Source organism: Shewanella sp. SP2S2-6, from assembly GCF_031931965.1.
Taxonomy (GTDB): domain Bacteria; phylum Pseudomonadota; class Gammaproteobacteria; order Enterobacterales; family Shewanellaceae; genus Shewanella; species Shewanella baltica.
The window spans coordinates 1-86,575 of the sequence record NZ_JAUOEQ010000017.1; the positions used below are offsets into that span (position 1 = coordinate 1).

70 protein-coding genes, 5 tRNA genes and 1 other RNA gene are annotated in these 86,575 nt (G+C 47.4%); 44 read left to right on the top strand and 32 right to left on the bottom strand.

All coding sequences use genetic code 11. From position 1 onward, the window contains the following. Positions 1-12: 12 nt before the first annotated feature. The 6 genes from Q4Q57_RS12820 to Q4Q57_RS12845 form a co-directional block, all read right to left on the bottom strand. On the bottom strand, positions 13-222 hold the full coding sequence (locus Q4Q57_RS12820) for a hypothetical protein (protein ID WP_220592880.1): 210 nt from the start codon (positions 220-222) through the stop codon (positions 13-15). A gap of 162 nt (positions 223-384) precedes the next feature. Continuing rightward, positions 385-768, bottom strand: a complete 384-nt coding sequence (locus tag Q4Q57_RS12825) for a VOC family protein (protein ID WP_311891038.1) — start codon at positions 766-768, stop codon at positions 385-387. A 142-nt stretch (positions 769-910) separates the two neighbouring features. Beyond that, entirely contained in the window at positions 911-3,148 is a 2,238-nt protein-coding gene (locus Q4Q57_RS12830) for an alpha-amylase family protein (protein WP_311891039.1), read from the bottom strand. Next, entirely contained in the window at positions 3,145-5,475 is a 2,331-nt protein-coding gene (locus tag Q4Q57_RS12835; protein ID WP_311891040.1) for a glycoside hydrolase family 13 protein, read from the bottom strand. The genes Q4Q57_RS12830 and Q4Q57_RS12835 overlap by 4 nt, the downstream gene beginning before the upstream one ends. Before the next feature lie 97 nt (positions 5,476-5,572). Further along, on the bottom strand, positions 5,573-7,075 hold the full coding sequence (locus Q4Q57_RS12840; RefSeq protein ID WP_311891041.1) for a tryptophan halogenase family protein: 1,503 nt from the start codon (positions 7,073-7,075) through the stop codon (positions 5,573-5,575). A 128-nt stretch (positions 7,076-7,203) separates the two neighbouring features. After that, the gene (locus Q4Q57_RS12845) at positions 7,204-9,999 is read right to left on the bottom strand and encodes a TonB-dependent receptor (RefSeq protein ID WP_311891042.1); all 2,796 of its coding nucleotides are present in this window, start codon (positions 9,997-9,999) and stop codon (positions 7,204-7,206) included. A 496-nt stretch (positions 10,000-10,495) separates the two neighbouring features. Between Q4Q57_RS12845 and Q4Q57_RS12850 the strand changes: the two genes are divergently transcribed. From Q4Q57_RS12850 to Q4Q57_RS12865, 4 genes are all read left to right on the top strand, one after another. Beyond that, complete coding sequence (locus Q4Q57_RS12850; protein WP_006087298.1) at positions 10,496-12,118, top strand: alpha-glucosidase; 1,623 nt, start codon at positions 10,496-10,498, stop codon at positions 12,116-12,118. A 396-nt stretch (positions 12,119-12,514) separates the two neighbouring features. Beyond that, positions 12,515-13,786: a sugar MFS transporter gene (locus Q4Q57_RS12855; protein WP_311891043.1), complete on the top strand. Its 1,272-nt coding sequence runs from the start codon at positions 12,515-12,517 to the stop codon at positions 13,784-13,786. Positions 13,787-13,930: 144 nt separating this feature from the next. Then, on the top strand, positions 13,931-15,145 hold the full coding sequence (locus tag Q4Q57_RS12860) for an RsmB/NOP family class I SAM-dependent RNA methyltransferase (RefSeq protein ID WP_006081516.1): 1,215 nt from the start codon (positions 13,931-13,933) through the stop codon (positions 15,143-15,145). A 148-nt stretch (positions 15,146-15,293) separates the two neighbouring features. After that, positions 15,294-17,543 (top strand): EAL domain-containing protein, encoded by a 2,250-nt coding sequence (locus Q4Q57_RS12865; RefSeq protein ID WP_311891044.1) that lies wholly within the window; start codon positions 15,294-15,296, stop codon positions 17,541-17,543. Between the two features lie 220 nt (positions 17,544-17,763). Here the strand turns inward: Q4Q57_RS12865 and Q4Q57_RS12870 are convergent, their stop codons facing one another. Then, on the bottom strand, positions 17,764-18,777 hold the full coding sequence (locus Q4Q57_RS12870) for a D-alanine--D-alanine ligase (RefSeq protein WP_006087302.1): 1,014 nt from the start codon (positions 18,775-18,777) through the stop codon (positions 17,764-17,766). 428 nt (positions 18,778-19,205) lie between these two features. On the opposite strand from Q4Q57_RS12870, the gene Q4Q57_RS12875 reads away from it, so the two are divergent. Further along, positions 19,206-19,664 carry a GNAT family N-acetyltransferase gene (locus Q4Q57_RS12875; RefSeq protein ID WP_311891045.1) on the top strand — a complete coding sequence of 153 codons (459 nt, stop codon included), beginning with the start codon at positions 19,206-19,208 and terminating at the stop codon, positions 19,662-19,664. Positions 19,665-19,680: 16 nt separating this feature from the next. Here Q4Q57_RS12875 and recD read toward each other — a convergent pair whose 3' ends face one another. The 9 genes from recD to rmuC form a co-directional block, all read right to left on the bottom strand. After that, positions 19,681-21,930 (bottom strand): exodeoxyribonuclease V subunit alpha, encoded by a 2,250-nt coding sequence (gene recD, locus Q4Q57_RS12880; RefSeq protein WP_311891046.1) that lies wholly within the window; start codon positions 21,928-21,930, stop codon positions 19,681-19,683. Then, entirely contained in the window at positions 21,927-25,748 is a 3,822-nt protein-coding gene (recB, locus tag Q4Q57_RS12885; protein ID WP_311891047.1) for an exodeoxyribonuclease V subunit beta, read from the bottom strand. Before recB ends, recD begins: the two co-directional genes overlap by 4 nt. Beyond that, entirely contained in the window at positions 25,745-29,521 is a 3,777-nt protein-coding gene (recC, locus tag Q4Q57_RS12890; RefSeq protein ID WP_311891048.1) for an exodeoxyribonuclease V subunit gamma, read from the bottom strand. Before recC ends, recB begins: the two co-directional genes overlap by 4 nt. Positions 29,522-29,676: 155 nt before the next feature. Further along, positions 29,677-31,881, bottom strand: coding sequence for a DUF3488 and transglutaminase-like domain-containing protein (locus tag Q4Q57_RS12895; protein ID WP_311891049.1), 2,205 nt, complete (start codon positions 31,879-31,881; stop codon positions 29,677-29,679). Next, complete coding sequence (locus tag Q4Q57_RS12900) at positions 31,878-32,975, bottom strand: DUF58 domain-containing protein (protein WP_311891050.1); 1,098 nt, start codon at positions 32,973-32,975, stop codon at positions 31,878-31,880. The genes Q4Q57_RS12895 and Q4Q57_RS12900 overlap by 4 nt, the downstream gene beginning before the upstream one ends. A gap of 88 nt (positions 32,976-33,063) precedes the next feature. Further along, positions 33,064-33,975, bottom strand: coding sequence for a MoxR family ATPase (locus Q4Q57_RS12905; RefSeq protein ID WP_311891051.1), 912 nt, complete (start codon positions 33,973-33,975; stop codon positions 33,064-33,066). 185 nt (positions 33,976-34,160) lie between these two features. Further along, entirely contained in the window at positions 34,161-34,865 is a 705-nt protein-coding gene (locus Q4Q57_RS12910; RefSeq protein ID WP_311891052.1) for an EAL domain-containing protein, read from the bottom strand. A gap of 239 nt (positions 34,866-35,104) precedes the next feature. Then, positions 35,105-37,030: a transglycosylase SLT domain-containing protein gene (locus Q4Q57_RS12915; protein WP_311891090.1), complete on the bottom strand. Its 1,926-nt coding sequence runs from the start codon at positions 37,028-37,030 to the stop codon at positions 35,105-35,107. 161 nt (positions 37,031-37,191) lie between these two features. After that, positions 37,192-38,751, bottom strand: a complete 1,560-nt coding sequence (rmuC, locus tag Q4Q57_RS12920) for a DNA recombination protein RmuC (protein ID WP_311891053.1) — start codon at positions 38,749-38,751, stop codon at positions 37,192-37,194. 264 nt (positions 38,752-39,015) lie between these two features. Here rmuC and msrP point away from each other — a divergent pair, with 264 nt between their 5' ends. Together msrP and msrQ are read left to right on the top strand one after the other, a co-directional pair. Next, a complete protein-coding gene (gene msrP / locus Q4Q57_RS12925; protein WP_311891054.1) occupies positions 39,016-40,050 on the top strand; it encodes a protein-methionine-sulfoxide reductase catalytic subunit MsrP in 1,035 nt (344 codons plus the stop codon). Between the two features lie 46 nt (positions 40,051-40,096). Beyond that, positions 40,097-40,762, top strand: a complete 666-nt coding sequence (msrQ, locus tag Q4Q57_RS12930; RefSeq protein WP_311891055.1) for a protein-methionine-sulfoxide reductase heme-binding subunit MsrQ — start codon at positions 40,097-40,099, stop codon at positions 40,760-40,762. Positions 40,763-40,934: 172 nt separating this feature from the next. Here msrQ and gloA read toward each other — a convergent pair whose 3' ends face one another. The 15 genes from gloA to Q4Q57_RS13005 form a co-directional block, all read right to left on the bottom strand. Then, positions 40,935-41,345 (bottom strand): lactoylglutathione lyase, encoded by a 411-nt coding sequence (gloA, locus tag Q4Q57_RS12935; protein ID WP_006087315.1) that lies wholly within the window; start codon positions 41,343-41,345, stop codon positions 40,935-40,937. 494 nt (positions 41,346-41,839) lie between these two features. Beyond that, positions 41,840-42,481 carry an endonuclease III gene (gene nth, locus Q4Q57_RS12940; protein WP_311891056.1) on the bottom strand — a complete coding sequence of 214 codons (642 nt, stop codon included), beginning with the start codon at positions 42,479-42,481 and terminating at the stop codon, positions 41,840-41,842. Between the two features lie 237 nt (positions 42,482-42,718). Next, positions 42,719-43,417 (bottom strand): electron transport complex subunit E, encoded by a 699-nt coding sequence (locus tag Q4Q57_RS12945; protein WP_006081538.1) that lies wholly within the window; start codon positions 43,415-43,417, stop codon positions 42,719-42,721. Beyond that, positions 43,410-44,048 (bottom strand): electron transport complex subunit RsxG, encoded by a 639-nt coding sequence (rsxG, locus tag Q4Q57_RS12950; RefSeq protein ID WP_311891057.1) that lies wholly within the window; start codon positions 44,046-44,048, stop codon positions 43,410-43,412. The genes Q4Q57_RS12945 and rsxG overlap by 8 nt, the downstream gene beginning before the upstream one ends. A gap of 56 nt (positions 44,049-44,104) precedes the next feature. Further along, complete coding sequence (rsxD, locus tag Q4Q57_RS12955; protein ID WP_311891058.1) at positions 44,105-45,154, bottom strand: electron transport complex subunit RsxD; 1,050 nt, start codon at positions 45,152-45,154, stop codon at positions 44,105-44,107. A gap of 26 nt (positions 45,155-45,180) precedes the next feature. Next, the gene (rsxC, locus tag Q4Q57_RS12960; RefSeq protein ID WP_311891059.1) at positions 45,181-47,637 is read right to left on the bottom strand and encodes an electron transport complex subunit RsxC; all 2,457 of its coding nucleotides are present in this window, start codon (positions 47,635-47,637) and stop codon (positions 45,181-45,183) included. Next, on the bottom strand, positions 47,631-48,245 hold the full coding sequence (rsxB, locus tag Q4Q57_RS12965) for an electron transport complex subunit RsxB (RefSeq protein ID WP_311891060.1): 615 nt from the start codon (positions 48,243-48,245) through the stop codon (positions 47,631-47,633). Before rsxB ends, rsxC begins: the two co-directional genes overlap by 7 nt. Before the next feature lies 1 nt (position 48,246). Continuing rightward, entirely contained in the window at positions 48,247-48,825 is a 579-nt protein-coding gene (gene rsxA / locus Q4Q57_RS12970) for an electron transport complex subunit RsxA (RefSeq protein WP_006081543.1), read from the bottom strand. 125 nt (positions 48,826-48,950) lie between these two features. Beyond that, positions 48,951-50,855: a GGDEF domain-containing protein gene (locus Q4Q57_RS12975; RefSeq protein WP_311891061.1), complete on the bottom strand. Its 1,905-nt coding sequence runs from the start codon at positions 50,853-50,855 to the stop codon at positions 48,951-48,953. 204 nt (positions 50,856-51,059) lie between these two features. Further along, positions 51,060-51,135: transfer RNA gene (locus tag Q4Q57_RS12980), tRNA-Asn, on the bottom strand. A 50-nt stretch (positions 51,136-51,185) separates the two neighbouring features. After that, positions 51,186-51,261 (bottom strand) — tRNA-Asn (locus Q4Q57_RS12985). A gap of 43 nt (positions 51,262-51,304) precedes the next feature. Further along, positions 51,305-51,380: transfer RNA gene (locus Q4Q57_RS12990), tRNA-Asn, on the bottom strand. Positions 51,381-51,412: 32 nt separating this feature from the next. Then, positions 51,413-51,488 (bottom strand) — tRNA-Asn (locus Q4Q57_RS12995). Positions 51,489-51,542: 54 nt separating this feature from the next. Further along, a tRNA-Asn gene (locus Q4Q57_RS13000) sits at positions 51,543-51,618 on the bottom strand. 1,127 nt (positions 51,619-52,745) lie between these two features. Next, on the bottom strand, positions 52,746-53,489 hold the full coding sequence (locus Q4Q57_RS13005) for a S24 family peptidase (RefSeq protein WP_311891062.1): 744 nt from the start codon (positions 53,487-53,489) through the stop codon (positions 52,746-52,748). Positions 53,490-53,778: 289 nt separating this feature from the next. Between Q4Q57_RS13005 and Q4Q57_RS13010 the strand changes: the two genes are divergently transcribed. The 25 genes from Q4Q57_RS13010 (at position 53,779) to Q4Q57_RS13130 (ending at position 71,774) form a co-directional block, all read left to right on the top strand. Continuing rightward, a complete protein-coding gene (locus tag Q4Q57_RS13010) occupies positions 53,779-54,006 on the top strand; it encodes a hypothetical protein (RefSeq protein WP_219233604.1) in 228 nt (75 codons plus the stop codon). Further along, positions 53,999-56,215, top strand: a complete 2,217-nt coding sequence (locus tag Q4Q57_RS13015; RefSeq protein WP_311891063.1) for a DNA-binding protein — start codon at positions 53,999-54,001, stop codon at positions 56,213-56,215. Before Q4Q57_RS13010 ends, Q4Q57_RS13015 begins: the two co-directional genes overlap by 8 nt. A gap of 60 nt (positions 56,216-56,275) precedes the next feature. Next, positions 56,276-56,998, top strand: a complete 723-nt coding sequence (locus Q4Q57_RS13020; protein ID WP_311891064.1) for an AAA family ATPase — start codon at positions 56,276-56,278, stop codon at positions 56,996-56,998. Between the two features lie 5 nt (positions 56,999-57,003). Continuing rightward, on the top strand, positions 57,004-57,540 hold the full coding sequence (locus Q4Q57_RS13025) for a hypothetical protein (RefSeq protein ID WP_311891065.1): 537 nt from the start codon (positions 57,004-57,006) through the stop codon (positions 57,538-57,540). Next, complete coding sequence (locus tag Q4Q57_RS13030; RefSeq protein WP_311891066.1) at positions 57,537-58,052, top strand: hypothetical protein; 516 nt, start codon at positions 57,537-57,539, stop codon at positions 58,050-58,052. Before Q4Q57_RS13025 ends, Q4Q57_RS13030 begins: the two co-directional genes overlap by 4 nt. 1 nt (position 58,053) lies before the next feature. After that, positions 58,054-58,266 carry a hypothetical protein gene (locus Q4Q57_RS13035; protein WP_063884365.1) on the top strand — a complete coding sequence of 71 codons (213 nt, stop codon included), beginning with the start codon at positions 58,054-58,056 and terminating at the stop codon, positions 58,264-58,266. A gap of 1 nt (position 58,267) precedes the next feature. Then, on the top strand, positions 58,268-58,903 hold the full coding sequence (locus Q4Q57_RS13040; RefSeq protein WP_006087235.1) for a DUF3164 family protein: 636 nt from the start codon (positions 58,268-58,270) through the stop codon (positions 58,901-58,903). A 19-nt stretch (positions 58,904-58,922) separates the two neighbouring features. After that, complete coding sequence (locus Q4Q57_RS13045; RefSeq protein WP_311891067.1) at positions 58,923-59,231, top strand: hypothetical protein; 309 nt, start codon at positions 58,923-58,925, stop codon at positions 59,229-59,231. Positions 59,232-59,233: 2 nt separating this feature from the next. Beyond that, an RNA gene (locus tag Q4Q57_RS13050) (hammerhead ribozyme type II) lies at positions 59,234-59,306 on the top strand. Between the two features lie 30 nt (positions 59,307-59,336). Next, complete coding sequence (locus Q4Q57_RS13055) at positions 59,337-59,558, top strand: hypothetical protein (RefSeq protein ID WP_131524992.1); 222 nt, start codon at positions 59,337-59,339, stop codon at positions 59,556-59,558. Further along, a complete protein-coding gene (locus Q4Q57_RS13060) occupies positions 59,552-60,202 on the top strand; it encodes a regulatory protein GemA (RefSeq protein WP_311891068.1) in 651 nt (216 codons plus the stop codon). The genes Q4Q57_RS13055 and Q4Q57_RS13060 overlap by 7 nt, the downstream gene beginning before the upstream one ends. Then, positions 60,195-60,650: a Mor transcription activator family protein gene (locus Q4Q57_RS13065; protein ID WP_012197065.1), complete on the top strand. Its 456-nt coding sequence runs from the start codon at positions 60,195-60,197 to the stop codon at positions 60,648-60,650. The genes Q4Q57_RS13060 and Q4Q57_RS13065 overlap by 8 nt, the downstream gene beginning before the upstream one ends. Positions 60,651-60,788: 138 nt before the next feature. After that, positions 60,789-63,290: a hypothetical protein gene (locus Q4Q57_RS13070; protein ID WP_311891069.1), complete on the top strand. Its 2,502-nt coding sequence runs from the start codon at positions 60,789-60,791 to the stop codon at positions 63,288-63,290. Positions 63,291-63,382: 92 nt separating this feature from the next. Further along, a complete protein-coding gene (locus Q4Q57_RS13075; protein ID WP_311891070.1) occupies positions 63,383-63,721 on the top strand; it encodes a hypothetical protein in 339 nt (112 codons plus the stop codon). Next, a complete protein-coding gene (locus Q4Q57_RS13080; protein ID WP_311891071.1) occupies positions 63,711-64,280 on the top strand; it encodes a lysozyme in 570 nt (189 codons plus the stop codon). The genes Q4Q57_RS13075 and Q4Q57_RS13080 overlap by 11 nt, the downstream gene beginning before the upstream one ends. Further along, positions 64,277-64,822: a hypothetical protein gene (locus tag Q4Q57_RS13085; RefSeq protein WP_311891072.1), complete on the top strand. Its 546-nt coding sequence runs from the start codon at positions 64,277-64,279 to the stop codon at positions 64,820-64,822. Before Q4Q57_RS13080 ends, Q4Q57_RS13085 begins: the two co-directional genes overlap by 4 nt. Positions 64,823-64,945: 123 nt before the next feature. Next, complete coding sequence (locus Q4Q57_RS13090) at positions 64,946-65,170, top strand: hypothetical protein (RefSeq protein WP_226058535.1); 225 nt, start codon at positions 64,946-64,948, stop codon at positions 65,168-65,170. Beyond that, positions 65,167-65,505, top strand: coding sequence for a DUF2730 domain-containing protein (locus Q4Q57_RS13095; protein WP_311891073.1), 339 nt, complete (start codon positions 65,167-65,169; stop codon positions 65,503-65,505). The genes Q4Q57_RS13090 and Q4Q57_RS13095 overlap by 4 nt, the downstream gene beginning before the upstream one ends. Next, entirely contained in the window at positions 65,505-65,801 is a 297-nt protein-coding gene (locus Q4Q57_RS13100; protein WP_006087224.1) for a hypothetical protein, read from the top strand. The genes Q4Q57_RS13095 and Q4Q57_RS13100 overlap by 1 nt, the downstream gene beginning before the upstream one ends. A 2-nt stretch (positions 65,802-65,803) precedes the next feature. After that, complete coding sequence (locus Q4Q57_RS13105; RefSeq protein ID WP_311891074.1) at positions 65,804-66,058, top strand: hypothetical protein; 255 nt, start codon at positions 65,804-65,806, stop codon at positions 66,056-66,058. Next, entirely contained in the window at positions 66,048-66,617 is a 570-nt protein-coding gene (locus tag Q4Q57_RS13110) for a DUF3486 family protein (protein WP_012089151.1), read from the top strand. The genes Q4Q57_RS13105 and Q4Q57_RS13110 overlap by 11 nt, the downstream gene beginning before the upstream one ends. Before the next feature lie 144 nt (positions 66,618-66,761). Continuing rightward, complete coding sequence (locus Q4Q57_RS13115; protein WP_063884378.1) at positions 66,762-68,402, top strand: hypothetical protein; 1,641 nt, start codon at positions 66,762-66,764, stop codon at positions 68,400-68,402. After that, the gene (locus tag Q4Q57_RS13120; protein WP_311891075.1) at positions 68,402-69,988 is read left to right on the top strand and encodes a DUF935 domain-containing protein; all 1,587 of its coding nucleotides are present in this window, start codon (positions 68,402-68,404) and stop codon (positions 69,986-69,988) included. Before Q4Q57_RS13115 ends, Q4Q57_RS13120 begins: the two co-directional genes overlap by 1 nt. Continuing rightward, positions 69,981-71,312: a phage minor head protein gene (locus Q4Q57_RS13125; RefSeq protein WP_311891076.1), complete on the top strand. Its 1,332-nt coding sequence runs from the start codon at positions 69,981-69,983 to the stop codon at positions 71,310-71,312. The genes Q4Q57_RS13120 and Q4Q57_RS13125 overlap by 8 nt, the downstream gene beginning before the upstream one ends. A 9-nt stretch (positions 71,313-71,321) precedes the next feature. After that, entirely contained in the window at positions 71,322-71,774 is a 453-nt protein-coding gene (locus tag Q4Q57_RS13130; protein ID WP_311891077.1) for a phage virion morphogenesis protein, read from the top strand. Positions 71,775-71,776: 2 nt separating this feature from the next. Here the strand turns inward: Q4Q57_RS13130 and Q4Q57_RS13135 are convergent, their stop codons facing one another. Beyond that, on the bottom strand, positions 71,777-72,583 hold the full coding sequence (locus Q4Q57_RS13135) for a hypothetical protein (RefSeq protein ID WP_311891078.1): 807 nt from the start codon (positions 72,581-72,583) through the stop codon (positions 71,777-71,779). Positions 72,584-72,822: 239 nt separating this feature from the next. On the opposite strand from Q4Q57_RS13135, the gene Q4Q57_RS13140 reads away from it, so the two are divergent. From Q4Q57_RS13140 to Q4Q57_RS13195, 12 genes are all read left to right on the top strand, one after another. Then, a complete protein-coding gene (locus Q4Q57_RS13140; RefSeq protein WP_311891079.1) occupies positions 72,823-74,169 on the top strand; it encodes a hypothetical protein in 1,347 nt (448 codons plus the stop codon). A gap of 4 nt (positions 74,170-74,173) precedes the next feature. Beyond that, positions 74,174-74,482, top strand: coding sequence for a hypothetical protein (locus Q4Q57_RS13145; protein WP_311891080.1), 309 nt, complete (start codon positions 74,174-74,176; stop codon positions 74,480-74,482). Positions 74,483-74,508: 26 nt separating this feature from the next. Then, positions 74,509-75,177: a hypothetical protein gene (locus Q4Q57_RS13150; RefSeq protein WP_311891081.1), complete on the top strand. Its 669-nt coding sequence runs from the start codon at positions 74,509-74,511 to the stop codon at positions 75,175-75,177. Between the two features lie 84 nt (positions 75,178-75,261). Continuing rightward, on the top strand, positions 75,262-76,443 hold the full coding sequence (locus Q4Q57_RS13155) for a phage protease (protein ID WP_311891082.1): 1,182 nt from the start codon (positions 75,262-75,264) through the stop codon (positions 76,441-76,443). After that, on the top strand, positions 76,443-77,363 hold the full coding sequence (locus Q4Q57_RS13160; RefSeq protein WP_311891083.1) for a Mu-like prophage major head subunit gpT family protein: 921 nt from the start codon (positions 76,443-76,445) through the stop codon (positions 77,361-77,363). Before Q4Q57_RS13155 ends, Q4Q57_RS13160 begins: the two co-directional genes overlap by 1 nt. 82 nt (positions 77,364-77,445) lie before the next feature. Further along, entirely contained in the window at positions 77,446-77,943 is a 498-nt protein-coding gene (locus tag Q4Q57_RS13165; protein ID WP_311891084.1) for an HI1506-related protein, read from the top strand. Positions 77,944-77,945: 2 nt separating this feature from the next. Continuing rightward, on the top strand, positions 77,946-78,401 hold the full coding sequence (locus Q4Q57_RS13170; RefSeq protein WP_259574567.1) for a gp436 family protein: 456 nt from the start codon (positions 77,946-77,948) through the stop codon (positions 78,399-78,401). After that, complete coding sequence (locus tag Q4Q57_RS13175) at positions 78,401-78,844, top strand: hypothetical protein (protein WP_311891085.1); 444 nt, start codon at positions 78,401-78,403, stop codon at positions 78,842-78,844. Before Q4Q57_RS13170 ends, Q4Q57_RS13175 begins: the two co-directional genes overlap by 1 nt. A 28-nt stretch (positions 78,845-78,872) precedes the next feature. Continuing rightward, positions 78,873-79,619 (top strand): hypothetical protein, encoded by a 747-nt coding sequence (locus tag Q4Q57_RS13180; RefSeq protein ID WP_311891086.1) that lies wholly within the window; start codon positions 78,873-78,875, stop codon positions 79,617-79,619. Positions 79,620-79,738: 119 nt separating this feature from the next. Further along, positions 79,739-83,665: a tape measure protein gene (locus Q4Q57_RS13185; protein ID WP_311891087.1), complete on the top strand. Its 3,927-nt coding sequence runs from the start codon at positions 79,739-79,741 to the stop codon at positions 83,663-83,665. After that, complete coding sequence (locus Q4Q57_RS13190) at positions 83,662-84,027, top strand: hypothetical protein (RefSeq protein ID WP_311891088.1); 366 nt, start codon at positions 83,662-83,664, stop codon at positions 84,025-84,027. The genes Q4Q57_RS13185 and Q4Q57_RS13190 overlap by 4 nt, the downstream gene beginning before the upstream one ends. A gap of 27 nt (positions 84,028-84,054) precedes the next feature. Further along, the gene (locus Q4Q57_RS13195) at positions 84,055-86,529 is read left to right on the top strand and encodes a hypothetical protein (RefSeq protein ID WP_311891089.1); all 2,475 of its coding nucleotides are present in this window, start codon (positions 84,055-84,057) and stop codon (positions 86,527-86,529) included. The last annotated feature ends 46 nt before the right edge of the window (positions 86,530-86,575 follow it).

The following is an 86,575-nucleotide window of genomic DNA, read 5'->3' on the forward strand; positions in this document are numbered from 1 at the left end:
AAGGACTAAAAATCATATCCTCATAAAATAGGGGAGTGCGATGAGGGCGATGCCTATGGCGATAAGTAATGCGAGATTGGTGACAAAATAAGGGTAAATCATCAGGGTGAGACCTACGACTAAAGGGATGGGGGCGGCTTGGCGTTTGCCGTAGGTGAAAAAGCCAAGACCAATGAGGCTAAAGACCAAACTCCATAGTAATAATACGGGATTATCAAACACCTTGAGTTCCTCAGTGGCTAACCTAGCTAGACTTTGACCTTATCCTAGCGTCAAATTGGTTAAACGGCAGTGTCGCTTGGTTCAGTCTAATCCTAAATCATTCCCGTGGTAATTAAGCTTTGTTCATCTCATTCTCTGCTCTGAGGCTCAGCTTGATTCGCGCTATAGCTCATATAATTCTAAGGGGAGGCCGTCGGGATCGCTAAAGAAGGTGAATTTTCTGCCTGTGTATTCGTCAATGCGGACGGGTTCGACGATGATGTGATGGGAATGAAGATGTTCGATGGCGGTTTCAATCGATGCGACGCGAAAGGCAAGATGCCTCAGTCCACAGGCTTCGGGATAGCTGGGGCGTTTGGGGGGAGTGTCGAATGAAAACAACTCGATTTGACTCTTATCCCCGAGCTGTAAATCGAGTTTATAGGAGCGACGTGCCTCACGGTAATGCTCTGCGAGTACGCTAAGACCAAGAATAGTCATATAAAAATGTTTGGATTTTTCATAGTCGCTACAAATAATCGCTGCATGGTGAATGCCGAGTAACATCGCTTTCCTTTGTGATTTTTAAAGGGTAATTAAATAAGATAGAAAGGTTTGAGAGTATAACGGTTAAAAAATATAGCGTCACAGTTTAGCGTGACGCTATCGGTCAATTTCAATTTTTAGCTCACCTTGGCTTGTTGCTCGTTTAATCTTCCAGCTCGAATATGGCTGAAGACAACGGTGCAAGTTGCATCTGAACTAGTCCTTCAGCTTCCTTAATGACTAACTTCGCCGCATGATCTTCGAGTAAATCCTTAAGCGGATATACGCCGTCCTTTAATTGCCACTGACGGATGAGCTCTTTGGGGAGCTTGAGCTGTAAGGCTTTTGATTCGGTCTGACTGAAGTTACTGACCACAATCAACTTTTGAGTCTGCTTTGAGGTCCCAGATATCACCTCGAAGCGGGCAAAGGCGAAGGTGCTGTCGTCATAGCCTGTTTCGTTTGCAGAACTATTTTGAGTACTCATATTTTGAGTGCTGTTACTTTCAGTCGCATTCTTCTTGCTGCGATTCGCGGCATCGAGTGAATAATATTGGCCTAACAGTGCAGGCGCAGTTTGGCCTGTGCTTAGATTCAATAGCTTTTGATAGTAAGCCCGCAGCGATGTTTCCTGCGCCGTTGATTGTCCACCATCAAACTTGCCATTGTTCATCCAGCGCTGATGGGCAGGGACGCCAACATAGTCAAAAATACTGGTGCGTGATGCATGACCAAAGCCTGGATTATCGATGGCGGCTTCTCCCACTTCTTGGCCAAAATACACTAACGTCGGTGAAGTACTTATCGTTGCCGACACCACCATAGCGGGTAGGGCGTAGTGTGGATTTACGGCTTGGGTCTCTAGGGAGCTATTCGTTGGTTTATTTGTTTGTAGCGATGCTAAAAATGATGCATTACCAATACGTTGCTCGTCGTGGTTCTCTAAAAAGTGCAGCATGTGGGATTCAATATCCTGCACTTTTGCCTGATCCGCCGCGATATTAGCTGTGCTGGTTTTACCCGCCATCACGGCTTTTAGGGTGTCGTAAAGATCGACCTTATCGTACAGATAATCCATTTTTCCAAGCTGGATATAATCTCGGTACAACTTAGGGTTATAGACCTCGGCCAAGATAAAGGCATCGGGATTAGTGTGTTTTATCTGGCTGTTGAGGTAACTCCAAAACTCCACTGGCACCATTTCGGCCATATCGTATCGAAACCCATCGACTCCTTTTGCAAGCCAATATTGGGCAATCTGATTGAATTTAATCCAAGAGCTTGGGATCTCGGCTAAGTGTTGTTGCCAGAAAGCGTAATGCTGCGCTTCAGTAAAAGTGGCGAATTTAGCTGGCAGGCGAGGGAAGTCATAGGTGCCATCGGGGCGTACGCCGTAATTGATTTTAACTGTCTCGTACCAATCATTAGCATCGGGCTTGGCTAAGCGTGAGCCGTTGCCAGTCCACTTTGCGGGAAATTCATCGAATTTGCCGTCACTTAAGGGGGGAGCTTCTCCGCCAAGCGGTTTAAGTCCTGCGGGTAAGCTTGGCACTTCAAAGGCATGCGCTTGTCCTTTCGTTCCCATTAAATCCTTATTAACATCAACTTTATCAACGACGTAATAGAAGTTGTTGTTTTTGGCGTACTCCAGACTGGTATCATCATCTTCGCCAAAATCGCGCACGCCTTGGGGTTTACTGACGGATTTATAATGGCGCGCCACATGGTTTGGCACTATATCGATAATTACCTTTAAGCCGTGTTGATGGGTACGGGCAATGAGCGCCTCGAACTCGGCTAAACGGTTAGCTGGGTTGACCGCCAGGTCCGGGTTGACGTTGTAGTAATCTTTAACTGCGTAGGGTGAACCAGCGCGGCCTTTGACCACATCAGGATCATCTGCACTTACGCCAATCGCACTGTAATCGCCAATCAATGCATGGTGGGGAACGCCTGTGTACCACACATGGGTAACACCTAGGTCCTTGATGCTATTGAGTGCAACATCGTCGATATCATTAAATTTGCCGACACCGTTGTCGGCAATTGTTCCCCAAGGTTTATTCGTTGGATTTTTATTGCCATAAAGGCGAGTAAAAATCTGATACACCACAGGTTTTAGCGTCATAACCTCACTCTCAGATTTTGGCTGTAACTCATTATCAAGCGCCTGCGCCGAGGTATTTGCATTGGCCGATAAGCAAAAAAGCGAGGCAGTTAATAAAGCTGCACTAGATAAAGAGGCATTAAACAAAGACTGTAGACATAAATTGAGTGATGAATGCCGCGACTGTTGGCGCTGCGGGGCTTTCGCTGCTTTGGACAGTAAAGCCATTATGGGAAATTTAGCCGCTTGTTGGCTCTGAGTCACTCTGGAATCGATAGGCGATAAAAAGCTCAAGACTGAGTTCCTTTTTGAGTTGAGTTTTTCGCTAGGTTATTAGCGCTGTTGTTTGCACTGTTGTTAGTTTGAGCACGCGTTAAAGCGTTAGTTTGGTTCCTTGATCGTATTGAATCTTGGCTGCTCGGCAAGCCAATATTCAGCGGCGACTTTGTCTTAGTCTTAGACTTAGAATTAGGTTTAAGCTCGAGGATAGTAACCCCTGCGTGGGGCAATGTTATCGCTTGATTGAGTGAAACTATTTTGCCACTGATAATATCTGTAGCGGCGCCGCTATCGCCAAGTACACTGGCAAAGCGGTTTACATCTAGCGTGATTATCTTGTCATTCTTATTGTAAATCACCATGACTTTATCGGCCGAGGGCTGAGTGCAGGCATTGTGTTGGGTTAGAGAATTGTTTTGTATTCGTGACTTGATCGCTTCGGCTTTCTGTTCAGCAGATAATGGCGCATTTAATACGCAGCGAAATTGCACATAGACGCCATCCTGCGGCACAAAGTGCAGTAAGTCGCCCGATTGTAGCGCAGGGGATTGTTTACGGTAATTCAGTAGGGTTCTGACAAATTGCTGTGCTTGTCGCTGGGGTTCACTCAGCCCTTGGCCGGTAAAGGCGTTAGTGGTACTGTTGGCAAAACCGCCGGGGAAATCACTGCGCACAACGCCATCGTGACGGCCTTCTGTCGGGCTGCTCATTAACACTTCTGTACCGTAGAACAGCTGCGGAATGCGTTTGGCAGTCAGTACATAGGTGAGTGCCATCTTGTATAAGTCTATATTTTCTTTCACTAAACTGAAGATACGATTGGTGTCGTGATTGCCTTCAAATAGCACTAGTTTACTGGGATCGGCATACACAAGATCGTTGGCTAACATCTCGTAAAGCTTGATAAAACCTGTGTCCCAAGTTTCTGGCTCATTAAGGCTGGCAATTAATTTTTCATATAGCGGGAAGTCCATCAAACTGGGTAAATCTGAGGTATAGCCATCGGCATTGATTTTGCCCTTTTGCCAATAGGACACTGTGATGGGGTTTGCGGTCCATTCTTCGCCCACAATATTAAAATTCGGGTACTCAGCCATTACGGCCTTAGACCATTTAGCGAGAAACCCTTTGTCGGCGTAGGAATAAGTATCTTCGCGGATCCCTGAAAGTCCTGCGTACTCGACCCACCAAATACTGTTTTGGATAAGATAGGTTGCCAGTTTGGGATTGCTTTGATTCAGATCCGGCATAGTGTCGGTAAACCAGCCATCGACAAAATCAATATGATCTTGCGCTGCCGCGTAGGGATCTTGCACTGTAGTGCGCCTATGGCTGGTGAAACGGGGGCTGGTAACGCTGGATTTAATAGCACTGGATTTAGTTTCGGCAGACTGAATCAAGTCAGGCTTGGATTCGCGATTATGTAGCTGCGTTTTTGTGGCGTCATTGAGCCAGTCTTGGCTAGGTAAATCGTTGAGCCACCAATGATTAGAGCCGATATGATTCACGACAACATCTTTAATTACCCCAAGACCAAGTTTGTTTGCCTTAGCGACTAAGGCTTTATAATCCTCGTTGCTGCCAAAGCGGGGATCGACGCGGTATAAATTGGTAATTGAGTAACCGTGGTATGAATACTGGGCTTGATTATTCTCAAGTAGTGGATTGATCCATAACTGAGTCACCCCGAGTTTTGCCAGATACGCTAAGTGCTGACTGATCCCTGCGATATCGCCGCCATGGCGAGCATCGGGATAATAGGGGTTGCTGGGATGGCTAGGAGAGTTAGCCGCGACAGGCTCTAGCATATCGGCCTGATTGTCATTACTGGTGTCGCCATTGGCGAATCTATCCGGGGTGATAAGGTAAATCACATCCTTATTGCTAAACCCTTGCCGCTCACGGCTGCCCTTAACACGCGCTTGCAACGTATAGGGCAGGCGATAAAGAGGCGTGTTGGTCTTTGAAGCCGAGTCCGTGCTGGAAATCACCAGCTCAAAGGTTTGCGGAGCAGCTTGGCTAAGATCTACATTAATAAACAGATAGTGAGGGTTATCAGTGTGATAAAGGCTTTTTAGCGTGATGCCGTGCCCTTGGATATCAACCTTAAGCTGCTGCGGTAAGCTAGGGAAATCGCGGCTATACAGCATCAACTGTAACTCAGGATTGTGCATCCCCGCCCACCAAAAAGCGGGTTCAAGTGTCAGGTCTTGAGGCTGGCTTGATGTGCCTTGAAGTGGTAAAGAGAGACTGCTTGAACTTGCCTGCGCTGTGTTGGCAGAGGCGCCTAGGCTAAGCATAATCACTAAGGAAGTGGTGAGAGTCCGCAGGTTTAATATCATATTCTTTCCTTGTTGATTCAAATTTAAACTGCAAGTTCAATTTATAAATCGATGAGTTAGTAAACTCTTAACGTCAGTCGTAACTCTTAAGCCGCATTTATGCTTTATGTGTCGATAAGTGCGCTAAATACTGGTCATGGGTTGGTAGCTTAGTGACGGTATTATCAATAATGGTGCGCATATTGAGCAGAAATTCACTTAGTGCTTGCGGTTGAATGGTTGCCGCTAATGGATTGAAATCCCGAGGCTTAATACCTTGCCCCAACATGACTTGTATCCATGCGGCTTCGGTAAAAAGTTCATCTTGATGTCTAAACACTGTGCCTGTGGCACGAAATAGGGCGATTTTTTGCTGCAAACTCTCTGGCAGAACCATGGTTCGGCATTGATGCCAAAACCCATTTTCCTGAGCATCTTCCCTTTGGTTTAAATGATAGTGCAAGATAATAAAATCGCGGATTTGTTCAAATTCAAGTTGGGACTGGCGATTAAATTCATCGACATTCGCTTGTGCAATTCCTTGATGTGGAAAGAGTTTACTTAAGCGAATAATCGCTGATTGGACTAAATGCAAGCTGGTGGATTCTAAAGGCTCTAAGAATCCACTCGAAAGGCCGATGGCGACACAATTTTTATGCCACTGTTTGATTCGTCGTCCGGTCGTAAAATTGATTTTCTTAGGTTCAGCCAAAGGTTTACCATCTAAATTACTGAGTAAAAGCTGTTTGGCGGCGTCATCACTGATATAGCGACTGCAATAGACTAACCCATTGCCTGTGCGGTGCTGCAGCGGGATCCGCCATTGCCAACCCGCATCATGGGCGATAGAACGCGTATAAGGCGTTATTGCTGGCGTTTTTTCGCAGGGTACGGCATAGGCGCTGTCGCAGGGGAGCCAGTGTTGGTAGCTATCGAAGCCAACCTTGAGCGCTTTTTCTATCAGTAGCGCGGCAAAGCCCGAGCAATCTATAAAGAAATCGGCTTTTACGGTTTGTCCTGTTCCTAAGATTACACTTTCAATATCGCCGTTTGGCGTGAGTTCAACCGCCGTAATTTTGCCTTCGATACGCTTTACTCCGAGTTGCTCACTGAAACGTCGTAAAAATTGGGCATAGAGCGCTGCATCGAAATGATAAGCATGAGTTAAGCCGGCAAGGGGAGAGTTTGGGATCTGCTGGAGTACTTGAAACTTATTGTGTTTTGCCGCTTGGTAATTAACCGAATAATCCCAAAACGAATTGACCTCTTTTGGGGAGGTGCTGAGCCAGTAATGATGAAATTGAGTAAAACCTATATCTTTACCTATATTGCCAAAAGCATGCATATAGGCTTCATCCGGTTTGCCCCAATTTTCGAATTGAATACCCAATTTAAACGTTGCTTGGGTGGCATTGATAAAATCGGCTTCGGAAATCCCAAGGACGTTATTGAATATTTGCAGTGGTGGAATGGTGGCTTCACCTACGCCCACTGTGCCTATATCTTCAGATTCAATCAGGGTGATATTCAGTGTTGATTTAAACAATCTTGCCAACATGGCCGCCGTCATCCAACCTGAAGAACCGCCACCGACAATGACGATATCTTTGATTTTATTCATGATATAAGCCTTTCATTTTATGATTAGTGGTGATCAATTAACGCAGATGAATGACTAGCCTAGTGGCTTGAAATGATAAAGTAAAAAAGCCTCTGTAACAGGTTACAGAGGCTTTAAGCCGTGCAGGATTAGAACTTATAGTTCGCGCCTAACATAAAGTTACGGCCATAGTTTTGGTAATCACGGACTAAACGTTGATCATCGCTAGTGTAAGAGGTGAAAGGCTCGTTGGTTAAGTTGTTCACTTGGAACTGAACTGATAAACCATACAGAGACTCGATACCGCTTTCGCTAAAGTCATACCCGATTTGTGCATCGACCACAGTTTCCGCTTTGATGTTCACGTTTTCGCGTTGCAGACTGATCTTTGTTACTTCACCTAGGAAGTCGCTGCGGTAGCGTGAGCTAATGCGTGCTTCAAAGCCAGAGTTTTCATAGTAAATCGTCGCGTTTAAGGTTTTTTCTGACAGACCTGGCAAGGTTGTTGGATTGCTGGTCGGGGTTTCCTTCACTTCACTGTCGTTGTATGAGCCGCTGATAACAGTACCAAACCCACTTAACACATCGGCAAACATACCAAAGTCGACAGATACAGAGGCTTCAACACCTTGAACATAACCACCTTCACCGTTTTGTGGTTGGGTGACGTCGCCAATCGGGTTATCAGTCGGCCCTTGTGGGAATAGGGTGCTGAAATCAAAGTCTGTATGTTGATCGTAAACGTAGTTCTCAAGATCTTTGTAGAATATCGCTACCGAGAAATAACCTTGGTCGCTGAAATAGTTTTCATAGCTTAAGTCATATTGACGGGCTAACCATGGGCGTAACTCTGGATTACCTGCGTTACCACTCCAGTTAACGTTGCCACCACTTGGGTTAGCTGAATAAGTGTAGTTTAGGTTGGCATTCATTTTGTCCATGCGTGAACGGGTTAACGTGCGCGCTGCGGCTAAACGGACCACTTGGCTATCGGCAACTTCGAAACTTAAGTTAACACTTGGCAGCCATTCAACATAGGAATCACCCGCAGTGCGCGGCGTTAACACCACTACTTCATTTTCAACCGTTGCCACTGTACCGTCAGAAGATTGATCGGTATGAACCGCTTGTAAGCCTGCGTTACCAGTCAAAGGAATACCAAATACTTCGGATTCAAGGTTGGCCATCACATAGCCGGTGGTCACTTTTTCTTGAACAGCCCAAGAGTTAGTTGCGCGGGAAAGATCCACATCAGCAACATCAGTTTCTGTATAGTTACCGTCATTGTAGAAAGCCAACGAGTCGTAACTTAATACATTACCCATACCAAAGAAATCGAGTGACGTCGGTGCAAGTAGGTATTGATCTGGTACTGCCATAGTGTAATTGGCAGAACCGTCATAACCTTTGAGTGTCAGGTAATAACCTTTATCTAATTTGGTTTTATCGCGATTAGTACGATTCACACCAAACTCAACGCTACGAACGGCACCGCCATCGAGCACATATTCAGCGCTTAAACGGAAGGATTTTAGCTCATCCTCAATTTCAGGTTTGTTGATAAAGCCGTCTTGAGTGTTAGCGCCTAGTGGGCTACCCCAACCGAGTGGATCGCCAAGTTTGATCAGGTTTTTATCAGCATAATCAAGGTTATGGTCAAATACATAACCACCTTTACCGTTGTAAGCAAAGCCTAAATCGTCAACCGCTCCCACACCTGTACCGCGGCCAGTTCCTGAGTAACTTTCCATACCTATGTCAGTACGGTTAGCTCTAGACATGGAGATATCGGCTTCAACATTCCAGTTATCATTGATGTTGAATTTATTATTCCAGCCAATAGACAGAGAATCCGCATCACGTTTGTTGACGTCGTTACGGACAACGACTTCTGCGCCATTAATGGCACCAGCTGTCATTAATCCATCACTCACTGTAGGAGAAACTAGTCCACCATTAGTACCCCATGCACCAGGGATTTCAATGCCTCGTAGGCGTTGATCATCGGTAAATTTTGAGTAGTAAATGTCTAAGGTCGAGTGGTAAGTGGTATTTGGCGCATATTCAAATACGGCGAGTACACCATCACGTTCTAATTCACTTGAGCGAACGAAGGGCTTGGCTCCACCTAAACCTTTAAATCCAGCAGCATCGCCAGGTACACCATTATAATCGGCATTGGCGTTATAAAACTCTTGGCCATTATCAATGTGTTTATATAAATCTGGGTAACCCCAAGCTTGCCAACGTTCTTCTTGGTTAGGTGACATCATGCGAGCATAACCAATGGCGACACCAATAGTGTCATCGGCGAATTGGTCAATATAAGAGATACTGCCACGGTAGCCTGTGTCACTTGAGCCGCTGTTTAATGAACCTAAATCGTTCATTTCGCCGCGTAGCGAAACGGCAATCGTTTGTTCACCGTGGGCTAAAGGACTGATTGTTTGCATATCAACCGTACCGCCGATGGCTTGCGCCATAACAGAGGCATCGGGTGTCTTGTAAACCACGACGCGATTTAATAACTCAGATGGATATTGGTCGAATTCCACACTGCGGTTATCGTTCACAGAGGCTTGTTCGCGACCATTTAATGTGGCGGTAGTGAAGTCAGGGCCCATACCGCGGATAGAAATTACGTTGGCACGACCATCGAGTCGTTGTGCCGATACGCCAGGTAATCGTGCTAGGGATTCTGCAATACTGACATCAGGTAATTTACCTATGTCTTCCGCTGAAATGGCTTCAACGATAGAAGAAGATGACATTTTAAGTGATTGGGATTCTTGCAAGCTACGACGAATACCAGTGACTTGAATCACTTCAATATTTTCATCTTTAGCTGTCTTATCTGTCGCCACTTCATCTGCCGCATAGGAGTGCATACTCGCACCTGCGGCAATGAGCGCTAAGGTTAGCAAACTGGGTTTAAATCGCATCATATCTCTCTTCCCCTTGGAGTCGCTTTATCGCTTTGTAGAGCGTTTTATCGTTATCACCGCGTTATGTTTGCGGCCTTTTTTTTGGTATCTGGGCGCTTAATTGACTGCATAAGTGCTGCGTTTATGACCAAATTGTTATGCAACGGTGAAGATACTACTCCCGAGCTTCTTAGCGGAACAACAGAGTGCATACGTATTCAATGCCTCGTTGAGTTAAGAATAGCCGTTAATTGAGGGAAATCTCATGGAGTAAAATGATTTTATTTTGCAATTAAGTGACTGTTAATAAATAGTAAAGCGAGTTATATCTCAATGTGATTTCTGGCGCGGTCTTCTGCATACGTATGCAGGTGTATTGAACCTTATTTCCCTCTTCACGTATGCTCGGTGACACAAAATAAGCCGCGATACCTTTACTCTGCAGTAACAAAGCGATAACTGTTTGCGTGAGTGTGTTAGGGAAAGATCGCTGTAGAATAACGATAAAGGGGCAACAATGAGTGAGTTAACTTGGTGGCGTGGCGCGGTAATTTATCAAATTTATCCGCGTAGCCTTTTAGATACCAATGGTGATGGCGTTGGTGATTTGCGTGGCATTATCGCTAAGCTGAACTACATTGCGAGCCTCAACGTCGATGCCATCTGGATTTCACCATTCTTTAAATCGCCCATGGCAGATTTTGGCTACGACATCAGTGACTACCGCGAAGTTGACCCTCTTTTTGGCACTATGCATGATTTCGATGAATTGATTGAAAAAGCTCACGGCTTAGGCATTAAGGTCATTATCGATCAAGTATTAAGTCATACTTCTGATCAGCATGCGTGGTTTTTTGAAAGCCGCGAGAGCCGTACAAATCCCAAAGCGGATTGGTACGTGTGGGCCGATCCTAAGGAAGATGGCACTGCGCCTAACAACTGGCTCGCGATTTTTGGCGGTTGTGCTTGGGAATGGGAACCGCGCAGACAGCAATACTATTTACATAACTTCCTGCGTAGCCAGCCCGATATCAACTTCCATAACCCTGACGTGCGTCAAGCTGTGCTGGATAATGTCGAGTTCTGGCTTAAAAAGGGCGTTGATGGATTCCGCTTAGATGCGATTACCTTCTGTTATCACGATGAACAGCTCAGGGACAATCCGGCAAAACCTAAGGATAAACGTCAGGGCCGAGGTTTCAGTGAAGATAACCCTTACGCCTATCAATATCATTACTACAATAATGACCGTCCGCAAACCATCGCGTTTATTGAAGATTTACGAAAGCTTATTAATCGTTATCCTGGTGCGGTGACCTTAGGTGAAGTGTCTGCCGAAGACTCTTTAGCTGTGATGGCGGCGTACACTAAGGGTGAAGATCGCCTGCACATGGCCTACAGTTTTGAGCTACTGACCGACGATTACAGCGCCGCTTATATTCGCCAAACCGTAGAGGCATTAGAAGCGAGCATTGGTGATGGCTGGCCTTGTTGGGCTATCGGTAATCATGATGTGCAGCGTGTGGCGAGCCGTTGGGGGCAGGGCAAACAGAATTCAGACATGGTCAAAATGCTCAATGCCATGCTAAGTTCACTGCGCGGTAGTGTGTGTAGTTATCAAGGTGAAGAACTCGGTTTAACCGAAGCGCCGATTGAATACCATGAGTTGCAAGATCCCTTTGGCAAAACCTTCTGGCCTATGTTCAAAGGCCGTGATGGTTGCCGTACGCCAATGCCATGGCAGCAAGGCGCCGATTTTAGTGGTTTTAGTGAGGTATCGCCTTGGCTACCGATAGCACCTGCACATCAAGCGTTAGCGGTAGATGTACAAGAATCAGATGCTGATTCCATGCTTAATGGTTATCGACGTTTTCTTGCTTGGCGTAAATTACACCCAGTGCTGATTGAAGGCGATATCCAGTTTGTGGATACCAACGAGCCCATCTTGGCCTTTATCCGCACCTTAGGAGAGCTCAAAATATTCGTCGGATTCAACTTAGGCGATACTAATGTTGAGTTGGATTTATCACAGTTGGAATTGGGTGAAATATTAACGGGACATGGCCTGAAAACCGCACAAATAGAACACAATCAGCTGAAGTTTTCGGCATTTGCCAGCTTTTATGCAGTTTTAAACTAAAAATGATTCATTTTTATTCGGCTGAGGTGTTATATACCCAAACAGCTTGAAGATGCAGGATTCAGCGGGAATTTAACGCACTTTAGGCAAGGCGGTTATTTGCAGACCTAGTGGACTAAGTTAAAAATAACCAACACGGCATAAAGTGCGTTAAAACCCGCCGGGACGGAGCGCCTAGGGCACTCCACTTCGGTGTTGCATCAATTCAAAAGGTGGCCGACATTCTGTCATTGATGCGCCTTGAATTGAAGCACCCTAGGCGCTCTGAAACTCGTATCTTCAGGTAGCTTGGGTATATACCCAAGCCCACTATTCGACGTAAAGCCGCCCACGGGCACACTGGGGAATGTAACCTTACTGAGTTCCTGATAATAAAAACATACAGAGAGAATAACTATGGCGTCATCAATTAATACCGGTAGCTACACGAGCAGCACTGGCGAAAATGGGTCGGGCAGTTATCGTTTTGCCTTGATCTCATTGACTTCACTGTTTTTTATGTGGGGTTTTATCACTTGCTTGAACGATATTCTGATCCCGCATCTTAAAGCGGTGTTTTCACTGAATTACACTCAAGCCATGTTGATCCAGTTTTGTTTCTTCGGTGCTTACTTCTTAGTGTCGATCCCTGCCGGTAATTTAGTGAAAAAACTGGGTTATCAAAAGGGGATTGTTACTGGTCTTGTGATTGCGAGTATTGGCTGTGCGCTGTTTTATCCAGCGGCCACGCTAGCGACCTATAATCTGTTTCTTGGCGCGTTATTCGTTTTAGCATCGGGCATCACTATTCTACAGGTGGCAGCTAACCCCTATGTTAACGCCTTAGGCAGTAGCGAAACTGCCTCGAGCCGTTTAAATTTAACGCAAGCTTTCAATGCGTTAGGTACAACAGTTGCACCATTCTTTGGTGCCATGTTAATTCTTTCTGTCGCCAGTTCTGTATCAAGCGATTTAGCCCACGCGAGCGCTGAAGCCGAAGTGGTAAAACTGCCATACCTGTTACTTTCTGGTGCCTTGGTTATCTTAGCGCTGATTTTTGCGAAGTTAGATTTACCTGTGATCCGTGAGCATGATCACAGTGTTCAAGGTGAGGTCCAAACCCATCTAGGTAAAACCAGTGCCTTGCAAAGCAAGCACTTAGTGCTCGGCGCTGTGGGTATTTTCGTGTATGTCGGTGCCGAAGTGTCTATCGGTAGCTTCTTGGTCAGCTTCTTAGGTGAAAGCCATATTGCCGGTATGCCAGAAGCTGAAGCCGCCCATTACATAGCCTATTACTGGGGCGGCGCTATGGTGGGACGTTTCATTGGCTCTGTGGTCATGCAAAAAGTGCCGGCTGGCTCAGTGCTTGCGTTTAATGCCTTTATGGCGGCGCTACTTGTGGTTATGGCGATGACAACCAGTGGCAGCATTGCTATGTGGGCAATTCTTGGGGTGGGGTTATTTAACTCGATTATGTTCCCAACGATCTTCAGCTTAGCGCTGCGTGATTTAGGTCCACACACTTCACAGGGCAGTGGCATTTTGTGTCTGGCAATTGTGGGTGGGGCGATTCTACCTTTATTCCAAGGCATGTTAGCGGATAACCTTGGTGTACAGCACGCGTTTATTCTGCCTGTGATTTGCTATGGCTTTATCCTGTTTTACGGGGCTAAAGGCTCAAAAATGTAACGGTTTAACAGAGTTAAACTAAAAAGCGATCCCTCTGGATCGCTTTTTTTATGGCTTTAACCTTAACTCAGCGCCAGCGTGCTTGCGTATTAGGGCCTGACCTCCTATGATCCTCCGGTTTTATCATTCATGGTGACCTTTTAAATGTTGAATTCTCCGCTTTCTGCCAGCTCGAACGAATTAGTGATCAGTATCTTAACTATGGTGCTGAGCCAAGGAAAACCCTTAGATCGGGCCTATTCTCAGCATTTTTCTGGGTTGCAATTGGTACCCGCCGAACAGGCGCGTATCGCATTAACGACGGGTGATATCCTACGTCGCTTAAATTTATATTGTTATCTGGCGGAAATCAGTCCAGATGAGATGGAGCGTTTTGGCTCTAAATTGCTTAATGCGTGGCATTTATTCCACGGGCTTGAACTGCCTAAAATGCAATATTCGTTGCAAGTCGATGAGGCGCGTTTAGCCGAGCGCACCGAGCAGGCGAAAACTAAGCCTGTACTGTGGGATGGTTGTCCTGAGTGGCTCGATGCGATGGGCCGTGAGCAATTAGGCGAGTCTTGGGAAAAGGAGCGCGCCGCGTTAAGTACAGCACCGAAGCGTTTTTTACGCGCAAATGGCCTTAAAGTGACGCGTGATGAATTGGCCGCTAAGCTTGCCGCTGAGTTTGTGAGCACGCTGAGCGTTGATGGGGTCGATTCTGCCCTTGAAGTGACCTCCGATTCTGCCTTGTTCCGTACCCAAAGCTTTAAAGATGGCTTATTCGAGCAGCAAGATGCGGGCTCTCAGCGCGTGGCGGCGGCGCTTGATGCCAAGCCAGGCATGAAAGTTATTGATGCTTGCGCAGGCGCGGGTGGCAAAACCTTACACATAGCCGCGCAAATGCAGGGCAAAGGGCGCTTGTTGGCCATGGATGTGGAGCAATGGAAACTCGACAAACTAAAAGAGCGTGCCCGTCGCAATGGCGCGCACAATGTCGAAACTCGCGTTATCGCCAGCAGTAAAACCATTAAACGCTTAAAGCTCAGTGCCGATCGGGTATTACTCGATGTGCCATGCTCAGGTTTGGGCGTATTAAAGCGTAATCCAGATGCAAAATGGCGCGATACTGTTGAGCGTTTACCTGTGTTAATGGAGCTTCAAAAGCACATTTTAACCAGCTATAGCCGCATGGTGAAGGTTGGTGGCATAGTGGTTTATGCGACCTGTTCTATCTTCCCCTGCGAGAACCGCGGTCAAGTCGATGCGTTTTTAGCCGAGAATCCTAATTTCCGCCTGATTGAGGATGAAAGTATCAGCCCAGCCGATAGCGGATTTGATGGTTTTTACCTTGCAAAACTTGAACGTATTCAAGAATAAAGCCCTGCAGTTAAGACTAAAGTAAGCCCTTTATTGAATTGATACAGGGTTTACTTAGTTAACATTAGTGCCTAGAATTTCCTATAAGTTATAAATATTTTAACATTGTGAATGTGTATTTATATTGCAACTTTTTTCTAAGGGAATTATGGCGTCCGGCGTTAATCTTCCAGATCTGCTCGACCATGCTGACGTTAAACTCGCCCACAATGTCAGCATAGCTTGCTATAGCAGTATTCTCTCTATGCTGCTTAATGGCGCACCGCTACATGAAATCTTGCACGCCTTAGTGCTAAAAATCGAAGCGCAAAAGATAGGCACTCGAGGGTCTGTATTACTGCTCAGCGGTGACGGCAAACGTTTGTTGTTAGGTGCTGCGCCCCATTTACCCGACAGTTATAACCAAGCGATTAATGGGGTTGAGATTGGCCCTAATGTTGGCTCCTGCGGAACGGCGGCTTATTTCGCAAAGCGGGTTATCGTTGAAGACATAGCTACTCATCCTTACTGGAAAAATTATAAAGAACTGCCATTGCGTGCGGGTCTTAAATCTTGCTGGTCTGAACCTATCAAAGATACTCAAGGTAAAGTGCTCGGCACATTTGCTATGTACTACGATACGATAAAGTCCCCAACCGAGCTTGATTTAGAGCTGATTACAGAGGCGGCACGATTAGCCAGTTTAGCCATTGAACGCAGTCGATCAATGGAGTTTCAGCGTTTAGCTGTGAAAATTTTTGATCGCTTACCTTTGGCACTGGTTATCTCCAATTCCGATGATTCCGTTCTCTATGCTAATCCCGCTTTTAGACATATCGTTCTTCCACAAGATATTGATATAGCAAACTTTAACCCCAAGATGTTTTTATCTGCGTCTCAATCGAATGAGTTAGCCGGCCTATTTGAGCATTTAGCGCAGGATAAAGTGTGGCAGGGGGAATTGGTTGGCTTAAGGGGCAATGGCGAGGAGTTTTATCTAGATCTTATCGTCAGCACATTTCGAGAGCCTAATGGATTACAGCCGTGTTTTGCGTGGTTATTTTCCGATATTAGCGAACGTAAAAAAGCGGCGCAGCTGATTAAGTATCAGGCCAATAATGACTCGCTGACTGGGCTTGCTAACCGCAATGCCTTGTTTAAACTGATCCAATCTTTAATTACCTCCGACTGTCTGACGCCCGGCTTTAGTTTTATGTTGATGGATTTAGATAACTTTAAACAAGTTAACGACACCCATGGCCACGACAAAGGTGATGCGTTATTAGTGCAAGTGGTGCGGCAGATTTGCGAGTGCCTCAATGACACTATGGTGTTTGCGCGCCTCGGCGGTGATGAGTTTGCCTTGCTGTTACCTGGGATAGTTAACCAGAAAGAGTTGGCGCAACTTGCTGAAAAAATTAATAAGCATGTGGCTAAACGTTATGTGCTTGCCGATGGTAAAGGCGTTTATAGCTCGGTAAGCATTGGAATTGCGCGTTTTCCTGAAGATGCCCTCGATCTCGAGCAGCTGTTAAATTGCGCCGATCAGGCCATGTATATTTCAAAGGCTAACGGTCGTAATCGTTATCATTTTTTTACTGAGCAAATGCAGCTTAATGCCGAGCGTATTGCCAGCCTTCATAATCAACTCAAGCAGGCACTGGATCAACAGACTTTTGAGCTTTATTACCAGCCCATAGTGAATGCGACCACAGGTTTGATTGTTCGCGCCGAAGTGCTGCTGCGCTGGCAGCATGAAGGGCAATTCATTCCCCCCGATGAGTTTATTCCCATTGCGGAGAACAGCGGCTTAATCGTTGATATTGGTCGAGATGTGCGCCTTGGCGCGATGCAAACCATCTTAGAAATGCAGGCTCATAATTGGCCGATTAACTTATCGGTGAATGTGTCTACCTTTGAGTTTTGGTCCCATGAACTGCAAGATGCCTTTGTGGATTCCTTCGCTGCAATTACCGAGCAACTTGAGGTGACAGATTTCCCCTATGACAGATTAACCCTCGAGATTACTGAGTCTTTGCTGATGAAGCAACATACACATCTTATTGATGTGCTTAATGGTTTGCGGATTAAGGGGATCAAAATTTCCTTGGATGACTTTGGTACTGGCTACTCGTCCTTGTCCTATTTGGCGAATTTCCCTATCGATCAAATTAAGATCGATAAGAGCTTTATCGACCGATTAGACGAAGGCAAGCGTCACGAAGCGTTGGTGGAGGCCATAGTGCGCTTAAGCCATGCGTTAGATTTAACCGTGACGGCAGAAGGGGTGGAAACTGAGTCCCAACTCAAGTTTGTGATGTCGAATCATATTCAAGAAATTCAAGGCTATCTTTTCTATAAACCTATGCCAAAAGCCTCCTTCTTTGCGCTGTTGGCAAAGCAAGCTGAGCTGCATTAGGGTTTTAACGTTTGACCTTGATATTTGACCTTGATGTGAGGGCGGCTTAATCAGCGACAGTCTGATTTAGATATCGGGCTTAGATGTAAGGTTAGAATCAAGAGTTAAATATAACCAATTGAAATATAGAAACAAAAAGAGCGCCAAGGCGCTCTTTTTATTACTGAAAACGGGTGCTGCACACAGTATCTGCGTTCACATTGAGTCAGGTTGGCGAGCGTTAAGATTTAGCGGTTAGCTGACCGTTAATCACTAGGCTCAAGTATTCAGTAAAATCGTGACCATGATTTTGCAGCATTTTAGGGAACATAGAAATCGGCGTAGAACCTGGGAAGGTATTGATTTCATTCAATAGAATTTCATTGTCCGCGGTTAAGAAAAAGTCGATGCGTGACAGGTGACGCAGCTTCATTCCTTTAAATGCCTTGATTGCATAGGCGCGGATCTGTTCGCTGATCTCTGCTGACACATGTTGCGCGACAACATCGGTGCGCGCTTTACTGTTTTTGGCGTATTTCTCATCGAAGGTATAGAAGGTGTTGGTATCACAGATGATTTCACCTGGCACTGTCGCTACCACTTCACCATTGTACTCGTAGACTGCTACTTCTAACTCGCGGGCTTTTATGGTTTTTTCAACGATCACATAGGGTGCATAGCCAAAAGCATCCTTAAGCACGCCTGCAACTTTATCGCTGTCATCCACTTTGTAACAACCAACAGAGGAACCCTGTGATGCTGCTTTGACGAAGATCGATCCCCATTGTGCTAAAGCCGCTTGGGTTTGCTCAATCGCCGCATCATCGAACTGATTCAGGAAAATATATGGCGTATTAGGAATACCTAAGGCCGAGAACCACATTTTAGCGGTGATCTTATTGAAGCAGTTACTGCTCGCTTCGGATTCACAGCCAAAATAGGGCAGTTGGATCAGATTAAAATAGGATTGAATGTCGCCAGTCTCGCCGGGATAGCCATGAATGCAAGGAATGACGTAATCGACTGGCCATGGCGTTTTGCTTTCATCACGGAAGCGAATCTCGCGGCTATTGGTCAGCTCACAGTCGTCACCAGCGGCAGTGCGGTACTGGCCGAATTTATCCAGCTCGACTCGCAACACGGAAAACTGCTCAGATTTTGCCAGTGAGGTTTCAAAATAGTTGGCCGACATTAATGAAATATCGTGTTCGGCACTTCCGCCGCCGCACAGCAAAAGCAGATTGATCTTAGACATTATGATTCCTCAAAGTGAGCAAAATCGGATGATATCGGCCTGTGGCAATACGAACATCATCCTATAGTACAACCGCTGTCATCTTAGTTTTCTTGTCCCTATGAGTGCAAGGTTTTGCTGACTGACGGCTATTAAGTGGTGAATTTTAACGCATTTAATCGCATTGCAAATGAGGGCTTGTGCATTTGGCGAGTTTATTTTGATTTTTGTAGAGTTAGCTGCCAATGTCTTGCAACTGTGGAATCACTTTTAGCCGCGATGAATAGCCGCGAAAAAAATTAGCAGTGATACAAATTATCAGTGACCAAATGACACGACAGTGAGTGTAACGGCATTCGGGATGCATTTCAGCATGGCATTGTTGCATTGAACGACTATGGTCAGATGTCATCGTAAAGCGTTTTGGTGAATCATGAGGAGAAATCAGTATGACGAATAAAAACATTCGGTTAGCTCAGTTACACGATGCAGAGAGTATTCAGTTGCTACTTGAGCAGCTAGGTTATACTTTGCCTGTCGCCGCGTTAGCCCAGACATTAACCGAGTACCAAGATAATCCCCAGTCCCGCAGTGATGAGCTATTAGTATGTGAGCAACCCAATGCACAGGGTGAGCCGCAAGTTGTCGCTGTGATGGCCTTAATGTTCTTTGATTATTTCCCCGCCTTAAGCCGTATCTGCCGCATAACGGCAATTGTGGTGGATGCCGACATGCGAGGTCAGGGCATCGGCACTCAGCTCATTGATTTTGCTAAAGCGCGCGGAAAGCAAGAGAATTGTCAGTTACTCGAACTCACCACATCGACCCAGCGCATCGCCACTCAGCAATACTACGAAAGCATAGGGTTTACCAAAACCTCCTTCCGTTATAGCTTAGTCTTGAGCTAAACGAACCTAACTTAACTTAACCCCAAAGCCTGTCAGCAAGACCCGATGCGCGTTGGGTTGCTTGGCTACTGGCCCGCTCGAATACGTGCTGGGTGCCTAAGCAGGTAAAGTGGACTTTAGCGCGGGTGATGGCGGTGTAGATCAACTCTTTGGTCAGCAGTTGCCACTGCGCTAGGCTGGGGTTAGGTGGCAGCACTAAGGCCACCCGGCTGAACTCACTACCTTGGCTTTTGTGTACTGTCATGGCATAACAGGTTTCATGGCTGGGCAAACGGGCTGGCAAGACTTTTAACAGGCTGCCATCGGCCTTGATAAAGTGCGCCATTAAGCGTTCGGGTTTATCTTCATCCTGCAAAATCAATCCGATATCACCGTTAAACAGGCCTAAGTTATAGTCATTGCTTTGGATGATAATCGGCCGACCCAGATAAAACTCCTGCAGCGGTTTAATCAGCTTGGCATTGGCCAGTGCTTGAGTCACAAATTGATTGATGCCTTCGACCCCATAATCGCCCGAGCGCATGGCGCATAAAATGCGGTACTGGTTAAAGCTTTCTATGATGTCAGCAGTGCTTGGACGTGTGCCTAGATCACTATTACTTACATCATTGTTACTTACATCATTGTTACTTGCATCGCTATTCAAGGCGCTGAGATAAATGCCATATTGTTGACAGGCTTGCTCTAGCAGTAAATTGAGTCCCACATTATTAGCAGGCTCGCTTACTTTGGCTTGGGTTTGGCTTACGACCATGCTGTGTTCTAGCCAGTTCAATTCTGCAGGGCCTTGTTGCCATACTTGCAATATGCCTTGAAGATCCGCGCGATTGACGGCGCTAGCAAGCAGTCCAATCCCCGCATCGCCTTTAAATCTGTGGCTGTGCATTAGCATACATAAGCTATCGCCAAGTTTAGGCGCGTCGCTGATATAGGGCGTTAACTCAAAACCCGTTAGAGCGCTCAGGCGCTCGGCTTGCTCCTTGGAATAGCGCATTTGCCACAGAGCAGGGCTGTTTGACGCTATGTTATTTTGCGCGAGGTTATTGGGAGCTACTGGCATTTTAAGGCCAGCACAAATATCGGCGAGCACAGCGCCAGCCTCAACCGAGGCGAGTTGGTCCTGATCGCCGAGTAAAATCAAACAGGCGTGCTCGGGCAAGGCGCTGAGCAATTTATACATCATGGGCAAATCGACCATAGAGGCTTCATCGACGATCAATAAGTCGAGCCGCAGCGGATTACCTTGATGGTGGCGAAAGTGCGGCGAGTTGGGGATCACTCCGAGCAGTCTGTGTAGGGTTGATGCCTCCTCTGGAATACGCCCCAATGCCGTTAAAAAATCTTGGTTATTTCTATTGCGAGCTTCATCAATAACATCAGCATGTGCGCTGAGTTCCTTCGCCAGACGCGCTTTCGAGGCTTTGATTGATTCGCTTAACCGAGCCGCCGCTTTTCCCGTCGGTGCGACTAAACGGATTTCCTGCATGGACTCCATTTGTAACAATAACAAAAGCTTAGTCACAGTGGTGGTTTTGCCCGTACCTGGGCCGCCAGTGATCACCGACAGTTTTTTACCCAGCGCAGTGGCCGTGGCGACCTTTTGCCAATCAATGGGTGCTGTGCTTTGTGTGCTTTCACTTTTAGTGATTACATTGGTAGTGAGTGCATTGCGAGTGAGAGCATGGGGCGCGAGCACAGTGGCAGGGAACAGTTGATCTAGCAGTGACCTCAATTTAGCGGTTTGAGTTTGCTCTTTGTGACTTACGTCTTCAGAATGTTGAGATACGCTGCCTGATAGGCGGATTAAAGAAGCGGCCACTGAGGTTTCAAATTGATGATAACGCTGCAAATAGAGTCTGCCATTATCAAAAATAAGTGGTTTGTTACTGCCCGCTTGGCCAACGGCATCAAAGGTTTGCAAAGTCTCTGTGAGTGCTTCGAGACTTAAGCTGATTTTACAATGGCTATTTTGCTCGGCCATGGGATTAAGCGGCACGATATGAGCGAGTACTAGGCAACTGTGCTGTGAAGATAATTGCTGGCTTAACAGCGCACACAGCAACATAAACAAGGGGTGTTGGCTGTCATTTGGATGTAAGTGGCTCATCTCGAGCGCGAAATGTCGGTCGAGCGGTGTGAGCAGTCGTTCTTGCTCCCACTGTTTCAACAGCTCTGGTAGCGGCGCGGTAAGCTGGATTGCGCCATGGTCTATCCATTTCGCGGCTGAGAGTGAGTGTGCATTTAGCCCTTGGGTTGAGCGCATCATGCCGTGACTCCTGTATCGATTGCACCAGCTAATCTGCTGTGAAATAAATTGTCATTAAATAGTGAATCCAGCGCGAGGATAAGTGCCTTCGGCGGCTTGTCGTAATAAACACCGTAGCCGGGATACTGAGCCGACATTCCCCGTAAGAACAAGTAATAACAACCGCCGATATGGCTGTCGTAGTCATAACTTGGCAGGCGTAAACTCAAATACCTGTGTAGCGCCAATGAGTAGAGGATGTACTGCAAATCGTACCTATGATCGGTTATGGCACTTTGCAGCGCGCTCTGATGATAGGCATTGATGTTGTCGCCTAAATGATTCGACTTATAGTCGGCGATGTAATATTGACCTTGGTATTCAAAGGTTAAGTCGATAAAGCCTTTGAGCATGCCCTTGAGATCATCAAACTTCAGTGTCGACTCATAGCCAAACTGCTGCAGTAGCGCATTGAGCTCAGTATCCTTAAGCTCGCTTAAAGGTAAATAAAACTCCATTTCGACTAAGGTATCCTGCGGCGATAACTTGGCTAAGCACAGATCTGGATGTTCAGGTTTGGGCGTTTTGGAATGATTCTCTAAGGCCGATGTTGAAGGCATTGTAGTTGGCACTGTTGTTGATGACACTGTTGATGGCATGAGCCTAAGCGGCGCATGCAGCACATCCAGATACCAAGTGTGCAATACCGTTTGCCACTCGGGCGCGATACCGTATTTCAGCATAGCTTTAGGCAATTGCTGCGGTAAGTCTCTGTCTGCCTGCGTAAAATCAATCTCTTCTAGCACTAAGTGCATAAAACTACCTGCGTTAGCGCCACGCTCAAAGTTAAAGCGATTGAGCATGTCATCCTGTGGCTCATGGCTTGGCTCATTATTAATTGAGAGTGTTTGCGCAGCCATATATTCAAGTGAGCCTAATGCTTCGTCATCTGCGCCAGGCGCGGCTTTGCCATGGCTGGTATTTTTAACTAGACCTGAATAACTGCCGACTCGCCACGGCGTGCAGTATTGGCGGGTTAAGGTTTTCGCGCTCAGTATGTTTGCTATGTCTTGGCTTGAGGGCAATGGCCGCTCGTCTATGTCATCGGTCACCTTATCAATTCTTATGGCTTCCACATCTTGTGCGAGCTGCTGCGCAGCATTGCAGATACGGGCAAAGTCACATTCTGAGTCGCTTATGCCCAATAGATAGCCGATGGCGGTTTCATGCAGCTGACTTTTAAGGCCATTTTTAAGCTGACGACTGTGATTAGCGATATACAAATAACACAAATACACAGGGCGAGTGAGCGCCACATATAACAGGCGTAAGTCTTCGGCCAAGGTTTCTTGCTTGGCGCGCTCCCAACCCTCATCCGTGCCTTCGATATCCCATACGAGTTCTTGCTCACCTGCATCGTTGGTTCTGTGGTACAGCATAGGCGTCGGGCGGCGGCGATTGTCGCGGGCTAGGCTAACAAAGGGCACAAAACAAACGGGATACTCAAGGCCCTTACTCTTATGGATAGTAACGATCTGCACCAGATTCTGCTCGCTTTCGAGGCGCAGCTGCTGTTCATCGGTGCCTGTGTTATCAATCAGTTGCTGTTCATACCAATTGAGCAGGGCGCTAATACCATCAAGCTCGGTCGCCTTTTGCTGTAATAGCTCGGCAAGGTGGCGAAAATCCGTCAGGCGACGCTCGCCGTTGGTGGCATCTTGCTCTTGAGTATCTACCTCAGCACTGGCGGTGTGCAGTAAACGGTCAATCAGTTTAGTGCTATTGGCAAGGCTGAGTAGCGCGGGCATGATGCCGCGTTTCTGCCACACTTGGTGCAAGTTAAAAAACTGCTCTAATAACAGCTGTCTGTGTTCTTCATCTTGGTTGAAGGCATGAATTTGCTCGGCGCTGTAGCCTAATAATGCCGTGGCTAGGGCGCTGCGCAGTGCCCGCTCATCCTTAGGATTCGCCAGAGATCGCAAAATTAACGCCATTTCTCGCGCTTCAAGGGTATCGAACACACTGTCGCGACTTAAAAACACTGCGCCTATGTGACGTTTACTCAGTGCGGTTTTCATCACAGCCGCTTCGTTGCGATCCCGCACTAAGATAGCGATGTCTTTCGCGATTAAAGGCCCTTTCGGGCTGTGGCATTCGCCATTGGCCGCATCTGTCAGTAAACGGGTGATCTCCGCCGCTGCATCTTCGGCGAGCAAGTGTCTGGCGGTGGTTTTGTTGAGGCCGTTTTCTGCGCTTTCGCTTAAGAGTCTTAATCTTAAGGCGGCTGGATTGACGGTTTTTTCAGTGAGGGTTTTCCCCTTGGCACTACTGGGCGTTTTCACGCTATCAAAGGGGATCGACTGACTGATAAAAGGATCGTGATGCTGGCTAAAGAGATGGTTAACCCCAGCGACCATGTTTGCACTTGATCGGTAGTTGGTATCTAGATGATAGTGGGCCTGCGTATGATGACGGGCCTCAATATAGGTATGAATATCGGCGCCGCGAAAGGCATAAATGGCCTGTTTAGGATCGCCAATCATCAACAGGCTGAGTTTGTTCTCTGTAGTATCTACACCTTGCTGCTCAAACGAGTAGCGGCCTTGGTAGATGCCAGAGAAGATCGCAAATTGCAGCGGATCGGTATCTTGGAATTCATCGATAAGCGCGACGGGGAAACGTGTTGCTACAGCTTTGGGCAAGGTTTCATTATTGGCATGTAGCGCGCTTGCTAATGTCGTGAGTAAATCATCTGGGGTCAGCACGTTTTTTTGCTGCTTTTGCTGGGTAAATCGCTCGCTTATACCAAGTTTCGCACTATACAAAAACGCCGGTTTAATAGCGGCAATCAATGTGGCGAGCTGCTCCATATGATCCATCAGCGGTGCTTCGCTCACACTTGGGATCACGCCGCCCTTGTTGAGTTTTAACTCAGACAAGGACAAGGCTTCTAACTCTTTCAGCGGCGGCAACCCATGACCGAAAGCGAGCCAGTTATCCAGCGCATCGAACATGGCGGCGAGTTTGGGGTACTTATCCGTTGCCTTGCCAAAGCGAGTGCCGTTCAGCGGCAAACTGTGAAGCAATGCCAATAAGCCATCGCGCCCCCGTGGCCAAGCTAATTTAAAGCGCTCTAAACTTTGGCGCAGTGACAGGGCCAAGGCATCAAACTTAAGCGCGGGTTTCAGAGGCTTTGCTTGACTGGCGCCAAGGAGCGGTCGCAACTGTTTGACTAACCCATCGGGCTCGCCAAATTCCTTGGCAATGATTTGCGCTAAGTAATCGGGCAGCGGATAACAGGCCTCACGCCAAAAATCCCGCACGGCATGGTGCAAAAATTCGCTGTCGTCCAAGGTAAAGTCCGATTCGAACAGCAGGGAAGACTCAAAGGCGAGATCGGATAAAATTCGCTGACAGAAACCGTGGATGGTAAAAATCGCCGCTTCGTCGAGGGATTTAAGGGCGAGATCGAATCGCCTCAGGGCAATGGCGCGTTCACTCTCTGGGGTGTTGTCATACAGCGCCTGCACAAAGGGATCGGCAATTGTTAAACCCAAGAAGCACTTAAAGGCGACTTGAATACGCCGGCGAATACGATCCCTTAATTCTTCGGTGGCCGCATTGGTGAAGGTTACCACGAGAATTTGCTCGCAGGTGAGCGGCGCTGCTATGCCATCGCCAAGCAATAAGCGTAAATAAAGACCTGAAATGGTGTAGGTTTTACCTGTGCCAGCGCTGGCCTCAATCAGACGACTACCACCAAAGGGCAATGTGAGTGGATCAAGCGCCTGCGCCGCTGAATGTAACGCCGCTGCGTTTAACTGCATCTGTTCACTCATGATTGCTCTCCCTGTGCGCTATCGCGGTTTAAATGTGCTGCAGTCGATTGTACATTGGGAGTTTGGCCTTGGCTCATACCATCGTTCAGCGCAAATTCCTCAAGCTGAGCCAGCGTATCTTTGAGATATAAACTCACCATAGGGCGATAGATGCGCTCGGCTAATGCGCCAAAGCTATTCTCAGAGAAATCCCGCGGAAAACTGAATAAGCGTTGGTAATGGGGCTCGTTCCCTTCACCCAATTGACTCTGCTCATCCAGCCATTCAGGTAATGCTTGCTGCAAACGCTCATCGTGCTCACCCTCGCAGCTGACGTAGGCCAGTGAGGTGCGCGGCATAAAACACAGTGGGTGTTGTTGGCCTTGGTAAAACAACACTAACAAATCGGCCAGTAACGCATGGGCGCGCTCAGCTGTGATTGGCGCTAAAGCGTGGAAGTGCCCCATGTCGAGTAGATAGCTTGCATGTGTGTGGCCCATTGCCATTAAACACAGGTGGCGAAGGTACAACCTCAGCACATCGCGACCGTGGGCGCTACCAGGACGGTAATTCACTAATCCCTTAGGGCTGATGTCATCAATACGGCCTTGCAGTAACACTTGCTGGGATTTGCCCGCCGTAATGGGCAAGTCAAACACGAGTTTAATATCGGCGTGACTGCTGGCTTGTTCTCCCTTGAGAAACAAGGTTCTGCCAATCAAAGGTTTAATATCATGCTGATATTGGCGCAGTAGCAAATCATCGAAGGGCTGCATGGGCAAAGTGCCACTGGCTTTGAGGCGTTTAATCAGTTCAATATCGGGCTCAGTTAGGCCTTGGCCTATGGCATCGTCGAGTAACTGGGCCTGTAACATATAACGCTCTAGGGCATTCAAGCTAAAGGGCTCGTCATTATCATCGGCCTGAATATTAAGGCTGAGATCGACTTTTAACGTACGGTTGAAGAAGTACTGCGCTGGATTTCGAAAGAAACGGATCAGGGCTGACACATCCACTTGCTTACTTTGCTGTTGTTCGTGCTCAGAAGCTGGCTGTGCCTCTGTATCTGGCACTGAGTCTTGTTCCTCCGCTTCGAGCATGATGCGAGTTTGCGCGCCGATAAAGCGGCCCGCATGTGTGCCCGCAGTGTCCGTATTGGGCGGACACCATTGCAGGCTGTAACTTTGGCCTATGCCTGAGCCATTTATATTTGAGCCATCTTTGTCATCATTTTTTACTGTGGCTTGATACAACTTGGGATCAAAGGGTTGCAGCGGCTGGTGGCTGACAATTGCGTTATAGAGGGCTTTTTCGGCATCCTCTGGGTCTATGGGGCTTGAAGTTTTTTGCGATTGAGACAATAGCGTTTCAGGCAGATAGCACAGCTGACAATATTCAATCAGTTCAGAGACGAGCATAGAGGTGATACGCTCAGAGTTATCCCGTTCGCTGCGGCCAATATAGCTGATATACAGTTGTTCCCGCGCCGACAATAAGGCTTCTAAAAACAAATATCTGTCATCGAGACGGCGGGAACGATCGCCTTTACGGGCACCAAAGTGTGCCATTAAATCAAAGCCAACGGGATGTTGAACCCTAGGATAAACCCCATCGTTCATGCCGAGTAAACACACGACCTTAAAAGGAATCGAGCGCATCGGCATCAAGGTACAAAAGTTCACGCTCCCCGCAAGATAACGCTGGCCGACCCGAGATTCGGTTAAGCGTTGATTAAACCACTGCTGCAGTACTTCGATACTGAGGCTCAGTCCGCTTATGTTCTTTTGGGCTAGCGTCTCGAACATACTTGTATCTAACGAGTTTGAATCCAAGGGCTTGCCCGCCGATAGTAACTCTTGCTCTAGGGCGGCAATGGCATCGCGGATTTCCTGCAATTGTTCGCGCTCATCTTCATCTGTGTCGTAGAAGGCATCCAGCAACTCAGTTAATTCCGCTAAACGCAGTGCGCCCACTTGTGGTAAGGAGAGTATTTGCGCCGTTTCATCGAGCACTTCAATAAAATTGAGTAACTTACCCAGCGCCTGCGCCGATTGGCCTTCGATGCCAGTCACGATTAGATGGTCTTGGTACAGCGGCGCATCGTCACTCAAGGCGTAGCCTAAAATCAGCCTTTTAATACCAAAGGCCCAGGAGTTTTGCTCAAACGCTGGCACACCTTGCTTAAGGCGGCTTTGTTCATCGCGGCCCCAGCGCACGCCCGCTTCATCTAACCAGCGGCGGATGAGTTGCAATTCATCGTCATCGAGTTGGAAACGGCGTAAAATGGCGGGTACTTCGAGTATGCTCAAAATGTCGGTCAGACCAAAACGACTTTGATTAATCCCCAGTAAATTCAAAAAGCTATTGATGAGCGGTGATTCCTGCGCCGCGCCTCGGTCGGCAATGGCGTAGGGAATGTAATGCAGGCCTTGCTTCGCCGAGAATACGGCATCGATATAGGGGGCGTAGGCGGCGACATCGGGCATCATCACCACTATGTCTTTGGGTGTCAGATCGACATCATTGCTGAGTAACTCAAGCAAGTGATCGTGCAGGGTTTCGACTTCCCGCAGCGGGCTGTGACAACTCTTGACTCGAATGGATTCATCGTCGCGCTTAAGCAGGCGTCTGTTCTCAACATTCTGATACAGCTCGGCATCTGGCCCTAGCACTCTGTCTAAGGTTTGCATCTCTAAAATATCGTATTGCACCCCGTGGAGCATGCTGGCATGACTGTGTGGCGAGTTGGGATCGTCACAGGGTTCACAATACACATCGTCGCCAAAGTCGCAGTGTTCGGCGGGAAGTTCAAGCAGCATATCGAGTAATTCACGGCCCATCTTGCCGTTATTGGCAAGCAGCGGATTGCCTACTTCGAGTTTATCTTCCCACAGTTCGGCTAATTGGCGTTTACCCGCATATTGCACCGCCATGCGGGCCCGATTACGAGGATCAACAATGTCACCCCAATAGTGCTGACATGGGCTTAAACCCAGCACGATCACATCGATGCGGCCTGCCAGATGGTAAAGCACTTCGAGGGTTTGCGGCGCCATCGAGGAAATGCCAAACACAAATAAGCGTTGTGGCAATTTGGCGAGTGACGTGTCGGGATTATTCAGCGCGGCAATCAAGTCGCTGTGCAGATTGGCTCTGTGGTAATGGCTTTGATTAAGCTCATCACGGTTAAAGGCAATCAGTGCGCGCCATAAAATAGGTTGCCAGCGTTGGTCTTCATTCAGCGATTTGGTAAGTGATTCGGGATGCTCGTTTTGCTCCCACGCTAAAATCCAATCGGGGCGATACACTAAGTATTGGTCGAAGATATCGGCAATCCGGCCACAGAGTTGGTACAGCTTAATATCGTCAGCCGTCATATCACTGGTGTTGAAATGTTCACTTGTGTCGGCGGTATTTGTGGTAGGCGTATTTTCTAGGGTATTACCTAGATAGTGTCTCAACGGCCCAAAGGCGTCATCTTGTAACATGCGCGGCAAGAGTTGCATCAGCTTCCACGTCATCGCCGCTTTAGTGAAGGCGTTGTCTTTGGGCACATCGGGCAATAAGTCATGGCACAACTGCCAGGTAAAGCTCGATGGCAGCGGGAATTCCAATGCGGCGGCAATCCCATTTTGTTTGGCGATTTCGAGGCGCAGCCAAGTCGACATGCCAGGACTCTGCACCAGAATATGCTCGTTACTCAGTAGATGTGCAAAAGCAAGGGGCTGGGTCAGGTAAGCGGCTAAATGGGCGCAGAGCACTTCCATCTGATTGGACTGGATTAACTTTAGCATGTGCAACTCGGCATGGTGACAGTAAAACAATTCTATGTGTTTGATTTATAAGATTCAACACTATTGCTGCTTCTGTGGAATTAACCCGCAATTTTAGGTGTTTACTGAGCCTTGAACCGATGAAACTTGGCCGGCTAATGCTCAGTTTACAAATGCTAGGCTAGCGTGAACTTCTTTTTCACCTTAGCCCTGAGCAATAACCAATTCAGTTGCTTCGCCGCCGCTTTAAATTCGGTTAAATGCGCTTGATAGTTATCAGCTGGTAAATCTTGATACTTCAGCGCCACATAACTTTGGGTCAAGGTGTGCATCAGCGCACAAAGCTGTGGTGCATTGTGTTGGTATTGCTCGATAATCTGCTGCGCAAATTGGTTTGGTCCATCACTGTCATTACGCTTAATACCATGGCGGGCGAGGCGATTGCAGACCTGTTGATAGCGAGCGCTGATCGGATCGCCCTGAGTGCTAAAATGTAATAGCCCTGCACTGTAGGCGATATAGAGCACGATAAGGCTGATACACAGCCCCATAAAGACCGCGATTTTAGTGTTAGTTACATCACCTAAAATGCCGCTGAGCACTTGATTCTGCCTATCTTGATTGAAACCCAGTATCCACACACTCCAGTAATAATCTATGCTGGCAAAACGTTGCCTTAACTCATTGAGCCAAGGCATAGATTTAAAGCGTAAGCTACTAAAAGGGCTTTCCTGCAGGTAACTTAGCGCAGGATCAAACTGGGCGTCGAAACCTTGTTCGATACGATCGGGCGCCACCATAGCGGTCGGGTCGAAACGCACCCAACCTTCACCTTCGAGCCAAACCTCTGCCCATGCATGGGCCATATATTGATACACGCTGTAGTAACCCGCTTGCGGATTAAATTCGCCGCCCTGATAACCCGTGACCATACGTGCGGGTAAGCCTGTGGCCCGCGCCATAACAATGAAGGCTGCGGCATAGTGCACACAAAATCCGGCTTTGTTTTCAAATAGAAAATCATCCACTTGCTGCGGCCCAAGGGGAGGCGGCGTGAGTGTGTAGAAAAAAGGCTCGGTATTAAAGTGGCGCATCATGGCCCACAATCGTGGCTTAGGCTCGGGATACTGAGTCTTGAATTGTTCGGCCAGCACCCAAGTTCGTGGATTACTGTTACTTGGTAGTTCGAGGTTAATCTGCCTTTGCCGCGCAGAGAGCCTAAGATCCATCTTCGCCTTGGGCCAAGACTCTACTTGATAACTCATACGCTGATCGACATTGCGCAGTGCTAACAGCCGATAATCGGGCATATTGACCACACTATCATCTTGGCTGTAGGCGACATCGAGGCCAAATAACCACGGCTGGTGGCTCGGCTCAGCAATCACTTGGTAACGAATACTCGGCTTGTTGTTTTGCTTGCCTTGTTTTGCAGCATCTTGATCTTCGCTGCTTATCGAAGCGGGGTTCTTTGTTAAATCAGGGTTATTGTTCACAGAGTCAGGACTGGTGACTGTCGAAGCTGGATTATTAATCATCAAGGCGGGGCTGGGCCGCGAGGGCGGAAACAGCAGCGCATCTTTTTGCAGCTTTTTAATGCCGTCCTCCTGACGCCAAGTAACGCCGTCATAGTTTTCCATCACCAGCGCGCGCCAATATAACTCAGCATTAATGGGCGCTGCATTGGTAAAACTCGCTCTAAAGGCCAGTTCGGTCGAACGGGTGAGCTTGCCGATATCACCAATGGCCAGACTATCGGACAGGCCCGTTTGCGCTTCTTTCATGTTGGGTACTAACCAGAGCGGCGCAAAACGCGGTAACACTAAAAACAACAGCAGCGCGAGGGGCACACTCTGTAGCAAGAATTTACTACCGAGCCACGCCGTATGTTTTAGGGAGCGTTTATCTTGATACAGAGTCACGAGCACGCAGGTGTTGATCAGCGTCACCACGAGTAAATGCGCGGTATTGAGCAAGGATTGGTGATCAATAAAGGTCAGCGCGATAATAAAATAGCCCGCGAGGACGACAACACGCACATCCCTTTGGTTACGCATTTCAATGTATTTTAAGGCGTAACCTAACAGCAGCAGATTCACTAGCGCGTTGAGTAAGCCTATTTCCTTTGAGACTAATGCCAGTGTGGTTGCGGCGCCGATCGCAAGACTGGTGACCAGAAAACGCGGCGGCTTTGCCACTTTGCCGACATAAATCCCCACACGCCACAGCAAACAAATTGCGCAAATGCCTAAGGTCCAAGGCGTGGTTTTATCAAATAGCGGGCTCAGTACGGCGATATTGGTGATTAATAACCAAAAGAGTGTCTGACGGCTGATGTTATCGCCAATTTGCGGTGTCGTGCTGCTGGCCGTTAATGTCATACCTGTTCCCTCGAGGTCGGGATATGACGCTGCTTGCTGGTGGTTTTAGCCATTTTATTTGAGTGCTTTGCCGCTGACGACGAATTAACGGCTGACGGCGCAAGCTTTGGATACAAGGCAAGGGCCTTATGGCAGGCTATTCTATGGTTATGACCGATAGAGGGCGCGATCAGGATATCCTCGCCCATGGGTGTTTGCAGATGTAGGCCAAAATATTGCTCGAGTTGCGTGAGTTTATTGATTTGCCAGCTTAATTGACTCAACTGGGTTTCGAGCCGTTTAGCATCGGGTCTGAGTCTTAACCAGACGGGATCGCCTTGGGGCTGTTGGAATTCTTTACTCAACATGCCGCGACCTTGTGCCCACTGTTTCCAGGCCACTTGCTTGAGGGACTCGCCGAGCACATGGGGTTTAAGACCTTTAAACTCATCGATACCCGACACATGTTTACCCGCCAGTAACAGAGGATCTTGCTCCGACTGAGTATGATCAGCCTCAAGCTGCAACTGTGCTTCAATCGGCTGGGCAAAGACTAAGTGACTAATGGCCAAATCCACATGGGACCATGCGCGGCAAAGCCCTAAGGGATAGAAGGATTCAATTTTGAGCCGACCCGGTGACACTTGGCCCCGCTGATGATATTCGAAGGGCACGAGCGCTTGCTGTTCATCTGTGCCGACGTTCTGCACCGTATAAGTGCGATTATGCGGATAGTTAAGCTGAATACTATGGCCACTGTGATGGGTGCTGATGAGGACAGGAAAAGTTAAGGTCTCTCCCGCATAGACTTCGGGCGGCGTCATGGCGCGTAAATGTAGACCAGCAAGATTTTTGTAACTGTAGAGAATACAGGTATTAAAGAGGCTTAGGAGTAAGATGCTAAGGCCAATGACTAAGTTATTTTGATAGTTAGTGCCAAAAAGATATAAGAGTAAAACCAACCCGAGCCAAACTAAGCCAAAACCGCTCGGCAAAATAAAAATGCTGCGATGGCTTAAGGTGATTTCAGGACTCGGTGGTAAACGCCTTGCTAACCAACGCTGCCAAATCGGTACTAGAGTCTGAGCGAAAGTAGGGCGTATCAGTCGTTTCACTTCTGCATCAGTTCCTTGGTTGAATGGCTTGCTTTAATGCCTAGGTTAACTGCATGCCTTAGCAATATTGTTCATGACAGCAGGTTCATCACATGATGGGGTTAACGCTCGCCAGAATTCGCTCTGATAAGGCTTCACCCTGTAATTGGCTACTGGTTCTGAGTCTATGCTCAGCCACGCAGCAAAATACCTCTTGTACATCTTCAGGGACTAAATAATGTCGCCCCTCTAAAAAAGCCCATGCCTTAGCGGCTTGCAATAATGCTTTGGTAGCGCGAGGCGATAAACCCACGCTGTCACTTTGGCTGCGAGAAAAATTCACTAAGGCCAGAATGTAATTGAGTAAAGCATCGGAAGCGCTGACCTTGTCGCATTGTTCTTGCAGTTGCATTAAGGCCAGTGGTGTCAAGCATTGGGGCAGTTGATCTAAGGTTAAGTGGTTATGATTGCTCTTCAGCATCGCAAGTTCGGCGTCGTGGCTCGGATAACCAATTGACAGACGCATCATAAACCGGTCGAGCTGCGATTCTGGTAGCGGAAATGTGCCGGATTGATCGGTGGGATTTTGGGTCGCGATCACAAAGAAAGGATTGGGCAATCTATGGGTGATGCCGTCGACGGAGATTTGTTGTTCGGCCATCGCTTCAAGCAAGGCGCTTTGGGTCTTAGGGCTAGCGCGGTTAATTTCATCGGCCAAGATCATCTGCTTAAAAATCGGCCCTGGATGGAAGATAAATTGCGCCTGATGTTTATCAAAAATCGACACACCAAGAATATCAGCGGGCAGCATGTCGCTGGTAAATTGAATTCTTTGGTAACTCAAGCCCAAGCTTTGGGCTATGCCATGGGAAATACTGGTTTTACCCATGCCGGGTAAATCTTCAATCAACAGGTGGCCGCGGGCGAGAATGCAGGCCAAAGCAAGCCGAATTTGCCTAGGTTTGCCCAGCAATACTTGTTCAAGTTGTTGTAGTAATTCGCTGATCCCAGATTGTGCCACGGGCGACTCCTAATACATTTAAAAGCGTAACTGAAAGTGCATGCGAAAGCAGACAAGCTTTACCACTATGGCGGATCATCGCCTTCTTATCCAGTGGCATTTCTAGTGCGAAATCAATTACTCGACTGAATGACGTTTAGGCTTGCGTGTGCTGGTGGCGCAAAGTCAAAGGGCGGCGCGTGGATCTATGCAAGACACAGCGCTTGACTGCGGATGGGGCGAATAAACCAAGATTTAAACAAAAAGCCTTGGACTAAGTCGACGCCTATGTCTCGCGCAAACGCCAAGTGGGCTTCGGTTTCTATGCCTTCTAGAATGCACTGTTTGTTGGTTTGCTTGGCAAAGTTAATCAGCGCTATGAGTAACTGGACTCCCTCGGGATGCGTCATGTGGGTTAACCAATGGCGATCGAACTTGAGATAGTCCACATTCATCATCAAATCGACACAAAGCATGGAGTGGGGCGCACCAATATCGTCCAGCGCTACCTTGATATTTGCTTGTTTAAATTGGCTGAATAGCTGATTGGCAAGCTGGGCATCGTTAATGCAGGTATTTTCAATGATCTCGACAGTGACTTGCTGGTACTGCGATAACAGCTTTATAAGCTTGGCAGTATGTGGCCCATCGACGGCGTGGGGATCGACATTGATAAAAATACGCTGCTGGCTGGGCGCGTGAGCGAGTTGAAATGCTTTGGCTTGATATTCAACGGCGGCGAGCAACTCTGTGGATTCATGCAATTGCTCAAACACGATATTGGGTGCAACCGCATCGCCATTAGGTAGATAAAAACGCGCTAAGGCTTCATAGCCGTCGATGGCTAACGTATGGGGATCGACAAAGGGTTGGTATTCGCAGCTGAGCGTTAACGAACTAAGGTTAATCATGGGCCTAATGGGAGTCTTAATGCATTAATACTAATTATTCGCATTTAATGCCCCGCAGTGCAAACAAGTTTACGATAAAACGGCGTGATTGCTGAATAATTATTCGCTTTGCTAATTATTTGAATTTAGAGAATATCATTCAGAATTTTTGGCGGTTAAAGCATGAGCATTACCCTAGGGTATGCTGAAAAGTAGGAACTCGATACTGCTGAGTATCGAGTTCCTTTTTATGTCGCAAGTTAGTAAGCAAACTTCAGTTCGGCTTCGCTGAATAAGGGCTGCGCTTTTTGCTCTTGCGCCTCATAAATCAATCGATAGCTGAAGACGGCTTGCACATATTCACGGGTCTCAGTGAAGGGAATAGCTTCGATAAAGCCCATGGCATCGAGTTTACCATCTGAGTTTGCCAACCAGCGACGCACCCGTGACGGGCCTGCGTTATAGGCGGCGGTCGCGAGGATACGGTTCTGGTTAAACTCTTTTAACAACTGGGCATAGTAAGCACTGCCAAGATTGAGGTTAAGCTCTGCACTATAAAGATCCTTAGGATCGCTATATTTAGCGCCATGTTTCTTGGCGGTTGCTTTAGCGGTCGCAGGCATAATTTGCATTAAACCGCGGGCACCGACGCCTGAGGTCGCATAAAGATAAAACGCGCTCTCGCGGCGACTGATCGCTCGGATTTCATCTATGTTCACTTTGTGCTTTTTACTGGCGTGTTCAAAACCTTCTTGGTGCGCCATCGGGAAGCGTAGGGGAATGTCATCCCACAACTTACCTTGGATACTGGCTTCGACGCCAAAGTCATACCAGCCTTGCTCATGGGCATAACGGCCGTAACGGGCACGCATAGTGTTGTCACTGCGTCTGAGCAGCGACATCCATTCGTAACGTGCATCGAAATAACGATCCAGCGCCATTAGCTCTTGCACGCGCACAAAACCCACATCATCGGTTAATTTTTGGCTGCTGGCGTCGACGATAGGCTCAGGGCTTTGATTCAGCGAGACGGGTTTATTTAAAAACTGTGCGGCGGCAAAACCATAGAAATTTCGCTCATTGCTGATTGTCGCCAGCGCTTTGGTGGCACTTTCTGGCGCATCTTTGGCATTAGTGCGATAGAGCCAATATTGCCAGCGTTCCTTTGCTAAGGTTTCTGGTTGCAGTAAATTCAAGTAACGGGCAATGCTGCGCATGTCGTGATCGCGAATGGCCCATCTTAACCGGCGTTCAAATAAGTCGTCACTTTTCAGCTCGGCCAGTACATTGTCGACATAGCTTTTATGGCCATCATCTTGTTCGATTAAGATGCGGCGAACTAAGTATTTATCCAGTTGTTGGGCTTGTGCTGGCGTGAAACGATTAGCCTTTTGATACCGTTCATACAAATTAATAGCTTGGTCGAGATCCTTGCGGGCAAGGCGTTTTAATCCCGCCGCGACTATGTCACCCACAATCGGATTTTTATCCTTAAACTTTTCGGTATGGCGCAGGCTGTTTGGATCTTTATAGACGGCGACTAAGCGCTTCGCTTCGTTGTTATGGGTGGTGATCTTCTGGGATAAATAGCTCAGCAGACTGGTTTCGCCAGTCTCAAAACTCAGCATCATCCGCGCCCATATGACATCTTGAGTGCGTTTACCCGCTTTGGTCCAAGCGTTGAACAGGGGATCACACTCTTTTGGCCGTGAACTACCAAACACCCAAAGTGATTGCGCCGCCGCATAGGCGGTTTTTATCTCGCCCTTGGCGAGTTTTGCCTCGTAGTAATAACATTGCAGGCGGATGTCGGAAGGGACATCGGGACTTATTGCAAGATAATCACTCCAGCGTTTTTGGGTTCCCGCATTGTTTAAGTATTTAGACCTTAACCTGTTGTACATAGGTGTGGTTTCATATTTATCAATCAGGTTTTTTGCCGCAGCACCATGCAAACCATTGAGATCGCCGATGTCGATATCATGGTCTAAGTAAATTGCCAGCGGATAATCGCCCAATTTTGCCCGTAGGGGTTTATAGACTTCATAGTCTTGTTTCTTTAAGGCTTTTTCGGCCTCAAGGAAGGTTTTCTGTGTTGGCGTTAACGCGAATGCAGAAGGGGCATTCAAGGCGCCTGCGAGCAATATTGCGCTGGATATAACCACATTCATCACGGCTTTGCACATGGAGCGTTTGCCTCCGGGCATCAAGGTATCAATCGACATGTCCGTATCGATTCAAGGTTATTGGCGAGTGTTCAACTCTATCAATCAATTAGGTCTATTAACTTTGTTTATCAAATCAGTCTATTAACTCAACTTATCAACTCAATCTATCATTTTGGGCATTATGCGGATTCGAGTTCTGTGTCCTTAGGATCGCGCGTTGGCGGCAGCGTTAGCTCAGCGTCATCATCCTGTGTGTCGTTGTCGTCTTGGGCTTCATTGAGTGCTTTTTCTAGCAGCATTTTATCCAGCTGTTTACTGGTATCGACCCCGAGTTGCTGCATTAAATGGGCTTGACGCACTAGGTTGCCTTTGCCCGATGACAGCTTGTTCATGGCGCTGTGATAGGTTTTTTCGGCGTTATCTAAGGCACGACCCAGTTTTTCCATGTCTTCAATATAACCACATAACTTGTCGTAAATTCGACCCGCTTGCTTAGCAATGGTTTGCGCGTGTTGATTTTGATATTCGTAGCGCCAAATATTGTTAATCGTGCGCAGGGCCACCAGTAAATTCGTTGGGCTCACCAACATGATATTCTGCTCAAGGGCAAAATTGACTAGGCTAGGATCATGCTCTAACGCCAGTAAAAATGCCGGTTCAATAGGAATAAACATCAACACATAATCGAGGCTCTTAAGACCGTGCAGATTTTGATAATCTTTTTGACTCAAGCCCTTAATGTGACTGCGAATCGAGATCACATGCTCATTAATCGCCTGTTGGCGCAGGGCAGGATCTTCACTGTTGAAGTAACGCTCATAACTGACCAAGGACATCTTAGCGTCGATGACCACGTCTTTATTTTCTGGCAGATGCACAATCACATCCGGCTTAAAGCGCTTACCGTTGTCGTCCTTGAGATCTTGCTGGGTATGGTATTCATGGCCTTCACGTAGACCGCTTTCCTGCAGCACGCGATCGAGGATCACTTCACCCCAGTTACCTTGCTGCTTGTTATCACCCTTGAGCGCTTTGGTCAGGTTGATTGCATCTTGGCTCATCTTCAGATTGAGATCCCGTAGGTGCTCAAGTTGATGTTTAAGGGCGCTGCGCTCGGACTGTTCGTGGGTGTAGGATTCACGAATTTGTTGTCTGAATCCTTCAAGCTGTTGTTTCAATGGCCCAAGCACGCCTTCGAGTTGACTGGCATTTTGATGCTTAAAGTTTTCGCTACGTTCTTCAAAAATGCGATTGGCGAGGTTTTCAAATTGGGTCTGTAACCGCACTTCGGCCGATTCTAGGCTAGCGATTTTATCCTGCAGTGATTCTTGCTGGGCATCGGCCTTGGCTTGAATGGTTTGCTGCATGGCATTGGATTTCGACAGCGCCAATTGAATTTCTAACTGACGGCGCTGGCTGTCATTCAATTGTTGCTCTAAGGTGGGTACACGTTCGGCTAAGGCCTCGGCTTTACCTAATTGTTCAATTTTGAGCTCAAGGCGCTGCTGGTATTGGCGCAGTTGCGCCTCTTTGTCATCAACCAAAATTTGCTGTTGTGCTAAGGATAATTCAGCATCTTCATTCACTTGACGCATCTCTTGCTCAAGTTGGTCTTTGTGTTGTTGCCAACGTTGGCGGGTAAGTCTTTGGTTGAGTAGGGCACCGATCAACAGGCCTAAGAAGGCAATGGCGAGAAGGCCGATGATTTCGGCGACGGAAAAAGATTGAGAAAATGGCATGATCAATAGCACTCCTTTAGCTTTGGCGCTTAGGTTCGCATGCCGCCCAATAGGCTTCAAGCCCTTTAATCAACTATATCTGCGCTTAATGCTTGAATGAGCAAGTCTTATACGTTTAAGGTGAATTTATTCACGGGTGGAAAGTTTTTCTGGCTTTTACCTGTCTATATTAAAGTGAGCATAGAAGTGAGCGATACAGACGAGCGCCAGATAAGCTTTTATCGCGACTAGGTGGCGTTAATCATTAGATGGTAGAGGTGTCAATTGGCTAAACATTCCCGTTTTACCCCAGGTATTCTTAAAAAAGCGCAGTGGCACATGCAAGATAACCAAGTGACGCCCGAAGCGGTGTTTCGCTCGCGCCGGCAGATTGTGAAAGCCATTGGGCTTGGTGCTATCGGCGCCAGTGTGCCAGGTTACGTGCAGGCCGGATTGTTCGATCTATTTGGTGATCAACCTAAGTCCTCATTTATCACGACGCCACTGACCTTCCAAACCAATAAGCAATACGGTGATGCTGATGTGTTAACCCCGCTTGATAAGGTGACGCAGCACAATAACTTTTACGAGTTTGGTACGGACAAGCAAGATCCCTTCAATAATGCCCAAGGTTTTAAAGTCGATCCTTGGCAACTGCGTATCGAAGGTGAAGTCGAACGACCCATGACGTTAGATTTTAATGATCTCACTAAAATATTCCCGCTCGAGGAGCGTAATTATCGTCTGCGCTGCGTTGAAGCTTGGTCCATGGTGATCCCTTGGGTGGGGTTCCCGCTGGCGGCATTATTGAAAAAAGTGGGTGTAACTAGCAAGGGCAAATATGTCGCCTTCGAAACCGCTTTTGATCCCGAGCAAATGCCGGGGCAGAAGAGTCGATTAATGGGCGGTGGCATTCATTATCCCTATGTTGAAGGTCTGACGATAGCCGAAGCCATGAACGATTTAACCTTAATGTCGGTCGGTTTGTACGGCAAGACCCTGCCACCGCAGAACGGCGCGCCGATCCGCTTAGTGGTACCGTGGAAATATGGCTTTAAGAGCATTAAATCGATAGTGCGAATTCGCGTCATGGATAAACAACCGCCGACCAGTTGGAATCAGCTTGCCTCACACGAGTATGGATTCTATGCCAACGTCAATCCGGCGGTGGATCATCCACGTTGGTCACAGGCCAGTGAACGTCGTATTGGCGAGGGCGGACTATTCTCAGCAACCCGTATTGATACCCAGCCGTTCAACGGTTACGGCGAGTTTGTGGCTTCACTCTATGACGGTATGGATCTGAGGAAAAACTATTGATGCTTAGTTTGCTGTTTGGAAATACGCCATTAAGCGGGGATGACCAATGTTGAGATTAACCGCTAAGCACTTGTTTTGGTTAAAAGCGTTATTTCATTTGCTGGGTTTAGTGCCCATCGCCTACCTGGTGCTCACCGTAGTGTTAGGCCGTGCAGGCGGCGATCCCGTGCAGCACATTATCCACTTCACAGGTATAGGCGCGTTAAATGCCTTAGCGGCGACCTTATTGATCTCACCGATTTCCAAGCTGACCAAGCAAGGGCTATTAATGCAGACTCGTCGCTTGGTGGGGTTATATGTGTTCGCCTATGCCACTTTGCATATTCTGGCATTCTTTAGTTTAGATCTGTTGTTTGCTTGGGAATTACTGTTTAGCGAAGTGGTAAAACGGCCGTACATTTTAGTCGGCGCTGTGGCTTATCTTATCGTCACTGCTTTGGCGATAACTTCGTTTAAAGCCTTGATGCGTAAGATGGGACGTCGTTGGCAGGCCTTGCATAATGGGGTGTATTTAGTCGCGATATTAGCGCCAATCCATTTTTACTGGTCGGTAAAATCGGAAATCATCGAGCCAAGTCTGTATATCGTTGGTTTTAGTGTGTTGCTGCTGTGGCGTACGCCTTGGCTTAAGCGCATCCTCAGCCATAAAGGGATGAGTAAACCCGTGAAAAAGACGACTAGTGGACAAGATAAAGCGTCGATAAGTCGATAAAATCAGCTTAAACGCATGGCGCGAGTGGTGAATTGCTGGCTTGTTTTATGTTTAACGCAAAATAAAATTATAAAAACAAAAATGCCGAATCAAGATTCGGCATTTCTCATTTAGCGAACTGTTCTGCTCAGTTAATCTAGCTCAGTTAATCTTCTTGCTCAGGTGGCAAGATTTAACCTAAACCTTGAGTCGCTGACTTCATTTGAATGAACTCAATTTTATAACCGTCTGGATCTTCAACAAAGGCAATCTCTGTGGTGCCACCTGCGACTGGACCAGGTGCACGTGTTACTTTGCCTCCTGCAGCGGCAATAGCAGCGCAACGGGCGTAGATATCTTCATCACCAATCGCTAAGTGGCCAAAGCCTGTGCCTAAATCGTATTTGTCAGTGCCCCAGTTATAGGTCAGTTCAACCACGGCTTGGCCTGTGGACTCTTCACCGTAACCTACGAAAGCTAAAGAATATTTGTATTCTGGATTTTCAGAGGTGCGAAGTAGTTTCATGCCGAGCACTTCAGTATAAAAAGCAATACTGCGTTCTAAGTTACCGACGCGGATCATAGTGTGTAATAGTTGCGACATAGGTCCTCTCTCTAAATAGATTCCGGTGGGGAGTATATCAAAAATGTCTCTGCGCATGACCACAAATCTCATCCATGGTGTTTTTATCACACTTGATCAATTCGATTGGTTAGGATAGGAAAACGCTGGCTGTCGACGGGCTAATTTGCGGATTGTGATAAGAAAATTGCCGATAAATTGGCTGTTGCTCACAAAACACAGAGACAAACATGGGATTTTACCGCGAGGTTGACGATAATACAGCCATACCAACTAGGAGAGTGAATGATGAACACCGAAGTTAAAATGGCCTTAGGCACTACAGTTGTAATTGCTTTATTTTTCAGCGCGTTCTTTGTTTCAATGTTTTAACGACTAATATTAGTTTGAGTTAACCCAGCTCCAAGTTAAACAAAAAAGCCGCTATTGCGGCTTTTTGTTTGTCTGAAATCTAGTCTAATCAATGTGAAAACAATGCTGAAACGTCAATTTGCTCCACTAAGTTGATTCGAAGCTTACTCTTCAGGATAAATTTTTTCTTTAAATTCGCACAAGTCTTCAATGATACAGCTACCACAGCGGGGTTTGCGCGCAAGGCAAGTGTAGCGTCCGTGCAGGATAAACCAGTGGTGCACATCGACTTTAAATTCCGCAGGCACGACTTTCAGCATTTTCTCTTCCACTTCGACCACGTTCTTGCTGGGCGCAAATTTAGTGCGATTAGCGAGGCGAAAAATATGGGTGTCGACGGCGATTGTCGGCCAACCAAACGCAGTATTGAGCACCACGTTTGCCGTTTTACGGCCAACGCCAGGCAGAGACTCTAGGGCTTCGCGGTTTTCTGGCACTTCGCCATTGTATTTCTCAATCAAGATCTCACAGGCTTTGATCACATTGATGGCTTTGTTGTTATATAAGCCTATGGTTTTTATGTATTGTTTTAAACCATCGACGCCAAGGGCATAAATGCTGTGGGCCGTGTTCGCCACAGGAAAGAGTTTGTCCGTTGCCTTGTTGACGCTCACATCCGTCGCTTGGGCGGATAAGGTCACCGCGACTAAGAGTTCGAAAGGACTGGAGAAATTGAGCTCGGTTTCAGGTTTCGGATTGTTATCGCGAAGACGGGTGAGGATCTGGATGCGTTTTTCTTGATTCATGTACGATTCCTGCGCGGTTGTTGGGTTCAACTCGTCATTATCAATAGGGTATTAATGATGATTGAACGAGTTTGAAACCTAGACCTGCTGATTTCCTATGCTTTGAGTTCTTATGCTGAGTGCTTATGCTTTGATATATTATGTTTTAATTCCAGTCGCTTAAGTGCGCTAGGCGCACATTAAGCGTTGAACACCATACTCTGTACTATGCTGGAATTAGGCCTTTATGTCGAAAGCCTAACCAACCTTAGTGATGCGCGCGCGGGTGACACTTGGCTCTGCGGCGACTTGAGGTTGGCGTTCTTTCACTTTTTTATCAATCACGTTTTTCAGTGCAATCAATAGTCCCATGACGATAAATGCGCCAGGTGGCAGCATAGCAAGCAGGAAGGGAGTATCGACTTGCCATAAATGGATGGTTAAGGATTTCGCCCACGGGCCGAGCAGTTGATCGGCGCCATCAAACAGTGTCCCTTGACCTAATATTTCCCGCGTTGCGCCAAGTACTGTAAGCACTAAGGTAAAACCGAGTCCCATCATTAAGCCATCAAATGCGGCGCTAAAGGCGTTATTGCGCGAGGCAAAGGCTTCGGCGCGACCGATAATAATGCAGTTGGTCACAATCAACGGCAGGAAGATCCCAAGGGATAAATACAGACCGTAGGCATAGGCATTGATAAGCAGTTGCACTGTGGTCACCAGTGCGGCGATGATCATCACAAATACCGGAATACGAATTTCTTTGGGCACATAGTCGCGCACCAGCGACACCAAAATGTTAGAACCAATCAGCACCAACATAGTCGCTAGGCCAAGGCCAAGGGCGTTCGTGATCGTCGCTGTGACCGCAAGCAGGGGGCACAAGCCTAACAGTTGCACTAGGCCAGGGTTATTCTTCCACAGACCTTGCCAAGCAATTTCGCGATAATTAGTCATGGTTGGCCTCACAATTTAGCGGCAGACTGAAAATTTGCGCTTGGTTATTGTTGAAATACCATACTGCGTTTTTGACTGCTTTGACATAAGCGCGCGGGGTGATAGTCGCGCCGGTAAATTGATCAAAATCGCCACCGTCTTTTTTAACCAACCATTGTTTGTCATCTGCCGAGCCTAACACTTTACCGACGAACTGAGAGACCCAATTGGATTTACGCAGATCGATTTTATCACCGAGTCCAGGTGTCTCTTGGTGAGCTAAGGTGCGAACGCCTAGGACTTCACCTTTAGTGCTAATACCCACAATCAATTTGATGTTGCCGTTATAGCCATCGGGCGCAATAGCTTCAATGGCGATAGCCACAGGTTTGCCTGCACTGGTGGCTATATAGGCGGGCATTGGGCTATCAGTGCCTAATGCGTCTTTATCTCGCAGCAAAGTACATTGAGCCGTTAGCTCGTTATCGTGCATCTCATCAGGAATTAATTGATGTAACACTCGCATTAATTCCTGCTGTTCTTGCTGCTTAATTTTATCGACAGTTTGTTGATTGACTGCGGCGACGAGCCCAGTGCAAATCAAGGCAAACAATGCCAATAAAAAACCATTTTTAATCATCGGATTTTTCAACTCTTTTTCCTTAAGCTCTCGTAGCCTGCAGAATGATGCTATCGCTTAGCATGACCTTAGTTCGTTGAATGGCCATAGGTGCGTGGACGCACGTAATAGTCAATAAAGGGCGCGCAGAGGTTAGCCAATAATACGGCAAAGGCGAAGGCGTCAGGGTAACCACCTTTGGTGCGGATGATATACACCAACACACCAATTAACGCGCCGAAGATAATGCGGCCACGGGGGCTGGTTGCGGCAGTAACGGGATCGGTGGCGATAAAAAACGCCGCTAACATGGTTGCGCCAGAAAACAAATGCAGCAACGGACTGGCTTGGTTATCGGGTGACAGTAAGAAACCAATACTCGATGCCACAAAGAGGCCTAATAACACGCCAGTGCTGATGTGCCAGCGAATAGCTTTAAGTTTAAGCAACACTAACCCGCCAGCAAGATAAGCCAAGTTGACCCAGAACCAACCTACGCCTGTGCTGCCATCAAAAATGGCTTTGGTGAGACTTTCTGTGGTGGTTAATCCCATGGATAAATCGGTTTTGAGGGTATCGAGTGGCGTTGCCATTGTCATGCCATCAATGCCTAAACGAAATTGCTCCATATTCACGTGCGCGCCAACATTAAAAATAAGTTGCAAGCTTTCAACAAGGCTGGGTGAATGCAGTGCAACTGTGCTCGGTGCTATCCAGGTGGTCATTTGCACAGGGAACGAGACTAACAGCAATACATATGCCGCCATTGCAGGGTTGAATAGGTTATGGCCTAAGCCGCCGTAGAGGTGCTTAACTATAACGATCGCAAAGGCGGTGCCCATGACGATCATCCACCAAGGGGCGAGGGGCGGAATGGCGACACCAATTAAGATGGCGGTGAGCATGGCGCTGTTATCGCTAAGGCTCGCTTTGATATTGCGATTGCGAAGTTTCATCACAGCGGCTTCGCAGCTTAAGGCGACGAGGATCGCCAGCAGGACTTGCACAAGTGTGCCCCAGCCAAAAAAGGCACATTGCACGACAAGGCCCGGCAGTAAACATAAAATCACCCTTTGCATGACCGTTGAGGTATGCAAGTTACGCGTTACATGGGGTGATGAGGCTATTTTAAACGCCATTGTGTTCCCTTTTAATCATTCTGTTCTTAATCATTAGTCACACTTGAGTCGCTCGAAGCGTTGGCTTCTTGGGCGAGTGCCGCTTTTTTGGCTTTCGCCTTGGCGATGGTCGCAGCAATCCGCGCTTTTTTAAGTTCATCACTCGATAAAGGCGCCGTTTCAATGGGCTCTGCAGCAGATTCCAGCGATGGCAAAACGGCATCAGCTTCAGTTGTTACTGTCTCAAGCTCTGCTGCTATCGAGGGCGATGCCACGTTAGCATCAGTTTGGATCTCGTCAACGGACTCTATTTCAGCATCAGTTTTAGACTCTGCTGATGCAGCCGCTATTTTCTTCGCTTTAGCACGAGCAACAGCGGCGGCCACTTTGGCCTTTTTAATCGCTTCAGCGTCGTTAACGTCAGTAGCGGCTGCTTCTGTATCATCATTCACATCTGCTTGAACGCTAGCTTTGGAATCAACTGCTGGAGTCGCGGTCTGGTTTAAACCATTTTCAGCATTCGTCTCAGCTTGTTGCGCGGCTTTTTTCGCTTTAGCACGTGCTACAGCCGCAGCCACTTTGGCCTTTTTATCATCAGCAGCGTTTAACTCTGATGTGCTGTCAGCGGTATCAGTATGCACTAACGCTGCGGTATCGGTTTGCTGCGCCGCTTTTTTGGCTTTAGCGCGGGCAATCGCCGCGGCGACTTTATCTTTCTGGGATAACGGCGCTTCCTGCGCTATCGCAACTGTTGCTGAGATGGAGTCGTTTGCATCCATAGTCACAGCATTGTCTGTTTCAGCACCATTCACGTCAGTGGCATCGGCATTTGCTTGGGCAGCTTTTTTCGCCTTAGCACGGGCGATGGCGGCGGCAACGGCGGCCTTACCTTTTGGCACTTCCGTGGTGTCAGTTGTTGTGACGCTTGACTCTTCGGTAATTGATTCGCCAGTGACAGCTTGTGCCGCTGCGGCTTTTTTCGCGGCGATGCGTGCCATGGCCTCAGCAACGGCATTTTTATCTGTGCCTGTCATCGTCGCTTGTCGGCGCTCTGCGGCTTCTTTCGCTTTAGCTTCACGGGCCAGTTTTTCTTCTTCGAGACGCGCTAAGCGGGCATCGAAGCGTTGTTTAGCGCGTTCCGCTTGCTGCTTCTCATCGGCGGCTTGTTTAAGTGCTGATTTGGCAATGCGGTAATACTCGACTAAAGGAATATCACTCGGGCAAACGTAACTACAACAACCGCATTCAATACAATCCTTTAGATTGTAACTGGCGGCTTTATCGTATTCTTCGGCCTTGGCGTGCCAAAAGAGTTGTTGTGGCAACAAGAGTGCAGGGCAGGCAGTGGCGCATTCGCCGCAGCGGATACAGGCTTTTTCTTCGGGCGTGCTACCAATTTCTTGGCTGCTTGGCACCAGAATACAGTTGGTACCTTTTAAAATAGGCACTTGGATATTCGCTAACGCATGGCCCATCATGGGCCCGCCAATAATCACCTTTTGGTCAGGCTCTGGCGTGAATTCAGTTGCAGTCAGTACGTGATCAACGGGCGTGCCTATCGGTAACCAGTAGTTCCCCGGTTTGCTGACATTTTTGCCTGTCACAGTCACAACGCGTTCAACCAAAGGCTTGCCTTGGGTGACGGCTTGATGAATTGCATAGGCAGTACCGACGTTATGTACCACGATACCGAGTTTGGCGGGAATGGCGCCCGAGGGCACTTCGCGGCCAGTAATGATCTGAATTAACTGCTTTTCACCGCCAGAAGGGTATTTAGTCGGGATAACCGTCACCCGAATGCTGCCTGCAGGAAGTCCGCATTGGTTGACTACAGCTTGCATGGCTTTGGCCGCTTCAGGTTTATTATCTTCAATGGCGATAACAATGCGTTTTGGCGCTAATAATCGATGAATTATGCCAATACCCGCGAGGATATCTTGGCTGTATTCGCGCATTAATCTGTCATCGGCGCTGATATAAGGCTCGCACTCGACGCCGTTGATGATGACTAAGTCGATTTCACTGACCGGATTTAGCTTAATATGAGTCGGAAACGCTGCGCCGCCCATACCCGCAATACCCGCTGAGCGAATCTTATCGACGATTTGCTGATGGCTTAAGTCATCAAGTTGATTGGGTACTAACTCGCACCAGGTGTCCTTGCCATCGGCAGCAATAACGCAAGTGTTAACCGGCAGTGCAGAGGCGTGGTTACTGGCCCTTGGCTCAATAGCAACAACTGTGCCTGATGTTGGTGCATGTACAGGTAAATGCCAAATGGAAGTACCTTGCGTTAACGGCGTGCCTTTTAGCACCTTATCGCCAACCTTCAACGCAAGCGTACAGTTTTCACCGACTTGTGGCACTGGTACTAAGTACGTCGAGGCTAATGGCAATTGGCCAATCGGTGTCGCATTTGAGAGAAATTTGACTTCAGGGGGATGTATACCACCGGGTGAGCGCCAAAGGGTTCCTTTATCTAATTGATCTAATAAAGTTAACACCGCTTTTCCTCTTCTAACTGTGGATCTTGGCTCTGAATCTCTTTGCTGAGAGTCTCTTGGATGAGCGTCACTGGGATGGCATTTAAGCGCCAGTTCCAATTTTTAAGATTCTGGGTGACAGGGATCATATCGATACAATCGACGGGGCAAGGCTCAACACAAAGATCGCAACCAGTGCAGTCGGTTGTGAGCACGGTATGCATCAGCTTGCCTGCACCGATAATCGCATCCACAGGACAGGCTTGAATACATTTAGTGCAGCCAATACATTCATCTTCGCGAATATAGGCGACTTTCTTGACCTGAGATTGTGCCTCGGCATTCAGCGGCTCTGGCTCAACGCCAATTAGAGTCGCCAGCTTTTCCATGGTGGCTGTGCCACCAGGGGGGCATTTATTGACTTTATCGCCATTGGCAATGGCTTCTGCATAAGGGCGACAACCTGGGTAACCACATTGACCGCATTGGGTTTGTGGCAGAATAGCTTCGAGCTCATCGACAATCGGGTTGCCTTCAACCTTGAATTTAAGGGCGGCAAAACCGAGTAACACCCCAAAGACTAATGCCAATAGGGTCAACAATATGACTGCAATTAAAATTCCGGACATCTTACTTAACCAATCCTGTGAATCCCATAAAGGCGAGGGACATAAGACCTGCGGTGATCATCGCAATCGCGCCGCCTTTGAAAGGTAAGGGGACATCGGCGGCCGCTAAACGCTCGCGCATCGCCGAGAAGAGAATTAACACTAATGAGAAGCCTAACGCAGCACCAAAGCCATAGATAGCCGATTGAATAAAATCGTGCTTCTCATTCACGTTTAATAAGGCAACGCCTAATACCGCGCAGTTAGTCGTGATTAACGGCAAGTAAATCCCTAAGGCACGATGCAGTGCGGCACTGGTTTTTTGTACCACCATTTCAGTAAATTGCACCACAACGGCAATCACTAAAATAAAGCTCATGGTTCGCAGGTAACTCAGATCAAAGGGTAATAACAGATACTGGTTGACGAGATAACTGAGAATTGAGGCTAACGTCAGCACAAAAGTGGTCGCCATAGACATGCCAATAGCGGACTCCAATTTGCTGGAGACCCCCATAAAAGGGCACAGGCCTAAGAATTTCACTAAAACGAAATTGTTGACCAGCACTGTACTGATCAACAGGAGGAGATATTCAGTCATCCTAATACTTTTCTAAACGGATCTTGGCCGTATTATCGACTTTTCCGTATGCATAAACAACATATAGAATGCAGGGTTAACCATCTTTACTGTAAATTTTGGCGACGAATTAACCCGTTAAAGTATTAAATCTGATCTGTAATGGCCATAGCTTGTGGCTGTGCGATGTAATAGCCCTGTAATCCATCGATAAGGAGTTTTTCCAGGGTCAATTTTTCTTCTTGGCGTTCGACACTGGTAGCGATGACCCGAATGCCTATCCGCCTTGCGACATCCACCATCATACGCACGAAGAACTTATTGTTGCTGTCTTCATCGATATTAGAAGTGTAACTACCATCGAGCTTGATGAAGTCGGGCCGCACTTCGCTGAAGAATTTGAAGGAGGTAAAACTCATACCAAAACGCTCAATCGACACCCGCGAACCGACACTGTGCACTTCGCGGACAAACTTATAACTCGCCCCTAAGTTAGACTGCATTCCGGACTCGTTGATCTCAAATACTAAGCGCGAGGCGATGTATTTTTGCTTACCTAATATGTCCTTCAACCAAGCGACAAACTTGTCTTGATGGGCCGAAAATGCGCTGATATTGATACCAAAGTTACCGGTAATGGTCGGGTTTTCCTTAAGTATTCTTAATGCACTGATCACCACCAGTTTATCTAACTCAGTACTCATACCGTGACGTTCAGCCATGGCAATCACTGTGGTGGTGGGTAAAAACTTGCCTTCGCTATTATAAAAACGGGCTAATAACTCGCGGTAAACTTCGACATCAGTGCGACACGGCTGAATAGGTTGCTGGTAAAATTTTAATGCTTGGCGAGTGACTAAATCATTGATCGCCATCTTCCAGCGATCGTCTCCAAATTGTTCATCACCATTGAGTTTTTCTTGGATATGATAGCTATTGGGCCCAAGGGTTTGCGCTATGCTGACCGCAGTATCGGCAATGGTCAGTAAATTAGCCGCTTCCACTCCTTGGTTGTAGGGTACTAAGCCTATATGGGCAACGGATTCCGCTTTTGTCATCTGCTGATATTCATCGAGGTAAATTTTTAGCTGGTCTAAAAATTTCGGTGCATCTTTGAGCATAACTTCGGGAATAAACACTGCAAAATCAGCACTCGCTACTCGAAAATATTCGGCATCAGGATAGCTGCTACAGGCTTTACGGATGCAATTGGCGACTCTTGCGAGATAATCATCTCCCGCAGTTCGCCCTTGTTTCTGGTTTATTTGCGCCAACTCGGTCGCTTTAACCATAGCCATCAAGCCCAATTGAGGAATATTTGGATTACTAATGGTTTCTAGTTTTTTTGTAAATCCTGGGCGGGTGCTAAAACCTGTCACTGTGTCTTGATAGGCGGCTTTATGTAGCTTTTCGTTTTCTTGATTGAGCTTATCGATTTGAGTTTTAAGTTGCAGGCGACATTCTTCAAGGGAAATACCAATAGGGTTGAGCTCGCCAGTCAGCTTTGATGATGCGACTGCAGAAAACCCTAACTCAGGTATTTTGGAAATATAATCAGCAGCATAACGTATTGCAGCCCTATGTTTTGACATTAATAGAACAAACACTAACAGTAATGTCAGATAAGCCACTAGCAACATGAGGCCAAGTTTTTCAGTGTTGCTAATTGCCGTATCAATGGCTTGATTGGCGCTGAGTTTGACTTGTAAACGACCGGCTGCCAATTTTTGTGTGTGGCTAAGGTCGATGGAAAATAAACTGGCTAAAGGATGGGAGTGTTGGCTGTCTAAGCTGCCTTCGGTATGGCTCAGTTGCCCGTCGGTATCATCAATATATTGGAAGAACTGAAATTGGTAGTCTTGAGATAGTTTTTTGAAGAGTTCAGTGCCATTACCTTGCCATTCTTGGTAGCGGATTAAGCTGGATTTAAAACTATCGAGTTCTTGCTGCTGTTGGACTTGCAATTGACTGTTTTCACTTTGATACACCCAAGCAAAAAGACCTAAAAAAATAAGCAGTAAAAAAATGGGATATGATTTTGACATGGCCATAAAAATCCGCTCTAGATTTTGGTGAGTACGAACAGGATAAGTTTAAGTCAAGAATGCTTAAAAACCGCTATCTGTGTGAAGATACTCAGAAATTTGTTTAATAAGCTGGTAACAGTGTAACTGCATTTGCTTAAAAACAAAACGAAAAGAATAAGTTGCCAAGCAGGAGTGAAACTGAGGAATGGGTTGTTGAATTAGAAAATATGGCTCCCCTGACTGGACTTGAACCAGTGACATACGGATTAACAGTCCGCCGTTCTACCGACTGAACTACAGGGGAGTAGAGGGTGCGATATTGCTATCGACTTTTAAGAAATAACACTTTGAATATGGCTCCCCTGACTGGACTTGAACCAGTGACATACGGATTAACAGTCCGCCGTTCTACCGACTGAACTACAGGGGAATCGGGTGCGATATGACTATCGACTTTATTCTGTGTTTTAAATTGGCTCCCCTGACTGGACTTGAACCAGTGACATACGGATTAACAGTCCGCCGTTCTACCGACTGAACTACAGGGGAATCGTTTTAAACCAGCAGTGTCATAATGTAATTGGCTCCCCTGACTGGACTTGAACCAGTGACATACGGATTAACAGTCCGCCGTTCTACCGACTGAACTACAGGGGAATCGATTACATATTGTTACTGCTTGTTCTTACTTGCTTTTACTCTGCGTTAAATTGGCTCCCCTGACTGGACTTGAACCAGTGACATACGGATTAACAGTCCGCCGTTCTACCGACTGAACTACAGGGGAATCGTTTCACACAGTCGTAGCGACTCGTTGAGAACGGAGCGCATAGTAAAACGCTCTGTGGGATGAGTCAACTCGAGTTACTAAAAAAAGTGTAATTATGCTGTTAAGTGCTCATCTAATGTGCATCGTGGTGCAGAATTCGACATTTTTAGTGAAAAACCACTTAACAATTCGCAATATAGCTTTGAACGCCGCTACCGTTCGCAGGGTGAAATTGCTATAAAATTGAAATCACTCGTTAAAAAATAAGCACTTTTGGGAAATCAGTTGAGCTCAGAGTCAATAAATAGACTTAAACAATTTAAATATAAAGCGCTACCAAATATTGCTGCGGGTTTAATTCCTCTTTTCTACTGATTGATAAGCATTGGGTTAGTTTGGTAAGCCAACATAGTGGTGCAGTGTTAAGTTATCGCAGCATAAAGAGGGATATGGAGCTTTGGTAAACCTCAAGGCTTAAACCGTGAGGCACATTACTGTATGGTCGGCGATTAACGAACGCTTCTTTCTTCGGTATGGCATACGTCACCATGTCCGATGCAAGATTGGCTAGCAAGTTAAAGGTTAAGCTGCCTATACGTCGTATGTCGTATATAGAAGACATTTGCTGTAAAAGTGAACTATTAATGTAATGGCGTTGAAGCGTATCTTGGCTTCGAAAGTAGAATAATTAAGGAGTGCTAGAGTATTAATCACTGGTCTATGCTAGGTTTTAGCTTAGCGCCAACAAGTAATTCAACGAGATTTGATCGCCGTTCATTGCTTTTTAAACGTTAAAGTGTTCAATTCAACACGCAATATGTGACTGATTTTAATTTAGCTTTCATCAAATTAGCCGTATCTGTTACTCAAGTCGAATGGCTTACAACGCAGTGAAGAGCAAGGGTAGTTGCAATTAGTGAAATTGATACTGTAACCAGTCAAATGGATTGACAATAAGTGAGAACAGCCGAGATTAGTTGAAACTAGGCGGGAAGCCTTGGTGTACAAGAGTTGTTCGAGTGATGTGTTAAGTCGGAAGTGATTCACTTGGATTGATAAAAACAAAGCCGGAGCATAAACAATGCGCCAGCTTTGAAAAAAAATCATAGGTCATTAAGATTGATAAACTCGGAACTGTTAAAGATTTAATCGAGATTTTTACCCATCCAAACGACTTTGCCAATAATTTGCAGCATTGGCAGTTCCCCCGCAGAGACAATCTGAGATTTATACTCCTTGTTGTCACTGATTATCTCTATGCCGCCATCAAACAGTTTCTGCAAGCGCTTAGCATAAAGATCGTCGCCCAGGCGTAACACGAAGATACAGCCATCTTCTAGCGTCGTCTTACTTATATCAACCAGTAAGCTATCACCACTGTGTATAGCGGGCTCCATCGAATTGCCTTTGGCATAGACGACTTTAAGATTCTCAGGCTTTAAACCACGGTATTTAAGCCAGTTCTTCCTAAACGAAAGTCGTCTGCGTACACCTGTCTCATCATTAAACGCGCCATGTCCAGTGCTTACCACCACGTCATAGCCTTCAATCAAGAAATACTCTTCATTGAATTGGTCTTGGTGGACGTAAACAATACCTTCCTGGGAAATATCATCGCGTTGGCGATTGGGGTATTTAGGACCATTGCCAGTTGCAAGCCAACGAATACTCACGCCAGCCTCTTCTGCTATACGTATTGCCGTATCTAACTTAGGTTCTCCACCTTTGATTAGATTACGCAGGGTGCCTTCAGATACGCCAATTTTAATGGCGAACTCTCGAACACTATGTTTTCCAATTGCTTCCGAAATGCGGTCAGCAAGAGTGCCGACTTCAGTTGTGGAAGTCGGATCTAAAGTTGGATCTGAATGTAAGGCTTCCGACTTCATTGTTTTCCTCGAACCAAAATCTATTTAATGCTCAAGAGAGCAATAGTCATTACTTAAAAACTACCGAATAAGTAATGGTTTACTGAATATTCAACCGAAACCACATCAATCTTTTACGCACCAAAATAACTTCTGTGCGTAATTTTCTGCGCATAAAAGCAAAAACCTGTTGATTTGTGTCTAACTCGGATCTATATTCGCAATACGTTACGCAGTGCGTAACGTATTGTAGTTAAACTGCGTTCGTTCGCAATGCGAACGTAATCAAAATATTAGCACGGTAATTCTTATGAAGATAGAAAGCGCTCGTCATATACATGCAGCCTTGCTCGCAAATGGACAAAGCTGCCGTGCGTGGGCGATTACGCATGGATACAACCCAAGGACGGTTCAGAAGTGCGTTCAATGGTTTGCACCTAATACAGGCCGTAAACCTAAACGCTTAAAAGCCATTCAGATCATGGCTGCTTTATCTGAATACCTTGGTGTTGATTTAGTGGGAGAGCACCATGACTAAGGAATGGTTTAGCACTGTAGAAATTGCAGAGCTATTGGATGTCGGGGATAGACGCGTCCGCGATAGGGCAAAACATGAGAACTGGCAAAAGCAAAGGCGACAAGGGCTAGGTGGTGGATTTGAATATCACCTAAATAGTCTGCCGCTTGAGGCTCGTCAGAAGCTGGCAAAACAGGAAGCGGAGCAGATAGCAAAATCTCCATCGTCCCTGATGCGTGCGGGATCTGCTGTTGCCAAACTGCAAATGCCTGCAGTGAGTCAAACAGAAAAAGCCAAGAGCATTCAGCAGTTTATAAATCTACCTGATAAAGCGCAAAAGCGGGCTGATGCAAAGATGCTCATCGTCAATGCCAAGGCAAAATTTTGCATGCCTTACCTTGAGGTGCGTAAGCTCGTTGATGGTGAAAAAGCATTCTGCGAAGCGTATGCCAAACGTTCGATTGCACTACCTGAGTGGGTATTCTCAGTTATTAGCAGCGTTTCAGTTGTCACGATCCGCCGTTGGGAAAACGTATTAACAAAAGAGGGCGTTAGCGCACTCGCAGGTAAATACAAAGTCGAGCGTCCATGTTTATTGAATGACGAGCCCGATTTAGCCGACTTCTTAAAGGGGCTGATCACTGCCAAACCGCATCTAGCTGGCAAGGCAAAGCAGCTTAGAAAGCTAGCCGAGATCTATGCAATAAAAACCGACATGCCTTGGCAGATCCCAAGTATCTCCAGTATTCGCCGCTGGGTGAATAAATGGATAAGCCAGAATCAAGCAGCCTTTACTTTCACTACAAACCCTAAAAAATTCAACGATAAATACCGGACAGCGGTTGAGCAAACCTATTCTTGGATGGCTGCGCCAAACGATGTATGGGAATTTGACTCAACCCCAGTCGATGCCATGTTGAAAGAAGGCCGACACACCATTATTGCGGTGATCGACTGCTTCACACGTCGCGTCAAACTGCTTGTTTCGCCTACTTCATCAAGCGAAGGCATTTGCCTTTTAATGCGCAAGACCTTACTGGCTTGGGGAGTTCCAAACCAAGGCGGCTTAATGCGTACCGATAACGGTAGCGATTATGTCAGCCAGCGAACCACGAGCATCTATCACTTACTCGACTTAGAACAAAGCCGAGCTAACCCATACTCAGGTTGGGAAAAGCCCTTTATCGAACGTTTCTTTAAGACGCTCAGCCATGATCTTATTGAGTTACTGCCTGGCTACATTGGCCATAACGTCAATGATCGCGAGGCTATTGAGGCTCGAAAAGAATTTGCGGTACGCCTTAAAGAGCGCAACAAGAAAGAAAATGAGAAAGCGGATTACGATCTCCGTATGACGCAACCGGAATTGCAGCAACTGCTTGATAATTGGGTTGATGCCTATTATCACCTCCGCGCACACGATGGCTTAAAGGGTAAAACACCCAATGAAGTCTATCGCGCAGCTCAATATCAAGTGCGGGCTGTCGAACATCCTGAAGCCTTAGATCTCCTGCTTAACCACGTCGGCGAGTACACCATCCTTAAGGGCTTTATTAAAGCGGGAGGATTGCGTTATACGGCACCGGAAATGTTGGAGCATGAATGGAAAGGGCAACGAGTTCGAGTATTCCTCGATCCAACGGATGTCGCTCGAGCGTTTATATACCCGATCAATAATTGGGAAACCCGAATCGAAGCTGTTGATAGCCGTCTTTTAGGTCAAGAGATCAGCCCTGCGGCTTATCGTCAAACCAAAAAAGAAGAAGCCAAGGCATTGCGTAGTTTCAGGGCCGAAATGAAGCAACTCGCTAAAACGTTCAACATAGGCGAGATCCATCAAACCGTCATTGAACACTATGCCAAGCAGGCTAAGTCACTAGTCGAGTTTCCAACCCAGCCAATAGCCCATCAAAACCCCAGCTTAATGGCATTAACTGAGGCTGCTGAGCAGCTCGTTAAAACTAATAAGCCTGGATATAGCGACCAACAAATTGAGCATTTACGCCAGAAGCGTAAAGCGATTGAAGAACGTAAAAACACCATTAATCAACAGCATGCAACCTTAGTGCGTAATGAGCACGAAAAGGCACGTTTGCTTGCCGCTGAATCACTCAACCGTGAATTAACGCCAAAGGAGGATGCATTCCTAAAGGATTACAAAAAGCACAACAAGTTAGGGGCAAAACGCATTGATGAAATCATGGGCCATAAGCGCAGAGCGACCAACTGAGCACTTATGACCCACAACGGCCATGAAGGCCATAAAACTAAAGCAAATGGAGTATACAAAATGAAAGCAGTGATCGCACCTGTAAAAAATGTCCTGACAGCCCAAGACGCCTTCGACAACCTTTGTACCCGAGGCATAGGTGTACCAGGTCTCGGTTTGTACCATGGCCCAAGTGGCTTTGGTAAAACAACTGCAACCACTTATCTGTTTAACCAAGTGAACGGTATCTATGTTCGGGCTATGGCCACAGACAGTGCCAGTACGCTAATGAACCGCATTGTCGGCGAACTCGGATCGAGCGGCATGTGGCGCATTAATAAGATGGTCGATTTCACTATCGAGCAAATGAGCATGTACGAACGCCCGCTGTTTATCGATGAAGCCGACTACCTCATGTCGGACGTTCGAATGCTTGAAACCGTGCGCGATCTCTACGACAACACCGAAGTCCCAGTGATCCTCATTGGTATGGACCAAATCGCCCGCCGTATCAGCACACGCAAACAGTTCTTTAACCGTATTTCAGAGTGGGTTGAGTTTCGACCAGCCGACTTAGATGACGTCATGGTGATGGCGGATTCCCTCTTAGACAACGACATCAAAGTCGAACCTGAACTCCTTGATGAACTGCGTAAAGCCAGCAGTGGTGAGGCTCGTCGCATTGTCATTGGCCTTAATCAAATCGAACGTCTCGCCAAAATGAACGAACTTGATTACGTCACAGCAGAACACTGGGGGGCACAGCCATTCCATGGTGCTCGACGTCCAAGCCTTGTGGGTTAAGCGTTATGGCACAAGTCAAACGCTCAACCCCGTTAAGGCATAGCGCATGGTTGTTTATGTGCTGTTGTCGCAACCGAAAAGTCAGCTTTAGTGCTGAACAAGTTGGCGATGCATCGGGAATGCCCAAGTGTCTCGCGAATCGCTTTTTGCGTGATTTGTATCGAGAAGGGCGCTTAACACTCGAATGGAAAGGGCGTACAGGGCTGACAAACCGCTACTGGTTAAACGATGACAGCCCGTTAAAGCGCCAGTCTCAGTTCGCCAAGATTAAGGTGAATCAACGGATCTGGAACAGCTGCCGCATCATGCGCAATTTTTCGATTGAAGAAATCATGGTCACAGCCAGGGTGGCGCGTTCAACCGTAAAGCGTTACCTCAACGCCCTGCAACGGGCAGGCTTGATCCGCATCAGAGCTATCGAGGAGGAAATGGTCATTTATCACCTCAACGTTGACTGTGGCGCTTTAGCACCAGAGCTAATCGATGACGGTATTTATGCACCAACCAAATCGAAGTTTTATCCCTATAGGGAGGCGCTATGAACAAGGACAATTGGTTCCAAGTGCTTGAGTTAAAAGTCAGTGAGAGTAGCCAAGCGCAGATTGCCAGAGAGCTAGGTGTCAGTCCGACCATGCTTAATCAGGTCCTGCTGAACAAATACAAAGGCAATATCGACACCATTAAAAATCGTGTCGAAGGGCGCTACTTACGTCACCACGTACAGTGCCCCGTTGCAGGACAAATCAGCGTTGATACCTGCCGCGACAATCAAGAACGGCCTTTTAGCTCTACCAACCCACAACGCGTCCGGCTCTATCGCGCCTGTCGCGGTGGCTGCCCACATTCGCAGTTAAAGCAGTCGGCAGTAACACAGAGGATCGATGTGCAATCAGCGACAGACAGTCGTTACAACGTAGAGGAACAGCTCGCGTTTTGTCGCCGACTCGCCCAGGGCGATCAACTACAGCATATCGAACTACTCGAAAGAGAATTGCAAAAGGTGGCTAACCGCCTAAATAGCGCCCTTTGGGATAACAAATGGAAAGGTAAATAACATGCAAACAAAAGCTATCAATGTGATTGCCGCCTTAAGGCTTCGTGGGATGAAGGTCGTTAGCCAGCATCGCGGTGTTATCCAAATTGACGTTCCAAGCCGTGATTTTAAACGCATGGCAGTTGAGATTATCGAGAATATAAAAGGCATTCGTCGCCGTTGTATGGCGGTGCAATTTCATGGCGTGACAGTGCGCTGGAATGAGGACAAATAAGATGAACACACAAGAACAAACCCACAACCAAGCCGCTATTCCGCAGGGCTATCGCAAAAACGCGGTAGGCGATTTGGTGCATGAAGATCGTATTAAGCCCGTGGATAAACTGCGCGATGAAGTGGTGCTGGCTATTGTCGGTTCTGCCAAAGAACTGCGTGAACAGATGCTTAATTTCAAACTGATGACTATGGCGCAAATTGATGGCTTTGCCGAACTATCGGCCAGTGAATATGGCGTTAAGGTCGGTGGCAGTAAGGGCAATATTTTACTTACTAGCTTTGATGGCAAGTACCAAGTGCGCCGTGCAGTGGGTGAACATCGCGTATTTGATGAGCGCATTCAAACCGCTAAAACCTTGATTGATGATTGCATTAAAAGCTGGAGTGGTGGCGCGGATACCCGCCTGATGGCGATGGTTGAGCATGCCTTTCGGGTAAACCAGCAAGGCCGAATCGACGTTAACCAAGTGCTCAGTCTGCGCCAGCTGGATATCGACGATGCCAACTGGAAACGGGCCATGGACGCTATAGCCGACGCGATTCAAATCACAGGCACTAGCCAGTACCTGCGCCTATATGAGCGTCAGCCTAATGGCAAATACACCCAACTACCACTGGATATCAGCACCCTTTAGGGTGAGCAAGGAGCACATCATGACACTCAGCACACAATCCGGCATTCAACACCTATTCGATGACAACCAAGCAGCACTCGATCGGGTGGCGTTTCAATTACGCCAAGCGACCTTACTTGAAGCCAGCTTTGACAATCTGCGCAGCGAGCTCAGTGGCCTAGCCGCTGAAAGGCCGCATTACTGCTTGATGATGTGCGCCGCTCTGCTCAATGCGCTCAAGGAGTTAAGCCAAGAGTTTGCGGGCGAGCGCCGCGCTGTGATCGCCTTTTTTATGGAGAAATCACTCAATAATTTGGAGCTGCTAGAGCCAAAGCCAGCAATGCGTTAACCCAGCGAAACCCGCTCCAGTCATTGGAGCGAGGTCTGTCTAATGTAGTGATTAGGCACTGATGAGCAGCTAACCCAAAGAGTACTAATTTAAAGAGCGAACAAGATGACACCTTACGCTAAACGCTTACTCAAATATGCCATTGCGAACTGCCCAGTTAGGCCCGTTCGTAAGGGGAAAACTAAGGCTGAACTGCTCGCCGATCGTGAGCTTTGGGCTGTTAACTTTCTAAATGCAGCAACGCCGAACTGGCAGCAGCTTAAGAGTCAGCCTAAAGCCATCAAGATAGTATCCAGTGCGACAACCGATGAGGATGACGAATGTTAGAAACTAATCAAAAAGCCCCTGTGCAGACTAATGCGCAGGCGCACCCAGTCGCTCAACACCCTAGTACTCAACAGAAGAAGCGCCTGATCACTTTAATCAATGTGGCTAAGGGATCGTTGCAGCTCGATGAAGCCATCTACCGCGCCATGCTGAAAAATGCCACGGGTAAAGATTCCTTGCGGGCAATGAACTTGCCAGAGCTTGAACAGGCGCTAGAAGTGTTTAAACAAAAGGGCTTTAAACCCATAGGCTCTAAACAAGGGCCAACCAACAATAAAACAGCGGTTAAACGCCGTTTAAGTCCTGCTGCGGGTAAAAGTAAATTGGCAAGCATAGATAAAATACGTGCCATTTGGATCACTATGGGCCACCACTTAGTTATCCAGGATAACAGTGAATCGGCGCTTGATGCCTATGTGCGTCGCATGACGCTACGTAGTAAAAGTGAAGGCGTGGATGCCACCGCTTGGATGACAGAACAGCAAGCCTACAAGGTACTTGAAAGCCTGAAAAACTGGCATAAGCGCGTACTTATCGAGCGCATTATTGTCCGTGGTGAGCGGCTAAAGATGAATGAAGCTGGTACACGCCCCGCAAACTATGAAGTGATCGTTGCGCAATACGAGGGGCATGACCATGAGTAAGAGCATCCTAAACGCGGTTAGTATTCCCGAAAACCAATTGGATTTATTGTCCACCAGTGCCGCCGAGCTGGAACAAGCCCTCGAAACCTTAGCCACGCTAAAGCCTGACGAGCGTGAGGACTTCATTCGCCGCTGGCCCTCAACCCTGCAAAGCCTGTGCGATGTGATGCGCCAAACCCTAAAACAATACGATATTGATAATGCGGATAATGTGAGTGAAGCCTTAGCCACCAGCCTAAGCGCCTACCTAGGCGGGCGCGACATCTATATCCCCAATGGCGAACGCCTTAAGGATGCGCTGCGGGATATCCGTATTTGGCGCGAGTTTAAGGGTAATAACCTAGAGCAGTTAAGCCGCGACTATGGCCTAACCGAACGCCGGATTAGTCAAATAGTGGCAGAGCAAAGAGCTGCATTTGTGGCGAGGAAGCAAAGGAGATTGTTTTAATTATATAGCCAATTTTAGTTGATTACTGCAGATGATTCTTTAGAACCGTTGAACGTAAAATTGAATGTTACATGATGATACCACAAGCTCTTTTATTAGGGTAATATCCAATCAACGTTTGATTTTATTGGCTTTAAAATGAGCATTGAGCTACTTACTTCTGTTTTGTTAGAACTTGGAATTGTATCTAATTTCGTCAATGTTGTGAGTGATACTTTTACTTTGATTGTAGGCTTCGTGGCCATTGGTATTCCATTGTCTATACAAATAGCTAGTGGGGTCACGGAAAAATACGATAGTTCATTGTTAGCAGAAAGACTTACTAAAGGTTCATTTGTTCAACCAACATCAATAATTGTGGCTTCAATTATTTATATATTTTTAAGCTTATACCTTAAAACTACCGTAAAGGACAGTAGTAGTCATTTATCGCAAGAGCTAGTAACAAACTTGGTTACTCTTTTGCTTTTTATCTTTTTTTGGACGGTAACTGCAGCTGCATGGTTTTATATTCGGCTATATCGTCGAACACTGGTTACGACAGAAGTTTACATTAGAGATTTCTTAATGTTGAATAATTCATTGTTTGTTAGAGCCATCATTAAACTCGTGGTGCTATCTAAACAGGGGGCGTATTTCACAAAACTCAAAAGAAAAAATGATGGAAGTTACTTTTATTACTCAAAAATATCTTCGAATAAGTTAGGTTATGTAAGTGCTGGGCTGGAAGTTCTAATTGAACAGCTGAAAAACAAAAGTTGGGAGAGCAATTTTGTAGAGATTTTATTTTCCTTTCATAAAAGAATAGTAAAAACCTATTTTGATGCTCAAAGTCCTCAAGTTAGATTGTCTGAGATAGACGTGAAGTTTATTAAGTTGTACTGGGATGCCTTAGTTCGAATTACAAGGGTTTCTAGAGAAGCTGAAGACGCAAAGTTATCGTTTCACTCTCAGAGATTGCTGGCACAAATGATATCTCATATAGTTCATCACCCTCAGTATAATACTTTAGTTGCGGAATCTTATTCTTTAACCTCTGATAATAGGATAAATTGGTCTTCAGACTTGTACGAGATTGCACGATGGCAAGGACTTCAATCTGGAAAGGGGATCGATTTAGTTCTTGAATGTGAATGGTTTCGTGATGTTTTTGGTATATTTAATCATGTTAATATGAGAGGGGAACTCAACGGAGTTCTAACAGCTACTCGAACGGTCGTAGATATCTTTAATATTGTGGCTCAAGATCATCCTTATAAAATCCTTACTGTCTATAAAAACATTTCTGAAAATTTAAATGGCCATTTACACTCGAACTATATCTTTTATCAACCTACGGATAAGCGGAAACGATGGATTTTAAAATTTTGGCGTGATTTTAACAATACTGAATATACTATTGATAAATTGAGTGATTTCGAAGATAAAATCAGGTCTCTTTCAAATGGAGGAGCATATTTAAAATATGGGGAGTTTTCTGTATCAACACCTCTAAATGATGAGGATATTGGACTTTCTCTTAAAGCCATTGATAGTGAAAGCTTATATGATGATATTTTTTTGAGATACATGAAGAGAATTGGTTGGGAAATGGCTGCAAGGTTTGCATTCTATCAGCGATGGCAGGAATTTTATGACTGTTTAGAGTGGAAACAGCCTCGTGAGTCAAGTGCTTGTTATCTTGGTCAGTCCTTGTTTGCTAGCAGTGCCACTGAGCTTTTAGATTTGATTTTCAGAGATTTTGATTATATTGAAGAACATCATCGGTTTCATGACAGGTATGAAATTTCAGCTTTTGTATTTAGAGCCGTTCTATATCAACTTTGCTATTTTAGTTCACGAGGAAATGTCGTTGGTCTAGTTTACAATGACGGAACGTATGAGGACGGTGAAAAACAAAAAAGCATATTGCTAAATTTAATTAAGCAAAGAGAACATGTAAAATTTGTTGGTTTTGATGAAAAAGTATTGACTTCAGTTATGGATGATATAAATAGCTCAATTAAGGGAATTGATGAACGCGTGTTGCGTGACATTCTCGGTAAACCTATAGATTTAGGTAATTGGGTGATACTAAAGGATTCTTTAGTAAAAGGCTGGCAGGAAAACTCTGAACTTTTGGGTATCCTAAATGTGCGTTATGTGACGGAAATTTTAAATAACGATACTTGTATCTTAACGCGTTCTATTAAGCGAAAATATCTGATCGACTCTAATGGTCAAAAAGAAGACTTTTATCATTGTGGCCGATTTTTAGTAGATAATCTTTTTCAAAAACTTTACAGTTGTCTTTATGATGTCGCTAAAACTGGCTCTTTGACTGATATTATTATTGATTGTGTTGTTGTTTTCTCATCAAAGAAAACACTGGGAAATTTGGGTTTTAAGATTGGCGAAAGGAACATCTGGGTACATGAAAAGTGTTCAAAATCTTTTGGTTATCTTGCCGACGATGAAAAAACTTTAGTTATTGATAATAAAAATGTTGCAATTAACTTGAGTTTAAACCCACTTTGGTCCGAGTTTAGTAGCGCAGTTTTTTCTTATTTTATTGATACTAATGAAGATGAGGTAGAGCTGAAAGTTGAGGTTTTCTATGAGATTGCTCTTAAAAATGATAGTGGAGTATTAGTTATATAGTGTCAGCTAATTGATAGTCCCGAAACCTTTCCAATCCGCTCCATCCCCTTAAGCCGAGACAATGAACCCATGTTCACTGTCTCGGTTTTTTTATGGCCTTTGTCACCCACAATACTTCTCGTAAATGCCAGAGTCGCAGCGGCGTTAACAGTATGCCGATTGCGAATTTTCGCCCCTCTGGCTTTCACATCAGTCGGATACAAAACCGAGTCTATCGTCAGTGTGCCAAAGACGGGTTTAATGCCCGCCTTCGTGCAGAGTTAGCGGCCGAGTTAGCAGGCGTTGTGCCCGCCACCGTACCCTTGTACAGCCACAGTCTCACCCGTCAAAGCTACTTTGAACAAGGCTGGCATGCCGTCACTCACCTCCATATTTTAAAAGCCCGCGAGCAACGCAAGGCACAAGCTATGGCGGTGCCTAATGAACAGTAAACTCAAGGCGATTTTACTGGCCGCTGGCTTAAGTTCGGCGGCTATCACGGGCGCACAGCTTACCGATAAATGGGAAGGCAATAGCCTGAGCGTCTATGTCGATGCGGTGGGCGTGCTGACCGCCTGCCGTGGCCATACGAGCAAAGACTTAAAGCTTGATCAAACCTTCACCGAGCAGCAATGCATGCAGATCTTTGCCAAGGATATCGCCAAGGAAGATAAGCAGCTGCTCAGCCTCACCGCGCCCGTAACGCTCACCCACAGCGAGCACGCCGCCTATTTATCGTTTTTGCACTGGGCGGGATACGGCAACTTTGCCAGCTCAACCTTGCGTAAAAAGCTGTTAGCTGGCGACAGAGTGGGCGCGTGCAAAGAGCTAACCCAAGCCTGTTCAACCAATAAGCAAACGGGTGAGCGCGTCTGTAATGGCTGGACGTATGGCACCGACCTATTCGGTAACAAGGTGCGCCTAAATGGCCTCATCAAGCGCCGTGCCGAAGAGCAAACCATTTGCCTAAGCGAACTGGGCCTCTCGCAATCAGCTGGGGGCGCGCAATGAATCCATCACAAATCATTAGCACTGTGCAGTGGCTATTTTTGTCACTGGCATTAGTCACCATTGGGCTGATGTACCACCAACAGCAGAGCACTAAGAGCCAGCTCACCCAAGCGTTAACTGACAATGCCGCCCTAAAACAGAGTGCAGACACGCTAGCGGTATGGCTACAAGACGCCAACGTTGAACGCATTGCCCTAAAAGACGAAGGCGAAACCCTCGCCCTACAGGTGCAAACCGTTGAGCAGCAAAAGGCCGCGTTAGCCAACCGCAATCAAGATCTTAACCATCAACTCACCCAGTTACTTGAGGACGCCCAGGATGAACAAACACAAACATGGCGTGTGGCTAGTGTGCCTAACGATGTTGTGCGCGTGTACGACAACGCCGCCCGCTGTGCGTTACGTGCCTATTTACAAGACCCAATATGTGTTGCCGCCCGAAGCACTGATGCGCGAGTGCAACGTCACTCAGGTAGCGCCACAGGTATTGCAGTGCCTGCAAACCCAACAGGTGGTGTGCCTTCGCAACCCTCCGCTCAGTAATCAAGAGTTAGCGGGGCTAATGCTCTCGCTACTCACTGACCTTGGGCAATGCAACCTCGACTGGCAAGCCCTGCACGATTGGCGGCAACGCCATCAAACTGACCAAAAAAAATAGGGAACTCCATGGATAAACCCGATTGGGCTAGCAATATGGAAACCCGCGAGCGAGATGCCTGCGTTGATGCAGTACGGGATGCCGCTAGACACAAACAATACCGCCAAGGTAACGGAATTTGCATTGAGTGCTTAGAGCCTAATGAGCCGCAGCGGCTTAACGAGTTGCGTTGTATCAGTTGCCAACAGGATGAAGATAAGCGCCAAAAGCAGCGCTATGGGAAGCGTTTATGATCGAATCGCTATTTGAATATTTCGGTAAGTATTGGGGCTTCATTGGCAGCGTCATTAGCGTTTTCTGTGCACTGCTAATGGCGTGGTTTAGCACCCGTTTTACCCCGCGCATCGAGCACGAAAAGGTCGTCCAAATGGTGGCCGGAATCGACAAGCGCCTTAGCGAAACTGAAATGCAATTGGAGTACATGCCGACCCGTGACGAACTGCATGCGCTCGATAAAACCCTCACAGGTTTAGGTGAGCGCTTTGGCGCAATGGAACAAGGCATTAGGCGTTTAGAAACCAAGACCGACATGCTTATCGAAAACGAACTGAAAGGAGGCCACCAATAATGGCGATGCAGCAAATTATCAATGAGCACCAACGCCTTGTAGTGCTTCGATTACTGACCGAGGCGGGAGCCTTTGCACTCAATGAGTCCATCTTACAAGATGGCTTAAATGCCTACGGCCTCGATATTAGCCGCGATGCCTTGCTGGTGCAGCTGGCTTGGCTTAACGAGCAAGGGCTGATTAAAACCGAGTTAGTGGGCAAAGTGACTACGGCCACGCTAACAGGTCGCGGCCAAGATGTGGCGACAGGCCGCGCAGTTGTGCCAGGGGTTAAACGTCCACGGGCGGGAGAGTAGCCATGGCAAGATCAATCCTAAATCGTGGTGAGCTTGCAGGCATCCGCTTAGTGGCGGATTTGTTTGTGATCCGCGAACTAGAAAAGAACGTGCTTGCTAAAAACGAGCACGTTAAGCCGCACATCAAAGCGCTAGACCAGCGCCTTAAAAAGGCGGTTCCCAAGGTGTTTGCGGCAGAAGCCGAACTACAGAAGCAAGTCCACTTAGTTCGTGCGCAGTGGCTGCGAGAATGGGAGGGGTTAGACGATGGCGAGTGAAACCCGAGGCCGACGCTCTAAAGTGGATTTACTGCCAGATCCTATCCGCAAAAAGCTCGATGCGGGGCTGCGTAATGGCTCGATTCAGCAGATTGATTTGCTCGATGAAATCAATGCGCTGATTAAAGCCGCAGGCTTGCCTGAGGAAAACCAGCTTTCCCGCGCGGGCATTAACCGCTATGCCACCAAGATGGAGGCCGTGGGCAAATCCCTGCGTGAAATGCGTGAGATCACCCAAGTGTGGACTGCAGAGCTAGGCGATAAACCGACTGGCGAAGTCACCAAGCTTATCCTCGAAATGGCGCGTTCGCAGCTGTTTAAAGCCCTATTAAACCAAGATGAAACGGGCGAAGGTGCCGACGTTGGCATGATTAAAGACGCCATGTTAGCAGTGCAGCGTTTGGAGTCTGCTGCCATGGCCAGCCATAAGCGCGAGAAAGAGATCCGCACCGCGTTCGCGGCCGAAGCGGCTAATGCCGCCGAGAAGGTCGCGAAAACCGCAGGCTTAACCAGTGATGCCGTGGCCTTGCTTAAACGTGAAATCTTGGGGATTGCATGATGAGCGTAACCACTATTGCCACTATTCATTACTTATGCCACTGGATACTAATCACTGCGCCGTGTTCCACAGCAGTGCTTGGATTGATGGACGGTATCAAATCTGAATTACCCAGGATCAGAAAAGAATATTGGGGATTGCCTGATGACCATTAAAAAAAAGGTGTTAGCGGCCGCGACTGCGGTAGCGCTAGCCATCACGCCAACGGCAAGCAGCTTTGATCCCACGTATGAGGCAAGTTGCCTAAGTCGCTTTGATCCTAAAGAGGTGCTGCTCGGTTATCAGAAACGCTGGATAGCCGATGAGTCACCGCTGAAAATTGCCGAAAAGTCGCGCCGAACTGGACTCACTTGGGCCGAAGCTGCCGATGCTTCTTTAACTGCTGGCGCTGCCCGTGGCCAAGGCGGGACTAACCATTTTTATGTGGGCAGTAACAAGGAGATGGCGCGGGAATTTATCGACGCTGCGGCCATGTGGGCCAAAGTATTTGATAAGGCCGCAGGCGAAATCCAAGAAGAAGTGTTTGTTGATGAAGGCCAAGACGGTAAAGAGATCCTGACCTTTGCCATTTACTTTGCCTCAGGTTTCAAGGTGCAGGCGCTATCGAGTAATCCCTCGAACCTGCGCGGTATGCAAGGCAATGTGACCATTGATGAAGCCGCGTTTCACGAGCGCTTGGCCGAAGTGCTAAAAGCGGCATTGGCGCTGACCATGTGGGGCGCGAAGGTACGCTTGATCTCCACCCATAATGGCATTGATAACCAGTTCAATGAGCTGATTAATGATTCCCGTGCGGGTAAAAAAGATTACTCCATTCACCGCGTCACCTTAGATGATGCCTGTAATGAGGGGCTGTATAAGCGTATTTGCCAAGTGCGCGGCATCGAATGGAGCCAAGCGGCCGAGGATGACTGGAAAGCGAAATTACTCAAAGCAACAGCCACAGAAGAGGATGCATTAGAAGAATACTTCTGTGTGCCAAAGTCGGGCGGTGGTGCCTATCTTAACCGCGCGTTAATCGAAGCCCGCATGGCCAGCGTGACGGATAGCGGCCCCGTTATTCGCCTTAAAAAAGACGATGCTTTTGGACAATGGCCAGAGGGTTTACGGGCGGCGGAGATCCTTAAGTGGTGTGAGGATGAACTAAAGCCGGTTCTCGATAGCTTAGACCCTGCACGCCCCCATTGCTTTGGTGAAGACTTTGCCCGTAGTGGTGACTTAACTGTGATTGACGTGGGGGAAATCGCCCAAGATCTCCACATCAAAACCAAGTTACAGGTCGAGCTTAAAAACATTCCCTTTCGCCAGCAAGAGCAGATCCTGTTTTACATTGTGGACCGCTTACCACGGCTGAGGGGCGGCGCGATGGATGCGCGCGGGAATGGCCAAGCGTTAGCGGAATACGCCCAGGATAAATACGGCAGTGAAGTGATCGCCTGTGTGATGCTATCTGAGTCCTTTTACCGCGAGCAAATGCCACGCTTTAAAAGCCACTTTGAAGACGGGCTTATCACTATCCCAAGGGATGACGACACCAGTACTGACCTGCGGGCCTTAAGCATTAACCGTCGAGGTACGCCATGCCTTGGCGATGTGCGGACAGGCCAAGAAAAAGAACGCCATGGTGATGCCGCGATCAGCCTGTTCTTGATGGTATACGCCTCCACCTTAGACGGTGCCCCCATAGAGTTCACCCCCATTCCTAGAAGTGATCACCGCAATCCGAATGCCGCAGCAAGTGCCCATGAGGATGATGATCATCAAACGCAGCGAGGTTGCTGGTAATGCAAGAAAAAACAACTGAATCACGTATTTTGGACGCCAGTGGTCGGCCGTTTAAGCAGCGTGAAGCCAAAGCACTGCAGACCGACGATGTGCGTTTAATTGGCTTGCAACGTACCTTTAGCCAGCACCCCAGTAGCGGCTTGACGCCCGCCAGTGCGGCCAATATTTTGCAGGCCGCCGAGCAAGGCGATCTCATTGCTCAATGTGAACTGGCCGAAGATATCGAAGAGAAAGACGGCCACCTTTATGCCGAGTTAGACAAGCGGAAACGGGCGTTGATCGGCGTGGACTACTATTTAATGCCACCCCGTAACCCGACGCCACAGGAAAAGGCCGACACTGAATATCTGCAAGAAATGCTTGAGGAAGGTAACTGGATAAAGACGATCATTAAGTCAATGAGTGATGCCATTCTCAAGGGCTTTAGCATGCACGAGTTAGCCTGGACGCGAGAGCTAGGCGAATGGTTTATTGAAGTGCCAGAGTATCGCGATCCGTCTTGGTTTATGACTCACCCTGAGCGGCGCAACGAACTGCGGCTGCGTGATGCCACGGTCAATGGCGCTGACCTGTGGCCCTTTGGTTGGATCAAACATATTCATCCAGCCAAGTCGGGCTATGTTAGCCGCAGTGGTTTAGTGCGTCAGTTAATCTGGCCGTTTATTTTTAAAAACTACAGTGTGCGCGACTTAGCCGAGTTCCTTGAGATCTACGGTTTGCCGCTGCGTATTGGTCAGTATCCAGCGGGTGCCAGCGATGAGGAAAAGCGCGCCCTGTTAAATGCAGTGATGAGCATTGGCCATAACGCGGGTGGCATTATGCCCAAGGGCATGGTGATGGATTTTGAGAGTGCCGCCACAGGTCAAGCCGATCCCTTTGATTTGATGATTAGCTGGGCTGAAAAGACCATGAGCAAGGTGATTTTAGGCGGCACCTTGACCAGCCAAGCCGATGGTAAAAGCTCAACTAATGCGCTCGGTAACGTGCATAACGAAGTGCGCCAAGAGCTGCGTGATGCTGACCTTACCCTGATTGCCGAAACCTTAACCCGCGACTTAGTGGCCCCTTTATATGCGCTTAACTGCAAGAGTTATCAAAGCCACCGTCGTCATCCACGTTTAGTCTTTGATACCACAGAAGCCGAAGACTTACGGGCCTTAGCGTATCCGCTGCGTGCGTTCGTCAGCATGGGCATGCAGATCCCACAAAACTGGCTGCATGAAAAGACCCGTATCCCGAAGCCCGCTAATGGCGAAGCCGTGCTGGTGATCCAGCAAGAAGATCCCAATGCCAGCGCTGCTAACCAGATAGCATTGGCGGCTTTAGCCGCTCAACCGTCTAGTGCCCCGTTGAGTGAACCGAGCCAAACCGCCTTAGATAAAGCCTTGGATGCACTCACTCAAGGTCAAATGAGCGAAGCCTATATGGCGATGGTAGAGCCATTACTGGCACAACTGCAGAGCGAGCCGGAGCAGCTGCGGGCGCAACTGGAAAAGGACTATCCCGCCATGGATACCGAGCAGCTTACCGAAATGCTGGCGCGGTTAATGTTTGTGGCTGAACTGTGGGGCATCGCCAATGCCTAAACCAAGAGTGCCTAAAACCGTTGATTTAAGGATTGCCATTAACCAAGCCCCCGCCGATGCGGTGGCCTATTTCCGTGCCAAAGGCTTTGCTATCAGTGACGATTGGCAAGACGTGTGGACCCGCGCCCACGCCCGTGCGTTTACTGTGGCCAAGGCGGCACAGATGGATGTGCTCACGGCGATCCGTAATGAAGTGGATGCAGCCCTAAGCCAAGGGTTAACCGCTAAGCAGTTTCAGGCCAACCTTAAACCGCAGCTTGAAAAGCTCGGATGGTGGGGTAAAAAGGAAGTCGATGGCCGCGAGGTACAGCTGGGGAGTCCCTACCGCTTAAACACTATCTATCGTCAAAACCTGCAAACCGCCTACATGGCTGGGCGCGATCGGCGCATGTTATCGCGCACTAAAACCCACCCCTATTGGCAGTATGTGGCGATAGATGACGGCCAAACACGGCCAGCCCATGCGCGGCTTAGGGGTAAAGTGTTCCGCTTTGACGATCCAATATGGGACATCATCTATCCGCCAAATGGCTGGGGCTGTCGTTGCCGCGTTCGGGCGTTAACTGAAGCGCAAGTGAAGGCGATGGGGATCACTGTGGAAAATGGCGAAGGTTATATCCAGCGCTTTGACACTGAGACAGTCGCGCGCGGAACGGGTGAAGTATTGACTGTGCCCCATGCGCGGATTGATCTGCCCGATGGCAGCAGCATGAGCCCCGATTTAGGCTGGGCCTATAGCCCAGGCGAAGCCGCCTTTGGTACCGACGTGGCCGTGGCCAAAAAGCTTGGCACTATTCAATCCCTCGATACCCGCGCGCAGTTTATTCAGGCACTCAATAATAGCCCACTTCGCCACGCCCAGTTTGCCCAATGGACGGATGAAGTCCTTGCTGCCAATCCAGAACAACAGCGGCGACTAGGCTTAGGCGTACAGGCTTTAGGTTTTATGACACCCTCGATTCAAGCCGCAGTGACAGGGCGTTTAGGGCGAGAGCCCAGCGTCTTACTTGCGATAAGGGAACGTGAACTGATATTGCAAAGCGCATCGAATAAGTCACTTAGTCGTGAGGCGCTTACGCAGTTACCGTTGATGTTAGCAGAGCCTGAGGCAGTGCTGTGGGACAGCGAGAATCAACATTTGCTGTATGTGTATACCGCTGTTGATGGCACCGAGGGTAATGGCAGCAAGAATAAAGTAATCATCAATAGCGCATGGCAGCTAACGCGCCAGCCTAATGAGGGCCAAGTGCAGTTGCTGATGTTATCGCTAGCTGAATTGCAGCAAGCCCAATACCAAGTGCTTGAAGGCCAGTTAAAAGAGTAGGGATGCACTATGAGTAAAGTGGATATTCAGTTTACCAACGGCACAGTATTGCAGGTGCTTAATAGCTTGATGGATAAGCTCGACGACTTAAGCGAGCCGATGAACGATATCGCCGCTGTGCTCGAATCGGCCACCGAATCAGCGTTTGCAGCAGAGGCTGATCCCACGACAGGCCAAGCTTGGGTATCCTTAAGTGATACTTACCTTAAGGCAAACCCTAAACGCCAAGGCGGTAAAATGCTGCAGGCCAGTGCTGGCGGGCTAGCTGCCAGCGTAACAGCCGACAGCGGTGACTTTTGGGCGGCAATTGGTAGCAATAAAATCTATGCCGCCATCCACCAGTTCGGCGGCACCGACGATATGCCCGCAGGCCCAGCGGGTATCCCGGCACGACCATACCTCGGCGTAAGCCGTGAGGATGAGCAATCTATGTTAGGGAGCTTGGGGGAGTATCTATTGTAATCTTAAGATTCAGTGATACTCGGTACTTTGGCTACATCCAAGAATTCCCCCATCAATGAGGCAATAGTTGAAAGCCTGTCCTGTGTGATCTCATTTTGATATATTCGTTCAACCGCTTGCAGCATATCGAAAGAATCGAATAAATAAGCCCTTGCAAACTCTGTACTTTCATTAATTGAATAATATTTGAGTGCTAAGTCAGATATGAGTATGGTTTCACGTCTCACTTTATCTAGCTTTGTTTTCATGTCCTTGTTTGCGTTCATTATGTTGTTGATTTCATTTTTTGTTTGAATATCAAAGTATTGAATTCTATTGTGGAGCAATGAGTAATAGGTTTCATTCAACATTGTATTTTTAATCATCGTTACGGGAAAAGGTGTGCTCGTAATTACTTCATATTTTTTATAGGCTCGTTCTAAAAGTCTCGTCAATTCATTTAGTTTTGCTTCTTTTTGTAGATGTTCAACCTGAGCTTCCATTGCTTGACGACTCAATGCTGCTTCTTTTTGGGTTTCTTTCAGTACTTGGCGGGTAAGTGCCAGCTCATCCATCTGGTACTTTAATGACCATACAAGCAGGCCAACGGTGGCAAAACCAAGGATAGGGTTTAGTACGCCCCCAAAGTAATCCCCAAAGGCACCAAAGTCGCCTTTATCCCCGACACCCCCGTGGAAGATTGAAAAGTAAAAGGCCAGCAAACAGCTTGCGACAAGGGCCAGTAAAATGATGAGCCATTTAAACGACTTCTCAGCATGAGGCACTTGGGCCTGATCGGCTTGAGGTAGCCTAGGGGGATTGGTGGTCATACGCCTTCCTTGGAGATCAAAGTGAGGCCACCATTCTAAGTGGAAGGCGGTTTTAGCGCAAAGCGCTAAAACGCATTTTAAGCGGCTTGGTGCTCAACTTGGTACAACGGCTTAGCGCAAAACTATTTAAATGATTTAAGGAGGATTTAAAGGGGTTTTAACAGTTGAATATACAGTTTGTTTTGTCTGAAGAAATCGATTAATGTTTTCCTCAGGTGATACAGGATGTTATGTAACTTATGAAACTGATTGAAAAAAACAATGAAACTGTTTTGAAGGCTCGACTGAAAAAGCATTTGCTCAATGCAAAACAGCGTAGACATCGCAAACAAAAGAGGAAAAATTTAGGCCAATTAAAGGGATTAGAATTGGTTAAAGGGATGCCTTTGTTAGATGACTTTTTAGAAAGAAATCAGTCGTGCGAAAAGCATGATCCTTATAATTCTTTAGCTATTAAAACCCCAAAAAATTTCAATATTTTTGAAAATCCTTGTTCAGTGCTTTCATTTTTAGCTGGTTTTATCGATTTTGCCCTTAAATCAAAATCAAGGAAAATTGTTGTAAATCATTCAAAAACAAAAAAATATAGTTTAGGTAGTGAAGTGCTTTTAGGACTTTTAGCGGGTGAAGTAAAAAGAGTTAGAAATCTTGCTAGTAGACCTTTGGAATTTTCTGGTTTAGTAAAAAGCAACAATGTGGAACATCAGTTGTTATTGGCCGAAGTTGGCATCATTTCCGAGTTGGATAACGCGGTGTTAGCAACTGGGGTTGAGCCTAATGCACGGATTCATGTTTATAAAAAAGACTGCACAATCAATGAATCAGTAAGTTCTACTGGTGATGATTTGAAAAACATCACGGCTAGTGAATTTGTTACTCACATAAAAAGTGCACTGTACGATCATGACCTAAAGTTATCAGATGATGCAGCAGAAAGTATCAAAGGTTGCTTAGGTGAAATTTTAGACAATGTGAATGAGCACAGTGGTAAAACTTCTCCAGTATGGTCTGTAAGAGGTTACATAAACAATAATGGAAAAAATCGCGATTTAGAGTTAGTCGTGATGAATATGGGATACTCGATTGCAGAGACATTTGAGCGATTACCAGAAGGAAATCTTTCAAAAGGAATAGTCAGTAAATACGCTTCACATCATCTAAGAGGAAGAAACGGTGGCTTATTTAATAAAGAACAGTTGTATACAGTAGCTGCGCTTCAAGGAAGGATTAGTTCTAAAAATAAAAAAAATAAAGATACTAGGGGTCAAGGAACGATAACTCTAATCGAAACATTTGAAAAAATATATAGAGATTATCAAAGGCTTAGGGAGCCAAAGGGTAGTGATTGTGCAACTATGAACTTGATTTCTGGTAATGTTGTTGTGAAGTTTGATGGTACTTATATGTCGAAAATTTTGAAGAATGTTGATGGTGGTGAACGGGTTACAATTTCTTTTAACAAAACGGAAAGTTTGACTGACTCGCCAGACCCTAACTATGTGTGTAGAATGAGGTCGTATTTCCCTGGATTGATGATTAATATTAAGATCCCTCTTCGTGGCAGTATTACACCAATCGGTGAGTAGATGTATGAAAGTTATGACAATTGAATTAGTGAGTAATGAAAGTGGTTTACTTACAGGAAGGTCTAATGGTCAAAGGGCTAGGAGCAAGTATCATGTAAAGCCCGCGGATAGGTATGTGCTTAGTTCCGATGGAGATTTATTGATAACAAGTTCATATTTTCTTGGACTTATAGGAGAAGAGTTATCTTTATACTCTACTCCGAATGACGCTTTGGAGCATTTAGATCTTGAGGGCCTTTCTCCTCAAAGTCAGGAGGAATGTATTAAAGCGGTTAAAAGAGGATTATTCAGTGGCAATGCGGGTTTGATTTGATGGTGAGGTTTCAGGCATTTCTTGTTGTGTTTATGGCACTAAACTTTGTAGTTAACTCAGGTTATGCTCTCGCTAATGAATCTTGTATATACCCCTGTGATCCTTTACTGAGTAAGACTTTAGATAAGAAACTGGGCACTTCAGAGAGTGCCCCGTTTCTTGAAGTCGACAAGCCACAAAAAGTAACAATCCCCCACCCAAATAACAGTCAAATGACTATGCATCTGGTCATTCCTGCTAAGCCGGAAGACGATTGGTTCAATATGCCAAATGGACTAGCTGTTTTGGCTATTTTTATTTCAGGTGTGTCATTTATATACAGCATAATTTCAGCGAAGAAAGCTCAATCTAAGTCTATTAATGATGATTTTTGGATGAGAACAGTTACGATACCACTGACAATAAAACATGTCATGGAGTTGGTCACTGAAGGTGTTGGGATGTACCGTGATCAAGAAAGAGACATGCGAAAATTTTTTGATTTTTATTACCTGAAAAAAGCAAACCTGATTAGAGCAAACTTCCTTATTACGGGCGCAATATCGCCAAACTTGCCTGACCTTCTAAATTCTCTAGTTGATGATCTTGAAGATTCGTTAAGTGATGCTCTTGATGAAGAGTCTGTTGCAGCGTGTTTAAGTAAATTTTTAAGTGATGTAGTAAGCCATTTTAAGTCAGTACAATTTAAGTCGTAAAATAATCCCGAAACCTTTCCAATCCGCTTGTGATTACAGCGAGATCATCATAGGCACTCCAATGTTATTGAGAGTGCCTTTTTTATGCCTGCAACCACCACCGCTTTTGGCTTTGCCGCCTTAAGCAGCCAGTTAAACGTCAATTCAGAAGCCGACTTTGTGGTTGGTGAAGATGGCTACATTCAGGCGCTGCCTGATGGCCACTTTGCCGCCGTTGATGGTCGCCCTGGCGATGTAGCTGGTGGCAAGTGGTTGATGGATAGCATTGCATTCGCGGCCCTGCAAGCAAATACCCCCCATAAAGCCGGTGATCTGGTTATTGACTACGAACACCAAACCCTCAACAAAGAGAAGAATGGCCAGCCTGCACCCGCTGCGGGTTGGTTCAACATCGATGACGTGCAATATCGACAAGGGCAGGGCTTGTTCATTAAGCCGCGCTTTACCGATAACGCCATCGCTTACCTCACCGCCAAAGAATACAAGTACTTCAGCCTAGTGTTCGGTTACGACACCAGCACTGGCCGCCCGCAATTTATCCACTCAGCCGCGTTAACTAACCGCCCTGGTGTCGATGGCATGTTGCCACTCGCATCGTTGGCTGCACTGGCTGCTCTTAATACAAGCCTCAATCCACACGAACTTATCCAATCTACCGACACGGAGGAACTCCATGTGAACCCATTACTGAGAAAAATCTTAGCCGCCTTGGGCGTTGAAATTCCCGATGACGTGACAGCTTTAACAGCTGAGCAAGAGGTCGCGGCCTTGTCTGCGCTTAATACACTCACCACTGCCGCAGCTAGTGTTGATGGGCTTAAACAGGAGGTCGCAGCGCTTTCTGCTAAGCACACCGGCAATACAAATCTGCCCGCTGGCCAAGTTGATCTGACTCAATTCGTTCCCGTTGCCACAGTGAATGCACTACGCGAGCAGCTGGTGGCACTCACAGCTGAAAACGGTGTGCTTACCGTTGAGCAAACCGTGAAGGCGGCGATAGATGAAGGCAAAGCCTTTGAGTGCGAACGTGATTACCTAACCAAGTTAGGCCAGCAATCCATGGCAGCGCTGACTGCCAACTTGGGTGAGCGTGTGGCTATTGCCGCATTAACGGCCAAGCAAACCACCACAGTTCCCGATCCTATCAAGGACAAGGACACCAAACTCGCGGCACTGACTGCCGACCAAATCAAAATGGCCGATTCTTGGGGCATGTCACAAGCTGACTTTGCTAAAGCTATCGCCGCTGATCAGGAGCAAAAATAATGGCTGCTATTAACGCCCCAGTATTACAAGCCCTGCGCACTATGGTGCGTAGCGAGTTTCAAAATGCTTTAGCTAAGACTGAGCCACTGTATTTAAAAATTGCCTCAGTCGTGCCAAGCAACACTAAGTCCAATACCTACGGCTGGTTAGGCTCAATGCCGACCATGCGCGAATGGATTGGTGCGCGGGTGATCAACTCCATCAAAGAGCATGGTTATTCAATCACTAACCGTACCTTTGAAACCACCATAGGTATTAGTCGTGATGATGTGGAAGATGACACTTTAGGGATTTACAAACCTATGGTGCAGGCATTGGCGCAGGAAGGTGAAGAGTTTCCCGACGATCTGGTGTTCGAGCTATTAGCCGAAGGCTTTGGCACTTTGTGTTATGACGGGCAGAACTTTTTTGACACTGACCACCCTGTGAATGCCAAGCACGATGGCACGGGTGCCGATGTTTCTGTGGCCAACATGGTGGTTGATGGCGCTTATACGGGGGAACCTTGGTTTTTGCTCGATACCACGCGCCCATTAAAGCCACTCATCTTTCAAGAGCGGCGCAAGCTGGATTTAAACACCCTGTTTAATCCAACCGATCCTGCAGTTTGGACCAATAACGAGTTCCAGTTCGGTACCGATATGCGCTGTGAGGCGGGCTTTGGCTTCTGGCAAATGGCCTTCGCCAACAAGCGTACTCTCAATGCCACCAACCTATGGAGCGCTTACAAAGCCATGCAAGCTTTTACCAGCGATGGCGGTAAGAAGCTCAAGATACGCCCCAATTTGTTGGTGATCCCATCTTCTCTTGAAGACGTCGCACTCAAGTTAATGACCCGTGAGCGCATTGATGAAGGTGGCGTGACCGTGGATAACGAACTGAAAGGCAAGTTCGAGATCCTTGTGGTGCCACAGCTTTAGGTGTTCACCCCTTAAGTTTGAGCAGCGAATCGCAGGCACAAGGATGCGCCTGCACCCCAACATCGAGTGAGGTAACAATGAAATGGCGAATCCTTCTAAGAACATTCAAGTCCTGTTGGTTATCTGTCTTGCGCACACTGGCTATCGCCGTGCGGGCATGGCGCTTAACAAAGGCGAAAACCTTATACCGCTGGCCGAGCTGTCGGATGAGCAAGTTGCAGCATTTGAAGCTGATCAGCGCCTTAAGGTATCCGTGCGTGATATGGCACCAGCGTCGGGGAGTGTGGACATTCCAGACGGTGATCAGACATTAGGTACCGATATCACAGGCACGCTCACTGGTGTGAAAGAGCCCAATGGTGAAGAGAAAGCCTTGGGTGAACTGTCAGTAAAAGAGCTGAAAGAACTGGCAAAAGACTTGGCGATCACGGGTGTTAACTCGATGAATAAAACTGACTTAGTTAGTGCGATTCAGGCAGTAAAAGTCACTGTGCCAGGTGAAAACGAAACGGCTACCCCAAGCGCTGAAACGGAAAGCACTGAAACATCGGGCACCGTCACCAACGCAGCAGGTGAATAGCCATGGCCGACTTAGCCATCACAAGAGCCATGTACGCCACCCCTGACAACATGCTGAGTCGCTTTGGTGCACAGGATTTAATGCTACTCACCGAGCGCGAAGGCAGTGTGCCAGGGGAAATCAATACCGTCGTGCTTGAGCAAGCATTGCGTGATGCTGCGGCTGAGATTGATGGCTATATCGTGGGCCGTTACACCTTGCCGTTAACCACGGTTCCCGCCGTGCTTGAGCGTAACTGCTGCGATATTGCCCGTTACTTCCTGTATGGCGATAAAGCCCCTGAACAAGTCGAGAAACGCTATACCGCTGTGGTGAAGTTTTTAACCGCAGTGAGCAAAGGCGATATCAGTTTGGGGCTAGCTGATACGGGTGAAGTCGCTAGCCAAAGTGAGTTAGTGGTCAGTATCGAAAGTGCAGGCAGCGTGTTTGGCCGTGCATCGTCTAAGGGGTTTATCTGATGTTTGAAATTAAAGATAACTACCTTGCTGCAGGTGATGCGCTGACTCAACTGCTTGAGCCATTAGTGACGAGCCAGAAGCTGAAAAAGGTTTATCAAGCTAATGAGCTAAGTGAAGTGGATGAGCGCAGCCAAATCACCCCCGCCGCCCATGTGATGTATATGGGCGATACGCTGGCGGATACGGCCCAAGGCGGCAACACCAGCCAAATTAAGCAGACTTGGCTTGTGGTATTGGCTTGCCGTTTATCTATTCACGAAGGCCACGCAGGTGAGCTATTAGTCAGCCTGTTAAACGCGATTGTGGGTAAGTCCATTGCGGTGGATGGTCAGATGCTTGGCCCATTTGTGCGCGTTAACAGTCCAGTTAAACCCCGTTTCACTAAAAGCCACGGTTATTACCCCGTGGCCGTGAGTGTGCAACTGAGATTCAAACCCAGCTAACCCAACAACTTAAGATGAGGAAAATCCTATGAATGGATTATTAGTCGCAGGCAACTTCTTTGTTGACCGCTTAAATGCCCAAGGGCAATCAACGGGGATCATTGGTCCCATCAACACCACTAAGCTCGCCATTAAAACCGATGCCGATGAAAAGGTACGTCCAAGTAAAAAGAAAGACAGCTACGGCCAAGCCTTAAGCGTGGTGAAAATTGCCAAGCCTGTTGAGGTGGAATGGTCGTTTGACGATCAACCCGCCGAACTGATTGCCATGGCACTGTTGGGTGATACCCAAGTGCTGAATACAGGCAGCGGCACCCTAACTGATGAGGCCGTGACCTTGCCTGATAATCAGCGTTGGATACAGCTACCTAAAAGTAACTTTGCTGCCCTCGGTTTTGTGGTGAAGAAAGACGCTGCCACCTTAGTGCTGGGCACTGACTATGAGGTGAACTATGCCCTAGGGCTAGTGCGCGCCGTAAAAGGCGGCGCAATTGAAGCGGGTGGTGCGGTGACGGTGACAGGCCAACATAACGCCATTAGCGGCACCCTTATTCGCGGTGGCATTAACGCCCAAACCCGTGCGCGGATCTTCGGAGAAGGTACCAACTTAGAAACAGGCAAGCCGATTAAGCTCGATGTTTTCGACGCCAGCTTATCGCCTACGGCTGCGATCGATTTTGCCGCCAGTGAGTTTGTGAGCGCCACCCTTGCGGGTAAAGCCCAGTTAGTCGCGGGTAAGGATCATCCGTTCGAGTACCTAGAGCTGGATACGTAAGCGGTTTTGCTTAACCCAAGGGCATGGCCGTACTCAATTGCCATGCCCTTTAATCCCCATTTAACCGCCGTTTAAACACCGATTGTTTAGATACTAACGAGAGTATTAACGAGATAGCCATGGCCGATAAAACCTTAGAACTCGCCCTGCGGATCGTGGCAGAGGCCACGGGCAAGCAACACATTGCGGCTTTAGTCGATGAGCTTAAGCGCATAGGCACTGAGTCAGATGCGGCGAATCCTAAGACGCAGGCGCTCGCTGATGAACTCGATGGCGTGAGTGATGCCAGCCAAGCGGGTGCGAATCAAGTTGATGAACTTAAAAACAGCCTTGATCCGTTAAGCGACCAGTTAGACCAAGTTGCCCAAAGCGGCCGTAATACCAGCAACCAAGCAGAGCAGCTCACTAATGACCTCAAGCCTTTAGCAACAGGGCTTGATGATGTTGGCGAGAGTAGCCAATCGACCAGCCAAAAAGCCAATACCTTAGCCAATAAGCTCGATGAGCTGGCTAACCAGCAAGACCTGATCAACACCTTTAAGCGGTCACGCAATGAGCTTGAACAACAAGAGCTTGCTGTCACTGCTGCCGCCTTAGCACTGCAGGACTTAAAGCAACGAGCCAGCCAAACGGATGCGCCTTTTGTGCAACTGGCACGTTCTATTGATGTGGCAGAAAAAGAGCTGGAGCAAATGCAGCGCGAGTTAGCGCAGCAATCATCCAGCCACACTAAGCTGCAAAATGCCCTGTCGAAATCGGGCATTGATTACAACAACCTGACCACAGCGCAGCGCAAGTTAAGTGCCGAATTTGACGGCACTGGCCGCAATGTCGATAAGTTTGCCAATCAGTTAGATAAGGGCAATGCCAGCGCCCGTGATCATGCCAGTTCCCTGCGTGGCGTGATCGGCCAAGTGACCGCCTTAGCGGGTGCCTATTTGGGCTTTGACCGTGTGGCCCAAGCGGTGAAGGATGTCTTTGCCACGGGCGATCAATTTGAACGTCTTGGCGTGCAAATGAATGCCGTGATGGGCGGTTTTGAATCTGGCAAACAAGCCACCGCTTGGGTAAAGCAATTCGCCATCGATGTGCCGCTACAACTGAACGAAGTCAATCAAGCGTTTGTGAAGGCCAAAGCCTTTGGCCTTGATCCTATGAACGGCACCATGAAGGCGATTGTGGATCAAGCCTTTAAACTCGGTGGCGGTTTTCAAGAGGTTGAGGGGATCACCTTGGCACTCGGCCAAGCCTGGGCAAAACAAAAGCTACAGGGTGAGGAGATCCTGCAACTGATTGAGCGCGGCGTGCCCGTATGGGACATGCTGGCTAAGGTCACGGGAAAGAACACCACTGAACTGCAAAAACTCAGTGAGCAAGGCAAGCTTGGCCGCGATGTGATCCAAGGCTTGATTGATGAAATGGGCCGAGCCGCTAATGGCAGCGCAGCGGCGCAGATGGCTTTGCTCAGTGGCCAAGTATCAAACCTTAAAGATAACCTTTCATCCTTCTATGATCTCGTGGCTCAGTCCGGTGCACTTGATTGGCTTAAGGGCCAGATCAGTGAGTTGAATCTTGAGTTTGCCGCCATGGCCGCCGATGGCCGTTTAAAGGAATGGGCGCAGCAAGTCAGCGACACGATCGTGAGCATAGGCTCAGCGGTGCAAGATGGCGCTGCTATGCTGTACCACTTCCGTGATGAAATTGGTTTTGTGGCTAAGGCATTTCTAGCGTTAAAAGTCGGTAGCTATTTTAGTGATGTGATTACCGGAGCCAATGCCGCCATCGGCGTGATGCGTCTTTACACTGGCGCGATCATGGGTACCACTGCGGCGAGTGAGGGCGCGGCCTTAGCTGCTGGCAAACTTAAAACCGCCTTGGCAGTAGCGGCTAAAGCGGGTTTGTACTTAGCGCTGATTAGCGAGTTGATCGAGGTCGCTCGGGTATACCAAGAGTTATTGATTGCTGAAGAAGCACTGGAAAAATCTAAACGCGCTGCCGCGTCTAGCGCCAAACAGTTGGAGTACTCACTTAAGGATCTCAGTTCGCAAACGGGCGTAGCCTTTACCACTATGGCCGAGTTCAACAAGGCGGTAGACGAAGGCAAACTGATTTATGACGACGCCACTGGTAAGTGGAAAAACGCCGCTAAAGCCATGGAAGAAGTCAAGCAGGCCGCCGTTGACGTCGTTGAGCCGATTAAATTAACAGTTGAAGAAGCGCTGCGCCTGACCTTTACCTTAAGCGAACAAACTAAAACGCTCGATGGTGTTAAAGGTGGTATGGGCGGTTTCATTCGCCAAATTGATGCCGCCTTAGTGCCGTTAAAGGCTGCGGGGGATCAATACGAAGGCCACGTTAAGTTACTCACGATACTGCGCGCCAAGTTTGAAGAGCAGCAAACCTATCTTGATGCCACAGCTAAGGGCACAGAGGCATTGGAACAAGCCTATAAGGACTTAGGGCTGACCAGTAGCCATGCCTTAGAGCAGGTGAATACGAAAGCCGAAGCGGCCTTTAATCTGATTAAGAACAACCGTGAACCGATTGAGCAACAAAAGGATGCGTTTTTAGCCTGGGCTAAAGCGGCATTAACGGCCGCCGAAGCGACGGGCGCAGCGGTACCAGAAACCTTGAAAGCGCAAGCCGCCACCCTTGGGCTATCCAAGGAACTGAGCGATCTGACAGCAAAGCAATACGGCTATACAGATAGCGTGAAGGAACTTTCACCCGAGCAAGCCAAGCTAAGCCGCGCAGTGGCAGAAACTGAAGCCCGTTTGAAGCAATGCCGCGATGTGATGAACAGCTCGACGGTATCGAGTAAAGCCAAAGCAAAAGCGCAGCAAGATCTGATTAGTTTACAGGGCAAGTTGAGTGACCAAACTAAGCAACTGAGTGAGGTGCAGGCACTCGAAGCGGCGAATTATGAACAGATAAAAAGTAAGTATGCCGCTGTATCTGATGAGATGTTGAGGCTCGAACAAGCTTATAAAGACGGCGGTATTACGGCAGAGGAATACCTGCGACAAAAAGAGCGCTTGGTCGAAGTGCTCAGAATATTGCAACGCTTAATGGGTGGCTTGGAAGATGGAGAACAAGAGACTGACGAACAGGTAAAAAAGACCACTAAAACCTTAATGGAGCAACGCCAAGAACTTGAACAATTAGAGGAAACCACTGGCCGCGCCACTGAGTATGTAAACCTATTCGCGGGTGCCTATGCCCACTTAAACAAACAGTTCAACTTTAACGAAGATAGCACCGAAAAACTCAACGCCCGCGTCGATCAGCTGACTAATAGCATCATGAACAATATGCGGGTGAATACCGGCTTTTGGGGTGTGCTGGCGCAGCTCAGTAACCAAGCCTTTATCCGCGAAAAGCAGATCATCAATGAAACCTTACTGACCCGTAAATGGACTGAAGAACTTGAAAGTTCCAGCATTAGCCTCGATCGCGTCAATCAAATTAGCCGCGAGGCAAAGTGGAATATACGCGAGTTAGGCGACGAAGATCTTAAGCCACTTCAAGCGGCCATTGATGCTACCCGCGATCGTATTCTCGGCCTGCGTGACGATATCAACGCGACCTTGGGCAGTCTTAAAGATGAGATGGATCAGCTCAACAATAACCAAGCCGCTATCGAGAAACGCCGCTATGAACAGCAACAGGCTGAGCTTAAGGCGCAGCTCGAAGCTGCCCGCACGGCCCAGGATAAAGAGTCTATCGCCAGTGCCCAAGAAGCACTGCAACTGAGTCAGCAAATCTACGCCACCAAACTAAAACAAATCGAAGCAGAGGCGGTAGAACGTAACGCACAGGCGATCGAGCGTGCATCAAGCAGTGCAAGCACCGCGACGAATTCCACTCGCAGTCCCGCAAGCCAAACCACTTTGCCATCGGTGAGTAATCAGAGCACAGGCGGCAGCGTTCAAATTTTTCGGTTAGAGCTGGCAATGCCGTCAGGCAATGTGATGAAAGCCGATTTGCTTGATGAGTTTAAGCAGCTGTTTTTGCGCGAACTAGAACAGATTAAGGCCACCTCATGATCACCTTAGACACGCTTCAATTACCGCACTTTATTTGGCTTAACCGCTTTGGTTATACGCCCTTTGTGAGTAGCACTGAGTTTGCGCTCGATGGCTCGCAGCATGTTGAAGTCGCCGCCAAACAAGCGGGCCGCCCAGTGGTGTTATTCAGCGATGCAGAAACATTGGCGGTATTCAATGCCCTTGAGGCCCACGCCAATTCACAGGGCGCGACCAGCTTTAACTTGGATATCAATGGCACTGCATTAACCGTGATGTGGGACTACAGCGAACAGCCCATTAGCGGCACGCCAGCGATCAATTACAGCGATACCGACCCCGACGAAATCGAGGCAATCACCTTGAAGTTAATCACCGTTTAAAGGCCATTTATCTATTGTGAGAGTGCTATGACTATTACCCGTTTAAATTTAAAAGTATTCAAACCCGAGTTACTGGGTTCAAGTAATGAGGCTGGCGGCCAACGGACTAAGAACGTAGTGCAGTCTGGACAGCTTAATGAGCTATTCCCCGCGATATCCGATATTGACCATGCCCAATCCAGTATCGACATTGTAAAAGCGTTCCCTGCGCTCGATACGCCAGATACCAGCACTTTGATTGATGCACATGTGTTTATCAGTGAGCCACCCATAGACCCATTGGTAAACGTATTCATGATCGAGTCTGCCGCGCTGGATGATGAATCTCGCATGACGGATATGAAAGAGATCATTGAGTCGTCAGTCACTGCAGGAGAATTGATCCGTGAAGGTGGTCCCGGCTTTCTTGTGAATCAAAACTCTTTTTCCTCAGATTATCTGCAGTCGTCTTATCGCTTTAATGACCGCGACTATTGGAAAACCACTTATTTGCAGGTTGGCCAAGTGATCTGCATCACCGTGGAATATCCTGGTATTGAAAACGTGGCATGGCCACGCAAAACCCATTTTTGCAAAGTCACGCGCACCAGCATAGTGAACGGTGCTGTGGGTACCGTAGTTTTTGAACCACCGATCACCTTTGCAACACCAGAACCCGGTTTGCAAATCAATGGCCAGAGTAAATGCACTCGCTTGCGATTATCTAACACTGCATCCCCATTGAAATTCCACGGGGTAACTAAGCTGACTGCCGCCGCCAGCGGGGTAAATTTAGCTGTGGGCGCGACTCAATTATCGTTACTGCCTGCGATTACCACCTTAGCGCCAAAGCCAGGTAATACCATCACGGGCGGCAGTGATAACGGCGATGCCACTGTTAGCCAAGTGATCCGCAAAGTGATTAGCCAGCCAAGCGCAGAAGGGACGTATAGCTATACCTTCACCACAGCGGATTTACTGATAGATACTGATGTTGTCACTGCAGTTTCTACCGATCCTTATGGCGTTTTCGCCGCGAGTAATTCATTAGTTCAGTCGATTACTATCGGAACGGGTAACGTGACCGTTACGCTGCGGCCTGATGTGCGCTTTGTCAATAATCCCACTGTCTCGCTCTATTATGTTTCTGCGTATAAATACAGCATTTACTCAAGTGCTAATGCATTCCCTGCCAATAAGCAGTTAACGGTCGGCAGTATCAAAGGCCGCGCTGTGTTTGCCGATAGTAACTATGTGCCTCAGGAGGTATTTGAAAATGTGAATAGCGGTATCGGTAAGCTCTATGACGCCACTGAGTTGCTGGCGACCATTGATTATTTTACTGGGGTAGTGACTAAGCAAACGGTCAGCCGTGGTGATTTTGAATTGAGCTATTCAGGTTTAGTTGAATCAACCACTGCAGCGGCTGCCGGCGATACTACGGCTAAATTTGCCTTGAGTGTGGCTAATCCATTGTTAGAAAGCTTTTACGTGCAGGTTGAACGGATATCCGACCACGCCATTATCAGCGCCTCATCTGACAACCAAGGCGTGATAACTGGCAGTGGCATTAGCGGCACTATCGTAGATGGTTTGGTTGAACTGTTATTTACCAATCCGGTGGATTTAACCACGCTGCGCTATGACATTACCGACCAATTGCGCCAGCTACCCCCAGCCGAGATTTATGGGCTCAACCCACTGCGTATCCCCAATGACGGCATTGTCGATATGTTCAGACGCTGGGGCACTGTCGCGCTGTCTCATACCCAAGTGCAGCAGGTTACAGGCTCTGTCGGCACCGCGTTTACCATTCGTGAAAATGCCCAGTTTGTGGATATTACCGATGCCAATGGCGCCAGTCTATGGACCACTAATAATGACCATTTCACCGTAAACAAGGTGACCGGAACGGTCACGATTAACAGTGATTTTACCGGCTTTGCAACGCCGTTTGTGCTGAGCGATACCATTATGGAACTCGGTTTAGTTTCATCGTTTACAGGCAATAGCGTTGTGTTGGCCAAACCGTTGTCCCGTGAATATCCGGTAGGTACCACTTTAGCCAGTGTGCAAATCCTTGGCGACCTGCAGGCGCGTGTTGGCAGAGTGCGGGATATGACGGCATGGGCCAACAATTGGGACCTAGATGGCGACCCAGCAACGGGCAACATGAATGCGGTTGACTATCCTATTGAAGTCAAAAACACCACGGCAGTGAATGAAGATTGGGTATTGATTATGACCTCAGCCTCCGCATTTCGCTGTGTTGGCCGCCGTCTTGGCCAAATTGCCACAGGTGATACGCTGAATGATTTTTCACCGATTAACCCACTGACAAATGCCCCGTATTTCATCATTCGCTCAGGTGCATGGGGTGGCGGTTGGCAGCAAGGCGAAGCGATTCGTTTCGCCACGTTCGCGGCCTCAAATCCGATTATGTTGCTACGCAATGTGCAGGTAGGTCACAGTCAAATCACTACAGATAAAGCCGTATTGTCATTTTTCGGCAACGAGTCATAGGAGTTATTGTAATGGGATTACCAGTTACTGTTTATCGTTGGGATGA

Excerpts from the sequence above, each read along its gene's own strand:
- Q4Q57_RS13140 (WP_311891079.1), top strand. The coding sequence starts at position 72,823 with ATGAAACTGATTGAAAAAAACAATGAAACTGTTTTGAAGGCTCGACTG.
- rsxA (WP_006081543.1), bottom strand. The coding sequence starts at position 48,825 with ATGACTGAATATCTCCTCCTGTTGATCAGTACAGTGCTGGTCAACAAT.
- Q4Q57_RS13075 (WP_311891070.1), top strand. The coding sequence starts at position 63,383 with ATGGCCTTTGTCACCCACAATACTTCTCGTAAATGCCAGAGTCGCAGC.
- Q4Q57_RS12945 (WP_006081538.1), bottom strand. The coding sequence starts at position 43,417 with ATGACTAATTATCGCGAAATTGCTTGGCAAGGTCTGTGGAAGAATAAC.
- Q4Q57_RS13030 (WP_311891066.1), top strand. The coding sequence starts at position 57,537 with ATGAACAAGGACAATTGGTTCCAAGTGCTTGAGTTAAAAGTCAGTGAG.
- Q4Q57_RS12915 (WP_311891090.1), bottom strand. The coding sequence starts at position 37,030 with ATGTGCAAAGCCGTGATGAATGTGGTTATATCCAGCGCAATATTGCTC.
- Q4Q57_RS12875 (WP_311891045.1), top strand. The coding sequence starts at position 19,206 with ATGACGAATAAAAACATTCGGTTAGCTCAGTTACACGATGCAGAGAGT.
- Q4Q57_RS12870 (WP_006087302.1), bottom strand. The coding sequence starts at position 18,777 with ATGTCTAAGATCAATCTGCTTTTGCTGTGCGGCGGCGGAAGTGCCGAA.
- Q4Q57_RS13010 (WP_219233604.1), top strand. The coding sequence starts at position 53,779 with ATGAAGATAGAAAGCGCTCGTCATATACATGCAGCCTTGCTCGCAAAT.
- Q4Q57_RS13195 (WP_311891089.1), top strand. The coding sequence starts at position 84,055 with ATGACTATTACCCGTTTAAATTTAAAAGTATTCAAACCCGAGTTACTG.
- nth (WP_311891056.1), bottom strand. The coding sequence starts at position 42,481 with ATGAATCAAGAAAAACGCATCCAGATCCTCACCCGTCTTCGCGATAAC.
- Q4Q57_RS13090 (WP_226058535.1), top strand. The coding sequence starts at position 64,946 with ATGGATAAACCCGATTGGGCTAGCAATATGGAAACCCGCGAGCGAGAT.
- Q4Q57_RS13115 (WP_063884378.1), top strand. The coding sequence starts at position 66,762 with ATGACCATTAAAAAAAAGGTGTTAGCGGCCGCGACTGCGGTAGCGCTA.
- rmuC (WP_311891053.1), bottom strand. The coding sequence starts at position 38,751 with ATGCCATTTTCTCAATCTTTTTCCGTCGCCGAAATCATCGGCCTTCTC.
- Q4Q57_RS13055 (WP_131524992.1), top strand. The coding sequence starts at position 59,337 with ATGACACCTTACGCTAAACGCTTACTCAAATATGCCATTGCGAACTGC.
- Q4Q57_RS12865 (WP_311891044.1), top strand. The coding sequence starts at position 15,294 with ATGGCGTCCGGCGTTAATCTTCCAGATCTGCTCGACCATGCTGACGTT.
- Q4Q57_RS12855 (WP_311891043.1), top strand. The coding sequence starts at position 12,515 with ATGGCGTCATCAATTAATACCGGTAGCTACACGAGCAGCACTGGCGAA.
- Q4Q57_RS12975 (WP_311891061.1), bottom strand. The coding sequence starts at position 50,855 with ATGGCCATGTCAAAATCATATCCCATTTTTTTACTGCTTATTTTTTTA.
- rsxD (WP_311891058.1), bottom strand. The coding sequence starts at position 45,154 with ATGGCGTTTAAAATAGCCTCATCACCCCATGTAACGCGTAACTTGCAT.
- Q4Q57_RS12825 (WP_311891038.1), bottom strand. The coding sequence starts at position 768 with ATGTTACTCGGCATTCACCATGCAGCGATTATTTGTAGCGACTATGAA.
- Q4Q57_RS13015 (WP_311891063.1), top strand. The coding sequence starts at position 53,999 with ATGACTAAGGAATGGTTTAGCACTGTAGAAATTGCAGAGCTATTGGAT.
- Q4Q57_RS13100 (WP_006087224.1), top strand. The coding sequence starts at position 65,505 with ATGGCGATGCAGCAAATTATCAATGAGCACCAACGCCTTGTAGTGCTT.
- Q4Q57_RS13025 (WP_311891065.1), top strand. The coding sequence starts at position 57,004 with ATGGCACAAGTCAAACGCTCAACCCCGTTAAGGCATAGCGCATGGTTG.
- Q4Q57_RS13065 (WP_012197065.1), top strand. The coding sequence starts at position 60,195 with ATGAGTAAGAGCATCCTAAACGCGGTTAGTATTCCCGAAAACCAATTG.
- recD (WP_311891046.1), bottom strand. The coding sequence starts at position 21,930 with ATGATGCGCTCAACCCAAGGGCTAAATGCACACTCACTCTCAGCCGCG.
- Q4Q57_RS13085 (WP_311891072.1), top strand. The coding sequence starts at position 64,277 with ATGAATCCATCACAAATCATTAGCACTGTGCAGTGGCTATTTTTGTCA.
- Q4Q57_RS13155 (WP_311891082.1), top strand. The coding sequence starts at position 75,262 with ATGCCTGCAACCACCACCGCTTTTGGCTTTGCCGCCTTAAGCAGCCAG.
- Q4Q57_RS13080 (WP_311891071.1), top strand. The coding sequence starts at position 63,711 with ATGAACAGTAAACTCAAGGCGATTTTACTGGCCGCTGGCTTAAGTTCG.
- Q4Q57_RS12840 (WP_311891041.1), bottom strand. The coding sequence starts at position 7,075 with ATGAATAAAATCAAAGATATCGTCATTGTCGGTGGCGGTTCTTCAGGT.
- Q4Q57_RS13060 (WP_311891068.1), top strand. The coding sequence starts at position 59,552 with ATGTTAGAAACTAATCAAAAAGCCCCTGTGCAGACTAATGCGCAGGCG.
- msrQ (WP_311891055.1), top strand. The coding sequence starts at position 40,097 with ATGTTGAGATTAACCGCTAAGCACTTGTTTTGGTTAAAAGCGTTATTT.
- Q4Q57_RS13005 (WP_311891062.1), bottom strand. The coding sequence starts at position 53,489 with ATGAAGTCGGAAGCCTTACATTCAGATCCAACTTTAGATCCGACTTCC.
- Q4Q57_RS13190 (WP_311891088.1), top strand. The coding sequence starts at position 83,662 with ATGATCACCTTAGACACGCTTCAATTACCGCACTTTATTTGGCTTAAC.
- Q4Q57_RS13180 (WP_311891086.1), top strand. The coding sequence starts at position 78,873 with ATGAATGGATTATTAGTCGCAGGCAACTTCTTTGTTGACCGCTTAAAT.
- Q4Q57_RS13135 (WP_311891078.1), bottom strand. The coding sequence starts at position 72,583 with ATGACCACCAATCCCCCTAGGCTACCTCAAGCCGATCAGGCCCAAGTG.
- Q4Q57_RS13040 (WP_006087235.1), top strand. The coding sequence starts at position 58,268 with ATGAACACACAAGAACAAACCCACAACCAAGCCGCTATTCCGCAGGGC.
- Q4Q57_RS13020 (WP_311891064.1), top strand. The coding sequence starts at position 56,276 with ATGAAAGCAGTGATCGCACCTGTAAAAAATGTCCTGACAGCCCAAGAC.
- gloA (WP_006087315.1), bottom strand. The coding sequence starts at position 41,345 with ATGTCGCAACTATTACACACTATGATCCGCGTCGGTAACTTAGAACGC.
- Q4Q57_RS12845 (WP_311891042.1), bottom strand. The coding sequence starts at position 9,999 with ATGATGCGATTTAAACCCAGTTTGCTAACCTTAGCGCTCATTGCCGCA.
- Q4Q57_RS13170 (WP_259574567.1), top strand. The coding sequence starts at position 77,946 with ATGGCCGACTTAGCCATCACAAGAGCCATGTACGCCACCCCTGACAAC.
- Q4Q57_RS13120 (WP_311891075.1), top strand. The coding sequence starts at position 68,402 with ATGCAAGAAAAAACAACTGAATCACGTATTTTGGACGCCAGTGGTCGG.
- Q4Q57_RS13035 (WP_063884365.1), top strand. The coding sequence starts at position 58,054 with ATGCAAACAAAAGCTATCAATGTGATTGCCGCCTTAAGGCTTCGTGGG.
- Q4Q57_RS12850 (WP_006087298.1), top strand. The coding sequence starts at position 10,496 with ATGAGTGAGTTAACTTGGTGGCGTGGCGCGGTAATTTATCAAATTTAT.
- Q4Q57_RS12895 (WP_311891049.1), bottom strand. The coding sequence starts at position 31,881 with ATGACATTAACGGCCAGCAGCACGACACCGCAAATTGGCGATAACATC.
- Q4Q57_RS13070 (WP_311891069.1), top strand. The coding sequence starts at position 60,789 with ATGAGCATTGAGCTACTTACTTCTGTTTTGTTAGAACTTGGAATTGTA.
- Q4Q57_RS13110 (WP_012089151.1), top strand. The coding sequence starts at position 66,048 with ATGGCGAGTGAAACCCGAGGCCGACGCTCTAAAGTGGATTTACTGCCA.
- Q4Q57_RS13165 (WP_311891084.1), top strand. The coding sequence starts at position 77,446 with ATGGCGAATCCTTCTAAGAACATTCAAGTCCTGTTGGTTATCTGTCTT.
- Q4Q57_RS13185 (WP_311891087.1), top strand. The coding sequence starts at position 79,739 with ATGGCCGATAAAACCTTAGAACTCGCCCTGCGGATCGTGGCAGAGGCC.
- Q4Q57_RS13045 (WP_311891067.1), top strand. The coding sequence starts at position 58,923 with ATGACACTCAGCACACAATCCGGCATTCAACACCTATTCGATGACAAC.
- Q4Q57_RS12910 (WP_311891052.1), bottom strand. The coding sequence starts at position 34,865 with ATGATTAACCTTAGTTCGTTAACGCTCAGCTGCGAATACCAACCCTTT.
- Q4Q57_RS13095 (WP_311891073.1), top strand. The coding sequence starts at position 65,167 with ATGATCGAATCGCTATTTGAATATTTCGGTAAGTATTGGGGCTTCATT.
- Q4Q57_RS12860 (WP_006081516.1), top strand. The coding sequence starts at position 13,931 with ATGTTGAATTCTCCGCTTTCTGCCAGCTCGAACGAATTAGTGATCAGT.
- rsxB (WP_311891060.1), bottom strand. The coding sequence starts at position 48,245 with ATGTCCGGAATTTTAATTGCAGTCATATTGTTGACCCTATTGGCATTA.
- Q4Q57_RS13175 (WP_311891085.1), top strand. The coding sequence starts at position 78,401 with ATGTTTGAAATTAAAGATAACTACCTTGCTGCAGGTGATGCGCTGACT.
- Q4Q57_RS13125 (WP_311891076.1), top strand. The coding sequence starts at position 69,981 with ATGCCTAAACCAAGAGTGCCTAAAACCGTTGATTTAAGGATTGCCATT.
- Q4Q57_RS13130 (WP_311891077.1), top strand. The coding sequence starts at position 71,322 with ATGAGTAAAGTGGATATTCAGTTTACCAACGGCACAGTATTGCAGGTG.
- Q4Q57_RS13160 (WP_311891083.1), top strand. The coding sequence starts at position 76,443 with ATGGCTGCTATTAACGCCCCAGTATTACAAGCCCTGCGCACTATGGTG.
- recC (WP_311891048.1), bottom strand. The coding sequence starts at position 29,521 with ATGCTAAAGTTAATCCAGTCCAATCAGATGGAAGTGCTCTGCGCCCAT.
- recB (WP_311891047.1), bottom strand. The coding sequence starts at position 25,748 with ATGAGTGAACAGATGCAGTTAAACGCAGCGGCGTTACATTCAGCGGCG.
- Q4Q57_RS12835 (WP_311891040.1), bottom strand. The coding sequence starts at position 5,475 with ATGATATTAAACCTGCGGACTCTCACCACTTCCTTAGTGATTATGCTT.
- Q4Q57_RS13145 (WP_311891080.1), top strand. The coding sequence starts at position 74,174 with ATGAAAGTTATGACAATTGAATTAGTGAGTAATGAAAGTGGTTTACTT.
- Q4Q57_RS13105 (WP_311891074.1), top strand. The coding sequence starts at position 65,804 with ATGGCAAGATCAATCCTAAATCGTGGTGAGCTTGCAGGCATCCGCTTA.